110 protein-coding genes, 2 tRNA genes and 1 riboswitch (2 of these 113 running past the window's edge) are annotated in these 108,909 nt (G+C 69.3%); of the genes, 64 read left to right on the forward strand and 48 right to left on the reverse strand.

Annotation, left to right across the window (positions count from 1 at the left end; translation table 11 throughout):
* The 9 genes from uvrA to QTH87_RS07635 form a co-directional block, all read left to right on the forward strand.
* On the forward strand, nucleotides 1-1,401 hold the 3' portion of the coding sequence (gene uvrA, locus QTH87_RS07595; protein ID WP_286608241.1) for an excinuclease ABC subunit UvrA. Its footprint begins 4,410 nt before the window's first position; 1,401 of the gene's 5,811 nt are visible here — the last part of the coding sequence; the start codon falls outside the window, past its left edge; its stop codon occupies nucleotides 1,399-1,401.
* A complete protein-coding gene (locus QTH87_RS07600; RefSeq protein ID WP_286608243.1) occupies nucleotides 1,401-2,450 on the forward strand; it encodes a histone deacetylase family protein in 1,050 nt (349 codons plus the stop codon). Before uvrA ends, QTH87_RS07600 begins: the two co-directional genes overlap by 1 nt.
* Before the next feature lie 109 nt (nucleotides 2,451-2,559).
* The gene (locus QTH87_RS07605) at nucleotides 2,560-3,528 is read left to right on the forward strand and encodes a tripartite tricarboxylate transporter substrate binding protein (protein ID WP_286608244.1); all 969 of its coding nucleotides are present in this window, start codon (nucleotides 2,560-2,562) and stop codon (nucleotides 3,526-3,528) included.
* Between the two features lie 127 nt (nucleotides 3,529-3,655).
* Nucleotides 3,656-4,150, forward strand: coding sequence for a DUF2753 family protein (locus tag QTH87_RS07610; protein ID WP_286608246.1), 495 nt, complete (start codon nucleotides 3,656-3,658; stop codon nucleotides 4,148-4,150).
* Between the two features lie 32 nt (nucleotides 4,151-4,182).
* Nucleotides 4,183-4,818, forward strand: a complete 636-nt coding sequence (locus QTH87_RS07615; RefSeq protein WP_286608248.1) for a superoxide dismutase — start codon at nucleotides 4,183-4,185, stop codon at nucleotides 4,816-4,818.
* A gap of 62 nt (nucleotides 4,819-4,880) precedes the next feature.
* The gene (locus tag QTH87_RS07620; RefSeq protein ID WP_444812770.1) at nucleotides 4,881-5,741 is read left to right on the forward strand and encodes a ZIP family metal transporter; all 861 of its coding nucleotides are present in this window, start codon (nucleotides 4,881-4,883) and stop codon (nucleotides 5,739-5,741) included.
* Nucleotides 5,742-5,747: 6 nt separating this feature from the next.
* On the forward strand, nucleotides 5,748-6,155 hold the full coding sequence (locus QTH87_RS07625) for a DUF2325 domain-containing protein (protein WP_286608251.1): 408 nt from the start codon (nucleotides 5,748-5,750) through the stop codon (nucleotides 6,153-6,155).
* 46 nt (nucleotides 6,156-6,201) lie between these two features.
* Entirely contained in the window at nucleotides 6,202-6,420 is a 219-nt protein-coding gene (locus QTH87_RS07630; RefSeq protein ID WP_286608253.1) for a SlyX family protein, read from the forward strand.
* Between the two features lie 104 nt (nucleotides 6,421-6,524).
* Entirely contained in the window at nucleotides 6,525-7,403 is an 879-nt protein-coding gene (locus QTH87_RS07635; protein WP_286608255.1) for a DUF4399 domain-containing protein, read from the forward strand.
* A 24-nt stretch (nucleotides 7,404-7,427) separates the two neighbouring features.
* Here QTH87_RS07635 and QTH87_RS07640 read toward each other — a convergent pair whose 3' ends face one another.
* Both QTH87_RS07640 and QTH87_RS07645 read right to left on the reverse strand, forming a co-directional pair.
* On the reverse strand, nucleotides 7,428-8,222 hold the full coding sequence (locus QTH87_RS07640; protein ID WP_444812771.1) for an HAD-IIB family hydrolase: 795 nt from the start codon (nucleotides 8,220-8,222) through the stop codon (nucleotides 7,428-7,430).
* Between the two features lie 17 nt (nucleotides 8,223-8,239).
* Nucleotides 8,240-9,868 carry a peptide chain release factor 3 gene (locus QTH87_RS07645; protein WP_286608258.1) on the reverse strand — a complete coding sequence of 543 codons (1,629 nt, stop codon included), beginning with the start codon at nucleotides 9,866-9,868 and terminating at the stop codon, nucleotides 8,240-8,242.
* 135 nt (nucleotides 9,869-10,003) lie between these two features.
* Nucleotides 10,004-10,073: riboswitch (S-adenosyl-L-homocysteine riboswitch) on the forward strand.
* Nucleotides 10,074-10,151: 78 nt separating this feature from the next.
* Between QTH87_RS07645 and ahcY the strand changes: the two genes are divergently transcribed.
* From ahcY to QTH87_RS07665, 4 genes are all read left to right on the forward strand, one after another.
* On the forward strand, nucleotides 10,152-11,591 hold the full coding sequence (gene ahcY / locus QTH87_RS07650; RefSeq protein WP_286608259.1) for an adenosylhomocysteinase: 1,440 nt from the start codon (nucleotides 10,152-10,154) through the stop codon (nucleotides 11,589-11,591).
* Between the two features lie 10 nt (nucleotides 11,592-11,601).
* Nucleotides 11,602-12,438, forward strand: coding sequence for a TlyA family RNA methyltransferase (locus QTH87_RS07655; RefSeq protein ID WP_286608260.1), 837 nt, complete (start codon nucleotides 11,602-11,604; stop codon nucleotides 12,436-12,438).
* Entirely contained in the window at nucleotides 12,416-13,249 is an 834-nt protein-coding gene (metF, locus tag QTH87_RS07660) for a methylenetetrahydrofolate reductase [NAD(P)H] (RefSeq protein WP_286608261.1), read from the forward strand. The genes QTH87_RS07655 and metF overlap by 23 nt, the downstream gene beginning before the upstream one ends.
* Nucleotides 13,250-13,329: 80 nt before the next feature.
* Nucleotides 13,330-13,983, forward strand: a complete 654-nt coding sequence (locus tag QTH87_RS07665; protein WP_444812772.1) for a septal ring lytic transglycosylase RlpA family protein — start codon at nucleotides 13,330-13,332, stop codon at nucleotides 13,981-13,983.
* Nucleotides 13,984-13,996: 13 nt separating this feature from the next.
* On the opposite strand, the gene QTH87_RS07670 is transcribed toward QTH87_RS07665, so the two are convergent.
* Complete coding sequence (locus QTH87_RS07670; RefSeq protein WP_286608264.1) at nucleotides 13,997-14,986, reverse strand: 23S rRNA (adenine(2030)-N(6))-methyltransferase RlmJ; 990 nt, start codon at nucleotides 14,984-14,986, stop codon at nucleotides 13,997-13,999.
* 229 nt (nucleotides 14,987-15,215) lie between these two features.
* On the opposite strand from QTH87_RS07670, the gene rplM reads away from it, so the two are divergent.
* The 4 genes from rplM to mdtD all read left to right on the forward strand — a co-directional run bounded on the left by rplM (nucleotide 15,216) and on the right by mdtD (nucleotide 18,061).
* Nucleotides 15,216-15,647 (forward strand): 50S ribosomal protein L13, encoded by a 432-nt coding sequence (rplM, locus tag QTH87_RS07675; protein WP_286608266.1) that lies wholly within the window; start codon nucleotides 15,216-15,218, stop codon nucleotides 15,645-15,647.
* A 15-nt stretch (nucleotides 15,648-15,662) separates the two neighbouring features.
* Complete coding sequence (rpsI, locus tag QTH87_RS07680) at nucleotides 15,663-16,055, forward strand: 30S ribosomal protein S9 (protein ID WP_214681933.1); 393 nt, start codon at nucleotides 15,663-15,665, stop codon at nucleotides 16,053-16,055.
* Between the two features lie 128 nt (nucleotides 16,056-16,183).
* Nucleotides 16,184-16,555, forward strand: a complete 372-nt coding sequence (gene erpA / locus QTH87_RS07685) for an iron-sulfur cluster insertion protein ErpA (RefSeq protein ID WP_286608268.1) — start codon at nucleotides 16,184-16,186, stop codon at nucleotides 16,553-16,555.
* An 87-nt stretch (nucleotides 16,556-16,642) separates the two neighbouring features.
* Nucleotides 16,643-18,061 carry a multidrug transporter subunit MdtD gene (mdtD, locus tag QTH87_RS07690; protein WP_286608270.1) on the forward strand — a complete coding sequence of 473 codons (1,419 nt, stop codon included), beginning with the start codon at nucleotides 16,643-16,645 and terminating at the stop codon, nucleotides 18,059-18,061.
* A 15-nt stretch (nucleotides 18,062-18,076) separates the two neighbouring features.
* On the opposite strand, the gene QTH87_RS07695 is transcribed toward mdtD, so the two are convergent.
* Nucleotides 18,077-19,186: an anhydro-N-acetylmuramic acid kinase gene (locus QTH87_RS07695; RefSeq protein WP_286608271.1), complete on the reverse strand. Its 1,110-nt coding sequence runs from the start codon at nucleotides 19,184-19,186 to the stop codon at nucleotides 18,077-18,079.
* A 42-nt stretch (nucleotides 19,187-19,228) separates the two neighbouring features.
* Entirely contained in the window at nucleotides 19,229-20,578 is a 1,350-nt protein-coding gene (locus tag QTH87_RS07700; protein ID WP_286608273.1) for a peptidoglycan DD-metalloendopeptidase family protein, read from the reverse strand.
* Nucleotides 20,579-20,734: 156 nt separating this feature from the next.
* Here QTH87_RS07700 and tyrS point away from each other — a divergent pair, with 156 nt between their 5' ends.
* A complete protein-coding gene (gene tyrS / locus QTH87_RS07705) occupies nucleotides 20,735-21,967 on the forward strand; it encodes a tyrosine--tRNA ligase (protein WP_286608275.1) in 1,233 nt (410 codons plus the stop codon).
* Between the two features lie 39 nt (nucleotides 21,968-22,006).
* Here tyrS and QTH87_RS07710 read toward each other — a convergent pair whose 3' ends face one another.
* Complete coding sequence (locus QTH87_RS07710; RefSeq protein WP_286608276.1) at nucleotides 22,007-22,615, reverse strand: OmpA family protein; 609 nt, start codon at nucleotides 22,613-22,615, stop codon at nucleotides 22,007-22,009.
* Nucleotides 22,615-23,115, reverse strand: a complete 501-nt coding sequence (locus QTH87_RS07715; RefSeq protein ID WP_286608277.1) for a FecR family protein — start codon at nucleotides 23,113-23,115, stop codon at nucleotides 22,615-22,617. The genes QTH87_RS07710 and QTH87_RS07715 overlap by 1 nt, the downstream gene beginning before the upstream one ends.
* A 185-nt stretch (nucleotides 23,116-23,300) precedes the next feature.
* Between QTH87_RS07715 and QTH87_RS07720 the strand changes: the two genes are divergently transcribed.
* Both QTH87_RS07720 and dtd read left to right on the forward strand, forming a co-directional pair.
* On the forward strand, nucleotides 23,301-24,245 hold the full coding sequence (locus QTH87_RS07720; RefSeq protein ID WP_286608279.1) for a cation diffusion facilitator family transporter: 945 nt from the start codon (nucleotides 23,301-23,303) through the stop codon (nucleotides 24,243-24,245).
* The gene (gene dtd, locus QTH87_RS07725) at nucleotides 24,242-24,682 is read left to right on the forward strand and encodes a D-aminoacyl-tRNA deacylase (protein WP_286608280.1); all 441 of its coding nucleotides are present in this window, start codon (nucleotides 24,242-24,244) and stop codon (nucleotides 24,680-24,682) included. The genes QTH87_RS07720 and dtd overlap by 4 nt, the downstream gene beginning before the upstream one ends.
* Nucleotides 24,683-24,701: 19 nt before the next feature.
* On the opposite strand, the gene ybeY is transcribed toward dtd, so the two are convergent.
* Both ybeY and QTH87_RS07735 read right to left on the reverse strand, forming a co-directional pair.
* On the reverse strand, nucleotides 24,702-25,154 hold the full coding sequence (gene ybeY / locus QTH87_RS07730; RefSeq protein WP_286608282.1) for an rRNA maturation RNase YbeY: 453 nt from the start codon (nucleotides 25,152-25,154) through the stop codon (nucleotides 24,702-24,704).
* Nucleotides 25,154-26,098: a PhoH family protein gene (locus QTH87_RS07735; protein WP_286608284.1), complete on the reverse strand. Its 945-nt coding sequence runs from the start codon at nucleotides 26,096-26,098 to the stop codon at nucleotides 25,154-25,156. The genes ybeY and QTH87_RS07735 overlap by 1 nt, the downstream gene beginning before the upstream one ends.
* Before the next feature lie 31 nt (nucleotides 26,099-26,129).
* Here QTH87_RS07735 and ruvA point away from each other — a divergent pair, with 31 nt between their 5' ends.
* Nucleotides 26,130-26,702, forward strand: a complete 573-nt coding sequence (gene ruvA, locus QTH87_RS07740) for a Holliday junction branch migration protein RuvA (protein ID WP_286608286.1) — start codon at nucleotides 26,130-26,132, stop codon at nucleotides 26,700-26,702.
* A gap of 27 nt (nucleotides 26,703-26,729) precedes the next feature.
* On the opposite strand, the gene QTH87_RS07745 is transcribed toward ruvA, so the two are convergent.
* Nucleotides 26,730-27,155 carry a hypothetical protein gene (locus QTH87_RS07745; protein ID WP_286608288.1) on the reverse strand — a complete coding sequence of 142 codons (426 nt, stop codon included), beginning with the start codon at nucleotides 27,153-27,155 and terminating at the stop codon, nucleotides 26,730-26,732.
* A gap of 85 nt (nucleotides 27,156-27,240) precedes the next feature.
* On the opposite strand from QTH87_RS07745, the gene ruvB reads away from it, so the two are divergent.
* A complete protein-coding gene (gene ruvB / locus QTH87_RS07750; protein ID WP_286608289.1) occupies nucleotides 27,241-28,296 on the forward strand; it encodes a Holliday junction branch migration DNA helicase RuvB in 1,056 nt (351 codons plus the stop codon).
* A 22-nt stretch (nucleotides 28,297-28,318) separates the two neighbouring features.
* On the opposite strand, the gene QTH87_RS07755 is transcribed toward ruvB, so the two are convergent.
* The gene (locus QTH87_RS07755) at nucleotides 28,319-30,040 is read right to left on the reverse strand and encodes a lysoplasmalogenase family protein (protein WP_286608290.1); all 1,722 of its coding nucleotides are present in this window, start codon (nucleotides 30,038-30,040) and stop codon (nucleotides 28,319-28,321) included.
* Nucleotides 30,041-30,152: 112 nt separating this feature from the next.
* Between QTH87_RS07755 and QTH87_RS07760 the strand changes: the two genes are divergently transcribed.
* Both QTH87_RS07760 and QTH87_RS07765 read left to right on the forward strand, forming a co-directional pair.
* Nucleotides 30,153-31,031 carry a UDP-2,3-diacylglucosamine diphosphatase gene (locus tag QTH87_RS07760; protein WP_286608291.1) on the forward strand — a complete coding sequence of 293 codons (879 nt, stop codon included), beginning with the start codon at nucleotides 30,153-30,155 and terminating at the stop codon, nucleotides 31,029-31,031.
* Nucleotides 31,028-32,233 carry a glycosyltransferase gene (locus tag QTH87_RS07765; RefSeq protein WP_286608293.1) on the forward strand — a complete coding sequence of 402 codons (1,206 nt, stop codon included), beginning with the start codon at nucleotides 31,028-31,030 and terminating at the stop codon, nucleotides 32,231-32,233. Before QTH87_RS07760 ends, QTH87_RS07765 begins: the two co-directional genes overlap by 4 nt.
* A 66-nt stretch (nucleotides 32,234-32,299) precedes the next feature.
* On the opposite strand, the gene QTH87_RS26185 is transcribed toward QTH87_RS07765, so the two are convergent.
* The 3 genes from QTH87_RS26185 to QTH87_RS07780 all read right to left on the reverse strand — a co-directional run bounded on the left by QTH87_RS26185 (nucleotide 32,300) and on the right by QTH87_RS07780 (nucleotide 34,235).
* Nucleotides 32,300-32,404, reverse strand: a complete 105-nt coding sequence (locus QTH87_RS26185; protein WP_353506145.1) for a hypothetical protein — start codon at nucleotides 32,402-32,404, stop codon at nucleotides 32,300-32,302.
* A 197-nt stretch (nucleotides 32,405-32,601) separates the two neighbouring features.
* Nucleotides 32,602-32,678: transfer RNA gene (locus QTH87_RS07775), tRNA-Met, on the reverse strand.
* A 33-nt stretch (nucleotides 32,679-32,711) separates the two neighbouring features.
* On the reverse strand, nucleotides 32,712-34,235 hold the full coding sequence (locus QTH87_RS07780; protein WP_286608294.1) for a vWA domain-containing protein: 1,524 nt from the start codon (nucleotides 34,233-34,235) through the stop codon (nucleotides 32,712-32,714).
* A 135-nt stretch (nucleotides 34,236-34,370) separates the two neighbouring features.
* On the opposite strand from QTH87_RS07780, the gene QTH87_RS07785 reads away from it, so the two are divergent.
* Both QTH87_RS07785 and QTH87_RS07790 read left to right on the forward strand, forming a co-directional pair.
* Nucleotides 34,371-35,081 carry a sigma-70 family RNA polymerase sigma factor gene (locus QTH87_RS07785; RefSeq protein ID WP_286608296.1) on the forward strand — a complete coding sequence of 237 codons (711 nt, stop codon included), beginning with the start codon at nucleotides 34,371-34,373 and terminating at the stop codon, nucleotides 35,079-35,081.
* Complete coding sequence (locus QTH87_RS07790) at nucleotides 35,078-36,367, forward strand: hypothetical protein (RefSeq protein WP_286608298.1); 1,290 nt, start codon at nucleotides 35,078-35,080, stop codon at nucleotides 36,365-36,367. Before QTH87_RS07785 ends, QTH87_RS07790 begins: the two co-directional genes overlap by 4 nt.
* 9 nt (nucleotides 36,368-36,376) lie before the next feature.
* Here the strand turns inward: QTH87_RS07790 and QTH87_RS07795 are convergent, their stop codons facing one another.
* The 4 genes from QTH87_RS07795 to QTH87_RS07810 all read right to left on the reverse strand — a co-directional run bounded on the left by QTH87_RS07795 (nucleotide 36,377) and on the right by QTH87_RS07810 (nucleotide 40,882).
* Complete coding sequence (locus QTH87_RS07795) at nucleotides 36,377-37,156, reverse strand: enoyl-CoA hydratase (RefSeq protein ID WP_286608300.1); 780 nt, start codon at nucleotides 37,154-37,156, stop codon at nucleotides 36,377-36,379.
* Nucleotides 37,157-37,218: 62 nt separating this feature from the next.
* The gene (locus tag QTH87_RS07800) at nucleotides 37,219-39,018 is read right to left on the reverse strand and encodes a M61 family metallopeptidase (RefSeq protein ID WP_286608301.1); all 1,800 of its coding nucleotides are present in this window, start codon (nucleotides 39,016-39,018) and stop codon (nucleotides 37,219-37,221) included.
* Nucleotides 39,018-39,743: a DsbC family protein gene (locus QTH87_RS07805; protein WP_286608303.1), complete on the reverse strand. Its 726-nt coding sequence runs from the start codon at nucleotides 39,741-39,743 to the stop codon at nucleotides 39,018-39,020. Before QTH87_RS07805 ends, QTH87_RS07800 begins: the two co-directional genes overlap by 1 nt.
* A gap of 23 nt (nucleotides 39,744-39,766) precedes the next feature.
* Nucleotides 39,767-40,882: an FAD-dependent monooxygenase gene (locus tag QTH87_RS07810; RefSeq protein ID WP_286608305.1), complete on the reverse strand. Its 1,116-nt coding sequence runs from the start codon at nucleotides 40,880-40,882 to the stop codon at nucleotides 39,767-39,769.
* A gap of 73 nt (nucleotides 40,883-40,955) precedes the next feature.
* Here QTH87_RS07810 and QTH87_RS07815 point away from each other — a divergent pair, with 73 nt between their 5' ends.
* From QTH87_RS07815 to QTH87_RS07825, 3 genes are read left to right on the forward strand one after another with little or no spacing between them, the layout of a single operon-like run.
* A complete protein-coding gene (locus QTH87_RS07815) occupies nucleotides 40,956-41,840 on the forward strand; it encodes an MOSC domain-containing protein (RefSeq protein ID WP_286608307.1) in 885 nt (294 codons plus the stop codon).
* Between the two features lie 50 nt (nucleotides 41,841-41,890).
* Nucleotides 41,891-42,982, forward strand: coding sequence for a redox-regulated ATPase YchF (ychF, locus tag QTH87_RS07820; RefSeq protein WP_286608309.1), 1,092 nt, complete (start codon nucleotides 41,891-41,893; stop codon nucleotides 42,980-42,982).
* A gap of 13 nt (nucleotides 42,983-42,995) precedes the next feature.
* Complete coding sequence (locus tag QTH87_RS07825; protein WP_286608311.1) at nucleotides 42,996-43,670, forward strand: glutathione S-transferase; 675 nt, start codon at nucleotides 42,996-42,998, stop codon at nucleotides 43,668-43,670.
* A gap of 19 nt (nucleotides 43,671-43,689) precedes the next feature.
* Here QTH87_RS07825 and QTH87_RS07830 read toward each other — a convergent pair whose 3' ends face one another.
* Nucleotides 43,690-44,163, reverse strand: coding sequence for a YqaA family protein (locus tag QTH87_RS07830; RefSeq protein ID WP_286608312.1), 474 nt, complete (start codon nucleotides 44,161-44,163; stop codon nucleotides 43,690-43,692).
* 182 nt (nucleotides 44,164-44,345) lie between these two features.
* Here QTH87_RS07830 and dusB point away from each other — a divergent pair, with 182 nt between their 5' ends.
* The 3 genes from dusB (at nucleotide 44,346) to purH (ending at nucleotide 47,338) form a co-directional block, all read left to right on the forward strand.
* Complete coding sequence (gene dusB, locus QTH87_RS07835; RefSeq protein WP_286608313.1) at nucleotides 44,346-45,407, forward strand: tRNA dihydrouridine synthase DusB; 1,062 nt, start codon at nucleotides 44,346-44,348, stop codon at nucleotides 45,405-45,407.
* Nucleotides 45,408-45,490: 83 nt separating this feature from the next.
* On the forward strand, nucleotides 45,491-45,727 hold the full coding sequence (locus QTH87_RS07840; protein WP_286608314.1) for a Fis family transcriptional regulator: 237 nt from the start codon (nucleotides 45,491-45,493) through the stop codon (nucleotides 45,725-45,727).
* A gap of 3 nt (nucleotides 45,728-45,730) precedes the next feature.
* The gene (gene purH / locus QTH87_RS07845) at nucleotides 45,731-47,338 is read left to right on the forward strand and encodes a bifunctional phosphoribosylaminoimidazolecarboxamide formyltransferase/IMP cyclohydrolase (RefSeq protein ID WP_286609048.1); all 1,608 of its coding nucleotides are present in this window, start codon (nucleotides 45,731-45,733) and stop codon (nucleotides 47,336-47,338) included.
* A gap of 54 nt (nucleotides 47,339-47,392) precedes the next feature.
* On the opposite strand, the gene QTH87_RS07850 is transcribed toward purH, so the two are convergent.
* The 3 genes from QTH87_RS07850 to thiD form a co-directional block, all read right to left on the reverse strand.
* The gene (locus tag QTH87_RS07850; RefSeq protein ID WP_286608316.1) at nucleotides 47,393-47,839 is read right to left on the reverse strand and encodes a hypothetical protein; all 447 of its coding nucleotides are present in this window, start codon (nucleotides 47,837-47,839) and stop codon (nucleotides 47,393-47,395) included.
* Nucleotides 47,840-47,868: 29 nt separating this feature from the next.
* Nucleotides 47,869-49,155, reverse strand: coding sequence for a glutamate-1-semialdehyde 2,1-aminomutase (hemL, locus tag QTH87_RS07855; protein WP_286608317.1), 1,287 nt, complete (start codon nucleotides 49,153-49,155; stop codon nucleotides 47,869-47,871).
* Between the two features lie 96 nt (nucleotides 49,156-49,251).
* Complete coding sequence (thiD, locus tag QTH87_RS07860) at nucleotides 49,252-50,220, reverse strand: bifunctional hydroxymethylpyrimidine kinase/phosphomethylpyrimidine kinase (RefSeq protein WP_286608318.1); 969 nt, start codon at nucleotides 50,218-50,220, stop codon at nucleotides 49,252-49,254.
* Between the two features lie 111 nt (nucleotides 50,221-50,331).
* Between thiD and QTH87_RS07865 the strand changes: the two genes are divergently transcribed.
* The 6 genes from QTH87_RS07865 to QTH87_RS07890 all read left to right on the forward strand — a co-directional run bounded on the left by QTH87_RS07865 (nucleotide 50,332) and on the right by QTH87_RS07890 (nucleotide 60,504).
* Nucleotides 50,332-50,502, forward strand: a complete 171-nt coding sequence (locus QTH87_RS07865) for a rubredoxin (RefSeq protein ID WP_081781356.1) — start codon at nucleotides 50,332-50,334, stop codon at nucleotides 50,500-50,502.
* 78 nt (nucleotides 50,503-50,580) lie between these two features.
* Entirely contained in the window at nucleotides 50,581-50,976 is a 396-nt protein-coding gene (locus tag QTH87_RS07870; protein WP_286370044.1) for a response regulator, read from the forward strand.
* A complete protein-coding gene (locus tag QTH87_RS07875) occupies nucleotides 50,976-51,341 on the forward strand; it encodes a response regulator (RefSeq protein WP_286608319.1) in 366 nt (121 codons plus the stop codon). Before QTH87_RS07870 ends, QTH87_RS07875 begins: the two co-directional genes overlap by 1 nt.
* 19 nt (nucleotides 51,342-51,360) lie before the next feature.
* The gene (locus QTH87_RS07880) at nucleotides 51,361-51,894 is read left to right on the forward strand and encodes a chemotaxis protein CheW (RefSeq protein WP_286608321.1); all 534 of its coding nucleotides are present in this window, start codon (nucleotides 51,361-51,363) and stop codon (nucleotides 51,892-51,894) included.
* A gap of 40 nt (nucleotides 51,895-51,934) precedes the next feature.
* Nucleotides 51,935-54,280, forward strand: a complete 2,346-nt coding sequence (locus tag QTH87_RS07885) for a methyl-accepting chemotaxis protein (protein ID WP_286608322.1) — start codon at nucleotides 51,935-51,937, stop codon at nucleotides 54,278-54,280.
* Between the two features lie 17 nt (nucleotides 54,281-54,297).
* The gene (locus tag QTH87_RS07890; RefSeq protein ID WP_286608324.1) at nucleotides 54,298-60,504 is read left to right on the forward strand and encodes a hybrid sensor histidine kinase/response regulator; all 6,207 of its coding nucleotides are present in this window, start codon (nucleotides 54,298-54,300) and stop codon (nucleotides 60,502-60,504) included.
* Nucleotides 60,505-60,525: 21 nt separating this feature from the next.
* Here QTH87_RS07890 and QTH87_RS07895 read toward each other — a convergent pair whose 3' ends face one another.
* Entirely contained in the window at nucleotides 60,526-62,001 is a 1,476-nt protein-coding gene (locus tag QTH87_RS07895) for a cryptochrome/photolyase family protein (RefSeq protein ID WP_286608325.1), read from the reverse strand.
* On the opposite strand from QTH87_RS07895, the gene QTH87_RS07900 reads away from it, so the two are divergent.
* The 6 genes from QTH87_RS07900 to QTH87_RS07925 are packed head-to-tail and all read left to right on the forward strand — an operon-like array spanning nucleotide 62,000 to nucleotide 66,543.
* Complete coding sequence (locus QTH87_RS07900) at nucleotides 62,000-62,599, forward strand: YqgE/AlgH family protein (protein ID WP_286608327.1); 600 nt, start codon at nucleotides 62,000-62,002, stop codon at nucleotides 62,597-62,599. The two genes, QTH87_RS07895 and QTH87_RS07900, sit on opposite strands and share 2 nt — an antisense overlap.
* A 19-nt stretch (nucleotides 62,600-62,618) precedes the next feature.
* The gene (gene ruvX, locus QTH87_RS07905; RefSeq protein WP_286608329.1) at nucleotides 62,619-63,056 is read left to right on the forward strand and encodes a Holliday junction resolvase RuvX; all 438 of its coding nucleotides are present in this window, start codon (nucleotides 62,619-62,621) and stop codon (nucleotides 63,054-63,056) included.
* On the forward strand, nucleotides 63,053-63,550 hold the full coding sequence (gene pyrR / locus QTH87_RS07910) for a bifunctional pyr operon transcriptional regulator/uracil phosphoribosyltransferase PyrR (protein WP_286608330.1): 498 nt from the start codon (nucleotides 63,053-63,055) through the stop codon (nucleotides 63,548-63,550). The genes ruvX and pyrR overlap by 4 nt, the downstream gene beginning before the upstream one ends.
* A 4-nt stretch (nucleotides 63,551-63,554) precedes the next feature.
* Complete coding sequence (locus QTH87_RS07915; protein WP_286608331.1) at nucleotides 63,555-64,517, forward strand: aspartate carbamoyltransferase catalytic subunit; 963 nt, start codon at nucleotides 63,555-63,557, stop codon at nucleotides 64,515-64,517.
* Nucleotides 64,514-65,800 (forward strand): dihydroorotase, encoded by a 1,287-nt coding sequence (locus QTH87_RS07920; protein WP_286608332.1) that lies wholly within the window; start codon nucleotides 64,514-64,516, stop codon nucleotides 65,798-65,800. The genes QTH87_RS07915 and QTH87_RS07920 overlap by 4 nt, the downstream gene beginning before the upstream one ends.
* On the forward strand, nucleotides 65,800-66,543 hold the full coding sequence (locus QTH87_RS07925; protein WP_444812757.1) for a lysophospholipid acyltransferase family protein: 744 nt from the start codon (nucleotides 65,800-65,802) through the stop codon (nucleotides 66,541-66,543). Before QTH87_RS07920 ends, QTH87_RS07925 begins: the two co-directional genes overlap by 1 nt.
* 122 nt (nucleotides 66,544-66,665) lie before the next feature.
* Here QTH87_RS07925 and QTH87_RS07930 read toward each other — a convergent pair whose 3' ends face one another.
* Together QTH87_RS07930 and QTH87_RS07935 are read right to left on the reverse strand one after the other, a co-directional pair.
* Nucleotides 66,666-66,812: a hypothetical protein gene (locus QTH87_RS07930; protein WP_286608333.1), complete on the reverse strand. Its 147-nt coding sequence runs from the start codon at nucleotides 66,810-66,812 to the stop codon at nucleotides 66,666-66,668.
* A 21-nt stretch (nucleotides 66,813-66,833) separates the two neighbouring features.
* On the reverse strand, nucleotides 66,834-67,901 hold the full coding sequence (locus tag QTH87_RS07935) for an NUDIX domain-containing protein (RefSeq protein WP_286608335.1): 1,068 nt from the start codon (nucleotides 67,899-67,901) through the stop codon (nucleotides 66,834-66,836).
* A 139-nt stretch (nucleotides 67,902-68,040) separates the two neighbouring features.
* Here QTH87_RS07935 and QTH87_RS07940 point away from each other — a divergent pair, with 139 nt between their 5' ends.
* Both QTH87_RS07940 and QTH87_RS07945 read left to right on the forward strand, forming a co-directional pair.
* Nucleotides 68,041-68,349 (forward strand): cell envelope biogenesis protein TolA, encoded by a 309-nt coding sequence (locus QTH87_RS07940; RefSeq protein WP_286608337.1) that lies wholly within the window; start codon nucleotides 68,041-68,043, stop codon nucleotides 68,347-68,349.
* An 89-nt stretch (nucleotides 68,350-68,438) separates the two neighbouring features.
* On the forward strand, nucleotides 68,439-69,419 hold the full coding sequence (locus QTH87_RS07945; protein WP_286608339.1) for a helix-turn-helix transcriptional regulator: 981 nt from the start codon (nucleotides 68,439-68,441) through the stop codon (nucleotides 69,417-69,419).
* Between the two features lie 15 nt (nucleotides 69,420-69,434).
* Here the strand turns inward: QTH87_RS07945 and QTH87_RS07950 are convergent, their stop codons facing one another.
* The 8 genes from QTH87_RS07950 to QTH87_RS07985 all read right to left on the reverse strand — a co-directional run bounded on the left by QTH87_RS07950 (nucleotide 69,435) and on the right by QTH87_RS07985 (nucleotide 79,187).
* Nucleotides 69,435-69,860, reverse strand: a complete 426-nt coding sequence (locus QTH87_RS07950) for a hypothetical protein (RefSeq protein WP_286608341.1) — start codon at nucleotides 69,858-69,860, stop codon at nucleotides 69,435-69,437.
* 51 nt (nucleotides 69,861-69,911) lie between these two features.
* Nucleotides 69,912-69,986 (reverse strand) — tRNA-Arg (locus tag QTH87_RS07955).
* Between the two features lie 50 nt (nucleotides 69,987-70,036).
* Nucleotides 70,037-74,128, reverse strand: a complete 4,092-nt coding sequence (locus QTH87_RS07960; protein ID WP_286608343.1) for a translocation/assembly module TamB domain-containing protein — start codon at nucleotides 74,126-74,128, stop codon at nucleotides 70,037-70,039.
* 11 nt (nucleotides 74,129-74,139) lie between these two features.
* Nucleotides 74,140-76,032, reverse strand: coding sequence for an autotransporter assembly complex protein TamA (locus tag QTH87_RS07965; RefSeq protein WP_286608344.1), 1,893 nt, complete (start codon nucleotides 76,030-76,032; stop codon nucleotides 74,140-74,142).
* A gap of 63 nt (nucleotides 76,033-76,095) precedes the next feature.
* Entirely contained in the window at nucleotides 76,096-77,283 is a 1,188-nt protein-coding gene (locus QTH87_RS07970; protein ID WP_286608345.1) for a vWA domain-containing protein, read from the reverse strand.
* A 6-nt stretch (nucleotides 77,284-77,289) separates the two neighbouring features.
* The gene (locus QTH87_RS07975) at nucleotides 77,290-77,916 is read right to left on the reverse strand and encodes a GNAT family N-acetyltransferase (RefSeq protein WP_286608347.1); all 627 of its coding nucleotides are present in this window, start codon (nucleotides 77,914-77,916) and stop codon (nucleotides 77,290-77,292) included.
* A 2-nt stretch (nucleotides 77,917-77,918) separates the two neighbouring features.
* Entirely contained in the window at nucleotides 77,919-78,164 is a 246-nt protein-coding gene (locus tag QTH87_RS07980) for a hypothetical protein (protein ID WP_286608349.1), read from the reverse strand.
* Nucleotides 78,165-78,332: 168 nt separating this feature from the next.
* Nucleotides 78,333-79,187 (reverse strand): AAA family ATPase, encoded by an 855-nt coding sequence (locus tag QTH87_RS07985; RefSeq protein WP_286608351.1) that lies wholly within the window; start codon nucleotides 79,185-79,187, stop codon nucleotides 78,333-78,335.
* A 130-nt stretch (nucleotides 79,188-79,317) separates the two neighbouring features.
* Between QTH87_RS07985 and QTH87_RS07990 the strand changes: the two genes are divergently transcribed.
* Nucleotides 79,318-79,998 (forward strand): c-type cytochrome, encoded by a 681-nt coding sequence (locus QTH87_RS07990; RefSeq protein WP_286608353.1) that lies wholly within the window; start codon nucleotides 79,318-79,320, stop codon nucleotides 79,996-79,998.
* Between the two features lie 44 nt (nucleotides 79,999-80,042).
* On the opposite strand, the gene QTH87_RS07995 is transcribed toward QTH87_RS07990, so the two are convergent.
* Complete coding sequence (locus QTH87_RS07995) at nucleotides 80,043-80,477, reverse strand: DUF1841 family protein (protein ID WP_286608355.1); 435 nt, start codon at nucleotides 80,475-80,477, stop codon at nucleotides 80,043-80,045.
* Between the two features lie 56 nt (nucleotides 80,478-80,533).
* Between QTH87_RS07995 and QTH87_RS08000 the strand changes: the two genes are divergently transcribed.
* Nucleotides 80,534-81,286: a class I SAM-dependent methyltransferase gene (locus tag QTH87_RS08000; RefSeq protein ID WP_286608357.1), complete on the forward strand. Its 753-nt coding sequence runs from the start codon at nucleotides 80,534-80,536 to the stop codon at nucleotides 81,284-81,286.
* 36 nt (nucleotides 81,287-81,322) lie between these two features.
* Nucleotides 81,323-82,654, forward strand: a complete 1,332-nt coding sequence (locus QTH87_RS08005) for a TAXI family TRAP transporter solute-binding subunit (RefSeq protein WP_286608358.1) — start codon at nucleotides 81,323-81,325, stop codon at nucleotides 82,652-82,654.
* 21 nt (nucleotides 82,655-82,675) lie between these two features.
* On the opposite strand, the gene QTH87_RS08010 is transcribed toward QTH87_RS08005, so the two are convergent.
* Nucleotides 82,676-83,461 (reverse strand): IclR family transcriptional regulator domain-containing protein, encoded by a 786-nt coding sequence (locus tag QTH87_RS08010; RefSeq protein WP_286608360.1) that lies wholly within the window; start codon nucleotides 83,459-83,461, stop codon nucleotides 82,676-82,678.
* Nucleotides 83,462-83,550: 89 nt separating this feature from the next.
* On the opposite strand from QTH87_RS08010, the gene QTH87_RS08015 reads away from it, so the two are divergent.
* The 3 genes from QTH87_RS08015 to pcaF are packed head-to-tail and all read left to right on the forward strand — an operon-like array spanning nucleotide 83,551 to nucleotide 86,128.
* Nucleotides 83,551-84,255 carry a 3-oxoacid CoA-transferase subunit A gene (locus QTH87_RS08015; RefSeq protein ID WP_286608362.1) on the forward strand — a complete coding sequence of 235 codons (705 nt, stop codon included), beginning with the start codon at nucleotides 83,551-83,553 and terminating at the stop codon, nucleotides 84,253-84,255.
* Nucleotides 84,252-84,902 carry a 3-oxoacid CoA-transferase subunit B gene (locus QTH87_RS08020; RefSeq protein ID WP_286608364.1) on the forward strand — a complete coding sequence of 217 codons (651 nt, stop codon included), beginning with the start codon at nucleotides 84,252-84,254 and terminating at the stop codon, nucleotides 84,900-84,902. The genes QTH87_RS08015 and QTH87_RS08020 overlap by 4 nt, the downstream gene beginning before the upstream one ends.
* Nucleotides 84,903-84,922: 20 nt before the next feature.
* A complete protein-coding gene (gene pcaF / locus QTH87_RS08025) occupies nucleotides 84,923-86,128 on the forward strand; it encodes a 3-oxoadipyl-CoA thiolase (RefSeq protein ID WP_286608365.1) in 1,206 nt (401 codons plus the stop codon).
* On the opposite strand, the gene lhpI is transcribed toward pcaF, so the two are convergent.
* Entirely contained in the window at nucleotides 86,125-87,060 is a 936-nt protein-coding gene (gene lhpI, locus QTH87_RS08030; RefSeq protein ID WP_286608367.1) for a bifunctional Delta(1)-pyrroline-2-carboxylate/Delta(1)-piperideine-2-carboxylate reductase, read from the reverse strand. The genes pcaF and lhpI overlap by 4 nt on opposite strands.
* Before the next feature lie 71 nt (nucleotides 87,061-87,131).
* On the opposite strand from lhpI, the gene QTH87_RS08035 reads away from it, so the two are divergent.
* On the forward strand, nucleotides 87,132-87,890 hold the full coding sequence (locus tag QTH87_RS08035; protein WP_286608368.1) for a sulfite exporter TauE/SafE family protein: 759 nt from the start codon (nucleotides 87,132-87,134) through the stop codon (nucleotides 87,888-87,890).
* 21 nt (nucleotides 87,891-87,911) lie between these two features.
* Here the strand turns inward: QTH87_RS08035 and QTH87_RS08040 are convergent, their stop codons facing one another.
* The 7 genes from QTH87_RS08040 to QTH87_RS08070 are packed head-to-tail and all read right to left on the reverse strand — an operon-like array spanning nucleotide 87,912 to nucleotide 96,477.
* Nucleotides 87,912-88,412, reverse strand: coding sequence for a MarR family winged helix-turn-helix transcriptional regulator (locus tag QTH87_RS08040; RefSeq protein ID WP_286608370.1), 501 nt, complete (start codon nucleotides 88,410-88,412; stop codon nucleotides 87,912-87,914).
* 40 nt (nucleotides 88,413-88,452) lie between these two features.
* The gene (locus QTH87_RS08045) at nucleotides 88,453-90,183 is read right to left on the reverse strand and encodes an acyl-CoA dehydrogenase family protein (protein WP_286608372.1); all 1,731 of its coding nucleotides are present in this window, start codon (nucleotides 90,181-90,183) and stop codon (nucleotides 88,453-88,455) included.
* Between the two features lie 20 nt (nucleotides 90,184-90,203).
* Entirely contained in the window at nucleotides 90,204-91,949 is a 1,746-nt protein-coding gene (locus QTH87_RS08050; protein WP_286608374.1) for a tannase/feruloyl esterase family alpha/beta hydrolase, read from the reverse strand.
* Complete coding sequence (locus QTH87_RS08055) at nucleotides 91,946-92,935, reverse strand: Bug family tripartite tricarboxylate transporter substrate binding protein (protein ID WP_286608375.1); 990 nt, start codon at nucleotides 92,933-92,935, stop codon at nucleotides 91,946-91,948. The genes QTH87_RS08050 and QTH87_RS08055 overlap by 4 nt, the downstream gene beginning before the upstream one ends.
* Nucleotides 92,936-92,987: 52 nt before the next feature.
* A complete protein-coding gene (locus QTH87_RS08060; protein ID WP_286608377.1) occupies nucleotides 92,988-93,773 on the reverse strand; it encodes an SDR family NAD(P)-dependent oxidoreductase in 786 nt (261 codons plus the stop codon).
* Between the two features lie 19 nt (nucleotides 93,774-93,792).
* Nucleotides 93,793-95,664, reverse strand: coding sequence for a feruloyl-CoA synthase (locus QTH87_RS08065; protein ID WP_286608379.1), 1,872 nt, complete (start codon nucleotides 95,662-95,664; stop codon nucleotides 93,793-93,795).
* 39 nt (nucleotides 95,665-95,703) lie between these two features.
* The gene (locus tag QTH87_RS08070; protein ID WP_286608380.1) at nucleotides 95,704-96,477 is read right to left on the reverse strand and encodes a crotonase/enoyl-CoA hydratase family protein; all 774 of its coding nucleotides are present in this window, start codon (nucleotides 96,475-96,477) and stop codon (nucleotides 95,704-95,706) included.
* Nucleotides 96,478-96,590: 113 nt separating this feature from the next.
* Here QTH87_RS08070 and QTH87_RS08075 point away from each other — a divergent pair, with 113 nt between their 5' ends.
* Nucleotides 96,591-97,484, forward strand: coding sequence for an amidohydrolase family protein (locus QTH87_RS08075; protein ID WP_286608382.1), 894 nt, complete (start codon nucleotides 96,591-96,593; stop codon nucleotides 97,482-97,484).
* Nucleotides 97,485-97,500: 16 nt separating this feature from the next.
* Here the strand turns inward: QTH87_RS08075 and kefC are convergent, their stop codons facing one another.
* Nucleotides 97,501-99,354, reverse strand: a complete 1,854-nt coding sequence (gene kefC, locus QTH87_RS08080) for a glutathione-regulated potassium-efflux system protein KefC (RefSeq protein WP_286608384.1) — start codon at nucleotides 99,352-99,354, stop codon at nucleotides 97,501-97,503.
* Between the two features lie 2 nt (nucleotides 99,355-99,356).
* Nucleotides 99,357-100,001: a glutathione-regulated potassium-efflux system oxidoreductase KefF gene (gene kefF / locus QTH87_RS08085; RefSeq protein WP_286608385.1), complete on the reverse strand. Its 645-nt coding sequence runs from the start codon at nucleotides 99,999-100,001 to the stop codon at nucleotides 99,357-99,359.
* Nucleotides 100,002-100,073: 72 nt separating this feature from the next.
* Here kefF and QTH87_RS08090 point away from each other — a divergent pair, with 72 nt between their 5' ends.
* Complete coding sequence (locus tag QTH87_RS08090) at nucleotides 100,074-100,694, forward strand: ParA family protein (RefSeq protein WP_286608386.1); 621 nt, start codon at nucleotides 100,074-100,076, stop codon at nucleotides 100,692-100,694.
* 78 nt (nucleotides 100,695-100,772) lie between these two features.
* Nucleotides 100,773-101,234, forward strand: coding sequence for a MaoC family dehydratase (locus tag QTH87_RS08095; RefSeq protein ID WP_286608387.1), 462 nt, complete (start codon nucleotides 100,773-100,775; stop codon nucleotides 101,232-101,234).
* A gap of 7 nt (nucleotides 101,235-101,241) precedes the next feature.
* Here the strand turns inward: QTH87_RS08095 and QTH87_RS08100 are convergent, their stop codons facing one another.
* Together QTH87_RS08100 and QTH87_RS08105 are read right to left on the reverse strand one after the other, a co-directional pair.
* Entirely contained in the window at nucleotides 101,242-101,703 is a 462-nt protein-coding gene (locus QTH87_RS08100; RefSeq protein WP_286608389.1) for a tRNA (cytidine(34)-2'-O)-methyltransferase, read from the reverse strand.
* Between the two features lie 35 nt (nucleotides 101,704-101,738).
* Complete coding sequence (locus QTH87_RS08105) at nucleotides 101,739-102,455, reverse strand: ComF family protein (protein ID WP_286608391.1); 717 nt, start codon at nucleotides 102,453-102,455, stop codon at nucleotides 101,739-101,741.
* A gap of 22 nt (nucleotides 102,456-102,477) precedes the next feature.
* Between QTH87_RS08105 and QTH87_RS08110 the strand changes: the two genes are divergently transcribed.
* From QTH87_RS08110 to QTH87_RS08145, 8 genes are all read left to right on the forward strand, one after another.
* Entirely contained in the window at nucleotides 102,478-103,395 is a 918-nt protein-coding gene (locus tag QTH87_RS08110; RefSeq protein WP_286608392.1) for a methyltransferase domain-containing protein, read from the forward strand.
* A 123-nt stretch (nucleotides 103,396-103,518) separates the two neighbouring features.
* Nucleotides 103,519-103,995 (forward strand): DUF2244 domain-containing protein, encoded by a 477-nt coding sequence (locus QTH87_RS08115; protein WP_286609050.1) that lies wholly within the window; start codon nucleotides 103,519-103,521, stop codon nucleotides 103,993-103,995.
* Nucleotides 103,996-104,062: 67 nt separating this feature from the next.
* Nucleotides 104,063-105,244 carry a cytochrome c oxidase subunit II gene (coxB, locus tag QTH87_RS08120; protein ID WP_286608393.1) on the forward strand — a complete coding sequence of 394 codons (1,182 nt, stop codon included), beginning with the start codon at nucleotides 104,063-104,065 and terminating at the stop codon, nucleotides 105,242-105,244.
* A gap of 36 nt (nucleotides 105,245-105,280) precedes the next feature.
* Nucleotides 105,281-106,918 (forward strand): cytochrome c oxidase subunit I, encoded by a 1,638-nt coding sequence (gene ctaD, locus QTH87_RS08125; protein WP_286608394.1) that lies wholly within the window; start codon nucleotides 105,281-105,283, stop codon nucleotides 106,916-106,918.
* Nucleotides 106,919-106,931: 13 nt separating this feature from the next.
* The gene (locus QTH87_RS08130; RefSeq protein WP_286608395.1) at nucleotides 106,932-107,045 is read left to right on the forward strand and encodes a cytochrome oxidase small assembly protein; all 114 of its coding nucleotides are present in this window, start codon (nucleotides 106,932-106,934) and stop codon (nucleotides 107,043-107,045) included.
* Between the two features lie 11 nt (nucleotides 107,046-107,056).
* Nucleotides 107,057-107,686 carry a cytochrome c oxidase assembly protein gene (locus tag QTH87_RS08135; protein ID WP_286608397.1) on the forward strand — a complete coding sequence of 210 codons (630 nt, stop codon included), beginning with the start codon at nucleotides 107,057-107,059 and terminating at the stop codon, nucleotides 107,684-107,686.
* Nucleotides 107,683-107,895, forward strand: a complete 213-nt coding sequence (locus tag QTH87_RS08140; protein ID WP_286608399.1) for a DUF2970 domain-containing protein — start codon at nucleotides 107,683-107,685, stop codon at nucleotides 107,893-107,895. Before QTH87_RS08135 ends, QTH87_RS08140 begins: the two co-directional genes overlap by 4 nt.
* Before the next feature lie 54 nt (nucleotides 107,896-107,949).
* Entirely contained in the window at nucleotides 107,950-108,831 is an 882-nt protein-coding gene (locus QTH87_RS08145; RefSeq protein ID WP_286608401.1) for a cytochrome c oxidase subunit 3, read from the forward strand.
* Between the two features lie 74 nt (nucleotides 108,832-108,905).
* Here the strand turns inward: QTH87_RS08145 and QTH87_RS08150 are convergent, their stop codons facing one another.
* On the reverse strand, nucleotides 108,906-108,909 hold the 3' portion of the coding sequence (locus tag QTH87_RS08150) for a twin transmembrane helix small protein (RefSeq protein WP_286608403.1). Its footprint extends 218 nt past the window's final position; 4 of the gene's 222 nt are visible here — the last part of the coding sequence; the start codon falls outside the window, past its right edge — the gene reads right to left on this strand; it ends in the stop codon at nucleotides 108,906-108,908.

The raw sequence follows: 108,909 nt of genomic DNA on the forward strand, positions 1-108,909 counted from the left end.
GACAACCGCATCCTGCTCGACGCCCTGCACAAGCTCGGCGACAAGGGCAACACGCTGGTGGTGGTGGAGCACGACGAGGACACGATCCGCCGGGCCGACCACATCATCGACATCGGCCCGAGCGCGGGCAAGCGCGGCGGCCGGCTGGTGGCGGAAGGCACGGTGGCCGACATCGAGGGCGCGGGCGATTCGCAGACCGGCCGCTATCTGCGCGATGCGATCAGGCATCCGCTGCAGGCGCGGCGTCCGGTGCCGTTGCCCGAGCCGGGCGCGCCCGACTGGCTCAGCGTGCGCGGTGCCGACCTGCACAACCTCAAGGAGGTGGCGGTCTCGCTGCCGCTGCACCGGCTGGTCGCCGTCACCGGCGTCAGCGGCTCGGGCAAGTCGACCCTGGCGCGCGACGTGCTGCTGGCCAACGTGTACGCGGTGGTCGTGCAGCGCATGACCAAGGCGGGCCGCGATGCCGATGCGGCCGGCAAGCATCCGAAATGGGTCGGCTGCAGCGCGGTCGAAGGCTACGAGTCCATCGACCGCGTGCTCGAGGTCGACCAGACGCCGATCGGCAAGACGCCGCGCAGCTGCCCGGCAACCTACATCGGCTTCTGGGACACGATCCGCAAGCTGTTCGCCGACACGCTCGAGGCCAAGGCGCGCGGCTACGGGCCCGCGCGCTTCAGCTTCAACACCGGAGAGGGCCGCTGCCCGGGCTGCGACGGCGCCGGCGTGCGCACCATCGAGATGAGCTTCCTGCCCGACGTGAAGGTGCCGTGCGAGGTCTGCCACGGCGCCCGCTTCAACCCCGAGACGCTGGCCGTGAGCTGGCGCGGCAAGAGCATCGGCGACGTGCTGCAGATGGAGGTCGACGAGGCGGTCGAGTTCTTCGCCTCGATGCCCAACATCAGCCATCCGCTGCAGCTGCTGAAGGACGTCGGCCTCGGCTACCTCACGCTGGGCCAGCCCTCGCCGACGCTGTCGGGTGGCGAGGCGCAGCGCATCAAGCTCGTGACCGAGCTGAGCAAGGTGCGCGACGACGTCACGCGGCGCGGCAACAAGGCGCCGCACACGCTCTATGTGCTCGACGAGCCCACGGTCGGCCTGCACATGGCCGACGTCGAGAAGCTGATCCACGTGCTGCACCGGCTGGTCAACGGCGGCCACAGCGTGGTGGTGATCGAGCACGACCTCGACGTCATCGCCGAGGCCGACTGGCTGATCGATCTCGGACCCGAAGGTGGCAATGCGGGCGGCCGCGTGGTGGCGGCGGCGCCGCCCGAGGATGTCGTGAAGCTCGGCACGCACACCGGGGTCGCGCTGGCGCCGGTGCTCGCGCGATCGCGCGATCGCCACGAGGTGCTGGCGCTTCCGCTGTGGGGGACGGAGCTGCAGCGGCGGGAGGCCTGATGCTGACGATCCACAACGACCAGCACGCCCTCCACCACGGCAAGGTCGAGATGTTCCGAGGCGAGCTGGTGCCGTGCTTCGAGGTGCCCGCGCGGGTCGACCACGTGCTGCACGAGTTGCAGCGGCGCCGGCTCGGACGCATCGAGACGACGCCCGATGCCTTCGATGACGCGACGCTTGCGCACGTGCATGCGCCGCGCTACCTCGACTTCCTCGCGAGCGCCTGGGACGAATGGGTGGCGCTGGACCCCGCCAACACCACGCGCGATGCCCTGCCTTCGTACTGGCCGATCCGCACCTTCCGCGCCGACGTGCTGCCCGCGAGCTTCCCGGCCCGCATGGGCCTGTTCTCGTACGACGCGGGCACGCCGCTCACGGCGGGCACCTGGACCGCCGCGCGCGCCGGCGCCGGCTGCGCGTTGACGGCGGCGGCGCGCGTGCTCGGTGGCGAGCGCGCCGCCTTCGCGCTCACGCGGCCGCCCGGCCATCATGCGGGGGCCGATTTCTTCGGCGGCTACTGCTTCCTCAACAATGCGGCGATCGCGGCGCAGGCCCTGCGCGACGCGGGCATCGAACGCGTGGCGGTGCTCGACATCGACTACCACCACGGCAACGGCACGCAGGCCATCTTCTACGACCGGGCCGACGTGCATTTCACGAGCGTGCACGGCGACCCGCACACCGAATATCCCTACTACCTGGGCTATGCCGACGAACGCGGCGAGGGTGCCGGCTTCGGCTTCAACCACAACCTGCCGCTGCCGAAGGGCACCGGCTTCGCGGCCTGGCGCGAGGCGCTGCATCTCGCGCTGCGCGGCATTGCCGGATTCAGGCCGGGTGCGCTCGTGGTCTCGCTCGGGCTCGATACCTTCGCCGGCGATCCGGTGGCGGGCTTTGCCCTTGCGACAGACGACTACCTGCGCATCGGCGAGGACCTCGCAAGCGCCGGCCTGCCGACCGTGTTCGTGTTCGAGGGCGGCTACGCGGTGGCCGAGGTCGGCGTCAATGCGGTGAACGTGCTCGACGGCTTCATGCAGCACGCGGGCTGAGCGCGCACACCGGCTGACACCCGCGCGACCCCGACCGGGGACATACCCGCTTGCTGCGCGGATGTCCCTGCGGCCCAATTCGGCCATTCGAATCCGTCCGGAGTGCCCCATGTTTCGTCGTTCCATCCTGTGCGCCGCGCTGCTCGGCGCCGCCGCCGCTGCCACCACCGTCCACGCGCAGCAGCAAGCTTTTCCGAGCCGACCGATCAAGCTGATCATCGCGTTCCCGGCGGGCGGCCCTACCGACATCACCATGCGGCAGCTGGCCGACAACGCCTCGAAGATCCTGGGCCAGCCCGTGGTGGTCGACAACAAGCCGGGCGCCGGCGGCACGCTGCCCGCGCAGGCGCTGCAGACCGCGCCGGCCGACGGCTACACCATCGCGCAGATCCCGCTGGGCGTGTTCCGCCTGCCCTACACGACCAAGATCAACTGGGACCCGGTCAAGGACATCAGCTACGTGATCAACCTCACGGGCTATGCCTTCGGCATTGCGGTGCCGGCCGACAGCCCGTTCAAGACCTGGAGCGATTTCGTCGCCTACGCCAAGGCCAACCCAGGCAAGCTCAGCTACGGCTCGACCGGGACGCTCACGAGCCCGCACCTGACGACCGAGCTGATCGCGCAGCAGCTCGGCATCCAGCTGCAGCACGTGCCGTACAAGGGCAGCGCAGACCTCTCCACCGCGGTGCTCGGCGGCCACCTGATGGCCATCGCCGACTCCACCGGTTTCGCGCCGCTGGTCGAATCGGGCAAGCTGCGCGTGCTCAACACCTGGGGCGAGAAGCGGCTGGCCAAGTTCCCCGACGCGCCGACACTGAAGGAGGTCGGCGTCGACATCGTGCAGAACTCGCCCTTCGGCCTGGGCGCGCCCAAGGGCACGCCGCCCGAGGTCGTGAAGAAGCTGCACGATGCCTTCAAGCAGGCGATGGAGGAGCCGAGCTATGTCGCGGCGCTGGGGCGCTACGACATGCTGCCGATCTACATGAGCTCGGCCGACTACACGAAGTTCGCGCAGGCTACCTTCATGCGCGAGAAGGCGCTGATCGAGAAGCTGGGACTCGCCAAGCCGCAGTGAGCCTGGCGGAAGCCTCTGTCGCCAGGGGCTTCGCTGGACGCATCAAATGAGAATCGTTATCATTTGATCGTCCCGAGTACGTAAGACATCCGTTCACGCAAAGGGCTCTCCAAAGGAGCTTTCTGCCGTGAACCGTTCCACCGCCGACTTCGGCATCGCGATTCCCTCTGCACCGCCGCCCGCCGTGGCCTCCCTCGGGCAATGGCAGCGCAGCACGCGCGAGGCGATCGCTTCGCGCAACGACGGCCGTCTCGCGGCGGCGTTGGCTCAAAGCCGGGCGGCACTCGGCATCGCGCTCGAGCTCATCGAGCAGCCGGGCGTCGATCGCATCGACGACCGCATCGCGGCACTGGTGGTGTCCCGCCTGAACCTCGCCGACGTGCAGGTCGACTGCGGTGAGCTCGACGCGGCCGTCGCGCAGCTGTGCGAAGCCCATGCGAGCCTGATGCGGCTGGTGCTGTGCGGCGACTCGGCGCGCCAGCAGGCGGCGCTGCGCCACAGCCGCCACACCCATGCCGCATTGCTCGAGCACCTGACGCGGCACGGCGCCGACCCGCTCATCGCCCGCACCCTGCGCATCGGCGTGCTCACGCTGAGCCCGGGCCAATGGGCCCTGCACTGATCACCCCCCATCCGAAGAGGAAACGTTTCTCCATGCCCTACACCCTGCCTGCCCTGCCTTACGCCTACGACGCACTCGAGCCGCACATCGACAGCCGCACGATGGAGATCCATCACTCGAAGCACCACCAGACCTACATCACGAACCTCAACGCGGCGCTCGCCGGTACCGAGTACGCCGAGCTGCCTGTCGACCTGCTGGTCGCCCGGCTCGAGACGCTGCCCGAAGCCCTGCGCCTGCCGGTGCGCAACAACGGCGGCGGCCATGCCAACCACAGCCTGTTCTGGGAAGTGATGTCGCCCGGCGGCGGCGGCGCGCCCGAGGGCGAGCTGGCGCGTGCGATCGATGCCGAGCTCGGCGGCTTCGACGCCTTCAAGGAGGCCTTCACCAAGGCCGCGCTGACCCGCTTCGGCAGCGGCTGGGCCTGGCTGTGCGTGGACCGCACGGGTCACCTGGTGGTCGAGAACAGCGGCAACCAGGACAGCCCGCTCATGGCCGGGCCGATGTCCGGCAACACGCCGGTGCTCGGCCTCGACGTGTGGGAGCACGCCTACTACCTGAAGTACCAGAACCGCCGCCCCGAATACATCGCGGCCTTCTATAACGTGATCCATTGGCCCGAAGTGGCGCGCCGCCACGCCGCTGCGCGCAAGGCGCTCGGCGCCTGAGGCCCCAACGAAGGACGGTCGCGATGCTGCAAGCCTGGAGAGCCCTGACGTTGACGCCGGCCATGCGTGGCCGCCGCTGGATCGCGTTCGCGCTGGCAGCGCTCGGCCTGCTGGTGCTTGCACTGCACGTCGTCGATCAGATGGCCGCCAACCCCCGGATCGGCGATGCCGTCCTGGGCGGACTGGTGGCAGCGCTCGCCACCGCGCTCGGCACGCTGCCGGTGCTGTTCTCGCAGCGGCTGTCCGAACGCACGCAGGACACGCTTTTCGGCTTCGGCGCCGGCGTCATGCTCGCGGCCAGCGCCTTCTCGCTGATCATTCCCGGCCTGGCTGCGCTGCGCGCGAGCGGAGCCGGCGCCTGGCATGCGGGCGGCGTCATGGCGGCGGCGATCCTGCTCGGTGCGGCCGCGCTGCTGGCCATGGAGCGACTGGTGCCGCACGAGCATTTCATCAAGGGCGTCGAGGGGCACCAGGCGAAGAAGCTGCGCCGCACCTGGCTGTTCGTGTTCGCGATCGCGCTGCACAACCTGCCCGAAGGGCTTGCGATCGGCGTCGGCTATGCGGGCACCGACCCGCTGCGCGCAAGTGCGCTGACCGCCGGCATCGCGATCCAGGACGTGCCCGAGGGGCTGGTGGTGGCGGTGGCGTTGCTCGCGGCCGGCTACAAGCGGAGCTTTGCGGTGGCGCTCGGCATGGCCTCCGGCCTGGTCGAGCCGATCGGTGCCGGGCTCGGCGCCGCTGTCATCGGCTGGTCGGCCACGCTGCTGCCCTGGGGCCTCGGCTTCGCAGGCGGCGCGATGCTGTTCGTCATCAGCCACGAGATCATTCCCGAATCGCACCGCAAGGGCCACGAGGCCTTCGCGACCGGCGGGCTCATGCTCGGCTTCGTGATCATGATGCTGCTCGACACGGCCTTGGGCTGACAGGACGTGAGCGCGCCCCGACATCGCTGCGACGACGGCGACATCCGTCGCGAGCATCGCGCCCTGATGGCCCAATACGCCAGCGTGCAGGAGCGCTGCAGCCTGCAGCTGCGACAGCAGGCCGCCGAGATCGAGCGCCTGCGCACCCAGATGCTGCGCCTGCGCGCCGAGGTGATCGTCCGCACCACCATGCTGGCCTGGTCATGCGAGGAATGGGGCGGCGAAGTCTCCGACTTCGAGGCGCTCGAAGCCGACCTGCGCGACGCCGACCTCGTGATCTGCCAGACCGGTTGCATCAGCCACGGCGCCTACTGGCTGGTCGAGGACCACTGCCGACGCACCGGCAAGCGCTGCGTGCAGATCGGCCAGGCCGACGAGCCGCGCGTCTTCCAGTGGCTGTTGCAGGTGCCTTAGCCGGCTGGCGTCGGCACGGCTGCGCGCTTGCTGTCCAATGGCGGCCATGGACACCCAGCAAGACGCGCAACGCCGCATCACCGAACTCGAGATCAAGGCCAGCTTTACCGAAGACCTGCTCGACGAGCTCAATCTGACGATCTACCGCCAGCAGGAGCAGATCGACGCCCTGGTGCAGCAGGTGGCGCAGTTGCGCCGGCAGGCGCCGGAGGGCGGGCAGGGCGCAGCGCGAAATCCGCGCGACGAGTTGCCTCCGCACTACTGATCGATCGGATGTCAGGCCTTTGTTCGCATTCGTCAAACGTTTGTGGCACGGATTTGGTACAAATGGATACACAATTCGCGAAGATCACGTAGCCGGGGGTATTCATGGTCGATCGAAAGCATGGGGTGTCGGTATGGGTCGGCGGCGCCGTGGCCGCTGCGGCCTTGTCGCTTGTCGGCGCTGGTGACGCTGCGGCCCAGGCGCCTGCCGCGGCCCACGCGCATGCGCCGGCCGGGCTCCCGGTCGCCCAGCCCGACGCTGCCGCGCTGGTGGTGCATCCCTGGGTGGTGCCGCCGCCGAACTGGTCGCCCGAGGCCTATTTCACCAATCTCAAGGACGGCTCGACCACCGAGACGCCGTTCGTGGCGCGCTTCGGACTTTCGATGCGCGGCATCGTGCCGGCCGGCCAGACCGCGGGTACGGCGGGCCATCACCACCTGCTGATCAACCAGCCACTGCCGCTCGACTTCACGAAGCCGCTACCCTTCACCGAGCACTACATCCACTTCGGCAAGGGCCAGATGGAGACCGTGGTCGACCTGCCCCCCGGCACCTACACGATGCGGCTGGTGCTGGCCGACCAGGGCCACATCCCGTACTTCGTCTACAGCAAGCCGATGCGCTTCACGGTCAGCAAGCAGAACAAGGGCGTCACGCCCGCCAGCCTGCTCGGCGAGCCGCGCATCGAACTGCTGAGCCCGGCAGACCGCAGCAGCGTGCAGCTGCCGCTGCGCCTGCAGTTCCATGCCAGTGGTCTCAACGTCTCGAACTCGGCGCCCAAGGTGGCCGACACCGGCCACTTCCGGCTGGTGCTCGAGCGGCCGGGACAGAAGGCGGAAGCGATCGAGCTCGACGGCGGCCAGACCGAGCTGTGGCTCAGCCCGCCCAAGGGCAGCTACACCGCCCGGCTCGAACTCGTGAGCAACACGACCGCCGACAAGGTGGTGGCACGCGCGAAGCCGGTGTCGTTCACAGTGCCCTGAGCGCCGCGAGCGCCCTGAAGCTGGTCAGGAGGCGCGCGCCGCGAGCACCGCGGCAGCCGCCTCGGCGAATCCGGCCCCGCGTGCGGCCAGCGTGACGTAGCGCGGCAACTGCGGAAGTGCCGCCTCGAAGCGGCGGATGTTCTCCACGCCGATGCTGTGATCGAAGTGCGCGAACATCAGGGCGTCGTTGGTGGAGTCGCCGACATAGGCCCAGCGATCCGATTCCTCGTCGAGCGTGCGGCCCCAGAGCTCGCGCACGATCCAGCGCGCGCCTTCTAGCTTGTCGTGTGCGCCGTACCAGCCGTTGACATGGATGCTGCTGACCGTCGCGTGCATGCCTTCGCTCTTCATCAACGCGACCACGGCGGCGATCTGTGCATCGTCGAGCGTGGTGAATTCGCTGTGGTCGATCGCGATGTCGCATTCGCGGCCTGCCGAATCGGTGGCGCGGCGCGCGCCGGGGATCTCGGCCTCGATGCGTGCCAGTACCGCCTGCATGCGCGCGAAGTTGTGCGCGCGCGTTCCGGCGTCCTGCTGATACCGCTTGCAGAGGCCGCCGGCGCCGTCGGGCAGGAGCGCCACCGCGCCGTTCTCGGCCACGATCGCGTCGACCGGCCAGGCGGTCGCGAAGGGCACGCTCCAGCCGACCGGCCGGCCCGTGATCGCCACCCGATGCAGCCCGGCGGTCTCGAGTGCGCCGAGCGCGGCCAGCGCATCGGGCGTGATCGCACCTTCGGTGGTCAGCGTGTCGTCGATGTCGGTGAAGACGCCGACCAGTGCGCGCCGCTCGGCCAGCGGCCATTGCGCGATCGGCAGCATGCTCGAGCGGCGGGCCATCAGCCGGCCGTCTGCAGCGCCAGGCCCGCGTGCTCGCGCAGCGGGTGGAAGTGGATCTTCGGAAAGCGTTCCTGCGCCAGGCGCACGTCGTAGGGCGAGGTGCACAGGTAGGCCAGCGTGTTGGCGGCATCGAGCGCCATGCGCGCCGGATAGGCGTCGACGAAGGCGCGCAGCTCGGCCGGCGTGTCGGCCGTGATCCAGCGCGCGCCCGTGTACTGGCAGCCCTCGAGCCGCACGTCGGCGTCGTATTCGGTCTTCAGGCGGTGCTGCACCACTTCGAACTGCAGCTGGCCGACCGCGCCGAGCAGCATGGGGCCGCCGATCTCGGGCCGGAAGACCTGGATCGCGCCTTCCTCGCCGAGCTGGGCCAGCCCCTGCTGCAGCTGCTTGGTGCGCAGCGGATTCTTGAGGATCACGGTCATGAAGAGCTCGGGCGCGAAGAAGGGCAGGCCCGTGAACTGCAGCGAGGCGCCGTCGGTGATGGTGTCGCCGAGCTGCACGCCGCCGTGGGTCGTGAAGCCCACGATGTCGCCGGCATAGGCTTCCTCGACCGCCTCGCGGCGCTGGCTCATGAAGGTCACGACGCTGGTCGGGCGCAGTTCCTTGGCGGTGCGCTGCACGCGCAGCTTCATGCCCGGCGTGTAGCGGCCCGAGGCCATGCGCACGAACGCGATGCGGTCGCGGTGATTGGCGTCCATGTTGGCCTGGACCTTGAAGACCACGCCTGCGAAGTCCTTGTCCTCGGGCTGGATCTCCTTGACCACCGGCTGCCGGTTGACCAGCGTGGTGCTGGTTCGCGACTGCGGCTGCGGCGCCAGGTCGACCAGCGCATCGAGCACTTCCATGACGCCGAAGTTGTTGACGCCGGAGCCGAAGAACACCGGCGTCTGCTGCCCGGCCAGGAAGGCCTCGCGGTCCCAGCTCGGCGAGGCGCCGGTGGCCAGCTCCATGCTTTCCATCGCCAGGTCGAACTCGCGGCCGAAGCGCTTGTGCAGGGCCTCGCGGTCCGTCAGCGGGATGGTCTCGAAATCCTGCGGCAGCTTTTCCTGACCCGACTCGAACACCGTCATGGCTTGCGTGCGCAGGTTGATGATGCCGCCGAAGCTCTTGCCCTGGCCCACCGGCCAGGTCATCGGCACGCAGGGCATGCCGAGCTCGCGCTCGATCTCGTCGAGCAGTTCGAGCGGCTCGCGAACCTCGCGGTCCATCTTGTTGACGAAGGTGATGATCGGCGTGTCGCGCTGGCGGCAGACCTCGATCAGGCGGCGCGTCTGGGCTTCGACGCCGTTGGCGGCATCGATCACCATCAGCGCCGAGTCGACCGCGGTCAGCACGCGGTAGGTGTCTTCCGAGAAGTCCTTGTGGCCGGGCGTGTCGAGCAGGTTGATGACATGGTCGCGGTAGACCATCTGCATGACCGACGACGCCACCGAGATGCCGCGCTGCTTCTCGATCTCCATCCAGTCGGAGGTTGCGTGGCGCGAGGCCTTGCGCGCCTTCACCGAGCCCGCGATCTGGATCGCGCCCGAGAACAGCAGCAGCTTCTCGGTCAGCGTGGTCTTGCCGGCGTCGGGGTGCGAAATGATCGCGAAGGTGCGGCGGCGTTTGGTTTCGGAGGCGAAGGTCATGGTGAACGCGGTGCGCGCTCACGGGCGCGGGCTGCAGAAGGCAAAGCCCGCAATTTTACCGGGGAGGCCGGCAGCGTGCAGGCCGCCGGCGCCGGCCGTGCTGGCGGCCCGGCCCGGCGAAGCGCTAAAATGCACCGTTCCGAGGAGCGTTGCAGCGCCGCCAGGCGTGAGGCTCGGACCATCATCGCAACCACGCTCATCCGCTCGCTCGCGGTGAGTCCGTCCCCGAACTGAGCGGCATCTTTCAAACTCGCACCACCTGCGAAATTGCTTTGGAGCCGACATGAGCGCTGTACTCAAACCCCAACCCATCTCCACCGCCGATCAGGCGATCGCCGACCTGTCCCTGGCCGCCTGGGGCCGCAAGGAGATCCGCATCGCGGAGACCGAGATGCCCGGCCTGATGGCGATCCGCGAGGAATTCGCCAAGAGCCAGCCGCTCAAGGGCGCGCGCATCACGGGTTCGCTGCACATGACGATCCAGACCGCGGTGCTGATCGAGACGCTGCAGGCGCTCGGCGCCACCGTGCGCTGGGCCTCGTGCAACATCTTCTCCACGCAGGATCACGCGGCCGCCGCGATCGCCGCCAGCAACACGCCGGTGTTCGCCATCAAGGGCGAGTCGCTCGAGGACTACTGGGACTACACGCACGCGATCTTCGACTTCGGACCCAAGGGCTCGAAGGGCGAGGGCCCGAACATGATCCTCGACGACGGCGGCGACGCCACGCTGCTGATGCACCTGGGCCAGCGCGCCGAGAAGGACCTGGGCGTGCTCGCCAACCCGACCAGCGACGAGGAACGCATCCTCTACGCAGCCATCAAGGCCAAGCTCGCGACCGATGCCACCTGGTACACGCGCAAGTCGGCCGAGATCATCGGCGTGACCGAGGAAACCACCACCGGCGTGCACCGCTTGAACGAGATGTCGGCCAAGGGCACGCTGCTGTTCCGCGCCATCAACGTCAACGACTCGGTCACCAAGAGCAAGTTCGACAACCTCTACGGCTGCCGCGAATCGCTGGTCGACGGCATCAAGCGCGCCACCGACGTGATGATCGCGGGCAAGGTGGCCTGCGTGGCCGGCTACGGCGACGTCGGCAAGGGCTCGGCCCAGGCCCTGCGTGCGCTCAGCGCCCAGGTGTGGGTGACCGAGATCGACCCCATCAACGCGCTGCAGGCCGCGATGGAAGGCTACAAGGTCGTGACCATGGAATACGCGGCCGACAAGGCCGACATCTTCGTCACCACCACCGGCAACAAGGACGTCATCACGCACGACACGATGGCGAAGATGAAGGACCAGGCGATCGTCTGCAACATCGGCCACTTCGACAACGAGATCGAGGTCGCCGCGCTCGAGAAGTACGAGTGGGAAGAGATCAAGCCGCAGGTCGACCACATCACCTTCCCGGACGGCAAGAAGATCATCCTGCTGGCCAAGGGCCGCCTCGTGAACCTCGGCTGCGGCACCGGCCATCCGAGCTTCGTGATGTCGTCCTCGTTCGCCAACCAGACCATCGCCCAGATCGAGCTCTTCACCAAGCCCGACGCCTACCAGGCCGGCAAGGTCTACGTGCTGCCCAAGCACCTCGACGAGAAGGTCGCGCGCCTGCATCTGAAGAAGGTCGGCGCCATGCTGACCGAGCTGACAGACGCGCAGGCGGCCTACATCGGCGTCGACAAGAACGGCCCGTACAAGCCCGACACCTACCGCTACTGAGTTCGCCGCTTTGCGCGCCGATCAGTTGCTCGTCGAACGCGGCATGGCCGCTTCGCGCTCCCAGGCTGTCAGGCTGATCGCGGGCGGCCTGCGCTGGCGTGATGGCAGCGCCGACTGGCGCGCCGTGGCCAAGCCGCGTGAGGAGATTCCCGACCACGCCGAGCTCGAGTTGCTCGACGCCGCCGAGGCGCGCTACGTCTCGCGCGGCGGCCTCAAGCTCGAGGGCGCGCTGGCCGCGACCGGCGTCGACCCGCGCGGCCGGCGCTGCCTCGACGTCGGCCAGTCGACCGGTGGCTTCACCGACTGTCTGCTGCAGCGGGGTGCGGTGCAGGTGGTCGGCGTCGATGTCGGTCACGGCCAGCTGCATGCGCGCGTGCGCGACGACGAACGCGTGATCGCGGTCGAGGGCGTCAATGCACGCACGCTGACCGCCGAGGCCTGGGCGCAGCCGGCAGACGACGGCGACGCAGGCGACGACGACGACGCCGAAGCGGCCGACCCCGGCTTCGGCCTGATCGTCGGCGACCTCTCCTTCATCTCGCTCACGCTGGTGCTGCCGGCGCTGGTGCCGCTGCTGGCGCCCGATGGCGAGTTGCTGATGCTCGTCAAGCCGCAGTTCGAGCTGCAGCCGGGACAGGTCGGCAAGGGCGGCATCGTGCGCGATCCGGCGCTCCATGCGGTGGTGGAGCAGCGCCTGCGCGATGCCTGCGAAGCCCTGGATCTCAGGGTGCTGCGCTGGCTCGACAGCCCGATCGAGGGCGGCGACGGCAACCACGAGTTCTTCATCCACGCCGTTCACCAGGACGGCCCCACAGGAGCCGGCCGTGCGCCTTCCTCTGAGCTTTGAGTTCTTCCCGACCAAGACGCCCGAAGGCGCGGTCAAGCTGCGCGCGGTGCGCCAGCAGCTGTATGCGCAGGCGCCCGAGTTCTGCTCCGTGACCTATGGCGCCGGCGGTTCGACCCACGAAGGCACCTTCGGCGCGGTGCGCGAGATCCTCGAGGAGGGCGTGTCGGCGGCCTGCCACTTCTCGTGCATCGGCGCGACCCGGGCCACCGTGCGCTCGCAGCTGGCCGAACTGAAGGCCATGGGCGTCAAGCGCCTCGTGGCGCTGCGCGGCGACCTGCCGAGCGGCTACGGCATCGGCGGTGAATTCCTCTATGCCAGCGATCTCGTGGCCTTCATCCGTGCGGAAACGGGAAGCGACTTCCACATCGAGGTCGCCTGCTACCCCGAGGTGCATCCGCAGGCGCGGTCGCCCGAAGCCGACCTGCAGGCCTTCGCTGCCAAGGTGCGGGCGGGCGCCGATTCGGCCATCACGCAGTATTTCTTCAGCGCCGAGGCGTACTTCCGCTTCGTCGACGAAGCGCGCGCGCTGGGCCTCGCGACGCCGATCGTGCCGGGCATCATGCCGATCACGAGCTCGACGCAACTCATGCGCTTCTCGGACGCCTGCGGTGCCGAGATCCCGCGCTGGATCCGGCTGCGGCTGCAGGCCTTCGGCGACGACACCGCATCGATCAAGGACTTCGGCCTCGATGTCGTGGCCGCCCTGTGCGAGCGGCTGCGCGAAGGCAGCGCACCGGCGCTGCACTTCTACACGATGAACCAGTCGGTGGCGACGCTCGGCGTGCTGCAGCGGCTGGGCTGGGCTGCATGACAGGAACAACGGGCGCGCGCGGTCGATCCGCTGCGTCGCTCGTGGCGCTGATCGGCGCTGCGCTGCTCGCAGGCTGCACCGTGCCGCCGCAGGGCGAGGGTGGCTCGGGCAATGCCGGGCAGGGCTTCCAGTTCCCCAGCCTGCGGCCGCTGGCCCGGCAGCCCGCGCTGCCGCCCGGCGCCCCGCCGCGCTCGGCCGTGCCCTCGGTGCGCTACGACCTGGCCGTCTCGGGCGCCGACGAACTGACGCCCGACGACGGCGTGCCCGGGGACGAAGGTCCGCGAGAGATCTTCGAGCGCGGCGGTGCCTCGTGGTACGGCATCCAGTTCCACCAGCGCAAGACCGCCAACGGCGAGCGCTTCGACATGACGGCGTTCACGGCGGCCCACAAGACCCTGCCCTTCAACACCCGCGTCTGCGTGCGCAGCCTGGTCAACGGCCGCGAGGTGCTGGTGCGGGTGAACGATCGCGGCCCCTATGCCTCGGGCCGCATCATCGACCTGAGCCGCGCCGCCGCCGAGGCCATCGGCATGCTCGGGCTCGGCATCAAGCAGGTGGCACTGTCGATTCCCGCCAAGGAGAGCGACCGTTGCGGTGGCGTTGCGGTCGGACCGGCCGACACGCCGGTCCAGCCGGTCGCCGATGCGCCGGCCAGGCCGGCAGCGCAGCGCGCGACGAAGGCGGTGCCCAACAAGGCCACGACACGCAGCGTGCCGCCGCGCGAACGACGCTAGCGCGCTGCCTTCCTCAGCCGCCGCTGTCGAGCGATGAGGTGGCGTGCCGGTCCTGTGCCAGCCGCTGCGCCATCTGGGGCAGGGCCGCGGCCAGCAGCGGCTTCAGCGTGTAGGGCGGATTGATCAGGAACATCCCGCTCGCGGGCAGGCCGGGCCGGTGCGTGGCGCCGGTGGCGTCGGTCGTGATCTTGCTCGACTTCACCGTCAGGGTGGCGTGCAGCCACGATTTGCCGGCCTTCGTCGCCATGGTCTTGAGCCGGCGCGGCAGGTCGTGCGCCTCGGGCCGCGGAATGATCGGATACCACACCGCGTAGGTTCCGGTGGCGAAGCGCTTGAGCGCCTCGGCGACGAAATCGAGCACGCGCGCGTAGTCGCTCTTGATCTCGTAGCTCGGGTCGCACAGCACGAGCGCGCGGCGCGATGGGGGCGGCAGGAACTTGGTGGCACTGCCGAAGCCGTCGTCGCGCAGCACCGCGATCTGGCGGCCGGCCTCGAGCTGGGCGATGTTGGCGTCCAGCGTCCGGGCGTCGGTCGGGTGCAGCTCGAACAGCTTGAGCTTGTCGTGCTCACGCAGCAGGTGATGGACGATGAAGGGCGAGCCCGGGTAGATGCGCGCGCCGCCCTTGGGGTTGAAGTCGCCGACGACCTCCAGGTAGCGCGCCAATGCCGGGGCGACGGGCTCCGGTGGCTTGCTGGTGGTCTTCCTGGCGGGGCTCTTCTTTGCAGGGACGGCGCCGGGGACGGAACTGCCGGCGGCCGTCGGAGGGGCAGCGGCCGCTGCCGGCTCAGCTCCCGCGAGCAGGCGCAGGACGCCCTCCGCGGCCTCGCCGCTGGTGCCCGCGTAGTCGCCGTCGAGCCGGTAGAGGCCGGCGCCGGCGTGGGTGTCGACCACCGTGAGGGCGGCCTCCTTTTCGAGCAGATGCTCGAGGGTGGCAATCAGCACCGTGTGCTTGAGCACGTCGGCGTGGTTGCCGGCGTGGAAGGCGTGGCGGTAACTGAACATGCCCCGATGGTAACGGGCCGATCCCGCCCGGCGGTGCCCGCGGCACCGGAAATTCGCCCTGCGAGCCATTTCTTCGTATAATCGAGGGCTTCGCAGCGCTTTTGTGGCCCCGCGGCGGAGTTTTACATCCCACCTAAGAGATTCCCATCAGAGGAACGCCGACCGTGGAAAAGGGCCAACGTTCGCGGGTTCACGTGGAGCCCGCCAAACCCTCTCGAAGAGAAAACTCATGACCAAAACGTTCAGCGCCAAGCCCGCTGACGTGACGCACGAGTGGTTTGTGATTGACGCGACCGACAAGGTCCTCGGACGAGTAGCCAGCGAAGTTGCTCTCCGTTTGCGCGGCAAACACAAGGCCATTTACACGCCTCACGTCGATACCGGTGACTTCATCGTCATCATCAATGCAGCCCAGCTGCGCGTCACCGGCGCCAAGCCGATCGACAAGGTGTACTACCGTCACTCGGGCTACCCGGGCGGCATCACGGCCACCAACTTCCGCGACATGCAAGCCAAGCACCCGGGCCGCGCCCTGGAAAAGGCGGTCAAGGGCATGCTGCCCAAGGGCCCCCTCGGCTACGCGATGATCAAGAAACTCAAGGTCTACGGTGGCGCAGAGCACCCGCATACCGCCCAGCAGCCCAAGGCGCTGGAAATCTAATCAGGAGCCTTGAGAATGATTGGTGAATGGAACAATGGCACCGGCCGTCGCAAATCGAGCGTCGCCCGCGTGTTCATCAAGAAGGGCACCGGCAAGATCACGGTCAATGGCAAGGACATCCAGGCCTATTTCGGCCGGGAAACCTCGATCATGATCGCGAAGCAGCCGCTGTTCCTGACGAACAATGTCGAAGCCTTCGACATCATGATCAACGTCGCTGGCGGCGGTGAATCGGGCCAGGCCGGCGCAGCGCGCCACGGCATCACCCGTGCGCTGATCGACTATGACGCGACCCTCAAGCCGGTGCTGAGCCAGGCCGGTTTCGTGACGCGCGATGCGCGCGAAGTGGAACGCAAGAAGGTCGGTCTGCATTCCGCACGCCGCCGCAAGCAGTTCTCGAAGCGCTAAGCCGAAAGACGAGTGCTTGGGCTTACCGCCCGTGCTGTCAAAAAGCCGCCTTCGGGCGGCTTTTTGCTGGTTGCAGTAGCATCCTTCCATTGGCCGCCCGTCCGGCCCCCTTACAGGAGTTCCGTTCAATGAGCGCTGTTGCAGAAACCATCCAGACCCCGTCGGCGATGCCCGAGCCGATCGTCTTCACCGACAGCGCGGCCGCCAAGGTCGCCGACCTGATCGCCGAGGAAGGCAATCCCGACCTCAAGCTGCGCGTCTTCGTGCAGGGTGGCGGCTGCTCGGGATTCCAGTACGGATTCACCTTCGACGAGATCACCAACGAGGACGACACCACCATGACCAAGAACGGTGTATCCCTGCTGATCGACGCGATGAGCTACCAGTACCTGATCGGTGCCGAGATCGACTACAAGGAAGACCTCCAGGGCGCCCAGTTCGTGATCAAGAACCCGAACGCGACCAGCACCTGCGGCTGCGGCTCGAGCTTCTCTGCCTGAGCCTCTGGCGCGTGCCGTTTCCGTTCCACGCGCCCTTCGCTCCCATGAAGCCGCCTCCGGGCGGCTTTTTGCTGTCCGGCGATCGCGATGACCGGCGCTCAATCCCCGCGCAAGAGCCTGCTGTGGCTGGTGGCCGTCGGCTTCTTCATGCAGACGCTGGATGCCACCATCATCAACACGGCGCTGCCCGCCATGGCCCGCAGCCTGGGCGAAAGTCCGCTGCGCATGCAGTCCGTCGTGGTGGCCTATGCGCTGGCGATGGCGATGCTGATCCCGGCATCGGGCTGGATCGCCGATCGCCTGGGCACACGCCGTGTGTTCTTCGCCGCGATCGTGACCTTCGTGCTGGGCTCGCTGCTGTGCGCCGTCTCGCGCGACGTCGGCCAGCTGGTGGCGGCACGCGTGGTCCAGGGCATGGGCGGCGCGCTGCTGCTGCCGGTCGGCCGGCTCGCGCTGCTGCGCTCGGTGCCGCGTGCCGAATTTCTCGCGGCAATGAGCTTCGTCGCCATTCCGGGCCTGATCGGTCCGCTGCTCGGGCCGACGCTGGGCGGCTGGCTGGTGGAGTACGCGTCCTGGCACTGGATCTTCCTGATCAACGTGCCGGTGGGCCTGGTGGGCTGCATCGCCACGCTCTACGTCATGCCCGACCTGCGTGCGGCCGTACGCAGGCGCTTCGATGCCGTGGGCTATGCCATGCTGGCCTTCGGCATGGTGGCGATCTCGCTCGCGATCGACGGCGTCTCGGGGCTGGGCCTGCACGGCATCGGCGTGCTGGTGCTCGTGATCTTCGGCTTCGCGAGCATCGCCGCCTACTGGCTGCGCGCAGCGCGGATCGCCGATCCGCTTTTCGAGCCCGCGCTGTTCGGCATCCCGACGCTCGGCATCGGGCTGCTCGGCAACCTGTTCTCGCGCCTGGGCAGCGGCTGCATGCCCTTCCTGCTGCCGCTCCTGCTGCAGGTGTCGATGGGCTATTCGCCACTGAAGGCCGGACTCATGATGCTGCCCATCGCGCTGGCGGGCATGGCGATGAAGCGCTACGCGACCCCGCTGATCCTGCGCTATGGCTACCGTCGCGTGCTGGTGGTCAATACCGCGCTCGTGGGCTTGTCGATGGCCAGCTTCGGCCTGGCCGCACCGGGCCAGCCGCTGGCACTGCACCTGCTGCAGCTGATGGTGTTCGGCGCAGTGAACTCGCTGCAGTTCACGGCCATGAACACCATCACGCTCAAGGACCTCGACGGCAGCATGGCGAGCAGCGGCAACACGCTGCTGTCGATGGTGCAGATGCTCGCGATGAGTATGGGCGTGGCCACGGCCAGCGCGGTGCTCAACGGCTACACGGGCGTCTTCGGCACGGCGAGCCCGCTCGCGACGCTGCATGCCTTCGAGGCCACTTTCGCCAGCATGGGGCTCATCACGCTGGCCTCGGCGATGATCTTCTGGCATCTGCCGCCGGAAGCGCGGGCAGTGCAGCCCGTGCAGCCCGAGGTGTCGGGCCAGGGCTAGGCCGGGCCCGGTCGATCAGGCCGGCCAGATCGCGCCGAGCACGCGCGATTCCCGGGCGCCGGTGACGCTCGCGAGGTTGCCCGGCTCGCCGCGCAGGGTGCGCCGCGCCAGCCAGGCGAAGGCGGCGGCCTCGACCTCCTGCGGCGGCAGTCCGCGTTCGGCCGAGGACACGACCTCGACCGCCGGCAACAGGGCACGCAGGCGCGCCATCAGATGCTGGTTCAGGGCACCCCCGCCGCAGACGATCAGCGTCTGGCTGCCGGCGCCATGGCGCAGCAGGTGCGCGGCGCAGCTGCTGGCAGTCAGCTCGGTCAGCGTGGCCTGGATGTCGGCGGGCCGGGCGTCCGGACTGCCCAGCTGGGCAGCCAGCCAGGTAGGATTGAAGAGGTCGCGGCCCGTGCTCTTGGGTGGCGCCTTGGCGAAGTAAGGATCGGCCAAGAGGCGCGCCAGCAAGTCGGGCAGCACCCGGCCGCTCGCGGCCCACTGGCCGCCGGCGTCGTAGGGCTGGCCGATGTGGGTCTGGCACCAGTGGTCGATGAGCGCATTGCCGGGTCCGCAGTCGAAGCCCAGCACGGTGCCGCTGCCGGCCGGCAGCAGGCTCAGATTGGCGATGCCGCCGATGTTGAGCACCGCCACGGGCTGGTCGTCGCGCGCGAACAGCGCGCTGTGGAAGCCGGGCACGAGCGGCGCGCCCTGGCCGCCGGCCGCAAGGTCGCGGCTGCGGAAATCGGCCACCACCGCGATGCCCGTGAGTTCTGCGATCAGCGAGGGGTTGTTGATCTGCAGTGTGTAGCCGACCTCGTCGAACTCCCCGGGCCGGTGGCGCACGGTCTGGCCGTGGGCGCCGATCGCGGCGACTGCCGCAGCTTCGACGCCGGCGTCCTCGAGCAGCTGCTGCACCACCCGCGCATAGACCCGCGCGAGCTCGTTGCCAGCCAGCGCCGCGCGGTGCAGTTCGTTGCCGCCGGCGCTGTTGAGTCCCATGAGTTCGGCGCGCAGGCCCATCGGGAAGGGCGCCGCGGCATAGCCCTGCACCGCGATGCCGCCGTTGGCGAAATCGGCCAGCACGCCGTCGACGCCGTCGAGCGACGTGCCCGACATCAGGCCGATGAAGAGTTCAGCCATGGTCGGACGGTTCGATGCGAGGAGAGGCCCGAAGGCCCGGGATCAGTCGGCGCTGGCCTGGACCACCGAGAAGGCGGCCGCCAGTTCGGTGCGGGTGGCAATCGCCAGCCGCTCGAAGGCCGGCCGTGCGGCCGCGGTGATCGGCATGCCGCCTTCCTGCTGCGCGATCGTGGTCGGGTCGCGGTATTCGCCGTCGACGCGGAACTCGAAATGCAGGTGCGGGCCCGTGGCCCAGCCCGTCGAGCCGACGGCACCCAGGGTCTGGCTCTGGCTGATGCTCTGACCGGTCTTGACGTCGATGCGGCTCAGGTGGGCGTAGGCCGTTTCCTGGTTGTTGCGGTGCTTCACGATGACGATGTTGCCGTAGCCGTTCTGCGTGCCCGCGAACTCGACCGTGCCGTCGCCGACAGCGCGCACCGGCGTGCCCGTGGGCGCCGAGAAATCGATGCCGTGGTGCTGGCGCCAACTGTTGAGGATCGGGTGCATCCGCATCGCGAAGCCGCTGCTGACGCGCGTGAACTCGACGGGCGAGCTCAGGTAGGCGCGGCGCAGGCTGTCGCCGTTCGGGCGGTAGTAGCCACCCTTCTGGCCGGGTTCCTGGAACCACAGCGCCTGATAGAGCTTGCCGTTGCTCTCGAATTCGGCCGACAGCACACGGCCGCTGCGCAGCGTCTGGCCATCGGCGTCGAAGGTCTCGTAGACGACCGCGAATCGGTCGCCCTTGCGCAGCGAGCGGAAATCGACGTCGGTCGCGAAGATGTCGGCCAGTTGCGTCGCGACCGGATCGGGGATGCGGGCGTCGTCGGTGGCAGCGAACAGCGAGGTGCGCACGATGCCGCTGGCCAGCCGGGTGCCCGGTGTCAGGGCGTCGGTCTCGGTGCGGGCGCGGAAGCCGTTCGGCGTCTTCTCGACCACCAGGCGCTTGAAGCCGCCGTCGCCGTCGGGAATCCAGCGCGCGCTGAGCTTCTTGAGGGCGTTTTCCTGCGTCGCCTCGGCCGTGACCGTGCGGCCGGCACGGCCGAGCAGGGCGTTGCGGGCCTCGGCATTGCCGCGCACGAAGGCAGCGGCGTCAGGGTCGGACAGGCCCAGGCGCTGCAGCAGCGCCTCGGCGGTGTCGCTCGAGCGCGTGAGGTCGGTGCGGAACAGCGTGAAGCTGTGGGCGTCGAGCGCTTCGACCTGGTCGGCAAAGGCGCTCGGCTGGACAGCCTCGAAGACCTGGCGCACCGGCAGCTCGGAGGCATCGGGGCCCAGCGAGGCCACGGCGAACGCGCCGCCGCCGGCGGACAGCAGCAACGCGGCGATGGCAGCGGTGATCTGCTTGGGGTAGGTCCGGAATGTGTGAGCCACGCGCGAAGCAATCAGCTCCTCGGCGGCCAGAATGCCGTTGATCAAACTTCGAATTCCAGCTCAGGTTCAGCAAATCCGTGCTGCGGAGGCCGTGTCGGACGGGCGGCAGGACGGTGCGCTTACAGCGCCGCTTAGAATTCGGCGCTTGGAAAGTCGGGCTGAGTATAGCTTCGGCCATAGAGAAATCAGCCAAAAAGCCCAATGAACCCCGGTTTTGTTACATCCACAAGTCTGTCCGACGGCGTAGGACAGGCCCTCGAAATCTCCCTCCGCGGAACCGACGAATTGCTGCCCCAGGACGAATGGGTGCGCAAGCTGCAGCGTTCCGAGGCCACCGGCAAGCCGCTGCGGATCAAGCTGGGCCTCGATCCGACCGCGCCCGACATCCACATCGGCCACACGGTGGTGCTCAACAAGATGCGCCAGCTGCAGGATCTCGGCCATACCGTGATCTTCCTGATCGGCGACTTCACGACCACGATCGGCGATCCGTCGGGGCGCAACAGCACCCGGCCGCCGCTGACGCGCGAGCAGATCGAGGCCAACGCCCAGACCTACTACCGCCAGGCCAGCCTGGTGCTGGACCCCTCGAAGACCGAGATCCGCTACAACTCCGAATGGAGCGACCCGCTGGGCGCGCGCGGCATGATCCAGCTGGCCGCCAAGTACACGGTGGCGCGCATGATGGAGCGCGACGACTTCAGCAAGCGCTTCAAGGCCGGGCAGTCGATCTCGGTGCACGAATTCCTCTACCCGCTGATGCAGGGCTACGACTCGGTGGCGCTCAAGTCGGACCTGGAGCTTGGCGGTACGGATCAGAAATTCAATCTGCTGGTTGGTCGACATCTCCAGCAGGAATACGGCCAGGAGCCGCAGTGCATACTTACTATGCCACTGCTTGAGGGGCTCGATGGCGTCGAGAAGATGTCCAAGAGCAAGAACAACTACATCGGCATCAGCGAGGCGCCCAACGACATGTTCGCCAAGGTGCTGTCGATCTCCGACACCCTGATGTGGCGCTGGTACACGCTGCTGAGCTTCCGCTCGCTGGCCGAGATCGCGGCGCTCAAGGCCGAGGTCGAGGGCGGGCGCAATCCCAAGGACGCCAAGGTGGCCCTGGCGAAGGAAATCACGACCCGGTTCCACAGCGCGGCGGCGGCCGAGGCGGCCGAGCAGGATTTCATCAACCGCAGCAAGGGCGGTGTCCCCGACGAGATTCCCGAGGTCGTGCTGAACGGCGCGCCGCTGGGCATCGCCCAGTTGCTGAAGCAGGCCGGACTTGCGCCCTCGACCTCCGAGGGCAACCGCCTGATCGACGGCGGCGGCGTGCGCATCGACTCGGCGGTGGTCAGCGACAAGGCGCTCAAGCTTTCGGCCGGCCGCTACGTGGTGCAGGTCGGCAAGCGCAAGTTCGCGCGCGTCACTCTGGCCTGATCGGTCGGCGCGGCCGGGCCGACCGTCGCGCCATGCGTCCTAGCGGACTTCGATCGTCACGCGGCGATTGCGCGGCTCGTCGACGTCCTCGGCGGTGCGCACCGCGAGTTCGCGCTCGCCCCGGCCCACGGCCTCGATCCGGTTCGACGGGAAGTCCCGCGCGATGAAGAGCTGACGGATCTGCTGCGCGCGCGTGAGCGACAGGCTGTCGTTGAGCGCCGCGGGTCCCACGGTGTCCGTGTGACCGGTCACCACGATCTCGCCGCCGCTGCGCCCGCGCGCGGCGGCCAGCGCCTCGGTCAGGGTCGCCTGGGAGGCCGCAGTGAGCACGGTCCCGCCCGGTTCGAAATACACGGTGAAGCTCTGAGCCGGCGGCGGCAGGAGCTCGAACAGCATCCTGTTGTCACGCTGGACGCGCTCGGGGTTGGCCTTGTCGATGGTCGGAGCGCCCTTGGCGCCTAGCTTGGCGGTGGCCCGCTCGTAGGGCGTGGACAGGGTCTCCTCGCCGTCTTCGGTGCTGACCACCACGGCCGAGGGCCTGCCGTCGGACTGCGGCAGCAGAACGACGCGGGTTCCGGGCGAAGAACAGGCCGCGAGCAGCGCGGCGGCGAAGCAGGCGATCAGAAAGTGGGGAAGTCGTCGGCTCATCACGGTTGCGGATCCACCTCGACGATGAAATCGGTGCCGCGGATTCCGATCACCGCGGTCTGGGTCTCGACGCGCACGGCGTCGGGGTGCGTCTTGCCGATCAGCCCGGTGACCATGCGCAGCGAGCCACGCAGCAGGGACAGCAGCATGCCGCCGTCGTGCGTGGTGGAGTCGAAGTGGAACTGCTTGAGGTCCAGCCGCGAGGAGGGGCCGACCACCAGCTGCGTGCCGTCGCGCAGCACCACGCTGGCGCCGGAATCCTTGCCGGTCTGCAGGCGGTCGATCGGCGACAGGGCGTCGCCGGCGGCCGCAGCACGCGGCTCGGCGCCGCCGCCAAGCAATTGCACCTCGCCGCGCACCGATTTCACGAGGCCGGCACGCGCTTCGGCCACGGCGGGTGCGGCGGGCGCCGCAGGGCTGCCGGTCGCGCCGGTCTGGGCGGCTGCCGTGCTGGCGGCCATGACGAGGCCGCACAGGGCCAGGATTTTCTTGTCGTTCACGGGCACTTCCACGTCGTGGGGCCGGCGTCACCGGCATTTGCTTCGATCATCCCGTCGATTCCGGGGCATGGCGGCCGATGGTACGCGAGGCGGGCGGGGAGCCGGGCGCCCCCGATAATCGCCCGCGGCGCGCGACCCTGCCGCGGCGCCTTGTCCTGCAACTTCTTCCACCTGAGGCAACGTCCTTGCGATTCTCGGCGCTGAAACCGGCCCAGCTGCTGCGCGTGTCCATCGGGGTGGCGCTGGTCACGATCGTGCTGAAGGGCGCGGCCGGCTACGTCACCCACTCCATGGGCCTGATATCGGACGCCATGGAGTCCTTCGTGAACCTCGCGAGCGCGGTGTTCGCGCTGGCCATGGTCACGGTGGCCGCCCGGCCGGCCGACGAGGGCCATCCCTATGGCCATCACAAGGCCGAGTACTTCTCCTCGGGCTTCGAGGGCATCCTGATCGTCGGCGCCGCGGTCGCGATCATCTGGGTGGCCGTGCTGCGGCTGCTGTCGCCGCAACCGCTCGAGCAGCTCGGCTGGGGCCTGGCGCTGTCGGTGCTGAGCTCGGTCTTCAACGCAGCGCTGGCGTGGGTGATGTTCGGCGCCGCGCGCACGCACCGCTCGATCGCGCTCGAATCCGACGCCCGTCACCTGATGACGGACGTCTGGACCTCGGGGGCGGTGGTGGTCGGCCTCGTGGCGGTGCACTTCACGGGGTGGCTGTGGCTCGACCCGCTGCTTGCCATCGGCGTGGCGCTGAACATCGTGCGCGAGGGTGCGAAGCTGGTCTGGCGCTCGTCGCAGGGCCTGATGGACCAGGCGCTGGAGCCCGAGACGCAGGCGCTGCTGAACGCGGCGCTGGCGCGCTTCGCGGCCGCCGTGCCCGAGGGGGCCCAGCTGCGCTTCGATCACCTCGCGACGCGCCGTGCCGCGCAGCGGCGTTTCGCCGACCTGCACATGCACGTGCCGGGCGACTGGTCGCTGCAGCGCGCGGCCGGCCTGCGCGACGGCGTCGAGAAGACGCTCATGGACGCGGTGCCGGGCCTGCGCGTCACGATCCAGCTGCTGCCGCTCGGCATGGAGGCGCGCGCCACGCCGCCGCGCTCCCGACCCGCCTGCCGCCGGGAGGCGGCACCATGAAGGCCGTGCTGCAGCGCGTGGCGCACGCGCGGGTGGAAGTCGAGGGCCGGACCGTCGGAGCGATCGAGGCCGGTTTGCTGGTGCTGCTGTGCGCCGAGCGCGGCGACCACGATGCGCTGGCCGAGCGCCTGCTCGCGAAGATCCTCAAGATGCGCATCTTCGCGGACGAGGCAGGCAAGATGAACCGCAGCCTGCAGGACATCGGCGGCGGGCTGCTGGTGGTGAGCCAGTTCACCTTGGCGGCCGACGTGAGCGGCGGCAACCGGCCCAGCTTCACGCAGGCGGCGGCGCCCGACGAGGGGCGGCGTCTCTACGAGTTGTTCGTGGGCCTGGCGCGCGCGGCCCATCCCGTGGTGGCGACCGGCGAATTCGGCGCCGACATGCAGGTCCATCTCATGAACGACGGGCCGGTGACGATTCCGCTGCAGATGAAGTAGCCGCCGCGGCAGCGGGGCTTCAGTACGGGTTTCTGATGCCGAGCCCGGCGAGGATCTCGATCTCTCTTGCTTCCATGGCCTCGGCGTCCGCCTCGCCGGTCTCGTGGTCCCAGCCCTGCGCATGCAGCGTGCCGTGCACGAGCAGGTGTGCATAGTGGGCGGCCAGCGTCTTGCGCTGTTCCCTGGCCTCGCGCGCGACGACCGGCGCGCACAGCACCAGGTCGGCCATCACGACCGGCGACTGCGCGTAGTCGAAGGTCAGCACGTTGGTGGCGTAGTCCTTGCCGCGGAATTCGCGGTTCAGGCGCTGGCCTTCATCGGCGTCGACGATGCGCACCGTGATCTCGCCCTCCACATCGAGCGCGTGGCGGATCCAGCGGCGGACACCGTGGCGCGGCAGCGCCGCACGATGCCGCTCGACGCCAGGAAAGCGCGCGAACTGCAGCGACAGCGAGAGTGCTTCGAGCGCCATCAGTCGACCCTGCGCGCCGAGGTCTTGCGCGCGTTGTCGTAGGCGTCGACGATGCGCGCCACCAGCGGATGCCGCACCACGTCGGCGCTCGTGAAGCGCGTGATCGCGATGCCGTTGACGCGCTTGAGCACCCGCTCGGCATCGATCAGTCCGCTCGGCTGCGTCTTCGGCAGGTCGATCTGGCTGACGTCGCCCGTGACCACCGCCTTGGCGCCGAAGCCGATGCGCGTGAGGAACATCTTCATCTGCTCGACCGTGGTGTTCTGCGCCTCGTCGAGGATCACGAAGGCGTTGTTGAGCGTGCGACCGCGCATGAAGGCCAGCGGTGCGATCTCGAGCGCATTGCGCTCGAAGGCCTTCTGCACGCGCTCGAAGCCCATCAGGTCGTAGAGCGCGTCGTAGAGCGGCCGCAGGTACGGGTCGACCTTCTGCGTCAGGTCGCCGGGCAGGAAGCCGAGCCGCTCGCCGGCCTCGACCGCGGGCCGCGTGAGCACGATGCGCTGCACCGCGCTGCGCTCGAGCGCGTCGACCGCGCAGGCCACCGCAAGGTAGGTCTTGCCGGTGCCGGCCGGGCCGATGCCGAGCGTGATGTCGTGGTTCGCGATGTTCTCGAGGTACAGCGCCTGGGTCGGCGTGCGCGCGCGCAGGTCGGCGCGGCGCGTGGCCAGGCCGGCGGCCTGCTCGTCCATCGAGTCGTCGCTGGCAAGCGTGAGCTGCACCACGGCCGGGTCGATGGTGCGCTGGGCGATCTCGTAGAGCGCCTGCAGGACCTCCATGGCGCGCTGGGCATTGGGCTTGGGGCCGTCGATCTTGAACTGCTCGTGGCGATGCGCGATCTTGACGTCGAGCGCTTCTTCGATGCGCCGCAGGTGCGCGTCGAGCGGCCCGCAGAGGTGCCCGAGGCGCGTGTTGTTGGGCGGGGCGAAGGTGTGTCGCAGAATCACGCGGATTTCATTTCAAGCGAAAAGGGCACCCATGATAGGCAAACTCACCGGCATCCTGGCCGAACGCAATCCGCCCCAGGTGCTGGTGGACTGCAACGGCGTCGGCTACGAGGTCGATGTGCCGATGAGCACCTTCTACAACCTGCCGCCCAACGGCGAGCGCGTGTCGCTGCTCACGCACTTCGTGGTGCGCGAGGATGCGCAGATCCTCTACGGCTTCGGCAGCGCGCAGGAAAGGGCGGCGTTCCGCATGCTGATCAAGATATCCGGCGTCGGCCCGCGCATGGCGCTCGGCGTGCTCAGCGGGCTCAGTGTGGCCGAGCTGGCGCAGGCGATCACGCTGCAGGACGCGGGCCGCCTCGTGAAGATCCCGGGCATCGGCAAGAAGACGGCCGAACGACTGCTGCTGGAGCTCAAGGGCAAGCTGGGCGCCGACATCGCGCTGCCCGCGCATGCGGCCACCGATGCGCAGGCCGACATCCTGCAGGCGCTGGTCGCGCTCGGCTACAGCGACAAGGAGGCGGCGGCCTCGCTCAAGGCATTGCCGAAGGACGTGCCGGTCGGCGAGGGCATCAAGCTGGCCCTGCGCGCGCTGGCGAAATAGGCTGGTCCCGCGCCCGGGCTGCCGCGGCTACTGCAAGGCCAGCGCCAGCGCGAAGGCGATGGTCTGGACGGCCACCGTGAAGCCCTGTCGCTGCAGCAGCTGGCGCGTGGCACGCACGCGTTCGGGCAGCGCCACCGGTGGCGCGCCCCCGGGGCGCAGGCCCAGCGACACCAGGGCGGCGTCGAGAGCGGGCAGCGTCGCGATCGCGCCCTGGGCCAGGGCCGCGTACATCGCGGCTTCCTGCCGCAGCCGGAAGGCGGCATGACGCTCGAGCAGGCCGGCCAGCGCCACCACCGCGAACGCGGCCCACGAACTCGCCGGCAGCGAGCGTCCCGTGAGCGCCAGCACCAGCAGCGAGATGCACGACAGCGCGAGGCCCCAGGCAGCGACCGCCGCGCTGGCGCGCAGCAGGCCTGCGGTGGCGGTGCAGAGCGCACGGTCGGGGTCGTTCATGGGCGGGGGCTTTTCGTCTCTCTGGCGGGTGGCGCATTCTGCCGCAGCCGGCGTGTCGACTGGCCCTAAACTGCGCCCTCAACCCATGACCATCCAGACCGACGATTTCGCCCCGGCCCCGCAACGCGTGGTCTCCGCCGCGCCCGCCTCGCCCAACGAGGAAGCCATCGAACGGGCCCTGCGGCCCAAGCTGCTCGACGACTACGTGGGCCAGGCCAAGGTGCGCGAGCAGCTCGAGATCTTCATCGGTGCCGCCCGCCACCGCGCCGAGGCGCTCGACCACGTGCTGCTGTTCGGCCCGCCGGGCCTCGGCAAGACCACGCTGTCGCACATCATCGCGGCCGAGCTCGGCGTCAACCTGCGGCAGACCTCGGGCCCGGTGCTCGAGAAGCCCAAGGATCTGGCCGCGCTGCTGACCAACCTCGAACGCAATGACGTCCTGTTCATCGACGAGATCCACCGCCTGTCGCCCGTAGTCGAGGAAATCCTCTACCCGGCGCTCGAGGACTACCAGATCGACATCATGATCGGCGAGGGGCCGGCCGCGCGCAGCATCAAGCTCGACCTGCAGCCCTTCACGCTGGTCGGTGCCACCACGCGTGCGGGCATGCTGACCAACCCGCTGCGCGACCGCTTCGGCATCGTCGCGCGGCTCGAGTTCTACACGGCCGAAGAGCTTGCGCGCATCGTGCGCCGCAGCGCGGGGCTGCTCGGCGTGCCGATGGACGAGCAGGGCGGCCTCGAGATCGCGCGCCGATCGCGCGGCACGCCGCGCATCGCCAACCGCCTGCTGCGCCGCGTGCGCGACTATGCGCAGGTGAAGGGCGATGGCCGCATCACGGTCGATATCGCGCACAAGGCGCTCGCGATGCTCGACGTCGATCCGCAGGGCTTCGACCTGATGGACCGCAAGCTGCTCGAGGCCGTGATCCACCGCTTCGACGGCGGCCCCGTGGGGCTCGACAACATCGCGGCCAGCATCGGCGAGGAATCCGGCACCATCGAGGACGTCATCGAGCCCTACCTGATCCAGCAGGGCTATCTGCAGCGCACGCCGCGCGGACGCATCGCGACGCTGGCGGCGTACCGGCACCTCGGCGTGGCGCCGCCCACGCGCGACGGCGACATGTTCGGCGCCTGAGGCGCCGCAGGCGCCGGGGCCGTCAGCGGGGCCGCACGTTGGCCGCAATGAGCCACTGCGCCGCGTAGTAGCTGGCCAGCACCCACAGCGAGGCCAGCGGCAGCGGCTGGACGAAGCGGTTGGTCGCGAGCAGCGCATCGCTCAGCATGAACAGGCAGGCGCCCAGCGCCACGCGGCGCGCCGCTGCATCGCCGATCACGGCCGCGCGCCCGAGCGCCTGGGCCGCCATGCAGGCAATGACCACGACGTAGAGCCCCACCGGGATGCGCAGGGCCGCGGGCAGCCCGCCCCACCACAGGAAGGCATACATCAGCACGGCGATCGCGAGCGTGAGGGCGAGCGCGCGTGGACGCGGGAACAGCGCGACGCCCTGCGCGAACAGCGCGACATAGGCCAGGTGGGCCAGCAGAAAGCCGACCAGGCCGGGTACGAAGAGATGCGGCCACATGAGCAGCACGTCACCGGCCAGCGAGGCCGCGAGGCCCGCGACCAGCAGCAGCGCGAAGCGGCGCGGCATCGCCTCGCGCCGTGCGCGCACGATCGCGAACACGATCAGCAGTGAGAGCGCGAGCGGCTTGGCGATGAAGTGCAGCGCGGGAATCGACAGCGCGCCGCTCGCGCTCGCGAGCGCGGCCGCATCGACGAACAGCACGCCGAGCACCGGCAGCCGGCCCTGCAGCAGCGCACCCGTGGCCCACAGGCCGGCCGTGAGCGCGCAGAGCCAGGCCACCGCAGTGGCGAAGGGCAGCGAATCGGAGAACCACAGGAAGGCCGTGGCGCCAGCCAGCAGGCCGATGAACTGCAGCGCTCCGAAGACCTGCACGCCGTGCGAGACCGCGGGCTCGTAGCGTTCCACCGTCGCGATGTCGAAGGCCGGCTTCGGATCGCTGGCCGCGAGGTCGGCCGGCTGCCAGCCCGGCGGCGCGAGCCAGATGCGCAGCTTGTCGCGCCAGCGCCGCGTGCGCCAGCTGTCGCGCGCCAGGCCCCAGTAGACCTCGGCATTGGCCCACAACGGATCCCAGCTGCGCAGCGGGCTGCGGGTGCCGTAGACGCACGGCTCGTCCTCCTCGCGGAAGGTGCCGAACAGCCGATCCCAGACGATCAGCACGCCGCCGTAGTTTCGGTCGACATAGCGGTCGTTGACCGCGTGGTGCACGCGGTGGTTCGAGGGCGAGCAGAACCAGCGGTCGAACCAGCCCAGCTTTCCGATCTGCTCGGTGTGGACCCAGAACTGGTAGAGCAGGTCGACCAGCGCCACCACGACGAAGACCAGCGGCGGCACGCCCGCGATCGCCATCGGCAGATAGAAGATCCAGCCGAACAGCGCGCCGCTCGAGGTCTGGCGCAGCGCGGTCGAGAGGTTGTAGTGCTGGCTCTGGTGATGCACCACGTGCGCGGCCCACAGCACCGCGCTCTCGTGGCCGAAGCGGTGCAGCCAGTAGTAGCAGAAGTCGTAGAACACCAGCGCCAGCAGCCAGCCGTACCAGCGGGTCCAGAAGTCGGTGTCGGGGAACAGCGCGAAGGCCGACCAGCAGGCCGTGTAGATGCCGATGCGCAGCAGGCCCGTGAGCACCGCGCCGACCTGGCTCAGCATGCCCAGGCCGATGCTGTTGAGCGTGTCGGGAAGGCGATAGGTGTCGTGCCCGACACCGCGGCGCGCGCGCCGTCGGCCGACCCAGAACTCGATCGCGATCAGCAGGAAGAAGACGGGGGTCGCGAGGACGATGATCTGGCCAGGGCGCATGGCCGGGATTCTCGACGCCGCCGAAGGCGCCGCTCCCCCGCGGTTTCCCTGTCATGTGACAGTCACCGCGGCGCCTCGGTGGCGTCATGCGCGGCTGACATCCTGCGCTTCCATGCAACGCGACGACGCCTTTCTTCGCGCCTGGCGCGACACCGCCCGCCTCGCTGGAAGCGCCGACGACGACGAGGTCACGCGGCCGCCGAAGCGCTATCGCACGCTCTGGATATCCGACCTCCACCTGGGCACGCCGGGCTGCCAGGCGCATGCGCTGCTCGACTTTCTCAAGCACACCGAATCCGACACCCTGTTCCTGGTCGGCGACATCATCGACGGCTGGCAGCTGCGCCGCCACTGGCACTGGCCGCAGGCCCACAACGACGTGATCCAGAAGCTGCTGCGCAAGGCGCGCAAGGGCACGCGCGTGATCTTCATTCCGGGCAACCACGACGAGTTCGCGCGCAAGTACCTGCATCACAACTTCGGCGGCATCGACGTCGCCGAGGAATGGATTCACGAGACCGCCGACGGCCGCAAGCTGTGGGTGATGCACGGCGACCTGTTCGACGGCGTCATCCAGTGCGCGAAATGGCTCGCGCATGTGGGCGATTCGCTCTACGAGTTCACGCTCAAGCTCAATCGCCACCTGAACTCGCTGCGCGCGCGCATGGGCCTGCCCTACTGGTCGCTGTCGAAGTACCTGAAGCAGAAGGTCAAGCGCGCGGTCAGCTACGTCGGCGACTTCGAGGGCGCGGTGGCGCGCGAGGCGCGGCGGCGCGGCGTGCAGGGCGTGGTCTGCGGCCACATCCACCATGCCGAGCTGCGCGACATCGACGGCATCCTCTACGCCAACGACGGCGACTGGGTCGAGAGCCTCACCGCGCTGGCCGAGCATGCCGACGGCTCGCTCGAGATCCTGCACTGGGCACAGCAGATGCCGGCCCGCACGCCGCGCTCGCGCAGCGCGGTGGGCAGCCCGGAGGTCTGCGCGTGAGCGCGGCCGTGACGGCAGCGGGCGGCACCCGGATCGTCGATCTCGTGTACTTCGATGCCGGCGGCGGCCATCGCGCGTCGGCGCTGGCGCTCGAGGCGGCGATCCGGCGCGCCGGCCTGCCGTGGACCGTGCGCCGCGTCAACCTGCGCAGCGTGCTCGACCCGAAGGACAGCTTTCGCCGGTTCACGGGCATGGACCCCGAGGACGTCTACAACAAGCGGCTGGCGCGCGGCTGGACGCTGGGCCTGGCGCAGGAACTCAAGCTGCTGCAGGGGATGATCCGATGGGGCCATGCGAAGCTGCTGCGCCCGCTGCAGCAGCACTGGCTCGCCACCGAGCCCGACATGGTGGTCTCGCTGATCCCGAACTTCAATCGCGCCTTGTGCGAGTCGCTGGCCTCGACCCTTCCGGGCGTGCCCTACGTGACCGTGCTGACTGACCTGGCCGACCACCCGCCGAACTTCTGGATCGAGCGAGGCATGGACCAGCACCTGGTCTGCGGCTCGCCCAGGGCGGTGGCGCAGGCGCGTGCGGCCGGCCATGCGGACGACCGCATCCATGCCAGTTCGGGCATGCTGATGCGCGCGGAGTTCCATGAACCCGGCACCGTCGATCGCCGCGCCGAACGGGCCCTGCTGGGCATGGACCCCGAGCGCCCCACCGGCCTGGTGCTGTTCGGCGGCCAGGGTTCGAAGGCGATGCTCGGGATCGCTAAGCGCCTGCCCGACACGCAACTGATCCTCGCCTGTGGCCACAACGCCGCACTCGCGCAATCGCTGCGCGAGTTGCCCGCCCGCGCGCCGCGGCTGGTGCTCGGCTTCACGCCCGACATCGCGCGCCACATGCAGCTGGCCGACTTCTTCATCGGCAAGCCGGGGCCCGGCTGCCTCAGCGAAGCGGTGCAGATGCAGCTGCCGGTGATCGTGGTGCGCAACCGCTGGACGCTGCCGCAGGAACGCTACAACGCGCAGTGGGTGCGCGAGCGCGGCGTCGGCCTGGTCTGCGGCAGCTATGCGGGCGTGGCGCCGGCGGTGGCGGAGCTGGTGTCGAATCTCGATCGCTACCAGGCCGCGACGCGACGCGTGGAGAACCGGGCGCTGTACGAGCTGCCCGAGATCCTGGGCAGGATCATGGCGCGGGCCGAGGCGGTTTCGCGCGGGCCTTCAATGCAACTCGCGCCAGAGGATCTTGCCCGTGGATGAGCGCGGCAGGCTTTCGACGAAGCTCACGATGCGCGGCACCTTGTAGGCGGCCATGCGCTCGCGCGCTCAGGCCACGATGTCCGCCTCGACGATCCGGCCGCGCTGATCGGGCCGCAGGATGGCGAAGAGCTTCACCGATTCGCCCTCGCGGTCGTCGGGCACGCCGATCACGCAGGCCTCGAGCCGGTTCGCTCAAACTGTAGAAGCGACGTCCTTCTCGGCCAATGTCATAAGGGCCGAATCGCATTGGCAGAACTGCTCAGGCGGCGGCGCCGACCTTCGGGGCGATGCGGCCGACACGGCGCCGGTCGCGTGCCAAAGAAGAAAGGCCCCCGCAAGTCGCTGACTTGCGGGGGCCTTCTTGGATCTGGTGGCTCTTCACGGACTCGAACCGCGGACCTGTGGATTATGATTCCATCGCTCTAACCAACTGAGCTAAAGAGCCGAGCCCAGGATTATAGCCTTTTCTGCGGAGGGGTCAGCCGCCCGCCGAAAGTTTGGCCAGTTCATCGGACACCAGGCGCACGATCAGGCGGTCCAGCGTATCGACGGAATAGTTCTGCACGTCGTGCACCGTCTCCCGGCCCGGGCCGCGATCGGGACGCCCGGCATCGCGGTAGGTCAGGAACACGAAGCTGGCGCCCGTGTACTGTGCGATCTGCCGCTGGATGTACTCGCCCTGCTTGTCGAGACCGCTCGCGCCGACCGCGAACACCTTGATCCCCTTGCCCAGCGCGGCCAGCATGTCGTCGTCGTACTGGGGGCCGCCGTAGTCCAGATGCGGCGGCGCATCGGCCAGCAGCACCACCATGCGCGTGGTGTCGCTGCCGCGCCAGCTCATGCGGTGCACGGTCTCGTGCAGTGCCTCGTTCATCGCTTCGGGATAGTCGCCGCCACCGTCTGCGCGCAAGGCATCGAGCACGCCCTGGAAGGCACCGAGGTCGTCGGTCAGGTCGTGCCGGCGCAGCAGGAAAGCATCGCCGCGATCGCGGTAGGCCACCAGGCCGAAGCAGGTGTCGGGCCGGCTCGGCAGCTGCGCGACCTCCTGCGCGATGGCGCGCAGCGAGGTCTTGAGCTTGTGGATCTCGTCGCCCATCGAGCCCGTCGCATCGACCAGGAACACGAGGTCGAGCCGCGCCCGCTGCGGCACTGCCGTGGTGTCGGGCAGCACCAGGTCGACCGCGCTCTTCTGGCCGCGGCGCAGGAACGCCGTCGCCTGCCGCCCGTTCTTGCGCACCACGACTTCGTAGACCGGACTGCGCGCCGGATCGAAGGCATTCGGATGCAGCCAGGCCCGGCCCGCGGCATCGGTGCGCGCCCACATCGCGGCGCCGCTCGTGGCCCGCACCGCGACCTCGGCGTCGGCCATCGCCTGGCCCCTGGCATTGCGCACCTGCAGCAGGTGGCGCTCGCCGACGTCGCGTTCGCGGTGCGGCACCTGGGTGCGCTGGCGGAACTGCAGGTAGGCCGCGAAATCCGCGTTGTCGTCGACGCGGCCGGCCGTGACGGTCTCCTGCGCCGGTCGCTGACGCTGCACCGGTGGGGCAGCGGGCGCTGGCGCCGGCGGTGCGAAGCGCGGTGCGGCGGCATCCGCCGCGGCGCCCGATTCCGCCGGCGCGGACTTCGCGGCTTCCCTGGCTGCGCGGCCGGTACCCGGCACGGCGGCCGCGAGCGGGCGTTCCGCTTCCGCATGCGGGATGCCGTCGTCGGGCACAGGCGGTCGCAGGGTCTCGCGGCGCTGTTGGCCGCGATCGCGCCCGGGCGCCTCGAAGGTCTGCACGGGCCTGGCGCAGTGCGTGGCCGAGGGCGCCTCGAAACCGGGCGCGGTGCGCGCCAGGCTCGATGCCTGGACGACCACCTGCGGCTCGGGCTGCGGCGCCGGCGTCGGCCAGCGCGCGGCCATGGGCGCAAGCTCGGTCGCGCTGCATGCGGTGAGCAGCAAGGGGGCGCACAGCAGCGCGGCAAGCGGTCGCTTCAAGAGGGAGAAGGGGCGGTGGTTCATCGGCAGCTCCGGTTGTGGATGCAGCCTGATACGGCCGGCCCGTCGGTCCGGGGTCGAGCCGCGGACATCTTTTTCTTGACCGTGCTAACCCCGACCGGCGCATCCGCACGTAGAAGGTGAGGTGAAAATCTGTCGATGCCTGTGCCCGCCGCGTTTCCCGCCGAATCCGAGGACGATCCCCTGCCGGACGACCAGTTGATGCTCGCCTATGCCGCTGGGGACACGCGTGCCTTCGACACGCTCTATGCGCGCCACGAGAGCGCGCTGCTCCGGTTCATCCGTCGCCTGCTGGGCCTGCGGCTGGCGCCCGAGGCCGACGAGGTGTTCCAGGACACCTGGATGCGCATCATCGCGGCGCGCGACGGCTTTTCGCCGCAGGGTGCCACCTGGCGCACCTGGGCCTTCACGATCGCCCACAACCTCGCGATGGACCGCCTGCGCCTGAGCGGGCGCGAGGTCGCCTTCTATGCCCACGACGAGGACGGCGACGGCCTCGAGGCTGCACGCCTGTTCAGCCGCGGCCTGCTCGACACGGGCGCCGCGGCACGCGATGCCGCCCATCCGTCGGCCGAGGAGCTGGCCTTCTGGCGCGCCGCCGGCCGACGTCTGCTGGCCTGCCTCGACGAATTGCCCGACGACCAGCGCTCGGCCTTCCTGCTGCACAACGAGGACGGCTTCACGGTCGAACGGGTGGCCGAGACGCTCGACGTCAACTTCGAGACCGTGCGCAGCCGGCTGCGCTACGGACTGCGCAAGCTGCGCGGCTGCATGGAGCGCTACCTGTCGGTGCTCGAGCCTGCACGGACCGTGGCGGGCGCGCGCCGCGCGAAGGGGCTCTCCTCATGAGCCGCAACGAAGAAGAGCGAGACGAACTGCGCGACGAGCACCTGCGGCGCGCGCTCGCGCACGCGCCCGATCACGCCGTGGCGCCCGACTGGCGCCTGCGCAAGGCGATCCTCGCGAAGGCGCACGAGGCCATCGGTGCCACCGATCCCGAGACCGATTCGGCTGCGCTGGAGGCCGCGGCAAGACCCTGGTGGCGCCGGGCACCGGCCGGGCATGGCGGGCGCTCGCGCATGCCGTGGAACGCGGCATTCGCGACCGTGCTGGTTGCTGTTCTGGTCGGCGTGCTGTGGCATCGGGAACCGGTGCCGGGGCCGGCGCTGGATTCGCAGGCGCCGATGAAGGAGGTGGCGCCGCCTTCGGCGCCTGTGCCCGCCCCTGCCGCCCGGCCGGACGCGGCGCCGGCGGCCGTGCCGGAGGCTCCGAGCGCAGCGCCATCCGGTTCCTCGTCCTTCCAGGTTCCGATGCCGGGGCTCGAATCGCCGTCGATCGACGTGCCGCCCGAACCACCCAATGCACCGCTGCCGCCGGCGGAAAAGCGTGCAGCCCCCGCAGCCGCCGCGCCGGCCAGGACGCAGGCCGCGCGCACACCTTCGGCCGCGACGCCGGTGACGCCGCCGGCCGCGCCTTCTGCAGCGCCCTTCGCAGCACCGCCAGCGGCACCGCCTTCGGCAGCGCTGGCGGCACCATCGGCGAGGGAGCGGCGCGACGAAAGCGCGGCCCTGCGTCTGCCAGCGCCGGCCGGCGGGCTGGCGCCAGCACCCGCCGCTGCACCTGCTGCACCTGCTGCGCCAGCTGCCCCCGCGGCCGCCGCCAAGTCGGCGGCACCCAACGTGCGCACCGACGAGACCGAGCCGCCCAACTTCGAGGCCCTGCGTTCCTGGAACCGGATCACGATCACGCGGCGCAGCGGCGAAACCCGCAGCCTGCCGCGCACCGATGCGCGCGAGCTCAATGCCCTGCTGGGTTCGGCGGCGCTGTCGGCGGTCGGTCCGCGACCGCTTGCCGGTGCGCCCGAGTGGCGTGTCACGCTCGAGCGCAATGGCGAGGTGCAGGCGGTGTTCGAGATCGCGGGCTCGCAGGTGCGCTGGCGCGAAGGCAAGCTGCCGCCGGGCACCGGCGTGCCATCGGGTCCTGCGCTCGCCGCGCTGCGCGAGGCACTCAGCGATGCGGTGCAGCCGCCGCCGCCACCACCACCGCAGCCGCAGGCAGCACCGGCGCAGGCAGAACCGGCGCAGGCAGAACCGGCCCAGCCAGCGCCACCCGAGCCCTCGGGCAGCCCGCCCTGAGCGCCCTGGCTACAGGTGCTTGAAGTCGGGCGCGCGCTTGCTCAGGAAGGCGTCCATGCCTTCCTTCTGGTCGGCGGTCGCGAACAGCGCATGGAACAACCGGCGCTCGAACATCACGCCGTCCGACAGGCCGCTCTCGAAGGCGCGGTTGACCGACTCCTTGGCCGCCATCACGGCGACCTGCGACATCCCGGCGATCACCAGCGCCGCGCCCAGCGCTTCCTCGGCGAGCTTCTCGTAGGGCACGATGCGGCTCACGAGGCCGGCGCGCTCGGCTTCGGTAGCGTCCATCATGCGGGCCGTGAGGGCCATGTCCATGGCCTTCGACTTGCCGACCGCGCGCGGCAGCCGCTGCGTGCCGCCGGCGCCTGGAATGACGCCGATCTTGATCTCGGGCTGGCCGAACTTCGCGTTGTCGGCCGCGATGATGAAGTCGCACATCATCGCGAGCTCGCAGCCGCCGCCGAGCGCGAAGCCGCTCACCGCCGCGATCACGGGCTTGCGAATCTCGCGGATGGTTTCCCAGTTGCGCGTGATGTAGTCGCCCTTGTAGACGTCGAGGAAGCTGTACTTGGCCATCGCCGCGATGTCGGCGCCGGCCGCGAAGGCGCGCTCGCTGCCGGTCAGGATGATGCAGCCGATGGCCGGGTCGGCGTCGAAGGCCTTGAGCGCCTGGCCCAGTTCGGTCATCAGCGCATCGTTGAGCGCGTTGAGTGCCTTCGGGCGGTTGAGCGTGATGATGCCGACCTTCTCGGCCTCGACGCGCACTTCGATGTTCTCGTAGCTCATGGGGGTCTCCTTGAAACGAACAATCCGTGGGGGCGCCGCAGCGGCTGCTGCGGCTACCGCGACTACTGCGGCTGCAGCCAGGCCGCCATCTTCGCCGCATCCTGCGCGAACAGGCGCCAGGTCGTGACCCCGGCGGGCAGCACGAGCGGCAGGCGCAGCAGGCGCCGGTCGCGCGCCACCAGCGCAGTGGCGCGCCGCAGCGGACCGAGGTAGAGCGCCAGGTCGTCGAGCCGCGTGAGCCGCCAGCCCTGGGCGGTCCTGCCCTTGGCCGCAGGCAGTTCGATGCCGATCCATTCGTCGTTGGCCGCGAAGCCGGCCTGCTCGGCCGCGCCGCCGCGCAGCACCACCTTGACCTGCACGCTGCCCCCGGTCTCGGTCACCCGCAGGCCGAGTTCCTGGGCCCGCTGGGCCGGATCGTCGAGCGCCGCGACGCCGTGCGCACGCAGCAGCCCGGACAGCGGAAGTTCTTCCGTCGAATGAACCCAGCTTGCGAGCTCGCGCGCATAGGAGCGGCCACCGACCGCTTCGAGCGCGGCCGCGAAGTCGGCTTCGGTGATCGGGCCACCGCCGGTCTGCTGCCAGAGGAGGCGCATCACCTCGTCGAGCGAGCCCCTGCCTTCGGCGCGCAGCGTGAGGTCGAAGCACATCGCGACCAGCGCGCCCTTGGTGTAGTAGCTCACGGTGGCGTTGGGCGTCTGTTCGTCCTGCCGGTAGTACTTGACCCAGGCGTCGAAGCTGGCCTCCGCGACCGACTGCACCAGCCGGCCCGGCGTCTGCATGACCTGGTTGACGGTCTTGTTGACCAGTCGAAGGTAGCCGGCGTCGTCGATGCGGCCGGCGCGGCGCAGCAGCAGGTCGTCGTAGTAGCTCGTGAAGCCTTCGAACAGCCACAGCATCTCGGTGTAGTTCTCGCGGCCGTAGTCGTAGCGCTCGAACTCCGAAGGCCGCAGGCGCTTCACGTTCCAGGTGTGGAAGTATTCGTGGCTGATGAGGCCCAGCAGCGTGGTGTAGCCTTCGGGATGCTTGCGTGCGTTCAGCTGTGGAAGGTCGCGCCGGGTGCAGATCAGCGCCGTGGAGTGGCGATGCTCGAGACCGCCGTAGCCATCGTCGACCGCATTCAGCATGAAGACGTAGCGATCGTGCGGCGGCTTCGGTCCGCCGCGCTTGCCGACCTTGTCGCCGTGCCAGAAGCGCATCTGGGTCTCGCAGATCGCCCGCGTGTCGGCGATCAGCCGCTCGCCGTCGAAGGCAGCCGTGGCGCCCGCGACCACGAAGCGGTGCGGCACGCCGCAGGCCTCGAATTCGGCACTCCAGAACGGGCCCAGCTCGACCGGGCTGTCGGCCAGCTCGTCGTAGTCGGCGGCCAGGTAGCTGCCGAAGCCGTGGCGGTCGATCTTGAGCGGCCGCAGCGCAGTGGCGCAGGACCATCGCGCGCCCGAGCCGGCGGCCGGCACCGGCGGGGCGACCACCTCGAGCGCATGGGCCGCATCGGTGTGGCCCTCGACCTGCAGGCACAGGCTGGTGCCGTTGAAGAAGCCGCGTCCGGCATCGAGCCAGGCGGTGCGCACCGAGTTGTCGTAGGCGCAGACTTCGTAGCGCAGTACCAGCGGCTTGTCCGGCGTGCAGGAGATCTCCCAGCTGCACTTGTCGAGCTGCCGCAGCGCGAGCCGGCGCCGGCCTTGCAGCGCGCGCAACTGCTGCAGGTTCTTCGAGAACTCGCGCAGCAGGTAGCTGCCCGGAATCCATGCCGGCAGCGCCACGCGCTGCAGCGCGGCCGGTTCGGCGATGGTCAGCGTGACGGCGAACAGGTGCGCGTTGCGGTCCGCGCACTCGACGCGGCAGTGGACGGCCGGCGTGGCCATCAGTTGACGGCGGAGAGTTGCTTCTCGACCTGCGCGGCCGGAATGGCGCCCGGCGTGCGCGTGCCGTCGGCGAAGATCAGGGTCGGCGTGCCCGTGATGTTGTACTTCTGGCCGAACTCGCGGTTGCGCGTGAGGGCTGCGGTGTCGCATTCGGCGTTGGCCGGCATCACGCCGCGCTGCATCCAGTCGTCCCAGACCTTGGCCTTGTCCTTGGCGCACCAGATGTTGCGCGACTTGGTGACCGAATCGGGACCCAGCACCGGATAGAGGAAGAGCTGGATCGTGACGTTGTCGATCTTCATCAGGTCGCGCTCGAACTGCTTGCAGTAGCCGCAGTTGGGATCGGCGAACACCGCGAGCCGGCGCTTGCCGTTGCCGCGCACCATCTTGATCGCGTCCTTGGTCGGCAGCTTGTCGAAGGCCACCTCGCTGAGCTTGGCGACCCGTTCCTCGGTGAGGTTGCGGCGCTCCTTGAGGTCGAACAGACTGCCCTGCAGCAGGTAGTTGCCCTGCTCGTCGGTATAGAAGATGTCGAAGCCGTTGACGCGCACTTCGTAGAGGCCCGGCAGCGGCGCCTTCGTGACTTCGTCGATCTTGGCGAACTGCGGGATGCGCCCGAGGTTCTTGCGGATCTCGGCTTCGCCTGCGTGGACGGCGAGCGCCGAGCCCAGCGCAGTGGCCGCGAGCGCGGCGAGGAGAAGGGGGCGGAGTTGCTGCAGTTTCATGATGGAGAAGGTGTTCCGGGCGTTCATTGCAGGCCCATGGCCTGGCGCGCGATCCAGTTCTTGACGAGTCGCGTGCGGTCGAAGCCGCGCATGCCCCAGTTGCGCAAGGCGGGAAGCGGGTCGGCGCTGTGGGCGAAGAGCTGCTGCAGGCCGTCGGTGGCCAGGCTCATCGACAGCACGTCGGTGCGGCGGGCACGTTCGTAGCGGCGCAGCAGGCGAGCATCGCCCACGCTGCGCCAGTAGTCACGGGTGCGGATGACCTCGGCCAGTGCGGCGACGTCGGCCAGGCCGAGGTTGAGGCCCTGGCCGGCCAGCGGATGCACGGTGTGGGCGGCGTCGCCCGCCAGCGCCCAGGCGCCGCCGTCGGCGAAGGCGCCGGTCCAGCGGTCGGCGATGGCGCGCTGCAGCGGCCAGGCCGCGCGCTCGCTCGTCAGGGTGAAGGCGCCGAGTGCATCGTGGCTGGCCGCGCGCAGCGCCTCGCAGAAGGCTTCGGCGGGCAGCGCCTGCAGCGCCGGCGCGCGGAACTGGTCGACCGACCACACCAGCGCCAGCGAGCGCTCGGTGTCGCCCAGCGGCAGCAGCGCGAGCACCTCGCCCTTGTCGTTGAACCACTGCCGGGCGACGCCGTCGTGCGCCTGCGCGGCCTCGAGCCGGGCCGCGATCGCGTGCTGCGGATAGCGCGTGACCTCGTAGCCGACGCCGAGGGCTTCGCGCGTGGCGCTGATGCGGCCTTCGCAGACCACGGTGAGCGGCGCGGCAACGGCTTCGGCCACCACCTCGACGCGCGGCTGGAAACGCACCGCGTCGCCCAGCTGGCGCTCGAGCGCCGGCACATCGACGATCCAGGCCAGCGCGTCGACCTTCTGGCGCCCGGCGGCGAACTGGACGCGGCCGCCCTCGTCGCCGTGCACGAGCATCTCGCGCACCGGCGTGGCGTGCGCGGCATCCGGCCAGGCGCGCAGGGATTCGAGCAGGGCCTTGGAGGCCGAGTTGAGGGCATAGGCGCGGACGTCTGCGCCGGCCGGCGGCGCAGCGGGCGCCACCAGGGCCACGCGCACCCTTTCGCGTGCCAGCAGGAGGGCCAGCGTGCGGCCGACGATGCCGGCGCCGCGAATGCAAACTTCGGGGGGAAGGGCCATCGCCGGATTGTAGGAGGCCGGGCGTCCGACGGCAGGCGGCCTCACAATCCGGGGCTACAGAAAGGATCCGCGCGTGAACGAAGCCCCCGAATTCGATGTCCGAGCCACCATCGCCCGCCTCTTCGTCTATCCGGTCAAGTCCTGCGCGGGCGTCGAGCTCGACGAGGCATTGCTGGTCGAGACCGGCCTCGAGTTCGATCGCGCCTGGATGGTGGTCGACGAGCACGGCGAATTCGTCACCCAGCGCGAGCTCCCGCGCATGGCGCTGATCCGGCCACAGCTCAGGCACTCCGAGATGGTGCTGCGCGCGCCCGGCATGCTCGCGCTGCACATCGCCTTCGACCGGGTCGAGCAGGCGACCCGCGTCAAGGTCTGGAACGACGAGGTCGCCGCCTACGACATGGGCGACATCGCGGCCCAGTGGTTCAGCGACTTCCTCTCCGAGCCGGAGCGCCCGCGCAAGCTGCGCCTGGCGCGCTTCGATCCCGAGCAGCAGCGGCTGTCGAGCCTGAAATGGACCGAGGGCGTCGAGGCCCCGAACCAGTTCGCCGACGGCTTTCCGCTGCTGGTGGCGAGCGAGGCCTCGCTCGCCGAGCTCAACGAGCGGCTGGCGGCAGGCGGCCACGCGGCGGTCGGCATCGAGCGCTTCCGGCCCAACGTGGTGCTGGCCGGCATCGAGGCCCACGACGAGGACCGGGTCGAGACCCTGCACATCACGACCGCCGAGGGCGAGGTGCTGGTGCGTCCGGTGAAGCCCTGCGCCCGTTGCCCGATTCCCGACATCGACCCGCAGACCGCCATCAGCAGCCCCGAGGTCGGCGACACCCTGCGCAGCTACCGTGCCGATCCGCGCGTCGACGGCGCCATCACCTTCGGCGTGAACACCATCGTGCTGCAGGGCATCGAGCACGCGCTGCGCGTCGGCCAGCCGGTCGGCGGCAACCTGCGCTTCGATTGAAGCAGCCTAAAATGCGCGGTTCCCCCCAGCATTCCTGAAAGCACCCCGCCATGAGCCTCCAGTGCGGCATCGTCGGCCTGCCCAACGTCGGCAAGTCCACTCTCTTCAATGCCTTGACCAAGGCAGGCATCGCGGCCGAGAACTATCCCTTCTGCACCATCGAGCCCAACGTGGGCGTGGTCGAGGTGCCCGATCCGCGGCTCGACGCGCTGAGCGCGATCGTGAAGCCCGAGCGCGTGGTGCCGGCGATCGTCGAGTTCGTCGACATCGCGGGCCTGGTGGCCGGTGCCAGCCAGGGCGAAGGCCTCGGCAACCAGTTCCTGGCCCACATCCGCGAGACCGACGCGATCGTCAACGTGGTGCGCTGCTTCGAGGACGACAACGTGATCCACGTGGCCGGCAAGGTCGACCCGATCTCCGACATCGAGGTGATCCAGACCGAGCTTTGCCTGGCCGACCTGTCGACGGTCGAGAAGGCGCTTCATCGCCACACCAAGACCGCGCGCTCGGGCGACAAGGAAGCCATCAAGCTGGTGGCGCTGCTCGAGAAATGCCAGGCCGCGCTCAACGAGAACAAGCCGGTGCGCTCGATCGAGTTCAGCAAGGAAGACAAGCCGCTGGTCAAGCAGTTCTCGCTGATCACGGCCAAGCCGGCGATGTTCGTCGGCAACGTGTCCGAGGACGGCTTCGAGAACAACCCCTTCCTCGACCGCCTGCGCGAATACGCCGCCGCGCAGAACGCGCCCGTGGTCGCGATCTGCGCCAAGATCGAGGCCGAGCTGGCCGACATGGACGACGAGGACCGCAAGATGTTCCTGGCCGAGATCGGCCAGGAGGAGCCGGGCCTGAACCGCCTGATCCGTGCCGCCTACACGCTGCTGGGCCTGCAGACCTACTTCACCGCCGGCGTGAAGGAAGTGCGCGCCTGGACCATCCACATCGGCGACACCGGCCCGCAGGCGGCCGGCGTGATCCACACCGATTTCGAGAAGGGCTACATCCGGGCCCAGACCATCGCCTACAACGACTTCATCGCCTACAAGGGCGAGCAGGGCGCCAAGGACGCGGGCAAGATGCGCGCCGAAGGCAAGGACTACGTCGTCAAGGATGGCGACGTTATGAACTTCCTTTTCAGCTCCTGACGCCTGGCCCGCAATGCTCACCGTCCACCATCTGAACAACTCGCGCTCGCAGCGTGTTCTGTGGCTGCTCGAGGAGCTGGGCCTGCCCTACGAGGTCGTGCGCTACGAGCGCGATCCGAAGACCATGCTCGCGCCGCCGGCCCTGAAGGCCGTGCATCCGCTCGGCAAGTCGCCCGTGGTCGTGACAGAGGACGGCCTCGTGCTGGCCGAGTCGGGTGCCATCATCGAAACCGTGATCGAGCGCTACGGCCAGGGCCGGCTGGCACCGCCGCCCGGCGGCGCCGAGGCGCTGCGCTATCGCTACTGGCTGCACTACGCCGAAGGCTCGGCCATGCCGCCGCTGCTGCTCCAGCTGATGTTCGGCCGCATCGAGCAGGCACGCATGCCCTTCTTCGCCAGGCCGATCGCGCGCTCGATCGCCAGCGGCGCCCGCAAGGCCTTCATCCTGCCGAGCATCCGCACGCACCTTGACTTCATGGAGGGCGAGCTCGGCAAGGGCCCATGGTTTGCGGGCGACCACTTCACGGGTGCCGACATCCAGATGAGCTTTCCGGTCGAGGCGGCGCGCGCCCGTGGCGGCCTCGACGAATCGCGGCCACGCCTGATGGCCTGGCTCGACCGGATCCATGCCAGGCCCGCGTACGGCCGCGCGCTCGAGCGCGGCGGTCCCTACGCGCTCCTGAAGTAAGGCGCCACTCGGCGGCGGCTCAGCTGTTGGGCCAGATGTAGAGCAGCGCCACCGTCATCGTCACATAGCGCGCGAACTTGCCGATCGCCATGTAGAAGACGCAGGGCCAGAACGACAGCTTGAGCCAGCCCGCGACCGCACACAGCGGATCGCCGACGATCGGCAGCCAGGACAGCAGGCAGGCCTTGGGCCCGAGCCGTTCGAGCCAGCCCAGCACGCGCAGGTGATGCTTCGAGTGCGAGTACTTGTCGGCCACCTTGTGGGCGCCGTAGCCCATCCACCAGTCGACCATGCCGCCCAGGGTGTTGCCGAGCGTCGCCACCCCGATGGCCGGCCAGAACATGTCGGGATTGAGCTTGAGCAATCCGAACAGCACCGGCTCCGAGCCCACCGGCAGCAGCGTCGCCGACACGAAGGCGGCGATGAACACCGTGCTGAGCCCGTACTGCGGAAGCGCGAGGAGCGCAAGAAGTGAGTCGAGCCAGGCTTGCATGTGTGCGGCGAGTATAGAAAGGAGCCGCCGGGCTCCGGCGTAGGCAGGAACCCTCGGACCGCGCCATCGGCCGCCTGTCACCTGCGTGCGCAATCAGTGCAAATCGTTGCAGCCGCGGGCTCGGCGCGCCGCTACAATCGTGCCTCATTTTTCAGCACCCCGGCGCGCGCCAGATTTCCTTCATGACCCTGCAGATCGGCCACATCGCGCTGGAGAACAGCCTGTTCGTCGCGCCCATGGCGGGCGTCACGGACCGGCCTTTCCGCATGCTGTGCCGCGAACTCGGCGCCGGCTACGCGGTGAGCGAGATGGTCACCTCGCGCAAGGAACTGTGGGGCACGCTCAAGACTTCGCGCCGCGCCAATCACGAAGGTGAGCCGGGCCCCGTTTCGGTGCAGATCGCCGGCACCGACGCCGACATGATGGCCGAGGCTGCGGCCTACAACATCGATCGCGGCGCTCAGATCATCGACATCAACATGGGCTGCCCGGCCAAGAAGGTCTGCAACAAGTGGGCCGGCTCCGCGCTCATGCGCGACGAGCCGCTGGCGCTCGAGATCGTCGAGGCCGTGGTGCGCGCGGCGCTGCCGCACCGGGTGCCGGTCACGCTCAAGATGCGCACCGGCTGGAGCGACGAGCATCGCAACGCGGTGGCGCTGGCGCGCCGCTTCGAGGCCGCGGGCGTGCAGATGCTCACGGTGCACGGGCGCACGCGCGAGCAGGGCTACAAGGGCTTCGCCGAATACGACACCATCGCCGCGGTCAAGGCCGCGGTGCGCATTCCGGTGGTTGCCAACGGCGACGTGAATTCGCCAGAGAAGGCGCGCGACGTGTTCGCCGCCACCGGCGCCGATGCCGTCATGGTCGGCCGCGCGGCGCAGGGGCGGCCGTGGATCTTCCGCGAAATCGCGCACTTCCTCGCCACCGGCACGCACCTGGCGCCGCCGCTCGTGGCGGAGGTGCGGCGCCTGCTGCTCGACCACCTGCAGCAGCACTACGGGCTCTACGGCGACTACAGCGGCGTGCGCACCGCGCGCAAGCACATCGGGTGGTACGTGCGCACGCTGCCGGGCGGCGAGGCCTTCCGCGCCGAGATGAACCGCATCGAGGACTGCGAGGCGCAATGGCACGCCGTGGCCGCGTTCTTCGATGCGCTGGGCGCCCAGATGGACCGCATTCCGGTCATTGCCGCGGAGCCGGCGAGCGAGGTCGAGGACGAACCGTCGGCCGACCTCGCGGCCTGATCGACGCCGGGAAACGAGCTGAAAGCAGAGAGAGAGAGAGCGAGCCGAGCGAAAGCAGAGCAAGAGGAGAAGAAGAGAAGGCCATGAGCAAGAAACACATCGAAGACTGCGTACGCAGCAGCCTGGACAGCTATTTCCGCGACCTGCACGGGATCGAGCCCGATGGCATGTACGAGATGCTGGTGCGCGTGGTCGAGAAGCCGCTGCTCGACGTCGTGATGACGCGCGCCGAGGGCAATCAATCGAAGGCCGCCCAATGGCTGGGCCTGAACCGCAACACGCTGCGCAAGAAGCTGGTCGAACACAAACTGTTGAAGTAACCCCTGATGACGAACGCACTGATTTCCGTTTCCGACAAGACCGGCATCCTCGAATTCGCCCAGGCGCTGCATGCGCTGGGCATCAAGCTGCTGTCCACCGGCGGCACCGCCAGGCTGCTGGCCGACGCCGGCCTGCCCGTGACCGAGGTGGCCGACCACACGGGCTTTCCCGAAATGCTCGACGGCCGCGTCAAGACGCTGCATCCCAAGGTGCACGGCGGCCTGCTCGCGCGCCGCGACTTGCCTGCGCACATGGCGGCGCTCGATGAACACGACATCGCGACCATCGACCTGCTCGTAGTCAACCTCTATCCCTTCGAGGCCACCGTCGCCAGGGCCGGCTGCACGCTCGAGGACGCGATCGAGAACATCGACATCGGCGGCCCCGCGATGGTGCGCAGCGCGGCCAAGAACTGGAAGGACGTCGGCGTGCTGACAGATGCCTCGCAATACCCGCAGGCGCTGGCCGAGCTGCAGGCCCACGGCAAGCTCAGCGACAAGACCCGCTTCGCCTTCTCGGTGGCGGCGTTCAATCGCATCAGCCAGTACGACGGCGCGATCAGCGACTACCTCTCGGCGATCGACTTCGACGCCAGCACCGGCCAGCCCACGCCCACGCGCACGCTGTTCCCGGCGCAGAGCAACGGCCGCTTCGTGAAGATCCAGGATCTGCGCTACGGCGAGAATCCACACCAGCAGGCTGCCTTCTACCGCGACCTCTACCCGGCGCCCGGATCGCTGGTCTCGGCGCGCCAGCTGCAGGGCAAGGAGCTCAGCTACAACAACATCGCCGATGCCGATGCCGCGTGGGAATGCGTGAAGAGCTTCGACGTCCCGGCCTGCGTGATCGTGAAGCATGCCAACCCCTGCGGCGTCGCGACGGCCAAGGATGCGGCAGAGGCCTATGCCAAGGCCTTCAAGACCGATCCGACCTCGGCCTTTGGCGGCATCATCGCCTTCAATCGCCCGGTCGACGGCGCTACGGCGCAGGAGATCGCCAAGCAGTTCGTCGAGGTGCTGATGGCGCCCGGCTACACGCCCGAGGCGCTCGAGGTGTTCCAGGCCACCAAGGCCAAGCTCAACGTGCGCGTGCTCGAGATCGCGCTGCCCAAGGGCGGTGCCACCGACTGGGAAAACGGCCGCAACGCCACCGACGTCAAGCGCGTCGGCTCGGGCCTGCTGATCCAGACCGCCGACAACCACGAACTCGCGCTCGCGGACCTCAAGGTGGTCAGCAAGAAGCAGCCGACGCCTGAGCAGCTGCAGGACCTGCTGTTCGCCTGGAAGGTCGCCAAGTACGTGAAGAGCAACGCGATCGTGTTCTGCGCCGACGGCATGACCATGGGCGTCGGCGCCGGCCAGATGAGCCGCCTCGATTCCGCGCGCATCGCCAGCATCAAGGCCGAGCATGCGGGCCTCTCGCTGGCCGGTACCGCGGTCGCGAGCGACGCCTTCTTCCCGTTCCGCGATGGTCTCGACGTGGTGGTGGACGCGGGTGCGAGCTGCGTGATCCAGCCCGGCGGCTCGATGCGCGACCAGGAAGTGATCGACGCCGCCGACGAGCGCGGCGTGGTGATGGTGCTCTCGGGCGTGAGGCACTTCAGGCACTGAGCCAGGGCCTGTGGACGCCATTTCCGGCGACCCCGGAAATGGCGCTGGCAGCTCCTAGTTGCCGTCGGAGAACCGGTACTTGAGCTGGAAGCTGATCGCTCCGTAGAGGCGGTTCCTGATGCTCGGCACGATCGCGATGTTGAGTCCCCAGTGCCTGCCCTCGATGGCCGCGGTGGGGATCAGCGCCGCGAACCAGCCGCCGTTGTTCGTGTTGGGATAGCCGTCGAATCCGCCGACCACGGCGCCGAACTTCACGCCGTGGAACTCGAAGGGCATCACGTAGAGGCCCAGGTAGTGCGAGCGTTCGCGGTCGCTGTTGCGAAAGGCGCCGGCCGTGACCGAGAAGGTGCGGTCGATCGGCCATTCGATACCGATGCCGTAGTTGGCGTCTTCCAGGCCCTTGTTGCGGTCGAAATGCAGCGAGTAGAAGCCCGGGTTGATCCAGACCTGCTCGATCGGAACCTGCGCGAACGCCGGCGCCGCCAGCAGCAGCGCCGACATGCATGCCATCGAACGCCGGGCCGCCACGGCTAGAGCGACCTGAAGATCTCGCGCGCCGCGGCGACCGTGGCCGCGATGTCGTCCTCGCCGTGAGCCGCGCTCACGAAACCGGCCTCGTAGAGGGCAGGCGCGATGTACACGCCGCGGTCCAGCAGGCCGTGGAACAGGGCGTTGAACCTGGCGCCGTCGCTCTTCATCACGCTCGGATAGTTCTGCGGCAGCGCATCGAGCAGGAAGAAGCCGAACATGCCGCCCTCGCTGTCGGCGCTGAAGGGCACGCCCTCGGCCGCGGCGGCGTCCTTCAGGCCCTGCACCAGCGAACCGGTCCTGGCCGACAGCGCGTCGAAGAAGCCGGGCCGCGAGATTTCCTTGAGCGTGGCGAGGCCGCAGGCGGTCGCGACGGGGTTGCCCGACAGCGTGCCGGCCTGGTAGACCGGCCCCATCGGCGCGAGCTGTTCCATGATCGCGCGCGGGCCGCCGAAGGCCGCGAGCGGCATGCCGCCGCCGATCACCTTGCCGAGCACCGTCAGGTCGGGTGTGACGCCGAGCACGCCCTGGGCGCCGTGCAGGCCGACGCGGAAGCCGGTCATCACCTCGTCGAACACCAGCAACGCGCCGTGCCGGGTGCACAGCTCGCGGCAGCGCTTTGCGAAGGCTGCGCTTGCACGCACGAAGTTCATGTTGCCGGCGATCGCCTCGATCATCAGGCAGGCGATGTCGTTGCCGTGCAACGCGAAGGCCTCCTCCAACTGGGCCAGGTTGTTGTACTCGAGGACCAGCGTGTGCTGCACCACCTCGGGCGGCACGCCGGCCGAGGTCGGGTTGCCGAAGGTCGCGAGGCCCGAACCGGCCTTCACCAGCAGCGCATCGGCGTGGCCGTGGTAGCAGCCTTCGAACTTGATGATGGTCTTGCGGCCGGTGGCGCCGCGCGCGAGCCGCAGCGCGCTCATCGCGGCTTCGGTGCCCGAGCTCACGAGGCGCACCATCTCCATCGAGGGCAGCAGGGCGAGGATGGCTTCGGCGAGTTCGATCTCGCGCTCGGTCGGCGCGCCGAACGAGAAGCCTTCGAGCACCGCGCGCTGCACGGCCTCGACCACCGCGGGATGGCCGTGGCCGAGGATCATCGGGCCCCAGGAGCCGATGTAGTCGATGTAGCGCCTGTCGGCGGCGTCCCAGAAATAGGCACCTTGGGCGCGCTTGATGAAGCGCGGCGTGCCGCCGACTGCCTTGAAGGCGCGCACGGGCGAATTGACGCCCCCGGGAATGACGGCGCGGGCGCGCTCGAAGAGGATGTCGTTGGGATCAGGATGTGCCATCCCCAAAGTATCCGTGATGCGCGTGACGCTTCGGCGGCCTGCGTCTTCCGGGCTGCACGCCGTGCGGCGAAGCGGGCAAGGCCGGGGTCGAGCGCTTCAGTGCCGCGTGTCGTGCGGCGGCAGGGCGAAATCGCTCGGCGTCGGCTCGCCCTCGTCGTCGTCCTCATCGTCCTCGGGCTGGGCCCAGAACAGGCGGTCGGGCAGGACATGGCCCATGCCGGGGCGAAAGCCCGAGTCCAGGCAGCGGTCCATGTAGCTGAGCGCCTCGCTGGTCGCGGCCACGAGGTCGGTACCGCTCGCGAGCAGCGCCGCGAGCGCTGCCGACAGCGTGTCGCCGGCGCCTGCGAAGACGGCGTCGAGGCGTTCGAACTTCTCGCTCGCGAGGATCGACTGCGGCGAGGCCAGCACGTTGTCGATGAACTGGTCCGGCAGCACCAGGCCGGTCACCAGCGTGTAGGGCACGCCGAATTCGCTGGCTGCCTTGGCGATGTCGCGGGCGGTCGGCGGGCGCTCGCCGTTCCAGTCGGGCAGCAGCCAGCGCCACAGCGTGCTGTGGTTGCCGACCAGCACCGTGGTCTGCGGCAGCACCAGGTCGCGGAAGGCGTCGAGGTAGGCCTCGATCTGCGCGTCCTCCCACCACGAGAGGTTGGGCATGTAGGCCACGACAGGCACGTCGGGATAGTCGGTCGCCGTCTCCGCCACCGTGCTGAGGTTTTCGGGCGAGCCGACGAAACCGACCTTGATCAGTTGCACCTCGACGTCCTCGAGGATGGCCCGCGCCTGTTCGGCCACGGCTTCCTCGTCGAACGAGAAATGATCGAAGACCTCGGCCGTGTCGCGCGCGTAGGCGCCGGTCACCACCGGCAGCACATGGACGCCGACCGACGACATGGCCAGCGAATCGCCGGCCAGGCCGCCGGCGCCGCTCGGGTCGCTGGCGTTGAAGACCAGCACGCAGGGCGGATTCGCATCGTCACCCTCGTCAGCCACTTCGGAGTCGTCCGAGGGGTCGGTAAGATCGCTGGTTTTGCGGTCGTGCTCTGGTGGTAGTAGATAAGTTTTCATACTCGAATCAGGGCTCCACGGATGGTGGCATATCTGAGACGCTTGTCACGAGATTCGTTGATACGTTTGGATACGATCGTTGCATTTGATGAACAGGGACCTTAAGCTGCGATGAATACGAAAACCTGGATGTGCCTGATTTGTGGGTGGATCTACGACGAGTCGGTGGGCGTGCCGGAAGATGGTATTGCGGCCGGAACGGCTTGGGCCGATGTCCCGATGAACTGGACCTGCCCGGAATGCGGGGCACGCAAGGAAGACTTCGAAATGGTTGAGATCTGAAGCATGGCATAGGGCCGCGCTTCCTGTGCCCTTCGTGGGGCACAGCGGTCGACAAGGTGTCACAAGGAGCGGTGCGAAATGAGCGCGAATGGATCCGGCTACAAGGTGCTCGTCATCGACGACAGCAACACCATTCGGCGCAGTGCCGAGATCTTCCTCAAGCAGGGCGGCCATGAGGTGCTGCTCGCCGAAGACGGCTTCGACGCGCTGTCCAAGGTCAACGACCACAAACCCCATCTGATCTTCTGCGACATCCTGATGCCGCGCCTCGACGGCTATCAGACCTGCGCCATCATCAAGCGCAACGCAACCTTCTCCAATGTCCCGGTCGTGATGCTGTCGTCCAAGGACGGCGTCTTCGACAAGGCGCGCGGCCGCATGGTCGGCTCGCAGGACTACCTCACCAAACCTTTCACCAAGGACCAGTTGCTGCACGCCGTGCAGCAGTTCGGTCTCGTTCAGGAAGCCCAGTAATGGCGATTCGCAAAGTGCTCGTGGTCGACGACTCCAAGACGGAGCTCGTGTTTCTGACCGACCTGCTCCAGAAAAACGGCTTCTCGGTCAAGACCGCCGAGAACGCGGACGACGCCATGCGCCGCCTCGAGGAAGAACAACCCGACCTGATCCTGATGGACGTCGTGATGCCGGGCCAGAACGGCTTCCAGCTCACGCGGGCGATTGCCCGCAACCCGCAGTACGCGGGCGTGCCCATCATCCTGTGCACGAGCAAGAACCAGGAAACCGACCGCGTCTGGGGCATGCGCCAGGGCGCGCGCGACTACATCGTCAAGCCGGTGAATGCCACCGAGCTGATGGCCAAGATCAGCGCCCTGGCCTGATCGCAGGACCGCACGTCTCATGGCCAACCGCGACGCCCTACGCGCATTCCAGTCCCGGCTGGCGGGCCGCCTGCAGGCCGCCCGCACCTCGGACGTGTCCGCTTCCTGGCTGGCCGTCGAGGCCGGCGAGGCGAACTACCTGTTCCCGCTGGGCCACGCGGGCGAGATCTTCCCGTGGGTGGCGCCGCAATCCGTGCCCTACACGGAGCCGTGGTTCCTGGGTGTCGCCAACCTGCGCGGCGGCCTCTACGGCGTGGTGCAGCTGTCGACCTTCGCGGGCGGCGCGGCGAGCGCTCCCGTGGCGAACGAAGCCAGTCGCGCGCAGTCGCGGCTGGTGGCGCTCAACGAGCTGCTCGAAGTCAATTGCGCGCTGCTGATCGACCGCCTGGTCGGCCTGCGCGGCGTCGATGCCTTCGTCGCTTCGGAAGCCCCGCAACAGGACGCGCCGCCATGGCTCGGCCATTCGTACCAAGACGCCGCCGGAGGGCGCTGGCAGGAAATCAACCTGCAGGCCCTTTCGCAGCAACCCCAGTTCCTGAGCATCGGCGCCTGAACGGCCTGCCGAGCAACGTTTACAACCTGAAGGACCGACCGTGAGCTCGATCGCCGACAAGTTCAAGAAATTCCTGCCGCAGGGCGGCGACCGCGTTTCGGTGGGTGCCGACAGCGCGGGCGCGTTGTCGATGGATCACATCGAGACCGTGCAACCCGAGCACTCGCGCGCGGATCACGTGCAGCGCGACAGCGTGCACGAGGCCGAGCCCGCCGCTGCCGCACCGCTGCCCGAGACGCTTGCCCTGCAGAGCGGCGAGATCCAGGCGCCGGTCGAAGCCGTGGCTGCCGAGCCGGTCGTCCCGGAGCCCGGCGAAGCAGTGCTCGCCGCCCCGGGCAGGCGCCTGCGGGCCAATCCGGCTCGCCAGCAACGGATCCTCGCGCTGGCCCTGGCTGCCGTCGTGCTGCTGCTGCTGCTGGTTGCGGGCTCCGCGATCCTTCGCGCCGAACGGCTGGCCCAGCAGGTGGCGGCCACCGGCCAGGCGCTGATGCAATCGCAGCGGCTCGCCAAGTCGGTCTCGCAGGCGCTGGTCGGCAACGTGCCGGCGTTCACCGAAGTGCGCGAGAGCGCCGAGGATCTGACCCGCCGCGTGCAGGGCCTGGCCAGCGGCGACGATTCGCTCAAGCTCGATCGCGTGGGCAGCCAGTACGACGGCGAACTCACGAAGATCAGCGGCCTGGTCGAGCGCGCCGACCGCAGCGCCAAGGCCGTGCTGGCCCAGCAGAAGATCCTGACCCAGGTCGGCACCGCGCTGCGCGACATCAATCGCCAGTCCTCCGACCTGCTCGAGATGACCGAGACCGTGGCTTCGCTCAAGATGCAGCAGAACGCGACCATCCCCGAGATCTCGGCCGCCGGCCAGCTCGTGATGCTGACGCAGCGCATCGGCAAGTCCGCCAACGAATTCCTGACGGTCGACGGCGTGAGCCCCGACGCCGTCTTCCTGCTCGGCAAGGACCTGAACAGCTTCCAGGAAATCACGCGCGGCCTGCTCGACGGCAGCGCCCAGCAGCGCCTGCCGGGCACCCGCGACGCGCAGACCCGCCAGCAGCTCGAAGCCATCCTCAAGACCTACGAAGCGACCCGCACCCAGGCCGGCGCCATCCTCGGCAACCTGCAGGGCCTGGTGGCGGCGCGCGAAGCGCAGGCCGCGATCCTGGCCGACAGCGAACCGCTGCGTACCTCGCTGGGCGACCTGCAGGAAAAGCTCTCGGCCCGCACCGGCCTCGGCGCCGGCACGATCGTGATGCTGCTGGTGCTCTCGCTGGCCGCCCTTGCCCTGGCGGGTGCCATCGGCTACGTGCAGGTTCGCGAAGGCCGCGAGCGCGCCGCAGCGGCCGAACTCGAACGCCTCGAAGCCGAACGTGCGAGCGAGGACGCCAGCCGCGTCAATGCCGCCAACCAGGCCGCCATTCTTCGCCTCATGAACGAACTGCAGACGGTGGCCGAAGGCGACCTGACGCAGGAAGCCACGGTGACGGAGGACATCACGGGCGCGATCGCCGACTCGGTGAACTACACGGTGGAAGAACTTCGCCTCCTGGTCGGCAACGTGCAGAACACGGCCACGCGGGTGGCGCAGACCACCTCGCAGGTGGAAAGCACCTCGACCGAACTGCTCGCTGCCTCCACCGAACAGCTGCGCGAGATTCGCGAGACCGGCCAGTCGGTGCTGACCATGGCCGAGCGAATCAACGGCGTGTCCTCGCAGGCGCAGGAATCGGCCACGGTGGCCCGGCAATCGCTGCAGGCCGCTTCGTCGGGCCTGCAGGCGGTGCAGAACGCCATCGGCGGCATGAACTCGATCCGCGACCAGATCCAGGAAACGTCCAAGCGCATCAAGCGCCTGGGCGAGTCCTCGCAGGAGATCGGCGAAATCACCGAACTGATCTCGGACATTACGGAACAGACCAACGTGCTGGCGCTGAATGCCGCCATTCAGGCCGCATCGGCCGGTGAAGCCGGTCGCGGCTTCTCGGTGGTGGCGGAAGAAGTGCAGCGGCTGGCCGAACGCTCCGCAGACGCTACGCGCCAGATCTCTGCACTCGTGAAGGCCATTCAGACCGACACGCAGGATGCGGTGGGCGCCATGGAGCGTTCCACGCAGGGTGTGGTCGAGGGGGCCAAGCTGTCCGACAACGCGGGTACCGCGCTGTCCGAGATCGACCGCGTGTCGCGCCGACTGGCCGAGCTGATCGAGCAGATTTCGCAATCCGCCTCGCGCGAAGCCGATTCGGCCAACGTGGTGGCGGCCAACATCCAGCACATCTTCGCCGTGACCGAACAGACCGGTGAAGGCACGCGGACCACCGCCCAGCAGGTTCGCGAGCTCTCGCACATGGCCGAAGAGTTGCGCCAGTCCGTGTCCCGATTCAAGATTGCCTGAACGCCGAGCGCCACAACGTGTCGATCCAAAGCCCCGCCACCGCCCATACAGCCGGCAATGCGCCGGCCACTGAGGATCTCGGGCCGCTGGCCTGGGTATTGGGAGAAATCCAGAAATCGCTCGACGGGGTGAGCAAGACGCTGCGCCGCTTCGCGCGCGAAGCGGCCGCGGCCGCGCCCGGCTCGGAGATCGACACGGCGCCGCTGCGGCTCACGCGCCAGCAGCTGCACCAGGCCGTCGGGGCGCTCCAGATGGTGGGCCACACGACGCCCGCGATGGTGCTGGGCGCGATGGAATTCGCGGTCCAGAGCTTCGTCACCGAGCCGCTGCGCTGCAACGAATCCGCGGTGCAGAAGATCGACCGCGCCGGCTTCGCGGTGGCCGACTTCCTCAATGCACTGGTGGCGGGCAAGACCGTCTCGTCGGTCGCGCTGTTCCCGCAATACCGCGAGGTGCTCGAGCTGGTCGGCAACGAACGCGTGCATCCGGCCGACCTCTGGAACATGGCCTGGCGCTGGGTCGAGATCAAGCCTTCGCCGACGCAGACCGCGCTGGTCTATGACCCCGCGGTGCGCTCCAAGCTCGACCGCGAGGTGCTGCGTGTCGTCAAGACCGGCGATGACCATGCGGCGCGCCGGCTGCAGGCCCTGTGCCTGGGCTTGGGCCGCGGGGCCTCGATTCCGCGCGTGGCGAGCTTCTGGACCCTGGCTGCCGGCTTCTTCGAGGCGCTGGCGCTGGCCCTGATCCCCACCGATTCGCACGTCAAGCGCGCCGCGTCGCGCGTGCTGCTGCAATACGCGACGCTTGCGCGCGGCGACAACACGGTTTCCGACCGCCTCGGCCAGGACCTGCTGTTCTTCTGCGCCCAGGCCATGCCCGGCACGCGCGACGAAGCCGCGACCCTGCGCGCCGTGCGCGTCGCATGGGGCGTCGCCAACGAGCAGACGGTCGACTACACGATCGAGCAGTTCGGCCGTTTCGATCCGCTGGTGCTGGCCCAGGCGCGCAAGCGCATCGAGGCCGCCAAGGAAATGTGGTCGGCGCTCTCGGGCGGCGACACCACGCGCACGCGCCAGGTGGTCGACACCTTCGTGCAGCTCGGCGAGTCGCTGCAGAAGCTGCACCCGCCCAGCGCACCGATGGTGCAGGCGCTCAACAACGCGGTCGACGCCTCGATGCGCTCGGGCCAGCCGCCGGCGACCGAGCTCGCGATGGAAGTCGCGACCTCGGTGCTGTACCTGGAGGCCGCCTTCGAGGATCTCGATCCGCACGATCGCCAACTCACGGCGCGCACCGTCCAGCTGGCCGGCCGCATCGAGCGCGCCCGCGACGGCGGCCATTCGGAGCCGCTCGAGCCCTGGATGGAGGAGCTCTACCGCCGCGTGAGCGACCGCCAGACCATGGGCACCGTGGTCAGCGAACTGCGCAGCCACCTCAGCGAGCTCGAGAAGTCGCTCGACCAGTTCTTCCGCCGGCCGGCCGAAAAGGGCCTGCTGCGCACCGTGCCGAGCCAGCTGCTGCAGATGCGCGGCGTGTTCTCCGTGCTGGGCCTGGACCAGGCCGCACAGACCGTGCAGCGCATGCGCGACAACGTCGACCAGCTGCTGGCCGACGCCGCGCCGGCCGACGAGGGCAAGACCTTCGATTCGCTGGGCAACAACCTCGGCGCACTGGGCTTCCTGATCGACATGCTCAGCTACCAGCCGGCGCTGGCCAAGCGGCTGTTCGTGTTCGACGCCGAGCAGGGCGAGCTCAAGCCCTTGATGGGACGCCAGGGCGCCGAACCCGGCGCGCCCGAAGCGTCGGCCACCGCCGTCGAGCCCGCAGTGGCCGCGCCCGTGCCTGCCGGCCCGGTGCCCGCGCCCGCGCCCGCGACCGTGCTCAGCGTCGAGGAAGTCGACGCCCAGATCGCCGCCAAGCTCGCAGCGCTGGCTTCCCCCGGCCGCAGCAGGCCGGCGCCTTCGCCGATCGAGGAATTCAGCCGTGCCACCGCGAGCTGGACCGCCAAGATCACCGGCCCGGCGCCGCTCGAAGGGCTGCTGCCCGACACCGAGGTCACCGAGCTCGAGGAGGACGACCTCCAGAACATCTTCCTGGACGAAGCCCGCGAAGTGCTGCACAACGGCCTGGCCGCGGTGTCGGCGCTGGCGACGCGTCCGGACGACGACGGCGAGCTGACCGTGCTGCGCCGCGCCTTCCACACGCTCAAGGGCAGCTCGCGCATGGTCGGCCTGATGGACTTCGGCGAAGCCGCCTGGTCCTTCGAGCAGGTGCTCAACACCTGGCTGGCCGATCAGCGTCCGGCCACGCCCGAACTGGTTTCCGGCACCCGCAGCGCCCTGATGGACTTTGCCAAGTGGGTCGAGGCGATCGCCGCCAACGAACCGCATGGCTGGCATTCGGCGCCGTTCCGCAGCATGGCCGAAGCCCTGCGCACCGGCGAGCCGCTGGCAGCCGCGCCACGCGTGGCCGATGCCGACGCGCTGGTCGCTGCTGCCCGCCACATCGCGGCCGAGTCGCTGGCGGCGCAGGCACCGGCGCCCGCCGCCATCCCGCTCGACGCGCTGGCCGACCTGCCTTCGCTGGATTTCGACACCGCCGTGCCCGCACCCGCACCCGCACGCGTCGAGGCGCCGGCCGAAGACTCGACCGTGTGGTCGGGTCTGCACGAATCGGATGCGCGCCCGGGCCACGACGAGGCGCCGCGCGTACCCGACAGCGACTTCGCGTCCACCGACTTTCTCGATTTCGAAGCCACGCCGGAGCCCGAGCCCGAAACGCTCGGCGAACTCGAGGACGTGGACTTCCTCGAGACGATGCATACCTCGCTCGAGCCCGTGCCTGCGCCAGCCACGCGCAGCGCGCAGCCCGATCAGCCGGTGTCGGCTCCAGCCGAGCCGGATGAGGCCGAGCTCTCGTTCGCGCTGAACCTCGAGTCCGAGAGCGAGCCCGAGGCGGCGCAGCCGCTGCCGACCGAGCCGCAGGCAGAAGCAGAAGCAGAAGCAGATGTGCCCGTCGAGGCAACGGCAGCGCAGGCTGCCGAGGATGCCGAAGCACCTGCCGTCGACGAGGTCGACGCCGTGGTCGAACCGCTGGCGCTCGCGCCGGTGACCGAGGCCGCACAAGCCGCCGAAGCCGACATCCCGACCGAGGCCGAGGCCGAGATCGAAGCCGAGATCGAGGTCGAACCGGCCATGGCGGCCGCCGCCGTGCCCGACGAGGCGCCGGCCCACCTGCCGCCGCTCGACATCGAAGCCGAGCGGCCGTCGCTGCCGAGCGCCGAGGAACAGGTCAAGGTCATCGGCCCGCTGCGCATCGGCATCGCGCTCTACAACGTCTATCTCAACGAAGCCGACGAATGGTCGCGCCAGCTCGCCACCGAGGTCGGCGAATGGGCGCTCGAATCGCACCGCAGGGTGGCCGACTCGACCATCGGCCTCGCGCATTCGCTGGCCGGCAGTTCGGCCACCGTGGGCTTCCAGAGCCTGTCGGGCATGGCTCGCCTGATCGAGGCCGCACTTCAGCACCTGCAGATGCAGGGCCGCGGCACGCCGCAGCAGGGTGCGGTGCTGGTCGGCGCCGCCGAAGAGCTGCGCCGCCTGCTGCACCAGTTTGCTGCCGGCGTCCTCAAGGATCCGGCCGAAGGCACGCTGCGCGCGCTGCGAGAGGTTGCGGCCTCCTTGCTGCCGGCCGAGCCGGTCGAAGGCCGCACCATCTATCCGCACCTGGTGCGCGACGGCATGGCCGAAGTGGCACTCGACGATTCCGAGGATGCGGTCGACGTCAGCGACGCCGTCGACGTCGACCTGTTCCCGATCTTCGAGGAAGAGGCGGCGGAACTGCTGCCCGAGCTCGGCACCGCGCTGCGCGACTGGGCCGAGCGTCCCGAAGATGCGGCGCCTCGTTCGGCAACGCTGCGCACGCTTCACACCCTCAAGGGCAGCGCGCGCCTGGCCGGCGCGATGCGCCTGGGCGAACGCGCCCACCGCATGGAGTCCGAGATCGAGATGCTCGGCTCGGGCGGCGCCGATCGCCAGGCGGTCGAGCGCCTGCTGGCACGTTTCGACGCGCTGCAGGCCACCTTCGACGATCTGCGCGCCGCCGACGACGCGATCCAGACCGAACTGGCGCAGCGCGCTGTGGCGGCACCTGCTGCCCCCGCACCGGCCGAGCCCGCGGTGACGGACGCGTCCGAGGAGCAGGAACTGGTCGCGGCGCTGGCCGCTGCCGAAACCGCGTCCGAAGCCGAAGCCGAACCCGTGGCCGCAGAAGCGGCGGACGCCGTGCCGCGTGCCAGGATCGCGCTGCCGATGCCGTCGACCCTGGCGCCGCTGCGCGCGGTGTCGACGCAGGCGGTTCGCATTCGCACCCAGCTGCTTGACCGGCTGGTCGCGCAGGCCGGTGAAGTCATCATCACGCGCTCGCGCCTCGAGGTCGAACTCGGGCAGCTGCGCGCATCGCTCGGCGATCTGACGGGCAACCTGGATCGCCTGCGCCAGCAGCTGCGCGACATCGAAGTGCAGGCCGAAAGCCAGATGCAGTCGCGCCTGGCCCAGGCCAAGGATTCGCAGCAGGGCTTCGACCCGCTCGAATTCGACCGCTTCACGCGGGTGCAGGAGCTCACGCGCATGATGGCCGAGTCGGTCAACGACGTCGCCACCGTGCAGCGCACCCTGCAGAAGACCGTGCAGGCCACGGAAGACGACCTGAGCGCCCAGGCCCGCCAGACCCGCGAGCTGCAGCGCGGCCTGCTGCGCACGCGCATGGTGGAGTTCGAGGGCATCTCGGACCGGCTCTACCGCGTCGTGCGCCAGGCTTCGAAGGAGACCGGCAAGCAGGTCCGGCTCGACATCACCGGCGGCTCGATCGAGATGGACCGCGGCGTGCTGGACCGCATGACGCCGGCCTTCGAGCACCTGCTGCGCAACTGCGTGGCGCACGGCATCGAGGATGCGGCGGTGCGCGAGAAGGCCGGCAAGGACGCCAGCGGCCTGATCCTGATCGAGCTGCACCACGAAGGCAACGACGTCTCGGTGAGCTTCCGTGACGACGGCGCCGGCCTCGATCACGCGCGCATCGCGGCACGCGCCCGCACGCTCGGATTGCTTCCAGAAGGCGTGACGCTGAGCCACGCCGAGGCCGCCGAACTGATCTTCCAGCCCGGTTTCTCGACCGCGGAACAGGTCTCCGAACTGGCCGGTCGCGGCATCGGCATGGACGTGGTGCGAGCCGAAGTCGCTGCACTCGGCGGACGCATCGAGACCCACAGCCAGGCCGGCCAGGGCACCGTCTTCAAGCTGGTGCTGCCGCTGACCACCGCGGTGACGCACGTGGTCATGCTGCGCGCCGGCAACACCACGATCGGCGTGCCCTCCAACCTGGTCGAACTGGTGCTGCGCGCCAACGCCCACGACCTGGAGAACGCCTACGAGCAGGAGCGCTACCCCTTCGGCGGCGAGCAGGTGCCGTTCTACTGGTCCGGCGCGCTGCTGCAGTCGTCGGCCCGCAGCGACCGCCCGCCGGCCAAGGCCAACACGCTCGTGATCGTGCGAAGCGCGGCCCAGCGCGTGGCGCTGCACGTCGACGAAGTGCTCGGCAACCAGGAAGTCGTGGTCAAGAACCTCGGCCCGCAGCTGTCGCGGCTGCCCGGCATGGCCGCCATCTCGGTGCTGGCCTCGGGTGCGGTGGCGCTGATCTACAACCCGGTGGCGCTGGCCTCGGTGCATGGCGACCGGGCCCGCGCCTACCAGGCGGCCGCGCGGCGCCAGCCGAGCGCCGCCGTGCAGGGCAATGCCGAAGTGCCGGCGATGCCGCTGCCGCCGGTGGTGGCGCAGGTGCCGCTGATCCTGGTCGTGGACGACTCGATCACGGTGCGTCGCGTCACGCAGCGCCTGCTGCAGCGCGAGGGCTACCGTGTCGCGCTCGCGGCCGACGGCCTGCAGGCGCTCGAGCGGCTGCAGCAGGAGCGTCCCGCGGTCGTGCTGTCGGACATCGAGATGCCGCGCATGGACGGCTTCGACCTCGCGCGCAACATCCGCGCCGACGAGTCGCTGGCCGACCTGCCGATCATCATGATCACCTCGCGCATCGCCGAGAAGCACCACGACCATGCGCGCGCGCTGGGCGTGAACCACTATCTCGGCAAGCCCTACTCGGAAGACGAACTGCTGCGCCTGGTGCGCAGCTACACCGGCGCCGAGCTGCCGGCCGCGCTGGCCGCCTGAGCGGCTGCGAGGCCTCTTCCTTCAGCCCTTGACCACGGCGTAGCGCTGCAGCGTGCGCTCGCGCGCCTCGGCGTGGTCGACCACGGGCTTGGGGTAGGTCTGGCCGAGCACCACGCCGGCGGCCTCGAGCTCGAGGGGGCGCGCGGTCCATGGCGCGTGGATCGCGGCGTTCGACAGTTCCCCGAGCTGCGGCAGGTAGCGGCGGATGAACTTGCCCTCGGGATCGAAGCGCTCGCTCTGCGTGACCGGGTTGAAGATCCGGAAGTAGGGCTGGGCATCGCAGCCGCTCGAGCTGGCCCACTGCCAGCCGCCGTTGTTCGACGCCAGCTCGAAGTCGTTGAGCTGCTGCGCGAAGTAGCGCTCGCCGCGCCGCCAGTCGAGCCCCAGGTCCTTGCACAGGAAGCTCGCCACCACCATCCGGAGCCGGTTGTGCATGTAGCCGGTCTGGTTGATCTGCGCCATCGCGGCATCGACCAGCGGGTAGCCTGTGCGGCCCTGGCACCAGGCGTCGAACTGCTGGTCGGCATGCTTGCCGTGGTGCCACTGGATCTTGTCGTATTCGGGTCGGAAGCTTTCGCCCTGCGCGACGCGCGGATGGTGGGCCAGGATCTGGAAGTAGAAGTCGCGCCAGATCAGCTCGCCGAGCCAGGTCGCTGCGCCCGCGCTGCCCTGCTGCGAGAGCGTGTGGGCCAGGCCCGCGAGCCGCCGGATCGACACCGTGCCGAAGCGCAGGTGCACGCCGAGGTAGCTGGGGCCCCGCACCGACGGAAAGTCGCGGGTCGTGTCGTAGCGGTCGATGCGCTGCAGGAAGTCGTCGAGCAGCGCCGCTCCGCCCTGGCTGCCGGTCGGGATCTCGAGTTCGCCGAGGTTGGTGGTCTCGAAGCCGAGGTCGGCCAGCCGCGGCACCGGCGTTTGCAGCGCCCTGGGTGCCGGCGCGAGGGCATCGGCGTAGGTACGCACCGGGTAGGCCTTGAGGAAGAAGGCATCGACCTTGGCCAGCCAGGCGCGCTTGTACGGCGTGAAGACGCTGTAGGGCTGGCCGGCCTGGGTCAGCAGTTCGTCGCGGTCGAACACCGCCTGGTCCTTGAAGGTGTGGAAGGCGACGCCCGCATTGGCCAGCGCGCCCAGGACCTTGGCATCGCGGTCAAGCGCCTCGGGCTCGTCGTCGCGGTTGGCGAACACCGCCTGCGCCTCGAGCGTGCGCGCCAGTTCGGCGAGCTCGTGCGAGGCGTCGGCATGGCGCACCACAAGCGACCCGCCCAGCGATTCCAGCTCGGCCTGCAGTTCGGCCACCGAGTCGCGGATGAACTCCACGCGCCGGTCGGCGCGCGGCAGCGGATCGAGGATCGCGCGGTCGAAGACGAACACGCAGACCACCTGCCGGCAGCTGCGCAGGGCCTGATAGAGCGCGGCGTTGTCGTCCACGCGCAGGTCGCGGCGGAACCACATCAGGCCCTTCGGGTAGATCTTGTCGACGGCCAGTAAAATCGGCGGCATGGCCTTCGATTCTGCCCCCATGAACCTCACGCATCATTTTCTGATCGCGATGCCGGGTCTCGAGGACAAGGCTTTCAACCGCAGCGTGGTCTATCTCTGCGAGCACAGCGAGCGCGGCGCGCTCGGCCTGGTGATCAACAAGCCCAGCGACATCAACCTCGGCGTGCTGTTCGAGAAGATCGAGCTGCGCCTGACCCGGCCCGAACTCGGCAGCGCGCCGGTGTTCCAGGGCGGCCCGGTGCAGACCGAGCGCGGCTTCGTGCTGCACGAACCCGTGTTCGCCCAGGGCGACAAGCCCGACGAATCGGTCTATGCCTCGACTATGACCATCCCGGGCGGACTCGAGATGACGACCTCCAAGGATGTGCTGGAGGCCCTGGCCACCGGCGCCGGCCCGCGCAAGGTGCTGGTCTCGCTGGGCTATGCGGCCTGGGGCGAGGGCCAGCTCGAGTCCGAACTGGCCGAGAACAGCTGGCTCACGGTCGGCGCCGACCCGGCCGTCATCTTCGACACACCGATCGAGCAGCGCTACGACAAGGCGCTCGGCCTGCTCGGGCTCGAGGCCTGGACGCTCTCGCCGGACGCGGGGCACGCATGACTGCCGCGAGGTTCTTGCAATGAGCGCTTCGGCACAGCCCGCCGGCGCTCCTGTTCCCGTTCCAGTTCCCGCCCATTTCCAGAGCTTCCTGGCCTTCGACTACGGCCAGAAGCGCACCGGCGTCGCCAGCGGCAACCGGCTGCTGCGCAGCGCCACGCCGCAGGCCACGATCAAGGCCGAGGGCGACGCCCGCTTCGCGCAGGTCGAGGCCCGCATCCGCGAATGGCAGCCCGATGCCCTGGTGGTCGGCGTGCCCTTCCATCCCGACGGCGCGCCGCACGACAACACCCGCACCGCGCAGCGCTTCGCGCGCCAGCTGCACGGCCGCTTCGGCCTGCCGGTGTACGAGGTCGACGAGCGCTACAGCACCACCGAGGCGCTGGCCGCCGGTGCCCGCGACGCCGACGCCGCATCGGCCTGCATCATCCTTGAACAGTTCCTGAGGAGCCTTCCGTGAACACGATCCCCGACGCCGAGGCGCTCTATCTCGAGCTGCTGCGCGGCGTGAAATCCCTGCTCGGCCCCGACACCCGGCTGGTCGGCATCACTTCGGGCGGTGCCTGGCTGGTCGAGCGGCTGCACAAGGATCTCGGCCTGGCCGGCGCGCCGGGCGTGATCTCGTCGGCGATGCATCGCGACGACTTCGCGCGCCGCGGCCTCAGCGCCAGCGCCCAGACCACGCTGCCCTTCGACGTCAACGGCGCCGACGTGCTGCTGCTCGACGACGTGCTCTACACCGGCCGCACGATCCGCGCGGTGCTCAACGAGCTGTTCGACTTCGGGCGCCCGGCCTGCGTGCGGCTGGCGGTGCTGATCGACCGCGGCGGCCGCGAACTGCCCGTGGCGGCCGACTTCGCGGCCCAGAGCCTGGCGCTGCCGGCCACGCAGTCGCTGGCTCTGGCACGCGGCGACGGCGGTGCCTTCAGCTTCCAGGTCGAAGAAAGCAAGTAAAGAAATGCTCTACAAGCGCAATCCGCAGCTCAACAGGAACGGCGAGCTGATCCACCTGCTGTCGATCGAGGGCCTGCCCAAGGACATCGTCACCCACATCCTCGACACCGCGGCCAACTTCACGAGCGTGAGCGACCGCGAGGTCAAGAAGGTGCCGCTCTTGCGCGGCAAGAGCGTGTTCAACCTCTTCTTCGAGAATTCCACGCGCACCCGCACCACCTTCGAGATCGCGGCCAAGCGGCTGTCGGCCGACGTCATCAACCTCGACATCGCGCGCTCGTCGGCGACCAAGGGCGAATCGCTGCTCGACACCATCGCCAACCTGAGCGCGATGGCGGCCGACCTGTTCGTGGTGCGCCACAGCGAATCGGGCGCGCCCTACCTTATCGCGCAGCACGTCGCGCCGCACGTGCACGTGGTGAATGCCGGCGACGGCCGCCATGCGCACCCGACGCAGGGGCTGCTCGACATGTACACGATCCGCCACTACAAGAAGGATTTCTCGAACCTCACGGTGGCGATCGTCGGCGACGTGCTGCATTCGCGCGTGGCGCGCTCCGACATCCACGGCCTGACCACGCTGGGCTGCGCCGAGGTGCGCGTGGTCGGCCCCAAGACGCTGGTGCCGGCCGACATGGCGCAGATGGGCGTGCGCGTGTGCCACACGCTCGAAGAGGGCATCAGGGATTGCGACGTGATCATCATGCTGCGGCTGCAGAACGAGCGCATGAGCGGCGCGCTGCTGCCGTCGTCGCAGGAATTCTTCAAGACCTTCGGCCTCACGCCCGAGAAGCTGCAGCTCGCCAGGCCCGATGCGATCGTGATGCATCCGGGGCCGATCAACCGCGGCGTCGAGATCGACTCGGCCGTGGTCGACGGCCGGCAGAGCGTGATCCTGCCCCAGGTCACTTTCGGCATCGCCGTGCGCATGGCGGTCATGAGCATCGTCGCGGGTAACGAAGCATGAGCAACATCCTTATCGTCAACGGACGGGTGATCGACCCGGCCTCGAAACTCGACCGCCAGGCCGACATCGCGATCGCCGACGGCGTCGTGCAGGCCATCGGCGATGTCTCCGACGAATTCCGCGCCGAGCGCACGCTCGATGCGCAGGGCTGCCTCGTGGTGCCCGGACTGGTGGATCTTGCGGCGCGGCTGCGCGAGCCCGGCTACGAGCACGAGGGCATGCTCGAGAGCGAGATGGCGGCGGCGGTGGCCGGTGGCGTCACCAGCCTGGTCTGCCCGCCCGATACCGATCCGGTGCTCGACGAGCCGGGCCTGGTCGAGATGCTCAAGTTCCGGGCCGAGAAGATGCAGCGCGCGCGCCTGTTCCCGCTCGGCGCGCTGACGCGCGGCCTGGCCGGCGAGGTGCTGACCGAGATGGCCGAGCTGACCGAGGCCGGCTGCATCGGCTTTGGCCAGGCCGAGGTGCCGCTCGGCAACACGCAGGTGCTGCAGCGCGCGCTGCTCTATGCGAGCACCTTCGGCTACACGGTGTGGCTGCGTCCGCAGGAGCGCGATCTCGGCAAGGGCGTCGCGGCCAGCGGACCGCTGGCCACGCGGCTCGGGCTTTCGGGGGTGCCGGTGTCGGCCGAGACGATCGCGATCTTCACGATCATCGAGCTGATGCGCAGCACCGGCGCGCGCGTCCACCTGTGCCGGCTGTCGAGCGCGGCCGGCGTGGCGCAGGTGCGCGCCGCCAAGGCCGAGGGCCTGCCGATCAGCTGCGACGTCAGCATCAATTCGCTGCACCTGGCCGACACCGACATCGGCTTCTTCGACAGCCGTGCGCGCCTGAATCCGCCGCTGCGCCAGCAGCGCGACCGCGATGCCCTGTCGGCCGGGCTGGCCGACGGCACCATCGACGCGCTGGTGTCCGACCACACGCCGGTCGAAGCCGATGCCAAGACGCTGCCCTTCGCCGAGAGCGAGCCGGGTGCCACCGGCCTGGAACTGCTGCTGCCGCTCGCGCTGCAGTGGGGCGAACAGAGCGGCGCCGGCCTGCTGCGCGCGATCGAGACCGTGAGCGCCGCGCCGGCCCGCCTGCTCGGTGCTGCCGGTGACGCCGCGGGCGCGGGCCGGCTGTCCGTGGGCGGCGCGGCCGACCTCTGCGTGGTCGATCCCGCGCACGAGTGGCAGGTGCTGCCCGAGAACCTCCGCAGCCAGGGCAAGCACACGCCGTTCAGCGGCTATGCGCTGCGCGGCCGGGCCCGCTTCACGCTGGTGGCGGGCCGCCCGGTTCACGGCTGATGCGCACGCTGGCGGCCTGCTGGAAGCTGCTGCGCGCGATCGCGCATGCGCTCTCCGGCTGGTGGACCATCCGTTTCCGCTTCCCGAGCCTGTCGCCGGCCGAGCGCGAGCGCTGCGTGCAGGCATGGGCCGAACGCATGCTCAACCTGATCGGCGTGCGACTCACGGTGCTGGGCACGCCGCCCGCGCACGGTCCGGTGCTGCTGGTGTGCAACCACCTTTCCTGGCTCGACATCCTGGCGATCCACGCGGCGCGTCACGTGCGGTTCGTGTCCAAGGCGGGCGTCGCGCACTGGCCCGTGATCGGCGCGCTGGCGACCGGCGCCGGCACGCTGTACATCGAGCGCGAACGGCGGCGCGATGCGATGCGCGTGGTGCATCACATGGCCGAGGCGCTGCGCGCGGGCGACGTGGTCGCGGTCTTCCCGGAAGGCACGACCGGTGACGGCCACGGCTTGCTGCCCTTCCATGCCAACCTGCTGCAGGCCGCCATCTCCGCCGGTGCGCCGGTGCAGCCGGCCGCGCTGCGCTTCGCCGATGCCGCCACCGGCGAGACCAGCTTCGCGCCCAGCTACGTGGGCGACGACAGCCTGGCGAGCTCGCTGTGGAAGACGCTGAAGGCGCCGCCGCTGCTGGCGATCGTGCGCTATGGCGAAGCGCAGAACTCGATCGGCCGCGAGCGGCGGGCGTGGGCCCACGGCCTGCACGCCGACATCCAGGCTCTGCGCGCGCAGCTCAGGTAGCCATTGCTGCGCTGAGTCCGACCCGGTACCAAGGTGCCCCCCAAAAAAAGACAGCGCCCCGGGGGGCGCTGTGCAACGGCGCCAGGGGCGCCGGGAGGAGGAAACCGAGTGTCTGCTTCGTGTCAGAGAATCCCGAACACCTTCAGCCCGATGATGACGACCAGCGGCACGCCGCAGAGCCAGAGGATGATGCTTTTCATGAGGGTCTCCGGTGAAGTGATGAGTTCACGATAGGGAAGACCCGGCGCGGCGGCTGCCGGCCAATGCAAGGGACCTTCGTGGGTCCTTGCCTACAGCGGTGGACGGTCGAGCAGGCCGAGGTAGTGGTCGAGCATCTGGAAATGGTCGTCGATGAATCGGTCCTCGCGCGCCGCCACCTCGGCGATCGGCACCCATTCGGCGGCCAGCGCATCGTCGTCGGCGCGCAGCGCCGGCAGCGGGCGTTGCCCGAGGTCGAAGAAGTGGCCGTGCGTGATGGTGCGTCCGCGCTGGCTGCGGTCGGGGCGGTCGAAGACGTCGCTGGCGCGCAGGCAGGCGCGCAAGGTCGCGGCCGGCAGGTCCAGGTGGGTTTCTTCCTCGAGCTCCCGCAGGGCCGCCTGCCGCGTGGTTTCGCGCTGGTCGAGGAAGCCGCCCGGCACCGCGAGCATGCCTCTGCCGGGCGCCTGCCCGCGCGTGATCAGCAGCACGTGGTCGCTGCACTTCACGATGCAGTCGACGGTCACCAGCACCGGCGGGTAGGGCGCGTCCTTCCAGGTCGCCTGGTAGTCGCGCATGAGCTCGGCCTCGCGCGCCAGCTCGGCGAACTGCGGCCGACTGCTCCAGCTGCGCAGCAGCGCGATGCTCGACGCCGGCATCTCCGCCGAGAGCGCGTGCAGCGCGGCCTCGGGCGCAGCGAACCAGGCATCGCGCATCTCGCTGGCGCGCCGCACCGGCACCTCCGGCAGGCGGTAAGGCGTCCATTCCGGAAAGGCCTCGAGGTAGTCGCGCGTGGCGTCGCGCAACTGGCCGACCAGGGCGACCGAATTCGCCGCAGCGCCGGGCCCGGCGGGCGGCAGCCTCTGCGTCGCTGCCCGGCGTACCTCGGCCAGCCAGCGGGCTTCGTCGAAGTGGTCGCGCAGCGGCTCGAATGCGACCCGGGCGCGATCGGCAGCGGGCAGGGCCGTGCGGATGGCATCCGCGCGTTCCTGCCAGTCGAAGGGATGCCTCGGCGTCCGCGCGGTGAAGGCCGAGCCGATCAGCACCAGCACCCGGGTGCCGACCTCGAGCGCCTTGCGGACGACCGACAGGTGTCCATCGTGAAAAGGCTGGAAGCGGCCGATGACGATCGCGAGCTCATGCGGAGCGGTCGACGGGGGCAAGGTGTATGTAATTCGAGACTCCAGGGGCTCCATCGGATCGATTGTGGGTCGGATTCAGGACCATTCGGCTTATGCTGACGGACGGATCTCTCGCGCGAGCGGGGGAATCCCGTCTTATTCCCACCTTTGAGGAAAACCAATGAACAAGATTCTCGCCATCCTGATTGCCAGTCTTTTCGCCGCCGGTGCCTACGCGCAAGCGCCCAAGGGAGGCTCTTCGGAGGGCTCCGTCATCACGAACAGCAAGTCGCAGGACCGGGCCCAGGACCGCGTCGATGCACGCCCCCAGGGCAAGGTCAAGGCAGCAGGCGGCGACACCCTGAACACCCCCGAAGGCGGCGCCATCGGCACCGGCAAGTCGGCAGCGGCCGGCCAGGCACGCGAAGCCAAGCGCAACGAAAAGCGCCCGAATCGCAAGGCAGCCCCGCAAGGCGGCACGCCGCAGTAATCGATGCTGCCGGCGCCCACGGGCGCTGCGGCCGATCAAGCCGCCTTCGGGGCGGCTTTTTCATTTGCCCATTCGACACGCGCGTCCCGATGGCCCCTTCGCACCTGAGCGACTTCGGCGAGCTGCTGCTGCGCCTGTACCGGCTGTCGCGCGAGCAGCCGCTGCACCTGTTCCAGGACCAGGCGCTGAACCTGGTCAAGCCGATCGTGTTCTTCGATTCGGCGATGTGGGGCACGGCAGCCACGGCGCCACCGGGCGGCATCGACGTCCACACGCTGCATCTGCACGAGAAATCGCCGCAGATGATGATCGACTACGAGGAGTTCAAGCATCTGGACACGGCCGCGGCCAGCCTGTTCGGCATGCCGCGCGGCACGCGCGCCTTCAACACCGCGACATGGTGGGGCGATCAGCGGGGCCGGCCGTTTCGCGACTTCGTCCAGCGCTACGAGCAGAACAACATGCTCATCACGATGGCCAACGACACCTCGGCCCGCTTCATGGAGTGGATCTCGCTGTTCCGGGCCGATGCCGAGCGGCAGAACACGCCGGCCGAGACCGAGCTCGTGGCCCTGCTGTCACCGCATCTCATGCAGGCCCTGGCGCTGAACCGCGTGATGCACCTCGATCGCCTGATGCCCGCCGACCGCGTCGGGCGCGGCGCCGCGATGGGCGACCTGATGGGCGTGCTCTACCACGCCGACCCCGGCTTCGAGCGCCTGCTTCGCGAGGAGTGGCACGATTGGCCGGGCCGTGCGCTGCCGCCGGAGGTGCTCGATCATTTCCTGCGCGGGCACGGCCGCTTCGTGGGCCGCAAGCTGGTGCTTGCGCACGGCACCGAGCACGGGCTGCTGTTTCTCGCGGCGCGGCCCCGGGCTCCAGCCGACGAGCTCAGTCCGCGTGAACGCATGGTGGCGCAGCAGCTGGCCCGCGGTCTCACGTACAAGCAGATCGCGCAGGAGCTGGACCGTTCGCCGGCCACGGTCCGCAACCAGATCCGGTCGATCTACGAAAAGCTGTCGGTGACCAACGTGGCCGAGCTGGTCGAGGCCTTGCGGCAGGCGGACTGAACGCGCCGGCGCAGCTCAGTTGCAGGCATAGCGCCTGTCGGCGCCGCGCACGCAGTAGGAGCCGTCCGCGCCCTGCAGGTTGCCGCCGTCGACGTAGGTGTAGCGCAGGTTGTTGGCGCTGCCGAAGCAGCCCGTACGGTCGCAGCGCACGAAGGGACCCGGTGGCTGGCGTCGCGGTGCGTCGTCGAGCGTGGACGGCGCGGACAGCGGCGCCTGGCCCGGCGCTTCCCCGCAGGCAGACCTGACGGCGCGTGCCGCGCTCTCCATGGCCTGCCGGTCGCGCACCGGAGCGCCGTTGAGCGCGTTGAAATCCTGGCTCGCCTGGGCACAGTCCTGGGCCCGGACCTCGGCGGCAACGAGCAGCGCCGAAATGCACAAGGCTGCTGCGCCGAGCCTCGTTGCGAGGCGGCGAGCCGGTCCCGGGCGCTGGTGCGAGGTCATCGTGGGAGGCTTCCGAGGGATCGATCGGGCGACGCCTGCGCTCGGCGTTGCTGGTGCCTTCGACAGGAATCGAACCTGTATCTGAGTCTTAGGAGGACCCCGTTCTATCCATTGAACTACGAAGACGAGAGGGACCGAACTTTACCAGTTCGATCCGCCTCTCCGATCCCGGCCGTCTAGTCGAACTGCAGCGTGTAGATCAGGTCGATCGCGCTCTGCTGGCCGGCCTGGGCACGCAGCGTCAGCCGTCGCGTGAGGTCGTAGAAGATGAAGAAGGTGCCGAGCGTGCCGCCCAGGCTGGCTTCGTAGGTGATGTAGAAGTCGCGCGCCACGCGCTTGCCGACGGTGACGGTCGACTCGCGCACGTCGCCGCCGGTGCCCGGCCCCTTGAAGCCGATCTCGTCGAGGCCGAAGCGGCTCGCGAGTCCGCCGCCCGAACCGCCCATGCCACCGAGCAGTGCCAGCGCAGCCTGCTGCAGCAGCACCGATTCGCCGCCGCTGGTGGCCGAGGCGCGGCCAAGCACGAGCCAGGTCAGCGTCTCCTGGTCCGACAGCGCGGGCTCGGAATAAAGCCGCACGCGCGGCGACTGCGCGGTGCCCGTGATCTGCACCCCCACGCGCTGCGAGAGGTTCGGCCGGATCGCGAGGATGTCGAGTTGCGGGTTGTCGAAGGGCCCGTTGAAGCGCGCCACGCCGGTCTCGATGGTGAGCTGCTGCCCGTAGGCGCGGTACTGGCCGTTGACCGTGCGCACCTCGCCCGTGATGCGCGGCGGCGCATCGAGCGCCTTGCTGCTGATCGCGAGCTTGCCCGCGAGCCGGGTCGTGATGCCGCGGCCCTGCACCGCGAAATCGGTGCCGAGATCGAAGTCCACCGCGATGTCGGGCGGCTTCGCGGTCTGGGCGCGTCCGACCTCGGCCTGGTTCAGCGCCGTGCGCCGCGCTGCCTCCTCGGCCGCCTGGCGATCGATCGCCGCCGAGCGCACCACCACGTCGCTGCCCAGGCTCGGCGCGGTCTCGTCGGGCAGGATGATCACGGCGCGGTCGGTCTTGAGATCGCCGCGCAGGCTGAACTGCCCGTTGTCGAGACGCGCCTGCAGGTCGCCCGAGAGCGTGAGCTGGCGGTCGGCGCGCACCAGCACGCGCAGCGCGCGCAATTGGGCCTGCATCGACATGCGGATGCCGCTGCCGGCGGCTGCGCCCGCGGGCGTGGCGCCCCAGGAGAGTTCGCCGCGGCCGTCGAGCGACCCGCCGCCCCGCGCGGCCTCGCTGGAGGCGGTGCTGAGGTTGCCGCTCTGGCCCGGGATGCGCGTCTGCGCGCCGGCGCCGCCCTTGAGCGTGAATTCGGTGACCTCGACCCGGTTGCCCGACAGCGTGGCGCGCAGCCGGCCGTCGCGCAGGTCCAGGCCTTCGACCAGTGCGCGCAGCGCGAGCTGGTCGGCCGCCAGCGTGCCGTTCCAGCGCGGCTCGTCGCGGCTGCCCGAGAGCGTGGCGTTGGCCTCGAGCGTGCCGGCCATGCGCCAGCCCGGCGGCGCGAGGATCGACCAGACGCCGAGGTTCGGCATCCGCGCCGAGACGCGTCCCGACAGCGGCGCGTCCCCCGCCCATTGCCAGCCGCCCTGGCGCTGCTGCACGCGGGTGCCGGCCTCGATGCGGATCTCGCCGGCGCGCTCGCTGTCCCAAGCGAGGTTGGCGCGCACCGAGTCGCCCTCGGCGTCGAGCGTGAGTTCGGCGCGCTTCAAGCCGGCCGGCGTGGCAGTGCCCGGCCCGGCAGCGTCCATGGTGCGTTCGCTCGCGGTGCCTGTGCCGTGGCTGCGGATGCGCGTGACCAGCGCCGCCTCGCCGGCCTGCACGCGCAGGTCGCCGCTCTCGCGCACCAGCCGCGCCTTGGCGCGCAGCGTGTCGCCGGCATCGACATCCCATTCGCCGTTGAACAGCAGGTCGCCGCTGAAGCCGGCCTTGGCCATGGCGTCGCCGCCGCCCAGGACCTCGGCCCAGGCCATCGGCAGGCCCTGCAGGCGGCCCTTGGAAGTGAGCCGGTAGGCGCGCTGTGCCTCGGTGCCGCTGCGGATGTAGCGCAGCGGCTGCCAGTCGATCTTGACGCTGCCGGGCGCCGGGCCGCGCAAGGTGGCACTCGCCGCCGAGGCATCGACCTCGAGCCGGGGGGCGCTGCCGGCCGTCGTGCGCACCTTGGCGCTGACCGGGCTGGCGAGGGTCAGGACCCAGGGCTTGGCCTCGGCCTGCGTGGTGTCGAGCAGGCTGGCCTCGAGGCTCGCGAGCGCCAGGTTCCACTGGTTCAGGCGCTCGATGCCGCCACTGGCGCGCGTGTCCAGCGTGATCTTGCGGCCCTGGACCAGCGCCTCGCCCTTGAGGCTCAGCGTCGCCTGGACCAGGCTGCCCGCGAGTTCGGCGCGCACCCCGGTCAGCAGAATCGGCGCGGCCGTGGCGCCGGCTGCGGCTGCCGGCTTGATTTCGAGCTTCGGCACCGTGAGGGTGGCTTGCAACGTGGTCTCGGCGCCGCCGCGCGGCGCTGGCCCGCCGGTCTCCTGCAACCGCCGCTGGACGGCCTGCCAGCCGCCGCGCCAGCTGGCGTCGAGCCGCGCGTTTCCTTGCAGCGTCGTGCCCGCGAAGGCCGAGTCGAGCCCGGGCAGGCCCTCGACCCAGCGCTGCAGCGCGGCCGCGTCCTCGACGCGGGCCTGGAGGTCGCCGCTGCCGCTGGCCGGCGCGATGCGGCCGTCGACCAGCGCGCTGCCTCCGGGCATGACGAGGTTGAGCCGGCCGCTCGCGGCCTGCTCGTCGACCTGCAGCTGCAGTCGCCCGTCGACGCTGGCACCCTGGGCCTCGACGCGCAGGCTGCGCAGGTCGAGCACGCGGCCCTGCCACTGGCCCTTGGCGAGTGCGCGCTCGAGCCGCAGCCCCTGCAGGTCGCCGCGGGCGCCGACACCGCCCGCGGCCTGCAGCGCGATGTCGAACTGGATCGCGTCGCCGGCCTGCGAGGCCTGCGAAGCCTGGATACGGCCGCTCACGGGCGCGCCGGCCAGCTGCGTGTGCAGTGCACCGGGCTTGACGTTGCGCACCGTGGCGTCGACCTTCCACGGCGCCGGCGCGGGGCTCCAGCTGCCCTCGGCGTCGATGCGTCCCCCGCCGGCCCGCACGCTGGCCTGCGGCAGGGTCCAGGTGCTGCCGTCGTAGCCGGCGCGCAGGTCGAGCTGCTCGACCGGCAGCCTGCCTTCGTCCCAGGGACCGGGCAGCGTGTTGCGGATGCTGGCGCTGGCCTTCCAGGCGTTGTCGCCGGCCGCGCTGTCGGGGCCGGCGTCGATCTCGCCACTGAGCCGTGTGGCGGGCGCCTCGGGCCAGAGGCGGGCCAGGTCGAGGTTCTGCAGCTCGGCATGGGCGTCGATCACGGGCTGCGGCTGCCAGGGCGCGAGATTGGCGCGCAGCCGGCCCTGCATCGGCGGCTCGGCGCCTTCCTCGACCGGCTTGACCTCGGCCTCGACGGCCAGTTGCGCGTCGGGGCCGGACAGCGTGCCACGGAGGGTGGCGTCGGCGCGCAGGTCGATGTTGCGCTCGGGCGCCAGCAGCGCTCGCACGCGGCCGTTCAGCGAGGCATCGATCGCCATCGGCGCCGGCCCCTGCAGCCGCAGCTGCGCGCCGTAGTGTCCGTCGGCGATGTCGACGCCCGCGATCTCGAGTTCGTGGTGGTCGTTGCGGTAGCGGTAGCTGCCTTCGAGCCCGGTCGCCTGCAGCGCGGGCGGTCCGGTCCAGCGCAGGTCGTCGATCTTGAACGGCAGCTCGACTTCCACGGGCAGCACGATCTGGGTGAGCGGCTCGACCGGCTTGCTCTCGGTCTGCGGACGCTGCGTGATCGACACCTGGGCCGCATGCACCTCGCCGAGCTGGACCCGGCGCTGCAGCAGCGGCGCGAGCCGCCAGCCGATGCGCGCATCGCGCACCTCGACCGCGAGGCTCTCGCTCTCCCAGCGCAGCCAGCCGATGCGGCCACCCGCGCGCAGCGAGCCCGAGACGTCCCGGCTCTCGAGCGTCTGGCCGGCCGGCAGGTAGCGGGCGGTGCGCGCGAGCGCGAAGGCCAGCGACTGGTCCGAGCCCAGCCACCACCACGCCGCCGCGCCGAGCAGCAGCAGCGCCGCCAGCAGGCCCGTGAAGGTCCAGGCGAGCGCCCGCAGCGCGCGCCGCGTACGCGAGCGCCGGGCCGGCACTGCGGCGGGTGCCTCCGGCGTGGGATCGGGTCGGGATTCGGTGCTGCTGCTCATCGGGGACCCGGTCAGAAGGTGAAGCCCAGCCGCACGTGGAGGCGGAACTTGCGGTCGTCGATGCCGTAGGCCAGGTCCATCTGCACCGGGCCGATCGGACTGGCCCAGCGCGCCCCGACGCCGACACCGACCTTGGCCTCCATGTCGCCGGGCTTGTCGGCCACGCCGCCGACGTCGATGAAAGTGGTGCTGTCCCAGGCGGTGAGGTTGCCGTTCCAGACGAAGGGCCGCAGGTATTCGATGCTCGCGACGCCGAGGTAGCGGCCCGCGATGACCTGGCCGTCGGGCTTGATGGCACCGATCGAGCGGTAGCCATAGCCGCGCACCGTGGTATCGCCGCCGGTGAGGAAGTTCAGCGTGGAGGGAATCTGGGCCCGGTCGGCCGCGGTGACGGCGCCGGCCTCGGCGCGCAGCTGGATGCGGGCACTGCGCGACTGCGTGCGGTCGGCGTTCTCGACCCTGCCGGCCGGGATGAAGCCGACCCACCGGACGTAGGTGCGCGCGAACGGCAGCTGCTCGCCGCTGAGCGTGTAGCCGCCCGCGAGCTCGAGTGCCACGCCCTGGCCGCGGGTCGGCGCCGCCAGGTTGTCGAAGTAGCGGCCGGTCCAGCCCCAGTTGAGGCTCAGGGCCGAGGCCGAGGGCGGCGGGTTGAAGCCGTGGTTGGTCGCGTAGTCGTACTGCACGAAGAGGCTGCGGTCGATGTGGCCTGCGCTCTTGCTGCGGCCGCCGCGCAGCCGGCCGCTGTCGACCGTGTAGCTGCCCGAGACCTCGCTCTTGAGCAGCGCCGAGGTAAAGGAGCGCCACCCGTTGTCGTCGGGAATCGCGTTCCACTCGGTGCCCAGCGACTGCACGTCGCGGTCGAGCGTGAGCCGCGACACCGCGCGCCAGCCGAGCACCGGGATCTCGTTGTGCGAATGGTCGATCGACAGCCGCGCGCCGCTGTCGGTGGTGAAGCCGACGCCGAGCACCACGCGCTGCAGGGGCGCCTCGCGCACCTGCGCGATCACGGGCGCGGCCTGCGGATCGGTGTCGCGGGTGTCGAGCGTGAGGAACACCGAGTCGAAGTAGCCGCTGCTCGCGAGCCGCTGTTGGGCATCAAGCAGTGCCTGCTGGTCGTATTCGGCACCGGTCGGCACGCGCGCGAGCCGGCGGATGCTGTCGGCCGGGTAGCGCTGGTTGCCGTTCACCACCAGCGGCCCGAAGCGGTAGGCCGGCCCCGAAGCGTAGGTCACGCCGAGCGCGGCCTCGCTGCGGTCGGCGTCGATCTTGGCCTGGCTCGTGAGGATGCTGCCGGTCGGGAAGCGGCGCGCCGTGAGGCTGCGCAGCGTGGCGGTCTTGGCGCTGTCCCACCCCTGCTGGCTGAAGACCTGGCCCGGGCGAAGGCTCCAGCCGTTGCGCAGCGCATCGCGCCTGGCCTCGCTGCCCGGGTCTTCGGCGATCGGGCCGCTGAAGTCGATCTGCACCTTGCTCACGGTGGTGAGCGGACCGGGCTCGACCGTGATGTGCACTTCGCGCGGGGCCTTGCCGCCGGGCGTGTCGCGCAGCTCGAGCGTGAGCGTGGGCGTGAAGTAGCCCAGGGTGTTCAGCAGCTCGCGCGCATTGGCTTCGGCCGCCACCATCAGGCGCGAGATCTCGACCGCGCCGAGGTCGTCGAGTTCGCGAAAGCGCTGGATCTCGAGGTGGCGCTCGAGGTAGTCGCGCACCTCGCGCGGGGCCTCGATGTCGACGGCGAAGGCCTCGCCGCCGGAGCGCGGGGTGTCGCTGCTCACCGAGGTCGACGCGGTCTCGCTGCTGTTCTCGGCGTCGGTCTTCGGCAGCAGGCTGCACCCCGACAGGGCGACCACGGCTGCAAAAAACAACGCCGGCAACCACGCCGGCGTACGAGAACGGACCACCCTAAGCATGCGGCCATTTTGACAGCATGCGTGCGGCCTTCCGGCCGCCGCGCGGGGCAGCGGACCGGGGCGCTACTTGGAGAGCAGGCGCATGGCGTCCTCGAGGCCGCGCAGGGTCAGCGGATACATGCGATGCGACACCAGCTGCTGCATCACGGCGATGCTCTGGCGGTACTGCCACACGCCCTGCGGCTCGGGATTGATCCAGGCGAATTTCGGGAAGGCGTGCGTCAGGCGCTGCATCCATTCGGCACCGGCTTCCTCGTTGTTGTATTCGACGCTGCCGCCGGGCTGCAGGATCTCGTAGGGACTCATGGTGGCATCGCCCACGAAGATCAGCTTGTAGTCCTTGTTGTACTTGCGAATGATGTCCCAGGTCGCGAACTTCTCGGAGAAGCGGCGCCGGTTGTTCTTCCACATGAAGTCGTACACGCAGTTGTGGAAGTAGTAGAACTCGAGGTGCTTGAATTCGGTCTTGACCGCCGAGAACAGCTCTTCCACGCGCTGGATGTGTTCGTCCATCGTGCCGCCGACGTCCATCAGCAGCAGCACCTTGACGTTGTTGTGGCGCTCGGGCCGCATCTTGATGTCGAGGTAGCCCGCGTTGGCCGCGGTCGAATGGATCGTGTCGTCGAGGTCGAGCTCTTCCTCGTGGCCCTCGCGCGCGAACTTGCGCAGGCGCCGCAACGCGATCTTGATGTTGCGGGTGCCGAGTTCCTGGCTGTCGTCGTAGTCCTTGTAGGCGCGCTGGTCCCAGACCTTGACCGCGCTCTTGTTCTTGCCGGCGCCGCCGATGCGCACGCCCTGCGGGTTGTAGCCGCCGTGGCCGAAGGGCGAGGTGCCGCCGGTGCCGATCCACTTGCTGCCGCCTTCGTGGCGCTCCTTCTGTTCCTCGAAGCGCTTCTTGAGCGTCTCCATGAGCTCGTCCCAGCCCATCTTCTCGATCTTGGCCTTCTCCTCGGCCGTGAACTCGCGCTCGAGCGTCTTGCGCAGCCAGTCGAGCGGTACTTCCTTGGTGAAGTCGGCCAGCATCTCGACGCCCTTGAAGTAGGCGGCGAAGGCGCGGTCGAACTTGTCGTAGTGCTTCTCGTCCTTGACGAGCGCGGTGCGCGAGAGGTAGTAGAAGTCGTCGAGGCCGTAGGCGCCGTCGGAGTTCGGGCCCACCACGTCGGCCTGCAGGGCCTCGAGCAGCGTCAGGTATTCCTTGACCGAAACCGGCAGCTTGGCCGAGCGCAGCGTGTAGAAGAAGTCGATCAGCATGGCGAATCACTCCCTGGGCGAAGATGCGTTCGACGAGGCCGGGCGGGGCTTGTCAAGCAGGTAGTTCAGCTGCGCCCTGACCTCTGGCCATTCGCCCGCGCGCAGGCTGTACATCACGGTGTCGCGGATGGTGCCGTCGCGCCGCAGCGCGTGGCCGCGGATCACGCCGTCCTTCCTGGCCCCGAGCCGCTCGATCGCCTGCTGCGACGCATGGTTGAAGTTGTCGGTGCGCCAGCCCACCACATGGCAGCCGAGCGCATCGAAGGCATGCGTGAGCATCAGCAGCTTGCAGGTGGTGTTGACGTGGGTGCGCTGGCAACGCCTGGCATACCAGGTGTAGCCGATCTCGACCCGCTTCACAGCGGGCAGGATGTCGTGGAAGCTGGTGCTGCCGAGCACGGTGCCGCTGGCCTCGTCGGTGACGGCGAAGGCGAAGCGGTTGCCATCCTCGCGCATCTGCAGCGCGGATTCGATGTAGCCGCGGGTGTCCTTGGGCTCGGGCACCGAGGTGACGCGGATGTTCCAGAGTTCGCCGTCGGCCGCCGCGGCGCGCAGGCCTTCCTCGTGCGCCAGCGACAGCGGCACCAGTGCGATGCCGCGCGACCGCAGCGTGACGGGCTCGACGAATGCCATGCTCAGCTCCCCGGGGGACCGTACTTGCGCGTGTACCAGGCGCGCGCGATCTGGACGCCGCCGCCACCGCCGAGGCCGATCAGCAGGATGCCGAAGATGGCCTTGTTGTCGTAGCCGCCGGGGCCGAAGGCGTCGAGCCCGAGCTGCAGGCCGACCCAGCGGCCCAGCAGCGCGCCGGCCACGAACAGCACGGCCTGCGCCACGCCCAGCAGCAGCAGCTGCGAAGTCGGATGCCGACCGTTGCTCATCGGTACCCCCACGCTCGGCACTTCGTGTCCTCGATGCCCCCCGAGGGGGCGCGAGCTTGCTCGGGGCGGCCCAGCGCGGCGCTCATCGGCACCCCCACGCTCGGCACTTCGTGTCCTCGCTGCCCCCCGAGGGGGTGCGAGCTTGCTCTGGGCGGCCCAGCGCGGCGCTCATCGGTTGTTGCGCTGCATGAAGACGAGCTTCTCGAACAGGGTCACGTCCTGTTCGTTCTTGAGCAGTGCGCCGACCAGCGGGGGCACCGCGACCTTGTCGTCCTTGCTCTGCAGCGCCTCGAGCGGGATGTCCTCGGCCACCAGCAGCTTGAGCCAGTCGAGCAGCTCGGAGGTGGAAGGCTTCTTCTTCAGGCCGGGCAGGTTGCGCACGTCGTAGAAGGTCTTCATCGCGGCCGTCAGCAGTTCCTGCTTGAGGCCCGGGAAGTGCACCGCGACGATGCTCTTCATCGTCTCGGCATCGGGGAACTTGATGTAGTGGAAGAAGCAGCGGCGCAGGAAGGCGTCGGGCAGTTCCTTCTCGTTGTTCGAGGTGATGAACACCACCGGCCGGTGCTTGGCGCGGATGAGCTCGCGGGTCTCGTAGCAATAGAACTCCATGCGGTCGATCTCGCGCAGCAGGTCGTTCGGGAATTCGATGTCCGCCTTGTCGATCTCGTCGATCAGCAACGCCACCGGCTGGTCGGCCGTGAAGGCCTGCCACAGCACGCCCTTCACGATGTAGTTGTGGATGTCGCTGACGCGCTCGCCGCCGTCGAGGTCCTTGAGCTGCGAATCGCGCAGCCGGCTCACGGCATCGTATTCGTAGAGGCCCTGCTGCGCCTTGGTGGTCGACTTGATGTGCCACTGGAGCAGCGGCAGGCCGAGCGCCTGGGCCACTTCCTCGGCCAGCATGGTCTTGCCGGTGCCGGGCTCGCCCTTGACCAGCAGCGGGCGCTTGAGCGTGATGGCGGCATTGACCGCGAGCATCAGGTCCTGAGTGGCGACGTAGTTGTCTGAACCCTTGAATTTCATGGATGGTCGAGAAGCGGAGGGTGGTTGAAAGAACACAACATCGATCGTTCGCTGGCGGGGTGCTCAAAGAGCCCCCATATAATCAAATGTTGATTTGAAACAAGTAGCTCCACGAGATTGTGCGCGCAAAATGAACAAGTTGTTGACCACGATGTTTGCCCTCGCTGTCGCCTGCGTGACGTTCTCGGCGCAGGCCCAGAAGATCACCGGCAATGCTGAAGCGGGCGCGAAGAAGATCGCGATGTGCGTGGGCTGCCACGGCATCATCGGCTACCAGGCGAGCTTTCCCGAGGTCCACAAGGTGCCCATGATCGCGGGCCAGAGCGCCACCTACATCGCCTCCGCGCTCACGCAGTACAAGGGCGGCGAGCGGCGCCACCCCACGATGCGCGCGATCGCCGACACGCTCAGCGAACAGGACATCGCCGATCTCGCGGCCTACTACAGCACGCTCGGCCTGAAGGAAGGCGACGCGCCGCCGGCCACGCCCAAGGCAGCCAGCGCCACGGTTCAGGCCCTGATCGCGCGTGACAAGGACAACGCCTGCACCAAGTGCCACGGCGCCAACTTCAACACGCCCAACGACGGCACCGTGCCCAAGCTCGCGGGCCAGTACGCCGACTACCTCTTCGTCGCGCTCAAGTCGTACAAGGCACAGCCCCACGCGCAGATCGGCCGTTCCAACGGCGTGATGAGCGGCCAGGCCAAGAAGTTCACCAACGCCGAGCTCAAGGAGCTCTCCTCGTACATCGCCTCGCTGCCCGGCGAGCTCAAGACGGTGCCCGAGTCGCGCTTTCATCGCGCCGACTGAGTCGCCCGGAACTCTCTTTGAAAGCCCGCTCGCAGCGGGCTTTTTCAATCCCGCGTCGCGCGGCGCTGGACGCAGGCGATGTATGCATCGCCGTCGGGTGGTCGGCCCGCGCGCTGGCTCTCCCACATCATCTGGCCCAGGCATTCCATGGCCTCGTGGTGGGCGTCGAGCAGCGAATCGCGGCGCGCCGCCAGCAGTTCGACCGCCTGCCGGATGCCGCGAGGCTGGTCGATCGAGCATTGCTCGCTGATCGACAGATGCATCGACAGGTGAAGGAAGGGGTTCTCGCGCCCGTCCTTGCCGTCGTAGACGCGGGCCACTGCAGCATCGGCATCGGCCAGGTCGGCGTGGTATTCGGGATGCTCGTCGATCCAGCGGCTGGCGATGATCTCGAGCGCTTCCATCGGCGCGCCGCGGCGGCTCTTGGCGAAGACGTCGCAGAAGAAACGACGTACTTCCTCTTGGGAGGGATTGAACATCGGTCGAGATTAGCACCGGCGTCCGGGCGCTTGCGCGGCGTGTCCATAATCCCCCGATGCAAGAACCGACGCCCGCGATCCTTCCGCCCCACGCGCCGCTCGCCGACTACTACGGCGACGAGGAAGAGCACCAGCGCTACCTTCGGCGCATCTTCGACGACACCGCGCCCGACTACGACCGCATCGAGCGCGTGCTGGCGCTCGGCTCCGGCCCCTGGTATCGGCGCTCCGCGCTGCAGCGGGCCGGCCTGCAGCCGGGCGCCGAGGTGCTCGACGTCGGCATCGGCACCGGCCTGGTGGCGCGCGAGGCGCTGACGCTGATCGGTGCGGCCGGCCGCCTGGTGGGCGTCGATCCGAGCCCCGGAATGATGGGGCAGGTCGCGCTGCCCGGCGTCGAACTGGTGCGCGGGCGCGCCGAGGCGCTGCCGCGGGCGGATGCCAGCAGCGACTTCCTGAGCATGGGCTATGCGCTGCGCCACATCGCCGACGTGCACGCGGCCTTTGCCGAGTTTCATCGCGTGCTGCGACCGGGCGGTCGCCTGGTGGTCCTCGAGATCACGAAGCCCGAGGGCCGTGTCGGCACCGCGGTGCTCAAGGGCTACATGCGCGGCGTGGTGCCGCTGATCGCCAAGGTGGTCGCGCGCGGCCACGACACCGCCGAGCTGTGGCGCTACTACTGGGACACGATCGAGGCCTGCATCGCGCCGGCATCGGTGCTCGAGGCGCTGCGCGAGGCGGGCTTCGAGGACGTGCAGCGGCACACCGAGCTCGGCATCTTCTCCGAGTACACCGCGCGCAAGCCGGGCTGAGCGACACGCGCGGTCCGGACCATGAAGAAGCCGACCATGCCCACCCTGCCGACCGGCCGGCGGCTGTTCGTCTGGCTTCTGGGCATCGCCGTCCTCACGGCCGCCATCTGGCTCGTGGTGCGCTACGTGAGCCCGGCGCCGCCGCGCTCGCTCGTGATGAGCACGGGCACCGTCGACGGCGCCTACCACCGCTTCGGCCAGCGCTATCAGGAGGTCCTGCGGGCCAACGGCATCCGGCTCGACTTGCGGCCTTCGAGCGGTGGCGTGGAGAACCTGCAGCGGCTCGACGACGGCGAGGTCGCGGTCGGGTTCGTGCAGGGCGGCACCGGCCTGCTGGCGCAGCAGCCCGACGCCTCGCCCGACGCCACGCCGCTGCGCTCGCTGGCGACCGTGGCCTACGAGCCGGTCTGGATCTTCAGCCGCGGGCTCGACCTGTCGAAGGGCCTGGCCCCGCTCGGCGGCAGGCGCGTGGCGATCGGAGTCCCCGGCAGCGGCAACAGCCAAGTCGCGACCGAGTTGCTCGCGCTCTACGGCGTCGGCCCCGACAAGCCACCGGGCACCACCGTCGTCAACGATGGCGGCATGGCGGCCGCCGACATGCTGCTCGCAGGCCGGATCGACGCTGCGATCGTGATCGCCGCACCGCAGGCGCCCGCGGTGCAGAAGCTGCTGGCCGATGGCAGCGTGCAGCTGGCGTCGCTCGATCACGTGCAGGGGCTGGCACGGCGCCTGCCGTTCTTCCAGACCGTGACGCTCAAGCGCGGCTCGGTCGACCCGCAGCGCGACCTGCCACCGAAGGACATCGAGCTGCTGGCGACCACCGCCAACCTGGTGGTGCGCGACGAGATTCATCCGGCGCTGGCCTACCTGCTGCTGGAGGCCGCGCGGCAGGTCCATCACCAGCCCAGCATCATCAGTCGCCCCGGCGATTTCCCGAGCCCGACGGGCACCGACTTTCCCCTGGCGACCGAAGCCGAGCGCTACTTCAAGAACGGCCGCCCCTTCCTCCAGGCTTATCTGCCTTTCTGGATCGCGAACTACGCGCAGCGGCTGCTGCTGCTGCTGGTGCCGCTCGCAGCGATCCTCGTGCCGCTGATGCGCGTGCTGCCCGCGATGATCGCGTGGCGCCGCCAGAGCCGGCTCTATCGCCGTTACGGCGAGCTCAAGTTCCTCGAGCAGGAGCTGGCCTCGCGCGAACTGGACGACCACGAGCGCCAGCAGGCCCGCATGCGGCTGGATCAGATCGAGGACGAGGTGGTCCGCTCGAAATTCCCGCTCGACTTCACGGACCGCGTCTACACCTTGCGCCAGCACGTGGACTACGTGCGTGCGCAGCTGCAGCGGCAGTCGGAGCGCAAACGGGCCTGAGCCTCGCGCGCCGAGCGCCCTTCAGAGCATGCGCGAGATTTCCTGCGCGGACGCCAGCAGCGCCGGCAGCATGCTCTCCTGCATCAGCCGGGCGCTGGTGCGGTTGGCCTGGCCGCTGATGTTGAGCGCCGCCACGGTGCGCCCGGTGCGGTCGACGATCGGCGCGGCGATCGAGATCAGCCCTTCCTCCAGCTCCTGGTTCACCAGGCACCAGCCCTGGCGCCGCGCCTGCGCCACTTTGGCGACGAGGGCGTCGATGTCGGTCACCGTGTGCCTGGTGCAGGCTTCGAGCGCCGAGCCCTCGAGCCGCGCGCGGAGTTCGTCTGCACCGAGGTCGGCCAGCAGCAGCCGGCCCATCGAGGTGCAGTAGGCCGGTAGCCGCGAGCCCACGCCGAGGCCGATGCGCATGATCTTCTGCGTCGGCACGCGCATCACGTAGACGATGTCGGTGGCGTCGAGCACCGCGGCCGAGCACGACTCCTGCACCTGCCGCACCAGCGCCTCCATCACGGGCTCGGCGCGGTTCCAGATCGGCATCGACGACAGGTAGGCAAAGCCGAGGTCGAGGATGCGCGGCGTCAGCGCGAAGTGCTTGCCGTCGTTGTCGACGTAGCCCAGGGTCTGCAGCGTGAGCAGGATGCGGCGGGCACCCGCGCGGGTGAGGCCGGTGGCTTCGGCCACCTCGCTGAGCGTCTGGCGCGGCGCGCTGGCGCTGAACGAGCGGATCACCTGCAGGCCGCGCGCGAAGGACTGCACGTAGCTGTCGCCCGGTTCGGGTGCGAGCGCCTGTTTCTGATGGGTTGCCATGGGGGATGATGTTGCCTAGAATTCATTCTACGAACAAAAGTTCGTATTGCGAACAAATTCCGCGCATTTGCGCACCAGCGGATCTCCTCATGATCAACAAGATCGCCGACTCGGTGGCGCAGGCCATGGCCGGCATTGCCGACGGCGCCACGGTGCTGATCGGCGGCTTCGGCACCGCCGGCATCCCGAACGAACTCATCGACGGCCTGATCGACCAGGGCGCACGCGAGCTCACGGTGGTCAACAACAACGCGGGCAACGGCGAAGCCGGCCTGGCCGCGCTGCTCAAGGCCGGGCGCGTGCGCAAGATCATCTGCAGCTTTCCGCGCCAGGCCGACAGCCAGGTCTTCGACGGCCTCTACCGCACCGGCCGGGTCGAGCTCGAACTCGTGCCGCAGGGCAACCTGGCCGAGCGCATCCGCGCCGCCGGTGCCGGCATCGGCGCCTTCTTCTGCCCCACCGGATTCGGCACGCCGCTGGCAGAGGGCCGCGAGACGCGCGAGATCGACGGCAGGCACTACGTGCTGGAATATCCGATCCACGGCGACGTCGCGTTGATCAAGGCCGAGCGCGGCGACCGCTGGGGCAACCTGGTCTATCGCAAGGCGGCGCGCAACTTCGGTCCCGTGATGGCCATGGCCTCGCGGCGCACCATCGCCACGGTGCACGAGATCGTCGAGCTCGGCGCGCTCGACCCCGAGGCCATCGTCACGCCCGGCATCTTCGTGCGCAGCATCGTCCGCGTCGAGCGCGTGGCGACCGCGGGCGGCGGATTCGTGAGGAAGGCGGCATGAACGCGTCCGACTTCACTCGACGCACCAAGGACCAGCTCGCCGCCCGGGTGGCCCGGGACATCTTCGACGGCGCGATCGTCAACCTCGGCATCGGCCAGCCGACGCTGGTGGCCAACCATCTGCCCGCCGGCCGCGAGGTGATCCTGCACAGCGAGAACGGCATCCTCGGCATGGGCCCGGCCGCAGGCGAGGGCGACGAGGACTTCGACCTCATCAACGCCGGCAAGCAGCCGGTCACGCTGCTGCCCGGCGGCGCCTTCTTCCACCACGCCGACAGCTTCGCGATGATGCGCGGCGGCCACCTCGACATCTGCGTGCTCGGCGCCTTCCAGGTGTCGGCCACGGGCGACCTGGCCAACTGGAGCACCGGCGAGGCCGGCGCGATCCCCGCGGTCGGCGGCGCCATGGACCTGGCGGTCGGTGCCCGGCAGACCTGGGTCATGATGGACCTGCTGACCAAGAAGGGCGAGAGCAAGGTCGTCGCCAGCTGCAGCTATCCGCTGACCGGCGTCGGCTGCGTGAAGCGCATCTACAGCGATCTCGCGACGCTCGAATGTTCGCCCTCGGGCCTCAGGCTGATCGACACGGTCGACGGCCTCGGCCGCGAGCAACTCCAAAACCTGATCGGCCTGCCGATCGCTCCCTGAAACCCCAAGGAAGACAAACCATGAGCAACCAGGCATTCATCTGCGACGCGATTCGCACCCCCTTCGGCCGCTATGGCGGCGCGCTCTCGAGCGTGCGCACCGACGACCTCGGCGCCGTGCCGCTCAGGGCGCTGATGGAACGCAACAAGGGCGTCGACTGGCAGGCCGTGACCGACGTGCTCTACGGCTGCGCCAACCAGGCCGGCGAGGACAACCGCAACGTCGCGCGCATGTCGGCGCTGCTGGCCGGCCTGCCGATCGAGGTCGGCGGTGGCACCATCAACCGCCTGTGCGGCTCGGGGCTGGACGCCATCGGCACCGCGTCGCGTGCCATCAAGGCTGGCGAGTCGGGCCTGATGATCGCGGGCGGCGTCGAGAGCATGAGCCGCGCACCCTTCGTGATGCCGAAGGCCGAGAGCGCGTTCAGCCGCAGCAACGCGGTCTACGACACCACGATCGGCTGGCGCTTCGTCAACAAGCTCATGAAGGCGCAGTACGGCATCGACTCGATGCCCGAGACCGCCGAGAACGTGGCGACCGACTACAAGATCGAGCGCGAGGCGCAGGACAGGATGGCGCTGGCCTCGCAGCAGCGCGCCGTGGCGGCGCAGAAGTCGGGCTTCTTCGATGCCGAGATCGTGCCGGTTCCGGTGCCGCAGAAGAAGGGCGACCCGATCCTCGTCGACAAGGACGAGCACCCGCGCGAGACCAGCCTCGAGGCGCTGGCCAGGCTCAAGCCGATCGTGCGTGCCGACGGCACGGTCACGGCGGGCAATGCCAGCGGCGTCAACGACGGCGCGGTCGCACTGCTGCTGGCCGACGAAGCCAGTGCCGCGAAGCATGGCCTGACGCCGCGCGCCCGCGTGGTCGGCATGGCGGTTGCGGGCGTGGCGCCGCGCATCATGGGCATCGGCCCGGCGCCGGCAACCCAGAAGGTGCTTGCACAGACAGGCCTCAGGCTCGACCAGATCGACGTCATCGAGCTCAACGAGGCCTTCGCGGCCCAGGGCCTCGCGGTGCTGCGCCTGCTCGGCCTCGCAGACGACGACGCACGCGTCAACATCAACGGCGGCGCGATCGCGCTGGGCCATCCGCTGGGTGCCAGCGGCGCGCGCCTCGCGACCACCGCGATCAACCAGCTGCACAAGGGCGGCGGCCGCTACGCGCTGTGCACGATGTGCATCGGCGTCGGGCAGGGCATCGCGCTCATCCTCGAACGCGTCTAGGCCTCCACGCTGCGCCACACCAGCGTGGCCGCTGCCAGGTCCTCGAGCGCGCTGCCGACGGCCTTGAAGACGGTGCGCTCGTCGGTGGTGCGGCGGCCCGGCCGCTCGCCGCGGCACAGTTGCGCGAGGTTGGCCTCGATGTCCTCGACGGCGAGCGTGCCGGCCGCGAACGCGTCGAGCAGATCGCCGGCCTTGGCAGGTGCCTCGTCGGTATCGACGAAGACGCGCGCGTTCGCGAAGCAGGCCGGATCGGCCTCGGTCATGGCGGGCGTGAAGCTGCCGATCAGGTCGAGGTGCGAGCCCGGGGCCAGCCATTCCCCGCGCACCAGCGGCGCGTTGGCGAGCGTGGCGCAGCTGACGATGTCGGCGCCTTTCACTGCGGCGCCCAGGTCGTCCACCGCTTCGGCCTCCCAGCCCGCCGCGCGCCATTGCGCCGCAAGCGTGCGCGCGCCCTCGGCGCGGTGGTTCCACACCCGGAGCCTGCGGATCGGCCGCACGCTCGCATGCGCCTGCGGCAGCAGCTGCGCCACGCGACCGGTGCCCAGCACCAGCAGCGTCGAGGCGTCCTCGCGCGCAAGGAAGTCGGCGCCCAGTGCGGCCGCGGCCGCCGTGCGTCGCGCCGTGATCTCGTTGCCGTCGATCTGCGCGAGCGGCACGCCGGTGCGCGCGTCGTAGAGCACGTAGGTCGCGTGCAGTCCGGGCAGGCCTCGGGTGCCGTTGGCCGGATAGATGTTGACGGTCTTGATGCCCAGGAAGCCGGCGTCGCTCCAGGCCGGCATGATCAGCACCGTGCCCTTTTCTTCGCCGGCGCCGACCGTGTGGACGTGGCGTGCGGGCACCGTGGCCTGGCCCGCGAAGGCCCCGCGCAGGGCGGGCACCAGGCGGCCGAAGTCCAGCGCTGCGCGGGTTCGGTCGGCATCGAGGATCAGCATGGGTCGGATGTCGCGAGAGTGTGAACGTGGAGAATGTAGCGCCGCAACCGCACGCCGACCCGCTCATCGCCTTGAACCTCCCGATCATCACCGACCCGCATTTCTATGCGGTCGCCATTCCGGCCGTGCTCCTGCTCGGCGTCAGCAAGAGCGGCTTCGGCGCCGGCTTCGGTTCGCTCGCCGTGCCGCTGCTGGCGCTCGCGGTCAGCGTGCCGCAGGCCGCGGCCATCCTCATGCCGGTGCTGCTGCTGATGGACCTGCTCGGCGTCGCCGCCTTCCGGCGCGACTTCGATCGCGCGCTGCTGTGGTTCCTGATTCCCTGCGGCCTGGTCGGCACCCTGATCGGCGCATTGCTGTTCAAGGTGCTGGCGGCCCACACGGTGGCCGGCATCGTCGGTGTCTTCACGCTGATCTTCCTTGCGCAGCGCCTGCTGTTCCCGCCGCGCCCCGATGATCCGATGCCCTCGAAGGTGGGCGGCGCGGTGCTGACCACCATCGGCGGCTTCACGAGCTTCATCGCGCATGCGGGCGGGCCGCCGGTCAATGCCTACCTGATACCGCTGCGCCTCAGCCCGGTGGTCTTCACCGCCACCATGGCCTATTTCTTCTTCGTCGTGAATCTGAGCAAGTGGGTGCCCTATGCCTGGCTCGGCCTGCTCGACTGGCGCAACATGGCGACCTCGCTGGTGCTGCTGCCGTTCGCGCCGCTCGGCGTCTGGGTCGGCATTCGCGTGGCACGCACCATCGAGCCCACCTGGTTCTACCGCTTCGTCTACCTCGGCATGCTGCTCACGGGACTCAAGCTGTGCTGGGACGGCTTCCTGGCCTGAGTGCCGCGGCGCCGAACCCCGCTACAGGTACATCTTCTGCAGCAGCCGGATCAGCGTCTCGCGCTCGCGCGGCGTGAGCCGGGCGCTGGCGTCGGTCTCGAGCTGCACCACGGTCTGCTCGGCCTCGCGCACCAGCGCCTCGCCGGCTGGCGTGAGGTGCAGGCCGATGGCACGGCCGTCGTGCGGATGCGGGCGACGCTCGATCAGGCCGCGGCTGTCCATGGTGGCGATCAGGCTCACGAGATTGGGCGGCAGGATGTCGAGCGTGGAGCACAGCTGGCGCGAGGTGGCGCCCGGGTTGTGAGCGATCAGCGACAGCACCGAGAAGTCGACCTGCTTGAGGCCATAGGCCGCCATGCGTTCGGCGAACACCTGGCTCACGATCAGCCAGGCGCGGCGCGCGTTGTAGCCGACCAGGGTCTCGAGCACGCGGGTGTCGAGGCGGTCGTGGCGCTCGGGCCGCGGCGGGGCCGCAGCCGCGCCGGTGGTGGAAGAGGTGGTTTTCTTGCGGGAAGCGGCCATGCGCCGAGCGTAACCGTGTGCGCCTGCAGATGGCTGACGTTCAGGCTGCAGCCGCTCGGGCGACCACGGCGTCGCAGGCACGCTTGACGATGCCGAGCCGCAGTTCGAACTCCGGCAGCACCCAGCGCCGGAAGGCCGCGGCCGGGTCCGACCAGCGGCAGTCGTCCGGTGGGGCCGCGCGTTCGATGCGGGCCCATGCCCAGGCCAGCATGGCAAGCATCACGATGCGCAGGTAGTCGTCGGCCAACTCGTAGGGCAGCACGGGATCGGCCTGCGCGGCCATGGCGATCGTGGTGGTCAGATAGCGCAGCTGCGCCAGCCGGCGCTGCACGTCGGCGTCGATGTCGCGCGCGGCGTCCAGTTCGTCGCGCAGCTCGACCAGCAGCGCCGACATGCCGGTGCCGCCATCCGCGAGCACCTTGCGCACGAGCAGGTCGATGGCCTGGATCTCGTTGGTGCCCTCGTAGATCATGCTCACGCGCGAATCGCGCAGCACCTGCTCGATGCCCCATTCGCGCACGTAGCCATGGCCGCCGAAGACCTGCAGGCATTCGCTCGCGCCATGGAAGGCCTGGTGGCTGCAGGCGGCCTTGAGCACCGGCGTGACCAGCGCGCACCAGCGCTGCGCGCGTTCGCGCTGCTTCGGATCGGCGTCGTGGCGGGCGACGTCGAGCTGCACCGCGCTGCGGTAGGCGATCAGGCGGGCGCCGTCGATCCAGGCGCGCTGGGTGTCGAGGATGCGGCGGATGGCGGGATGCTCGGCCACCAGGTCGGCCGCCTCGGCGCCGCGGCTGGCCGGCACCGGGCCGGGCGCGCGCATCTGGCGCCGCTCGCGTGCATAGGCGTCGGCCTTCTGCCAGGCGGCGTCGAGCAGGCCGATGCCCTGCAGTGCGGTGTGCAGGCGCGCCGCGTTCATCATCACGAACATCGCGGCCAGGCCACGATTGGGCTCGCCGATCAGCCAGCCGGTGGCGTCGTCGAAGCGCATCGCGCAGGTCGGGCTGCCGTGCAGGCCCATCTTGTGCTCGATGCGGTCGCAATGCACCGCGTTGCGCGCGCCATCGGGCAGGAACTTGGGCACGAGCGCGAGCGACAGGCCCTTGGGGCCGGCCGGTGCGTCGGGCAGCCGGCACAGCACCAGATGGACGATGTTGTCGCTGAGGTCGTGCTCGCCGCCCGAGATGAAGATCTTGGCGCCAGTGACGCGAAGGCTGCCGTCGGCCTGCTGCAGCGCGCGCGTGCGCACCTGGCCGAGGTCGCTGCCGGCATGGGCCTCGGTGAGGCACATGGTGGCCAGCCACTCGCCGCTCGCGATCTTCGGCAGGTAGCGCTGCTTCAGGTCGTCGCTGCCGTGGTGCTTCAGGCATTCATAGGCGCCGTGCAGCAGCACCGGCGCCATCGCGAAGCCGTGGTTGGCGGCGTTGAGCCATTCGAACAGCACCGCGCCGAACAGCTCGGGCAGGCCCTGGCCGCCGTCCTCCGGCGCCGCCAGCAGCGCCGGCCAGCCCGCGTCGACGAAGGCGCGATAGGCGTCGCGAAAGCCCGGCGGCGTGGTCACCGCGCCGGCGTCGAAGCGGCAGCCGATCTCGTCGCCGTCGCGGTTGCAGGGCGCGATCACCTCGGCCATGAACTTGCCGGCCTCCTCGAGCACCTGCGCCTGCAGGTCCTGGTCGATCTCGGCGAAGGCAGGCAGCCGGCGCAGGCGCGGCACGGCCTCGAGCACGCGGTCGAGCAGGAAGCGGATGTCGTCGGGGCGCGGTTGGTAGTTCATGGCGTCTGGGTGAAGGGGCCTCAGGACGCAGGCGGCCGGCAGGCAAAGCTCGCCGCGCTCTCGGCGTCGCCGCCCTGGTAGCGGGCCACCAGGGGATAGGGGCAGAGCGGTCGCGTGCGGCGCGCCGACCAGCTGGCCGGCAGCTCGGGATTGACGACCGCGGTGCCGGGGCCGCGCGCGCTCGCGATCACCGAGTCTGGCGCCTGGCCCTGCTCGACCCAGTCGACCAGGGGCCCGAGCATGTCGAACTGGTCGGTGGCCGGGCCGCCCGAGCAATGGTTCATGCCCGGTACCGGGAAATAGCGCACGAAGCCCGAGGCATCGCCGCCGTTTCGCTGCTGCAGGCCCTGGTACCAGGCGGCCGTGTCGTCGGCCGAGAACACCGGGTCGCTGGTGCCGTGGTAGACCATCATCTTCGCGCCGCGCGCGCGCAGCTGCGCGAGCTGGGTGGCATTGGGCGGCGACATGAAGGTCATCGCGGACTCGCGGTAGAGCCCGTCGGTGGCGTCGATCAGCGGCGCATCGCGGTCCATGTCGAAGCCGAGGGCAAAGGCCAGGCCGCCCGCGCGCGCGTGCAGCGGCGGCGACGTGAAGATGTAGGCCACGGCGCCCGGGTCGCGGGTCTGCGAGCTGCCGAACTTCCATTCGCGCCAGTTGGCGCCGCCGATTCCGGCATCGAACGGAAAGCTGCTGTAGAGCGGCTTGCTGGCACTGTTCTGCGCGCCCGCGAACACGCGCTCGAGCGCGGTCTTGCGCGCCGCACTGAGGCACTGCCCGTCGCGCACGTCGCTGCCGCAGGTGGGCACGTCGCGCTGCAGGTCGAAGTTCGCCTTGCAGGCCTGCAGGTCGGCGACGATGCCGTCCGCCAGGCCGTCGAGCGCATCGCAGCGCGCCAGCACGCGGTCGGCCACCAGCTTGAGCTCGGCGGGCGTGAAGGCCGATTCGAGCTCGGGCAGGCCCGCCGCGTTGGTGGCCGTGGCCACCTTCGCGTATTGCTGCGCGCCATAGAGCTGCGCCACCGCGGCGCGCGGCAGGTTGAAGCCCGGATTGCCCGCGAGGATGCCGTCGAAGCCACCGGTCGAGCGGGCCGCGGCCACCATCGCGTGGCGGCCGCCGTTGGAGCAGCCGCCGATGTAGGAGCGATCGGGCCCGCGGCCGTAGGCCTGCGTGATCAGGTGGCGCGCAAGCGGCGTGAGCTGCGCGACCGCGTTGTAGCCGTAGTCGCGCCGCGCCTGCGGATCGAGGCCGAAGCGCGGGCCGAGCGCGCCGGCGTGGCCGGCATCGGAACTGATCACCGCGAAGCCCTTGCGCAGCGCGCTGTCCACGGGCGCGCCGCCGCCGATGCCGCCGATCGCCGGCACCACGGCACCATCGAGTCCGCCGTTCGCCTGATAGAAGAAGCGGCCGTTCCATTCCACCGGCAGCCGCATCTCGAAGCCGATCGCATAGGTGTTGCCGTCGACCGCGCTCACGCGCTGCTGAAGGTGGCCCTGCACGAGGCAGTGCGCGGGGGCGGGCATCTGGGCATTGCCGACCGCGACCGGACCCGGCGGCAGCGCCACCACGCGCGTGTAGACCACGCCCTGCGCCGCGGCCCGATCGGCCAGCTCGCCGCAGGCCAGCAGCTGCCCGGGGCGCGCGGCTCCGAGCTTGGGTGAAGCCGAGGCCGACGGCGCCTGCGGGGCATTCGAGCCGCAGGCCGACAAGGCCAGCGCCAGCGCGGCCGTTGCGGCTCCGCGGCGGGCCGAACTCGCGTCCGCGCTCATGATTCGGCCGTGAAGCCGATCTTCTTGACCAGCGGCGCCCAGCGCTCGGATTCGCTCTGGATCGACTTGCGCATCTCCTCGGGCGTGGAGCCGCTTGCCACCAGGCCGACCGAGAACAGGCCGTCGACGATGGCCGGGTCCTTGAGCGCGGCCGTGATGGCGGCGTTGGCGCTGGCGATCACCGCGGGCGGCGTCTTGGCCGGCGCGAGGAAGCCGAACCATTCCTCGGCCACCAGTTCCGGGAAGCCCTGCTCGGCGAAGGTCGGCACGTCGGGCAGGTAGGGTGCACGCTTGCTGCCCGAGGTCGCGAGCACGCGCAGCTTGCCGGCCTTGACGAAGGGCAGGTAGTCGCCCGATGTCGTCACGCTCGATGCGATCTGGCCACCGACCACGTCGTTCACGGCCGGCAGCGAGCCGCGGTACGGCACGTGCTTGAGGTCGGCGCCGCTGTTGATCGCCAGCAGCGCGCCCAGGAAGTGCGGCGTCGATCCCGCGCCCGGCGAGCCGTAGCTGGCTTCCTTGGGATTGGCCTTGGCCCAGGCGATGTAGTCCTTGAGCGTCTTCACGCTGGCCGGCACCATCGGACCTACCGCCAGGCCGTGCGTCATGACCGCGCCCACCGAGACCGGCGCGAAGTCGCTCACGGCGTAGTTGAGCTTGCTGTAGATGTGCGGATAGGTCGACAGCGCCGAGGCCTGCGCAAGCGCGAGCACCGAGCCGTCGGCCGGCGAATTCTTGAGCGTCTCGAGCGCGATGCGTCCGCCCGCGCCGGGACGGTTGTCGACCACGGCGGCGTTGGTCGTGTAGGCGCTGCCCGCGAGCTTCTCGCCGACGCGGCGCGCCACGCTGTCGCCTGCACTGCCCGCCGGGAAGCCGTAGAGGATCTTGACCTGGTTGACCGCCTGCGCGAGCGCGGCGAGCGGATGCAGGGCGCCGAGGGCGGCAGCGCTGCCGAGGACTTGGACGAAGTGGCGTCGCGTGGTCATGGTGCTTGTCTCCTGTGGGGTTCTTCGATCGATGGGGATGAGGGGTGGCGGTTCAGCGTGGCGCCATGCGCAGCGCGCCGTCGAGCCGGATCACCTCGCCGTTGAGGTGGCCGTTGGTCACGAAGTGGCAGGCCAGGGCGGCGAACTCGGCCGGATCGCCGAGGCGCGGCGGGAACGGGATCGAGGCCGCGAGCGATTGCTGTATCGCCTCGGGCAGTTCCTTGAGCAGCGGCGTCGCGAACAGGCCCGGCGCGATGGTGCAGACACGGATGCCGTGCTGCGCGAGATCGCGCGCCATCGGCAGCGTCATGCCCACCAGCCCGCCCTTCGAGGCGCTGTAGGCCTGCTGGCCGACCTGGCCGTCGAAGGCCGCGACCGAGGCCGTGAACAGCATGGTGCCGCGCTCGCCGCCTGCTTCAGGCGCGAGCCTGGCGCAGCGTGCCGCGAACAGGCGGCTGATGTTGTAGGCGCCGATCAGGTTGACGTTGACCACGCGCACGAAGTCCTCGAGCGGCGCCGCGTTGCCGTCCTTGCCGACGATGCGCTTGGCGCTGCCGATGCCGGCGACGTTCATGAGAATGCGCGCCGGGCCGTGCGCGGCCTCGGCGCGATCGAGCGCAGCCGTGACGCTGTCGCTGTCCGTGATGTCGCAGACGCAGGCCACGGCGCAGCCAGCTCCGAATTCGGCGCCGATCTCGGCCGCGACCTTCTCCGCCAGCGCCGCATTGCGGTCGACCACCGCGACCTTGGCACCGAGCCGGGCCAGTTCGCGTGCCGTGGCCTCGCCGAGGCCGGAAGCGCCGCCGGTCACGAGTGCAGCTTGTCCCTGGATGTTCATGTCGTCGTCTCCTGTTGGTTTATCGGGGCTGGAGGGTGAAGGGCAGGCTGCCCGCGTGCAGCGCCTCGACCAGCGCGGCGCGATGCTTGAGCACCGCCCGCTGGTTGATGGAGCCCTTGTCGGTGACCTCGCCGCGGTCGATCGATGGCGGCTCGGACACGATGTGCGCGCGGGCGATGCGGTTGGCGCTGCCGGTGCTCGCGGCCGCCAGCGTGTCGAGGATCTGCTGGAACCGCGCCTGCACCGGCGCGCTCTCCAGCACCTGCTGCAGCGGTGCGTCGGCCGGCAGGCCGGCCAGCGCGCGCACGGCCTGGGTCGGGAACAGCAGCGCGCCGACCTCCCTGAGGTTGATGCCGGTCAGCACCGCGTCCTGCACGTAAGGCGCGCCGGCCGCGATGATCTTCGCGCGCAGCGGCCCCACGCTCACGAAGGTGCCGGTGGCGAGCTTGAAGTCCTCCGCGATGCGGCCGTCGAAGCGCAGGCCGCGATGGATGTCGTCGGGGTCGATCCACTGCACGGCATCGCCGGTGCACAGGAAGCCCTCGTCGTCGAACACCTCGGCCGTGGCGTCCGGCGCGCGCCAGTAGCCCGGCGTGATGTTGGGGCCGCGGTAGCGCACCTCGGTCTTGCCGTCGACCTCGACCAGCTTGATCTCGATGCCTGCGGCCGGCAGGCCCAGGTCGCCCGACTTCACCTCGGGCCCGGTGACGTAGAGCGCGAACGGACCCGATTCGGTCATGCCGAGGCCGGTGCCCATCACGATGCGCTCGCCGATCTCGGCCTCCTGCGTGCGGTGCAGGCTGTCCCACACCGGCTGCGACAGCGCCGCGCCCGAATAGAAGAACATCTTCACGCGCGACAGCAGGTTGCGGCGCAGCACCGCATCGGCCTCCATCGCCTGCGCGATCGCCTCGAAGCCGGTCGGCACGTTGAAGTAGATGGTGGGCGCGATCTCGCGCAGGTTGCGCAGCGTCTCGCCCATCAGCGCCGGCGTCGGCTTGCCGTCGTCGATGTACAGCGTGCCGCCGTTGTCCAGCACGATGCCGACGTTGTGATTGCCGCCGAAGGTGTGGTTCCAGGGCAGCCAGTCGACCAGCACCGGCGGCTCCTCGCCGAGGGCCGGGATCGACTGCCGCAACTGCTGCTGGTTGGCGCACCACATGCGGTGCGTGTTGACGACGGCCTTCGGCAGCTTGGTCGAGCCCGAGGTGAACAGGAACTTGGTGATGGTGTCGGGACCGACCGCGGCATGGGCGGCATCGACTGCAGAAGTGACCGGCGTGGCCGCGAGCGCATCGAAGGATGTGACGGCGCGGCCGTCGAGCGTGCCCTCGGCCAGCACCACCTCGACGTCGGCGGGCACCACGGCCGCGATCGCACGCGCGAAGCGCTTCGCATCGGCGGCGAAGACCAGGCCCGGCGTCAGCGTGTCGAACACGTGGCGCAGCTTGTCGAAGTCCTGGCTCACGATCGAGTAGGGCGGCGAGACCGGGCAGAAGGGCACCCCCGCGTAGAGGCAGCCGAGCGCCATCAGCGCATGCTCGATGCCGTTCTCGCTGAGGATCGCGACCGGGCGCTCGGCGTCGAGACCGCGGTCGATCAGTGCCTGCGCGATGCTGCGCGCCTTGTGCAGAGCCTCGGCATAGCTCACGCGCTGCCAGTCGCCGGTGCTGCCGTCCGAAAGGCGTTCGCGGCGGGCGATGAAGGTGCGATCGGGGGCGGTCTCGGCCCAGTGCTGCAGCCGGTCTGTCATGCGGCCGACGTAGGGCGCGAGCGTGGCCTCGGCCTTCAGGTAGCGCGTGCCCGGCACGCCCTCGCTCAGCACCGCGCGGGTGATGCCGAAGGCCAGCGTGCGATAGCGCGGCGCGGCGGGGGAAGTTGTCTCGTTCATTCGTCGTTCTCCTTGGCGGCGGCCGCGTTCGAGGCAGCCTCAGCCCTTGGTGACCTTGCCGGCGCGGCCCTCGAGGAAGGCACGCACGCGGTCCTTGGCCTCTGGCGAGCTCTGCGCGATGCCGGCCATCAGCGCCTCGGTGAAGAAGCCGTGGTCGGCCGGCTGCTCGGCGATGCGCGGCAGTGCGTGCATCAGCGCGTAGTTGGTCAGCGGCGCGTTGGTGGCCACGCGCTTCGCCAGTTCGACCGCCTTGTCGAAGGCCGTGCCCTCGGGCACCAGGTACTGTGCGAAGCCGGCACGCTCGCCGTCTTCGGCGTTGTAGACCCGGCCGGTCATCATCATGTCGGTCATGCGCGCGGCGCCGATCAGCTTCGGGATCCGCACCGAGCCGCCGCCGCCCACGAAGATGCCGCGCGAGCCCTCGGGCAGCGCATAGAAGGTGCTGCTGTCGGCGACGCGGATGTGGCAGGCGCTCGCGAGTTCGAGCCCGCCGCCGACCACCGCGCCGTGCAGCGCCGCCACCACCGGCACCGGGCCGTGCTCGACCAGTTCGAGCGCCGCGTGCCACATGCGCGAATGCTGCAGCCCCTGGCCGGCATCGCGCTCCTGCAGCTCCGAGAGGTCGAGCCCGGCGCAGAAGTGCGGGCCTTCGCCGTCGATCACCGCGGCGCGAACGCTCGAAGGCAGCCCCTCGAAGGCGTTGCGCAGCGCCAGGATCAAGGCGTCCGACAGGGCATTGCGCTTGGCGCCGCGTGTCAGGCGGATGATGGCGATGTCGCCCTGCAGTTCGATCTTGAGGTCGGGGTGGGTCATGATTGCATTCCGGAAGATGATCGATTATGGTTATGAAAAATAATCAATTCAAGCTGCCCGCCGACGTGCGGCATGAGGATTTACCCTAGGCTCACAACTGTTCGGAGACACGCATGGACCACGAGAACCTGATTGCCATCGACACCCACACGCACGCCGAGATCAGCTGCTGGAACCCCTTCGACAACTACGGCGAGGAATACGACCGCGCCGCCGACAAGTACTTCAAGTCGGGCCGCCGCCCGACCATCCAGGAAAGCATCGACTACTACCGCGAACGCAAGATCGGCCTCGTGATGTTCATGGTCGACGCCGAATCCAACATGGGCCGGCGCCGGATTCCGAACGAGGAGATCGCCGAGGCCGCGCAGAAGAACTCGGACATCATGATCGCGTTCGCGAGCATCGATCCGCACAAGGGCAAGATGGGCGCGCGCGAGGCCCGGCGGCTGATCGAGGAGCACGGCGTCAAGGGCTTCAAGTTCCACCCCACGGTGCAGGGCTACCACCCCTACGACAAGATGGCCTGGCCGATCTACGAGGTCATCGCCGAATACAAGCTGCCGGCCGTCTTCCACACCGGCCACAGCGGCATCGGATCGGGCATGCGCTGCGGCGGCGGCCTCCGGCTCGAATACAGCAATCCGATGCACCTCGACGACGTCGCGATCGACTTCCCCGACATGCAGATCGTGATGGCCCACCCGAGCTTCCCGTGGCAGGACGAGGCGCTCAGCGTCGCCACCCACAAGCCCAATGTCTGGATCGACCTGTCGGGCTGGAGCCCGAAGTATTTCCCCAAGCAGCTGGTGCAGTACGCCAACACGCTACTCAAGGACCGCGTGCTGTTCGCGAGCGACTACCCGCTGATCACGCCCGACCGATGGCTCAAGGACTTCGAGGACGCCGGCTTCAAGCCCGAGGTGATGCCGGGCATCCTCAAGGGCAATGCGGTGCGGCTGCTGAAGCTGGACCAGAAGGCCGCGGCCGCCTCCCAGGGCACCTGAGGCACCTGGGGAGGGCTCAGGGAAGCCGCTCTTCCTCGGCCCGTTCCCGGTCCCAGTCCGAGCCGGAGCGCTGCTTGCGCTCGGCCCGCTCGCGCGCCATCTGCTCCTGGAACTGCTGCCGGCCCTTCTTCGCGACCGCGATCAGCTTGGCGCGGTCGCCCTTGTAGTGCGGGTAGGTCTCCTGCATCAGCTCGATGTTGCGTGTTCGAAAGCGCATCGTGTCCTCGCGCGCCTCGTGCGCGGGCCAGCCGAGCGACTCGAGCACCGAGCGTGCACTGCGCAGCGACGATTCGAAGACCTCGCGCTCGATGAACTCGACCTTGCGGTCCTGCAGCTGGTAGAGGTGGGTGACGTTGCGCGCACGCACGACCAGCTTTGCATTCGGGAAATGCTCGCGCGCCAGGTCGACGATCTTGAGCGACTGCTCCATGTCGTCCACCGCCACCACGATCACGCGCGCGGTGGCGGCGCCTGCGGTGCGCAGCAGGTCGAGCCGCGTCGCGTCGCCGTAGAAGACGCGGATGCCGAACTCCCGCAGCGACTCGATGGTGTCGGGGTCGTGGTCGAGCACCGTGATGCTCACGTCCTGCGCGGTCAGGAGCCGGCCGATGATCTGGCCGTAGCGGCCGAAGCCGCAGATGACCACCTTCGCGCTCTGCGGCTCGGAAATCTCCTCGAGCGCCGTCGCGTGGTGCACGCTGTAGTGGGGAATGAGCCACTTGTCGATCGCCACCAGCAGCAGCGGCGACAGCAGCATCGACAGCGCCACGGCGCCGATCAGGAACGAGGCCACCGCAGGCGGCAGCACGTCGGGTCCGGCGGCCTGGAACACCACGAACGCGAACTCGCCGCCCTGGGCGAGCAGCAGCGTGAACACCGGCCGCTGCTGGTAGGGCACCTCCATCGCCTTCGCGAGGCCGTAGATGACGCCGAACTTCAGCACCATGAAGGCGATCACCACCAGCGCCATGAGCCCCGGATTCGCGATCAGCACGCCGAAGTCGATGCTCATGCCGACCGCGATGAAGAACAGCCCCAGCAGCAGCCCCTTGAAGGGCTCGATGTCGGTCTCGAGCTCGCGCCGGTATTCGCTCTCGGCCAGCAGCACGCCGGCGAGGAAGGCGCCCAGCGCCATCGACAGGCCGATGAACTGCATCAGCGCCGCGATCGCCACCACCAGCAGCAGCGAGGTGGCGGTGAAGATCTCGGGCGTGTTGCTGCGCGCGATCCAGCGCAGCAGCGGCCGCAACGCGAGCCGGCCGCCCACGATGATGGCCGCGATCACGGCGACGATCTTCGCGCCCTCCAGCGCGCGCTCGAAGCCGCTCAGGCCGGCGCCGGCATCGTGCACCACCGCCAGCAGCGGCAGCAGCGCGAGGATCGGGATCGCCGCCACGTCCTGGAACAGCAGGATCGAGAAGCCGGCCTGGCCGCTCGGCGTCAGCAGCAGGTTGCGCTCGCCGAAGACCTGCAGCGCGATCGCGGTCGACGACAGCGCGAGCCCGAGTGCCGCCACCAGCGCCACGCGCCAGCCGGCGCCGGCGGCCCAGCCGGCCAGGAACAGCACCAGCGCGCAGCCCAGCACCTGGGCCGAACCCCAGCCGAAGATGGGTCGCCTGAGGCTCCAGAGCCGCTTCGGCTCCAGTTCGAGGCCGACCAGGAACAGCATCAGCACGACCCCGAACTCGGCGAAGTGCAGGATGTCGTCGACGTTGGTGACCAGCTTCAGGCCCCAGGGGCCGATCGCGATGCCGGCCACCAGGTAGCCGATGATCGAGCCGAGGCCGAGCGCCTTCGACAGCGGCACGACGAGCACCGCCGCGCTCAGGTAGATCAGCGAGTTGACGAGCCAGCCCGGTGCGTGTTCCATGCTCAGGCCTCCTCGTGGTGGTCGACCGGGCGGTCGGTCTGGGGAACCGGGCAGGCGATGCAGGCGTCGATCTCGTCCATCTCGGGCCACTCGGGGTAGCTCGCCAGCCGCTCGGCGAATACCTCGACATGCGCCTCGACCTCGGAACTGGGCGCGCTTCGGGCCCCATGGAACATCAGCGGCGGCAGGAAGCGCATGCCGCACAGCGCGGCCGTCTGCTCGTAAGGCGGCAGGAAGGCATCGAAGAAATAGCGGTTGTAGCTTTGCGGGTGGTAGCTGGCCTCCGGCCCGCCGGTGGTCGCGACCAGCCAGCAGTCCTTGCCTTCGAGGGCCCGTCCGCCGGGGCCGTAGGCCCATCCGTAGTCCAGCACATCGTCGACCCAGAGCTTCTGCAGCGCCGGCATCGAATACCACTGGATCGGATGCAGCAGCACCACCAGGTCGGCCCGGGCCAGCCGCGCCTGCTCGGCCCTGACGTCGATCGCGTAGTCCGGATAGGTGGCGTAGAGGTCGTTGACCTCGACGCCAGGCACCGCTTGCGCGGCCCGCAGCAGGCGGCGGTTGACGCGCGACTCGCGCCAGTGTGGATGGGCGGCGATCACGTAGATGCGCCGGTTTTCCTCGGGATCCGTTGTTGTTGTCGGCATGGCGCGCACATTAGCATTTGCGCCGCATCGGCGCGGCTACCATGGCGCCTGTCTTCAGCAGCGGAGCACTTCATGCCGGTTGTCCTGGTCGCCAATCCCAAAGGCGGTGTCGGTAAATCCACTCTCGCGACCCATGTCGCCGGCTACTACGCGAGCCGCGGCCATGCGGTGATGCTCGGCGACATCGACCGCCAGCAGTCCTCGCGGCTGTGGCTGGGCCTGCGTCCGAAGCAGGCGCGCGAGATCCGCAGCTGGGACGCCTCCGAGGACGGCAGCGTGGTGCGGCCGCCGCGCGGCACCACCCATGCGGTGATCGACACGCCGGCCGGCCTGCACGGTTCGCGCTTCAAGGAGTCGCTGGCGCTGGCCGACCAGGTGCTGGTGCCGCTGTCGCCGAGCATCTTCGACATCTATGCGACGCGCGACTTCCTCGACAAGCTGCTCGCCAACCGCCATGCCGGCAAGACCCGGATCGGTCTGATCGGCATGCGCGTCGACGCCCGCACCCTGGCCGCCGACCGGCTGCGCGAATTCGTCGCCGGCCTCGACGTGCCGGTGCTCGGCGAGCTGCGCGACACCCAGAACTACGTCCAGCTCGCGGCCCGCGGGCTCACGCTGTTCGACATCGCACCCGGTCGCGTGCAGCGCGATCTCGACCAGTGGCGCCCGATCGCCGACTGGCTCGACGCCTGAGCGGCACGGTATTTACCCCGATCCGCGCCTGTCCCGACATGGACAGGACGCCCCCGGAGCGGCCGCTAAAGTGAAGCGATGACCAAGAAGACCTTCCAGACCCTTCAGGACCTCGCCGCTTGCGTCGGCCAGGAAGTCGCCGTGAGCGACTGGATCACCATCACGCAGGAGCAGGTGAACCAGTTCGCCGACGCCACGGGCGACCACCAGTGGATTCACATCGATGTCGAGCGCGCCAAGGCCGGGCCCTTCGGCGGGCCGATCGCGCACGGCTTTCTCACGCTGTCGCTGCTGCCGAAGCTCTACGAAGTCGCCTTCGAAGTGGTCGAGTCGCGCATGGGCGTCAACTACGGGCTCAACCGCGTGCGGTTCATGACGCCGGTGCCGGTCGGCGGCCGGGTGCGCGGGCGCATGAAGCTGCTCGGCTCCGAGCCGATTCCCAATGACGGCCTGCAGATGACCTGGGAAACCACGATCGAGCTCGAGGGCTCGCCCAAGCCGGCCTGCGTGGCCGAATCGGTGGTCCGCCGATACCGGTAGGGGTGGCTCAGCCGAAGCCGTTCTGGCGCCAGGCCTCGAAGACGGTCACCGCCACCGCATTCGACAGGTTCAGGCTGCGCTGGCCTTCGCGCATCGGCAGTCGCAGCCGCTGCGGCGGCGCGAAGCTCTCGCGCAGCTCGGGCGCCAGTCCGCGCGTTTCCGATCCGAACACCAGCCAGTCGCCGGGCTGGAACGCCACGTCGTGAACCTGGCGGGTGCCGCGCGTCGTCAGCGCGAACATCCGATCGACGGGCGGCCGCTGGCTGTCGAGCAGCGCCTGCCAGTCGGCATGGCGCAGCAGGGTCGCGTACTCGTGGTAGTCCAGGCCGGCGCGGCGCAGCAGGCGGTCGTCCATCGAGAAGCCCAGCGGCTCGACCAGATGAAGCGTGCAGCCGGTGTTGGCGGCCAGCCGGATCACGTTGCCGGTGTTGGGCGGAATCTCGGGTTCGACAAGCACGATATGGAACATCGGGCGATTGTCGTGCCGACGGCCGCTGGCGCTTCCTAGGCCGTTGCATCGGTGCGCGCCAGCACCACCGCCGACACCCGCGCGGCGCCTCCGGCCCGCAGCACGCCTGCCGCCGTCGACAGCGAGGCCCCGCTGGTCATCACGTCGTCGACCAGCACCACGCGCCGCCCGCGGACCTCGCCGGCGCGCCGCGGATCGAGCGCGAAGGCGCCCGCGAGGTTGCGCAGCCGCTCGCGGCGATCGAGGCTGCTCTGCGGCGGCGTCTCCCGCGTGCGAAGCAGCAGCGTCGGATCGCACTTGGCCGGCTCGAGCCGCCGGGCCAGTTCATGCGCCTGGTTGAAGCCGCGTGCGCGCAGCCGGCCCGGCGCCAGCGGCATCGGCAGCACCAGGTCGGCCTGCTCGAGCTCGGGCTCGACCCAGGGCGCGCTTGCGAGCAGGGCGGCCAGCGGTGCCGCGCGGCCGGCGTCGCCCTGGAACTTGAAGGCCGCGATGCCTTCGGGCCAGGGCCAGGCGTAGGCACAGGCGACCACGCAGGCGTCGAGCGCGGGTGGATGCCGCCGGCACTCGCCGCAGGGTGCGCCCTCGCGCGCGAGGGGGAGGGCGCAGCGCGGGCAGCGCGGCTCGGGTGCCGCGAAGCGCGCCACGCAGTCCTCGCAGACGGGTGCTGCGGGCCAGGCGTGGCAGACCGCGCACTGGCTCGGCAGCCGCGCGAGCAGGGACGAGAAAGACCGGCCGGCCCAGTGCCTGAACATCCCTCAATATACTCAGCGGCCCATGCCCACCGACCCTGCCCAGCGCCCGCCGACCATCGATGCCACGGCGGCCGATCACTGGCGCCGGCTGGCGCCGGCCGCTGCCCAGTCGCCCTGGCTGCACGAGGAGATCGGCCGTCGCATGGAGGACCGCCTGCAGTGGATCAAGGCCGTGCCGCGCCAGTGGGCCGACTGGGCGCCGCTGCGTGGCGGCCTCGAGGCGCATGCGCTGGTCGCTCGACGCTATCGCGATGCGGCGGCCTTCGTGATCGAACCCGATCCGGCGCTCGCTGCGCTGACCGCCCGCACGCTGAACGCCCCGTGGTGGAGCGCGCGGCGCTGGCAGGGCGCCCAGCCCCGCTTCGAGCCGGCGCCCGAGGACGGCGTCGACCTGCTGTGGGCCAACATGGCACTGCACATGGCGGCCGATCCGCAGGCCCTGATCGCACGCTGGCACCAGCTGGTCGCGACCGACGGCTTCCTGATGTTCTCGTGCCTGGGCCCGGACACCCTGCAGGAATTGCGCGCCCTCTACCGCCGGCTGGGCTGGCCGGCGGCGAGCCACGAATTCACCGACATGCACGACTGGGGCGACATGCTGGTCGGCGCCGGCTTCGCCGAGCCGGTCATGGACATGGAGCGCATCGTGCTGACCTGGGCCAGCCCCGAGGCCGCGCTGGCCGAGCTGCGAACGCTGGGCCGCAACCTGCACCCGGGCCGCTTCCCGGGGTTGCGCGGGCGCGACTGGCGCCGTGCACTGGGCCGGGCCCTGCCCGAGTTCGCGCCGGCCGAGGGCGGCGGCGGCCACATCGCGCTGACCTTCGAGGTCATCTATGGCCACGCATTCAAGCCGGCGCCGCGCGTGGCGCTGTCCGCCGAAAGCGCAGTTTCCTTGCGCGAAATGCGTTCCATGCTCCAGCGTGGTCGTGTAGGCAACTGAGTCGGCCCCGGTTCACCCGCTACAATCCGGCGCTGCGTGAACTCGCGGGTATTGTCCCGTGGCCGAGGCCTGTCCGACCGAAGTTTGGCAGTGTGTCGACGCACCGATTTGCTGAACTCGCCCGTGTCGAATTCCGTGTTTCGTTTTGCCACTGTTTCAGGCCAGAGCATCCACTGGTTCCTGAAGCGCAACTGCTCGGTCACGCCGAGCCAGCTCGGCTGGCTCTACGCGTCGCTGTGCGTGGTGTCGCTCGGCATCGGCGGCGTGTTCTGGGTCAACGGCGCGCGCCTGGTGTTGCCTTTCGCCTGGCTCGAGCTGGCCGCGGTCGGGGTTGCGTTTGTGCTGTATGCGCGTCACGCAACCGATGGCGAGAAGATCGCGCTGCAGGGAGGCCGGCTGGTGGTCGAACTCGAGAACGGCGGCCACTACGAGCGCACGGAATTCTTGCCGCATCAGGTGCGGATCGAGCCTCAGGCCAGCGATCGCTCGCTGATCGAGGTCTCGGGTCAGGGTCGTTCGGTCAGGGTGGGGCGCTATGTGCGCCCGGAGTTGCGCGCGGCGCTGGCGCGCGAGATTCGAATGGCATTGCGCAGCGCCTGACGAGGCGAGCGCCATGTCGCACCGCGGGGACCGGTGGGGTTAACAGGAAAATGAAGAAGTGAACACGATGAAGAGCAATTGGCGCAACAAGTTCTTGCCGGCGAATCTGCTGCTGGCGGCCGGCGCGGCTTTCAGCGGCGCGGCGCACGCAGTTAACGACCTGCCCGGCGGGCCGTCGGTGCGTCAGTTGAATCTTCCCGTGGGCGTCACCAAGATCTCCCAGGAACAGTACTTCCTGAACAACGCGATGATGATCCTGTGCACCGTCATCTTCGTGGCGGTGTTCGCGGTCATGTTCTATTCGATCTGGAAGCACCGCAAGTCGGTCGGCCACAAGGCGGCCAACTTCCACGAATCGGTGGTGGTCGAAATCCTCTGGACCATCGTGCCCTTCCTGATCGTGATCCTGATGGCGCTGCCCGCCACCAAGGTGCTCGTGGCCCAGAAGGACACCACCAACTCCGACCTCACGATCAAGACCACCGGCTACCAGTGGAAGTGGGGCTACGACTACCTCAAGGGCGAGGGCGAGGGCCTGTCCTTCATCTCGACGCTCGACAGCTCGCATCGCGCGATCTCCAACGCCGGCGCCAAGGGCGACATCCCCGACGGCTACCTGCTGCGCGTGGACAACCCGCTCGTGGTGCCTGTCAACACCAAGGTGCGCCTGATCACCACCGCCAACGACGTGATCCACGCCTTCGCGGTGCCGCAGCTGGGCGTCAAGCAGGACGCGATCCCGGGCTTCGTGCGCGACACCTGGTTCCGCGCCGAAAAGATCGGCGACTACTACGGCCAGTGCATGGAGCTCTGCGGCAAGGAACACGCCTACATGCCGATCAACGTGAAGGTCGTGTCGGCTGCCGACTACACCGCCTGGGTCGACGCCAAGCGCAAGGAAGCCGCCGCCAAGCAGGACGACCCGACCAAGGTCTGGGCCCTGCCCGAACTGCTGGCCCGCGGCGAGAAGGTCTATGCCGCCAACTGCGCGGCCTGCCACCAGGCCAACGGCCGCGGCGCCGGCCCGATCAAGGCGCTCGACGGCTCGCCCACGGTGCTCGACGCCGACCACCAGAAGCAGCTCCATATCGTGCTCTTCGGCCAGGCCGGCGGTGCCATGCCGGCCTGGAAGCAGCTCAGCGATACCGACATCGCCGCCGTCGTGAGCTTCACCAAGAATGCCTGGTCGAACAAGACCGGCCAGCTGGTGCAGCCGTCCGAAGTGTTGGTCGAGCGCGGCAAGCAGTAAGCCGGCGCCCCCGAAGAGTCTCCAAGGAATAACAAGATGAGCGCAGTCCTCGATCCCCACGGCCACGCCACCGGTCACGACGACCACGGCCACGACGAGCATCACGACGCCCCCACAGGCTGGCGCCGCTGGGTCTTCGCGACCAACCACAAGGACATCGGCACGCTGTACCTGCTGTTCTCGTTCACGATGCTGATGGTCGGCGGCGTGCTCGCGCTGATGATCCGCGCCGAGCTGTTCCAGCCCGGCCTGCAGCTGGTGAACCCCGAGCTGTTCAACCAGCTCACCACCATGCACGGCCTCATCATGGTGTTCGGCGCCATCATGCCGGCCTTCGTGGGCTTCGCGAACTGGATGATCCCGCTCCAGATCGGCGCCTCGGACATGGCCTTCGCGCGCATGAACAACTTCAGCTTCTGGCTGCTGATCCCGGCGGCGCTGATGCTGGTCGGTTCGTTCTTCATGCCCGGCGGCGCACCGGCGGCCGGCTGGACGCTCTATGCGCCGCTGACGCTGCAGATGGGCCCGTCGATGGATGCCGGCATCTTCGCGATGCACATCATGGGTGCCTCGTCGATCATGGGCTCCATCAACATCATCGTCACCATCCTCAACATGCGCGCCCCCGGCATGACGCTCATGAAGATGCCGATGTTCTGCTGGACCTGGCTCATCACCGCCTACCTGCTGATCGCCGTGATGCCGGTGCTCGCAGGCGCCATCACGATGACGCTGACCGACCGCCACTTCGGCACCAGCTTCTTCAACCCGGCGGGCGGCGGCGACCCGGTGATGTACCAGCACATCTTCTGGTTCTTCGGCCACCCCGAGGTCTACATCATGATCTTGCCGGCCTTCGGCATCATCAGCCAGATCGTGCCGGCGTTCGCGCGCAAGCGGCTCTTCGGCTATGCCTCGATGGTGTATGCGACCTCGTCGATCGCGATCCTGTCGTTCATCGTCTGGGCCCACCACATGTTCACGACCGGCATGCCTCTCACGGGCCAGCTGTTCTTCATGTACGCCACGATGCTGATCGCCGTGCCCACGGCGGTGAAGGTCTTCAACTGGATCGCCACCATGTGGCAGGGCTCGATGACCTTCGAGACCCCGATGCTGTTCGCGGTCGGCTTCATCTTCGTGTTCACGATGGGCGGCTTCACGGGCCTGATCCTCGCGGTCGCCCCGATCGACACGCAGCTGCAGGACACCTACTACGTCGTCGCCCACTTCCACTACGTGCTGGTGGCCGGCTCGCTGTATGCCATGTTCGCCGGCTACTACTACTGGTCGCCGAAGTGGACCGGCGTGATGTACAACGAGACGCGCGGCAAGGTGCACTTCTGGTGGTCGCTGATCTCGTTCAACGTCACCTTCTTCCCGATGCATTTCCTGGGCCTTGCGGGCATGCCGCGCCGCTATGCCGACTACCCGATGCAGTTCGCCGACTTCAACGCGATCGCCACGGTCGGTGCCTTCGGCTTCGGCCTGGCCCAGGTGTACTTCTTCCTCTTCATCGTGCTGCCCACCATGATGGGCAAGGGCGAGAAGGCACCGCAGAAGCCCTGGGAAGGCGCCGAAGGACTCGAATGGGAAGTGCCGTCGCCGGCGCCCTTCCACACCTTCGAGACCCCGCCCAAGCTCGACGCCACCGCAACCCGAGTGATCGGCTGACGCCGAGGCCGCCATGACGACACCCGAACAGAAAGCCAGCAACCGCCGCATGGGGCTCACGCTGGCCTCGATCGCGCTGCTGTTCCTCGTCGGCTTCATCGTGCGCATGGTCTGGATCGGCCACTAGGCGGCACGGCAATGACAGGTCCGCGCATCCGTCGAGCGAACGCCCGCATGGTCGGCAAGCTGGCCGTCGTCGCGATGGGCATGTTCGCCTTCGGCTACGCGCTGGTGCCGCTCTACCGCGCGATCTGCGAGATGACCGGCATCAACATCCTGGCCCTGTCGGAGCTGCAGGTGCCCGGCGGTGCGTCGGGTGGCGACAAGGTGCGTGTGCCCGACAACTCGCAGGTCGACACCAGCCGCACCATCACCGTCGAGTTCGATGCCAACGTGCGGGGCTTGTGGGACTTCAAGCCGGCGCAACGCTCGATGCAGGTCCATCCGGGCCAGCTCAACACCGTGATGTACGAGTTCCAGAACGTGCAGAACCGGCGCATGGCCGCGCAGGCGATTCCCAGTTACGCGCCGCAGCAGGCCGCGCCCTACTTCAACAAGCTCGAGTGCTTCTGCTTCAACCAGTACACGCTCGAGGCGGGCGAGAAGAAGCAGTGGCCGGTGGCCTTCGTGATCGACCCGAAGATCTCCAAGGATGTGAAGACCATCACGCTGAGCTATACCTTCTTCGAGGTCGGCGGCAAGACACCACCGGCGCCCGTGGCCGCCAATGCGGCCGTGCCTGCTGCCTTGTCGGAGCCCCGTTCATGAGCAGCGAATCCGGCGTCGCACGCAAGGGCTCGTTGTGGCAGACGGTGAAGGCCGTGGGCTGGTCCTTCTTCGGCGTACGCAAGCGGAGCGGCTTCCAGGACGACCTGGCACGGCTCAACCCGCTGCACATCATCGCGGTCGCCTTCGTGGCCGTGGCGCTGTTCGTGACGGCGCTGGTCTTGCTGGTGCGATGGGTCGCGACAGCCTGACGACGAAGACATCCCACAGAACTTGAAGCTACAGAAGAAAACCCAGGACCCGAAATGAGCGCAACCACCCCCGGCACCACGCCCTACTACTTCGTGCCCGGTCCATCGGCCTTTCCGGTCATGGCCGCCATCGGACTGCTGTTCGTGATCCTGGGCGCGGCCCAGTGGATCAACGGCCATCAGTGGGGCATGTGGTCCTTGCTGGCCGGCATGATCGTCTGGCTCGGCACGCTCTACGTCTGGTTCGCGCAGTCGATCCGCGAAAGCGAAGGCGGTCTGTACGGCCACAAGATCGACCTCTCGTTCCGCTGGAGCATGAGCTGGTTCATCTTCTCGGAAGTGATGTTCTTCGGCGCCTTCTTCACGGCGCTGTGGTGGGCTCGCAACCACGCGCTGCCTTCGCTCGGCAGCCTCGACAACGCGATGATCTGGCCCGACTTCAAGGCCGTCTGGCCCTCGAATGCGGTGGGCGCCACCGGTTCGCCGGCCGGCAACGTCGAGCCCTTCCTGACCGTCGGTCCGTTCTGGCTGCCGACCATCAACACCGCGCTGCTGCTGAGCTCGGGTGTCACGCTGACCATCGCCCACCACGCGCTGCGCGTCGACAAGCGCGCCCAGGCCATCCGCTTCATGTGGCTCACGGTGGTGCTCGGCTTCGTCTTCCTGTGCGTGCAGGCCTACGAATACCACCACCTCTACAACGACCTGAACCTCAAGCTCAGCTCGGGTGCCTACGGCTCTACCTTCTTCATGCTGACCGGCTTCCACGGCCTGCATGTGTTCATCGGCATGCTGATGCTGTTCTTCATCACGATGCGGCTGCGCCGGGGCCATTTCACGGCCGAACGGCACTTCGGCTTCGAGGGCGCGGCCTGGTACTGGCATTTCGTCGACGTGGTGTGGCTCGGCCTCTACTTCCTGGTCTACTGGCTTTGAGCATTCGCGACGACGGCAAAAAGAAAAAGCGCCGCAAGGCGCTTTTTTCATGGTTCTCGTGGAACGAGGATCACCTAC

This window comes from Variovorax jilinensis (assembly GCF_030316885.1).
Taxonomy (GTDB): Bacteria; Pseudomonadota; Gammaproteobacteria; order Burkholderiales; family Burkholderiaceae_C; genus Variovorax; species Variovorax jilinensis.

What these genes read in the sequence shown, in the direction of transcription:
- QTH87_RS07600 (WP_286608243.1), top strand. Translation starts at nt 1,401, where the DNA reads ATGCTGACGATCCACAACGACCAGCACGCCCTCCACCACGGCAAGGTC.
- QTH87_RS07605 (WP_286608244.1), top strand. Translation starts at nt 2,560, where the DNA reads ATGTTTCGTCGTTCCATCCTGTGCGCCGCGCTGCTCGGCGCCGCCGCC.
- QTH87_RS07615 (WP_286608248.1), top strand. Translation starts at nt 4,183, where the DNA reads ATGCCCTACACCCTGCCTGCCCTGCCTTACGCCTACGACGCACTCGAG.
- QTH87_RS07620 (WP_444812770.1), top strand. Translation starts at nt 4,881, where the DNA reads ATGCGTGGCCGCCGCTGGATCGCGTTCGCGCTGGCAGCGCTCGGCCTG.
- QTH87_RS07630 (WP_286608253.1), top strand. Translation starts at nt 6,202, where the DNA reads ATGGACACCCAGCAAGACGCGCAACGCCGCATCACCGAACTCGAGATC.
- QTH87_RS07635 (WP_286608255.1), top strand. Translation starts at nt 6,525, where the DNA reads ATGGTCGATCGAAAGCATGGGGTGTCGGTATGGGTCGGCGGCGCCGTG.
- QTH87_RS07640 (WP_444812771.1), bottom strand. Translation starts at nt 8,222, where the DNA reads ATGCTGCCGATCGCGCAATGGCCGCTGGCCGAGCGGCGCGCACTGGTC.
- QTH87_RS07645 (WP_286608258.1), bottom strand. Translation starts at nt 9,868, where the DNA reads ATGACCTTCGCCTCCGAAACCAAACGCCGCCGCACCTTCGCGATCATT.
- ahcY (WP_286608259.1), top strand. Translation starts at nt 10,152, where the DNA reads ATGAGCGCTGTACTCAAACCCCAACCCATCTCCACCGCCGATCAGGCG.
- QTH87_RS07670 (WP_286608264.1), bottom strand. Translation starts at nt 14,986, where the DNA reads ATGTTCAGTTACCGCCACGCCTTCCACGCCGGCAACCACGCCGACGTG.
- rplM (WP_286608266.1), top strand. Translation starts at nt 15,216, where the DNA reads ATGACCAAAACGTTCAGCGCCAAGCCCGCTGACGTGACGCACGAGTGG.
- rpsI (WP_214681933.1), top strand. Translation starts at nt 15,663, where the DNA reads ATGATTGGTGAATGGAACAATGGCACCGGCCGTCGCAAATCGAGCGTC.
- erpA (WP_286608268.1), top strand. Translation starts at nt 16,184, where the DNA reads ATGAGCGCTGTTGCAGAAACCATCCAGACCCCGTCGGCGATGCCCGAG.
- mdtD (WP_286608270.1), top strand. Translation starts at nt 16,643, where the DNA reads ATGACCGGCGCTCAATCCCCGCGCAAGAGCCTGCTGTGGCTGGTGGCC.
- QTH87_RS07695 (WP_286608271.1), bottom strand. Translation starts at nt 19,186, where the DNA reads ATGGCTGAACTCTTCATCGGCCTGATGTCGGGCACGTCGCTCGACGGC.
- tyrS (WP_286608275.1), top strand. Translation starts at nt 20,735, where the DNA reads ATGAACCCCGGTTTTGTTACATCCACAAGTCTGTCCGACGGCGTAGGA.
- QTH87_RS07710 (WP_286608276.1), bottom strand. Translation starts at nt 22,615, where the DNA reads ATGAGCCGACGACTTCCCCACTTTCTGATCGCCTGCTTCGCCGCCGCG.
- dtd (WP_286608280.1), top strand. Translation starts at nt 24,242, where the DNA reads ATGAAGGCCGTGCTGCAGCGCGTGGCGCACGCGCGGGTGGAAGTCGAG.
- ybeY (WP_286608282.1), bottom strand. Translation starts at nt 25,154, where the DNA reads ATGGCGCTCGAAGCACTCTCGCTGTCGCTGCAGTTCGCGCGCTTTCCT.
- ruvA (WP_286608286.1), top strand. Translation starts at nt 26,130, where the DNA reads ATGATAGGCAAACTCACCGGCATCCTGGCCGAACGCAATCCGCCCCAG.
- QTH87_RS07745 (WP_286608288.1), bottom strand. Translation starts at nt 27,155, where the DNA reads ATGAACGACCCCGACCGTGCGCTCTGCACCGCCACCGCAGGCCTGCTG.
- ruvB (WP_286608289.1), top strand. Translation starts at nt 27,241, where the DNA reads ATGACCATCCAGACCGACGATTTCGCCCCGGCCCCGCAACGCGTGGTC.
- QTH87_RS07755 (WP_286608290.1), bottom strand. Translation starts at nt 30,040, where the DNA reads ATGCGCCCTGGCCAGATCATCGTCCTCGCGACCCCCGTCTTCTTCCTG.
- QTH87_RS07760 (WP_286608291.1), top strand. Translation starts at nt 30,153, where the DNA reads ATGCAACGCGACGACGCCTTTCTTCGCGCCTGGCGCGACACCGCCCGC.
- QTH87_RS07780 (WP_286608294.1), bottom strand. Translation starts at nt 34,235, where the DNA reads ATGAACCACCGCCCCTTCTCCCTCTTGAAGCGACCGCTTGCCGCGCTG.
- QTH87_RS07785 (WP_286608296.1), top strand. Translation starts at nt 34,371, where the DNA reads ATGCCTGTGCCCGCCGCGTTTCCCGCCGAATCCGAGGACGATCCCCTG.
- QTH87_RS07790 (WP_286608298.1), top strand. Translation starts at nt 35,078, where the DNA reads ATGAGCCGCAACGAAGAAGAGCGAGACGAACTGCGCGACGAGCACCTG.
- QTH87_RS07795 (WP_286608300.1), bottom strand. Translation starts at nt 37,156, where the DNA reads ATGAGCTACGAGAACATCGAAGTGCGCGTCGAGGCCGAGAAGGTCGGC.
- QTH87_RS07800 (WP_286608301.1), bottom strand. Translation starts at nt 39,018, where the DNA reads ATGGCCACGCCGGCCGTCCACTGCCGCGTCGAGTGCGCGGACCGCAAC.
- QTH87_RS07805 (WP_286608303.1), bottom strand. Translation starts at nt 39,743, where the DNA reads ATGAAACTGCAGCAACTCCGCCCCCTTCTCCTCGCCGCGCTCGCGGCC.
- QTH87_RS07810 (WP_286608305.1), bottom strand. Translation starts at nt 40,882, where the DNA reads ATGGCCCTTCCCCCCGAAGTTTGCATTCGCGGCGCCGGCATCGTCGGC.
- ychF (WP_286608309.1), top strand. Translation starts at nt 41,891, where the DNA reads ATGAGCCTCCAGTGCGGCATCGTCGGCCTGCCCAACGTCGGCAAGTCC.
- QTH87_RS07825 (WP_286608311.1), top strand. Translation starts at nt 42,996, where the DNA reads ATGCTCACCGTCCACCATCTGAACAACTCGCGCTCGCAGCGTGTTCTG.
- QTH87_RS07830 (WP_286608312.1), bottom strand. Translation starts at nt 44,163, where the DNA reads ATGCAAGCCTGGCTCGACTCACTTCTTGCGCTCCTCGCGCTTCCGCAG.
- dusB (WP_286608313.1), top strand. Translation starts at nt 44,346, where the DNA reads ATGACCCTGCAGATCGGCCACATCGCGCTGGAGAACAGCCTGTTCGTC.
- QTH87_RS07840 (WP_286608314.1), top strand. Translation starts at nt 45,491, where the DNA reads ATGAGCAAGAAACACATCGAAGACTGCGTACGCAGCAGCCTGGACAGC.
- QTH87_RS07850 (WP_286608316.1), bottom strand. Translation starts at nt 47,839, where the DNA reads ATGTCGGCGCTGCTGCTGGCGGCGCCGGCGTTCGCGCAGGTTCCGATC.
- hemL (WP_286608317.1), bottom strand. Translation starts at nt 49,155, where the DNA reads ATGGCACATCCTGATCCCAACGACATCCTCTTCGAGCGCGCCCGCGCC.
- thiD (WP_286608318.1), bottom strand. Translation starts at nt 50,220, where the DNA reads ATGAAAACTTATCTACTACCACCAGAGCACGACCGCAAAACCAGCGAT.
- QTH87_RS07865 (WP_081781356.1), top strand. Translation starts at nt 50,332, where the DNA reads ATGAATACGAAAACCTGGATGTGCCTGATTTGTGGGTGGATCTACGAC.
- QTH87_RS07870 (WP_286370044.1), top strand. Translation starts at nt 50,581, where the DNA reads ATGAGCGCGAATGGATCCGGCTACAAGGTGCTCGTCATCGACGACAGC.
- QTH87_RS07875 (WP_286608319.1), top strand. Translation starts at nt 50,976, where the DNA reads ATGGCGATTCGCAAAGTGCTCGTGGTCGACGACTCCAAGACGGAGCTC.
- QTH87_RS07880 (WP_286608321.1), top strand. Translation starts at nt 51,361, where the DNA reads ATGGCCAACCGCGACGCCCTACGCGCATTCCAGTCCCGGCTGGCGGGC.
- QTH87_RS07900 (WP_286608327.1), top strand. Translation starts at nt 62,000, where the DNA reads ATGGCCTTCGATTCTGCCCCCATGAACCTCACGCATCATTTTCTGATC.
- QTH87_RS07895 (WP_286608325.1), bottom strand. Translation starts at nt 62,001, where the DNA reads ATGCCGCCGATTTTACTGGCCGTCGACAAGATCTACCCGAAGGGCCTG.
- ruvX (WP_286608329.1), top strand. Translation starts at nt 62,619, where the DNA reads ATGAGCGCTTCGGCACAGCCCGCCGGCGCTCCTGTTCCCGTTCCAGTT.
- QTH87_RS07915 (WP_286608331.1), top strand. Translation starts at nt 63,555, where the DNA reads ATGCTCTACAAGCGCAATCCGCAGCTCAACAGGAACGGCGAGCTGATC.
- QTH87_RS07920 (WP_286608332.1), top strand. Translation starts at nt 64,514, where the DNA reads ATGAGCAACATCCTTATCGTCAACGGACGGGTGATCGACCCGGCCTCG.
- QTH87_RS07925 (WP_444812757.1), top strand. Translation starts at nt 65,800, where the DNA reads ATGCGCACGCTGGCGGCCTGCTGGAAGCTGCTGCGCGCGATCGCGCAT.
- QTH87_RS07940 (WP_286608337.1), top strand. Translation starts at nt 68,041, where the DNA reads ATGAACAAGATTCTCGCCATCCTGATTGCCAGTCTTTTCGCCGCCGGT.
- QTH87_RS07945 (WP_286608339.1), top strand. Translation starts at nt 68,439, where the DNA reads ATGGCCCCTTCGCACCTGAGCGACTTCGGCGAGCTGCTGCTGCGCCTG.
- QTH87_RS07950 (WP_286608341.1), bottom strand. Translation starts at nt 69,860, where the DNA reads ATGACCTCGCACCAGCGCCCGGGACCGGCTCGCCGCCTCGCAACGAGG.
- QTH87_RS07960 (WP_286608343.1), bottom strand. Translation starts at nt 74,128, where the DNA reads ATGAGCAGCAGCACCGAATCCCGACCCGATCCCACGCCGGAGGCACCC.
- QTH87_RS07965 (WP_286608344.1), bottom strand. Translation starts at nt 76,032, where the DNA reads ATGCTTAGGGTGGTCCGTTCTCGTACGCCGGCGTGGTTGCCGGCGTTG.
- QTH87_RS07970 (WP_286608345.1), bottom strand. Translation starts at nt 77,283, where the DNA reads ATGCTGATCGACTTCTTCTACACGCTGCGCTCGGCCAAGCTGCCGGTT.
- QTH87_RS07975 (WP_286608347.1), bottom strand. Translation starts at nt 77,916, where the DNA reads ATGGCATTCGTCGAGCCCGTCACGCTGCGGTCGCGCGGCATCGCACTG.
- QTH87_RS07980 (WP_286608349.1), bottom strand. Translation starts at nt 78,164, where the DNA reads ATGAGCAACGGTCGGCATCCGACTTCGCAGCTGCTGCTGCTGGGCGTG.
- QTH87_RS07985 (WP_286608351.1), bottom strand. Translation starts at nt 79,187, where the DNA reads ATGAAATTCAAGGGTTCAGACAACTACGTCGCCACTCAGGACCTGATG.
- QTH87_RS07990 (WP_286608353.1), top strand. Translation starts at nt 79,318, where the DNA reads ATGAACAAGTTGTTGACCACGATGTTTGCCCTCGCTGTCGCCTGCGTG.
- QTH87_RS07995 (WP_286608355.1), bottom strand. Translation starts at nt 80,477, where the DNA reads ATGTTCAATCCCTCCCAAGAGGAAGTACGTCGTTTCTTCTGCGACGTC.
- QTH87_RS08000 (WP_286608357.1), top strand. Translation starts at nt 80,534, where the DNA reads ATGCAAGAACCGACGCCCGCGATCCTTCCGCCCCACGCGCCGCTCGCC.
- QTH87_RS08005 (WP_286608358.1), top strand. Translation starts at nt 81,323, where the DNA reads ATGCCCACCCTGCCGACCGGCCGGCGGCTGTTCGTCTGGCTTCTGGGC.
- QTH87_RS08010 (WP_286608360.1), bottom strand. Translation starts at nt 83,461, where the DNA reads ATGGCAACCCATCAGAAACAGGCGCTCGCACCCGAACCGGGCGACAGC.
- QTH87_RS08015 (WP_286608362.1), top strand. Translation starts at nt 83,551, where the DNA reads ATGATCAACAAGATCGCCGACTCGGTGGCGCAGGCCATGGCCGGCATT.
- QTH87_RS08020 (WP_286608364.1), top strand. Translation starts at nt 84,252, where the DNA reads ATGAACGCGTCCGACTTCACTCGACGCACCAAGGACCAGCTCGCCGCC.
- pcaF (WP_286608365.1), top strand. Translation starts at nt 84,923, where the DNA reads ATGAGCAACCAGGCATTCATCTGCGACGCGATTCGCACCCCCTTCGGC.
- lhpI (WP_286608367.1), bottom strand. Translation starts at nt 87,060, where the DNA reads ATGCTGATCCTCGATGCCGACCGAACCCGCGCAGCGCTGGACTTCGGC.
- QTH87_RS08040 (WP_286608370.1), bottom strand. Translation starts at nt 88,412, where the DNA reads ATGGCCGCTTCCCGCAAGAAAACCACCTCTTCCACCACCGGCGCGGCT.
- QTH87_RS08045 (WP_286608372.1), bottom strand. Translation starts at nt 90,183, where the DNA reads ATGAACTACCAACCGCGCCCCGACGACATCCGCTTCCTGCTCGACCGC.
- QTH87_RS08050 (WP_286608374.1), bottom strand. Translation starts at nt 91,949, where the DNA reads ATGAGCGCGGACGCGAGTTCGGCCCGCCGCGGAGCCGCAACGGCCGCG.
- QTH87_RS08055 (WP_286608375.1), bottom strand. Translation starts at nt 92,935, where the DNA reads ATGACCACGCGACGCCACTTCGTCCAAGTCCTCGGCAGCGCTGCCGCC.
- QTH87_RS08060 (WP_286608377.1), bottom strand. Translation starts at nt 93,773, where the DNA reads ATGAACATCCAGGGACAAGCTGCACTCGTGACCGGCGGCGCTTCCGGC.
- QTH87_RS08065 (WP_286608379.1), bottom strand. Translation starts at nt 95,664, where the DNA reads ATGAACGAGACAACTTCCCCCGCCGCGCCGCGCTATCGCACGCTGGCC.
- QTH87_RS08070 (WP_286608380.1), bottom strand. Translation starts at nt 96,477, where the DNA reads ATGACCCACCCCGACCTCAAGATCGAACTGCAGGGCGACATCGCCATC.
- QTH87_RS08075 (WP_286608382.1), top strand. Translation starts at nt 96,591, where the DNA reads ATGGACCACGAGAACCTGATTGCCATCGACACCCACACGCACGCCGAG.
- kefC (WP_286608384.1), bottom strand. Translation starts at nt 99,354, where the DNA reads ATGGAACACGCACCGGGCTGGCTCGTCAACTCGCTGATCTACCTGAGC.
- kefF (WP_286608385.1), bottom strand. Translation starts at nt 100,001, where the DNA reads ATGCCGACAACAACAACGGATCCCGAGGAAAACCGGCGCATCTACGTG.
- QTH87_RS08090 (WP_286608386.1), top strand. Translation starts at nt 100,074, where the DNA reads ATGCCGGTTGTCCTGGTCGCCAATCCCAAAGGCGGTGTCGGTAAATCC.
- QTH87_RS08095 (WP_286608387.1), top strand. Translation starts at nt 100,773, where the DNA reads ATGACCAAGAAGACCTTCCAGACCCTTCAGGACCTCGCCGCTTGCGTC.
- QTH87_RS08100 (WP_286608389.1), bottom strand. Translation starts at nt 101,703, where the DNA reads ATGTTCCATATCGTGCTTGTCGAACCCGAGATTCCGCCCAACACCGGC.
- QTH87_RS08105 (WP_286608391.1), bottom strand. Translation starts at nt 102,455, where the DNA reads ATGTTCAGGCACTGGGCCGGCCGGTCTTTCTCGTCCCTGCTCGCGCGG.
- QTH87_RS08110 (WP_286608392.1), top strand. Translation starts at nt 102,478, where the DNA reads ATGCCCACCGACCCTGCCCAGCGCCCGCCGACCATCGATGCCACGGCG.
- coxB (WP_286608393.1), top strand. Translation starts at nt 104,063, where the DNA reads ATGAAGAGCAATTGGCGCAACAAGTTCTTGCCGGCGAATCTGCTGCTG.
- ctaD (WP_286608394.1), top strand. Translation starts at nt 105,281, where the DNA reads ATGAGCGCAGTCCTCGATCCCCACGGCCACGCCACCGGTCACGACGAC.
- QTH87_RS08130 (WP_286608395.1), top strand. Translation starts at nt 106,932, where the DNA reads ATGACGACACCCGAACAGAAAGCCAGCAACCGCCGCATGGGGCTCACG.
- QTH87_RS08135 (WP_286608397.1), top strand. Translation starts at nt 107,057, where the DNA reads ATGACAGGTCCGCGCATCCGTCGAGCGAACGCCCGCATGGTCGGCAAG.
- QTH87_RS08140 (WP_286608399.1), top strand. Translation starts at nt 107,683, where the DNA reads ATGAGCAGCGAATCCGGCGTCGCACGCAAGGGCTCGTTGTGGCAGACG.
- QTH87_RS08145 (WP_286608401.1), top strand. Translation starts at nt 107,950, where the DNA reads ATGAGCGCAACCACCCCCGGCACCACGCCCTACTACTTCGTGCCCGGT.